The 112,496-nt window shown below is 74.7% G+C and carries 110 protein-coding genes, 4 tRNA genes and 1 other RNA gene (1 of these 115 running past the window's edge); 73 read left to right on the top strand and 42 right to left on the bottom strand.

Annotation, left to right across the window (positions count from 1 at the left end; genetic code table 11):
* A protein-coding gene (locus PH191_RS24855; protein ID WP_274197396.1) for an ATP-dependent DNA ligase crosses the window boundary here: on the top strand, positions 1-594 show its 3' portion. 105 nt of this gene lie to the left of the window's left edge; only the last 594 of its 699 coding nucleotides appear in the window; its start codon lies beyond the left edge, outside the window; its stop codon occupies positions 592-594.
* An 82-nt stretch (positions 595-676) separates the two neighbouring features.
* Positions 677-928, top strand: a complete 252-nt coding sequence (locus PH191_RS24850) for a hypothetical protein (RefSeq protein ID WP_274197303.1) — start codon at positions 677-679, stop codon at positions 926-928.
* A 4-nt stretch (positions 929-932) separates the two neighbouring features.
* Here PH191_RS24850 and PH191_RS24845 read toward each other — a convergent pair whose 3' ends face one another.
* Positions 933-1,949, bottom strand: a complete 1,017-nt coding sequence (locus tag PH191_RS24845; RefSeq protein ID WP_274197302.1) for a prephenate dehydrogenase — start codon at positions 1,947-1,949, stop codon at positions 933-935.
* Positions 1,950-2,015: 66 nt separating this feature from the next.
* On the bottom strand, positions 2,016-3,206 hold the full coding sequence (locus PH191_RS24840; protein WP_274197395.1) for a M20 metallopeptidase family protein: 1,191 nt from the start codon (positions 3,204-3,206) through the stop codon (positions 2,016-2,018).
* Between the two features lie 221 nt (positions 3,207-3,427).
* Here PH191_RS24840 and PH191_RS24835 point away from each other — a divergent pair, with 221 nt between their 5' ends.
* From PH191_RS24835 to PH191_RS24825, 3 genes are all read left to right on the top strand, one after another.
* The gene (locus tag PH191_RS24835; RefSeq protein WP_274197301.1) at positions 3,428-3,967 is read left to right on the top strand and encodes a tRNA adenosine deaminase-associated protein; all 540 of its coding nucleotides are present in this window, start codon (positions 3,428-3,430) and stop codon (positions 3,965-3,967) included.
* A gap of 7 nt (positions 3,968-3,974) precedes the next feature.
* A complete protein-coding gene (locus PH191_RS24830; RefSeq protein ID WP_274197300.1) occupies positions 3,975-4,421 on the top strand; it encodes a nucleoside deaminase in 447 nt (148 codons plus the stop codon).
* A 10-nt stretch (positions 4,422-4,431) separates the two neighbouring features.
* Positions 4,432-4,517 (top strand) — tRNA-Ser (locus PH191_RS24825).
* A 60-nt stretch (positions 4,518-4,577) separates the two neighbouring features.
* Here PH191_RS24825 and mftD read toward each other — a convergent pair.
* Positions 4,578-5,750, bottom strand: coding sequence for a pre-mycofactocin synthase MftD (gene mftD / locus PH191_RS24820; RefSeq protein WP_274197299.1), 1,173 nt, complete (start codon positions 5,748-5,750; stop codon positions 4,578-4,580).
* A 117-nt stretch (positions 5,751-5,867) separates the two neighbouring features.
* Positions 5,868-6,938: a LacI family DNA-binding transcriptional regulator gene (locus PH191_RS24815; protein WP_274197298.1), complete on the bottom strand. Its 1,071-nt coding sequence runs from the start codon at positions 6,936-6,938 to the stop codon at positions 5,868-5,870.
* Positions 6,939-7,087: 149 nt separating this feature from the next.
* Between PH191_RS24815 and PH191_RS24810 the strand changes: the two genes are divergently transcribed.
* From PH191_RS24810 to PH191_RS24795, 4 genes are all read left to right on the top strand, one after another.
* Positions 7,088-7,378, top strand: a complete 291-nt coding sequence (locus PH191_RS24810; protein WP_274197297.1) for a hypothetical protein — start codon at positions 7,088-7,090, stop codon at positions 7,376-7,378.
* Positions 7,379-7,481: 103 nt separating this feature from the next.
* Positions 7,482-8,249: an RNA polymerase sigma factor gene (locus PH191_RS24805; protein WP_274197296.1), complete on the top strand. Its 768-nt coding sequence runs from the start codon at positions 7,482-7,484 to the stop codon at positions 8,247-8,249.
* Positions 8,246-9,097 carry an anti-sigma factor gene (locus PH191_RS24800; RefSeq protein WP_274197295.1) on the top strand — a complete coding sequence of 284 codons (852 nt, stop codon included), beginning with the start codon at positions 8,246-8,248 and terminating at the stop codon, positions 9,095-9,097. The genes PH191_RS24805 and PH191_RS24800 overlap by 4 nt, the downstream gene beginning before the upstream one ends.
* A gap of 180 nt (positions 9,098-9,277) precedes the next feature.
* Positions 9,278-11,038, top strand: coding sequence for an ATP-dependent DNA ligase (locus PH191_RS24795; RefSeq protein WP_274197294.1), 1,761 nt, complete (start codon positions 9,278-9,280; stop codon positions 11,036-11,038).
* 37 nt (positions 11,039-11,075) lie between these two features.
* On the opposite strand, the gene PH191_RS24790 is transcribed toward PH191_RS24795, so the two are convergent.
* Complete coding sequence (locus tag PH191_RS24790; RefSeq protein ID WP_274197293.1) at positions 11,076-11,345, bottom strand: hypothetical protein; 270 nt, start codon at positions 11,343-11,345, stop codon at positions 11,076-11,078.
* A 244-nt stretch (positions 11,346-11,589) separates the two neighbouring features.
* Here PH191_RS24790 and PH191_RS24785 point away from each other — a divergent pair, with 244 nt between their 5' ends.
* Genes PH191_RS24785 through PH191_RS24775 form a run of 3 tightly spaced genes read left to right on the top strand, consistent with a single transcriptional unit; the run spans position 11,590 to position 14,645 of the window.
* A complete protein-coding gene (locus PH191_RS24785; RefSeq protein ID WP_274197292.1) occupies positions 11,590-12,444 on the top strand; it encodes a hypothetical protein in 855 nt (284 codons plus the stop codon).
* Between the two features lie 18 nt (positions 12,445-12,462).
* Complete coding sequence (locus tag PH191_RS24780) at positions 12,463-13,752, top strand: Gfo/Idh/MocA family protein (protein WP_274197291.1); 1,290 nt, start codon at positions 12,463-12,465, stop codon at positions 13,750-13,752.
* Positions 13,749-14,645: a TIGR03619 family F420-dependent LLM class oxidoreductase gene (locus tag PH191_RS24775; protein WP_274197290.1), complete on the top strand. Its 897-nt coding sequence runs from the start codon at positions 13,749-13,751 to the stop codon at positions 14,643-14,645. The genes PH191_RS24780 and PH191_RS24775 overlap by 4 nt, the downstream gene beginning before the upstream one ends.
* Before the next feature lie 7 nt (positions 14,646-14,652).
* Here the strand turns inward: PH191_RS24775 and PH191_RS24770 are convergent, their stop codons facing one another.
* From PH191_RS24770 to PH191_RS24760, 3 genes are read right to left on the bottom strand one after another with little or no spacing between them, the layout of a single operon-like run.
* Positions 14,653-15,765: an ROK family transcriptional regulator gene (locus tag PH191_RS24770; RefSeq protein WP_274197289.1), complete on the bottom strand. Its 1,113-nt coding sequence runs from the start codon at positions 15,763-15,765 to the stop codon at positions 14,653-14,655.
* 38 nt (positions 15,766-15,803) lie between these two features.
* Positions 15,804-16,805 (bottom strand): Gfo/Idh/MocA family protein, encoded by a 1,002-nt coding sequence (locus PH191_RS24765; RefSeq protein WP_274197288.1) that lies wholly within the window; start codon positions 16,803-16,805, stop codon positions 15,804-15,806.
* Positions 16,806-16,818: 13 nt separating this feature from the next.
* Positions 16,819-17,631 (bottom strand): LmeA family phospholipid-binding protein, encoded by an 813-nt coding sequence (locus PH191_RS24760; RefSeq protein WP_274197287.1) that lies wholly within the window; start codon positions 17,629-17,631, stop codon positions 16,819-16,821.
* 237 nt (positions 17,632-17,868) lie between these two features.
* Between PH191_RS24760 and PH191_RS24755 the strand changes: the two genes are divergently transcribed.
* A complete protein-coding gene (locus PH191_RS24755) occupies positions 17,869-18,996 on the top strand; it encodes a hypothetical protein (RefSeq protein WP_274197286.1) in 1,128 nt (375 codons plus the stop codon).
* Between the two features lie 113 nt (positions 18,997-19,109).
* Here PH191_RS24755 and PH191_RS24750 read toward each other — a convergent pair.
* Positions 19,110-19,195 (bottom strand) — tRNA-Ser (locus PH191_RS24750).
* Positions 19,196-19,281: 86 nt separating this feature from the next.
* Between PH191_RS24750 and ffs the strand changes: the two genes are divergently transcribed.
* Both ffs and PH191_RS24740 read left to right on the top strand, forming a co-directional pair.
* Positions 19,282-19,376: signal recognition particle sRNA small type (ffs, locus tag PH191_RS24745), an RNA gene on the top strand.
* A gap of 44 nt (positions 19,377-19,420) precedes the next feature.
* The gene (locus PH191_RS24740; RefSeq protein ID WP_274197285.1) at positions 19,421-21,547 is read left to right on the top strand and encodes a DNA polymerase III subunit gamma and tau; all 2,127 of its coding nucleotides are present in this window, start codon (positions 19,421-19,423) and stop codon (positions 21,545-21,547) included.
* Here the strand turns inward: PH191_RS24740 and PH191_RS24735 are convergent.
* The 3 genes from PH191_RS24735 to PH191_RS24725 form a co-directional block, all read right to left on the bottom strand.
* Positions 21,544-22,395 (bottom strand): DMT family transporter, encoded by an 852-nt coding sequence (locus PH191_RS24735; protein WP_274197284.1) that lies wholly within the window; start codon positions 22,393-22,395, stop codon positions 21,544-21,546. The genes PH191_RS24740 and PH191_RS24735 overlap by 4 nt on opposite strands.
* Positions 22,396-22,402: 7 nt before the next feature.
* Positions 22,403-23,560 carry an MGDG synthase family glycosyltransferase gene (locus PH191_RS24730; protein WP_274197283.1) on the bottom strand — a complete coding sequence of 386 codons (1,158 nt, stop codon included), beginning with the start codon at positions 23,558-23,560 and terminating at the stop codon, positions 22,403-22,405.
* A gap of 79 nt (positions 23,561-23,639) precedes the next feature.
* Positions 23,640-25,445, bottom strand: a complete 1,806-nt coding sequence (locus PH191_RS24725; RefSeq protein WP_274197282.1) for an alpha/beta fold hydrolase — start codon at positions 25,443-25,445, stop codon at positions 23,640-23,642.
* A 97-nt stretch (positions 25,446-25,542) separates the two neighbouring features.
* On the opposite strand from PH191_RS24725, the gene PH191_RS24720 reads away from it, so the two are divergent.
* Both PH191_RS24720 and recR read left to right on the top strand, forming a co-directional pair.
* A complete protein-coding gene (locus PH191_RS24720; protein ID WP_274188719.1) occupies positions 25,543-25,863 on the top strand; it encodes a YbaB/EbfC family nucleoid-associated protein in 321 nt (106 codons plus the stop codon).
* A gap of 9 nt (positions 25,864-25,872) precedes the next feature.
* Positions 25,873-26,481, top strand: coding sequence for a recombination mediator RecR (recR, locus tag PH191_RS24715; RefSeq protein ID WP_274188664.1), 609 nt, complete (start codon positions 25,873-25,875; stop codon positions 26,479-26,481).
* Here recR and PH191_RS24710 read toward each other — a convergent pair.
* Positions 26,478-26,663, bottom strand: a complete 186-nt coding sequence (locus PH191_RS24710) for a hypothetical protein (RefSeq protein ID WP_274197281.1) — start codon at positions 26,661-26,663, stop codon at positions 26,478-26,480. The genes recR and PH191_RS24710 overlap by 4 nt on opposite strands.
* Before the next feature lie 278 nt (positions 26,664-26,941).
* Between PH191_RS24710 and PH191_RS24705 the strand changes: the two genes are divergently transcribed.
* The 3 genes from PH191_RS24705 to PH191_RS24695 all read left to right on the top strand — a co-directional run bounded on the left by PH191_RS24705 (position 26,942) and on the right by PH191_RS24695 (position 28,344).
* Positions 26,942-27,820 (top strand): helix-turn-helix domain-containing protein, encoded by an 879-nt coding sequence (locus PH191_RS24705; protein ID WP_274197280.1) that lies wholly within the window; start codon positions 26,942-26,944, stop codon positions 27,818-27,820.
* A gap of 66 nt (positions 27,821-27,886) precedes the next feature.
* On the top strand, positions 27,887-28,096 hold the full coding sequence (locus tag PH191_RS24700) for a DUF397 domain-containing protein (RefSeq protein WP_274197279.1): 210 nt from the start codon (positions 27,887-27,889) through the stop codon (positions 28,094-28,096).
* A 56-nt stretch (positions 28,097-28,152) separates the two neighbouring features.
* Entirely contained in the window at positions 28,153-28,344 is a 192-nt protein-coding gene (locus tag PH191_RS24695; RefSeq protein WP_274197278.1) for a DUF397 domain-containing protein, read from the top strand.
* A gap of 126 nt (positions 28,345-28,470) precedes the next feature.
* Here the strand turns inward: PH191_RS24695 and leuA are convergent, their stop codons facing one another.
* Entirely contained in the window at positions 28,471-30,258 is a 1,788-nt protein-coding gene (gene leuA / locus PH191_RS24690) for a 2-isopropylmalate synthase (RefSeq protein WP_274197394.1), read from the bottom strand.
* Between the two features lie 343 nt (positions 30,259-30,601).
* Here leuA and PH191_RS24685 point away from each other — a divergent pair, with 343 nt between their 5' ends.
* From PH191_RS24685 to PH191_RS24660, 6 genes are all read left to right on the top strand, one after another.
* Positions 30,602-30,961, top strand: coding sequence for a hypothetical protein (locus tag PH191_RS24685; RefSeq protein WP_274197277.1), 360 nt, complete (start codon positions 30,602-30,604; stop codon positions 30,959-30,961).
* A gap of 92 nt (positions 30,962-31,053) precedes the next feature.
* Positions 31,054-32,319 carry an aspartate kinase gene (locus PH191_RS24680; RefSeq protein WP_274197276.1) on the top strand — a complete coding sequence of 422 codons (1,266 nt, stop codon included), beginning with the start codon at positions 31,054-31,056 and terminating at the stop codon, positions 32,317-32,319.
* Between the two features lie 2 nt (positions 32,320-32,321).
* Positions 32,322-33,374: an aspartate-semialdehyde dehydrogenase gene (locus tag PH191_RS24675; protein ID WP_274197275.1), complete on the top strand. Its 1,053-nt coding sequence runs from the start codon at positions 32,322-32,324 to the stop codon at positions 33,372-33,374.
* A gap of 97 nt (positions 33,375-33,471) precedes the next feature.
* Positions 33,472-33,978: a Fur family transcriptional regulator gene (locus tag PH191_RS24670; protein ID WP_274197393.1), complete on the top strand. Its 507-nt coding sequence runs from the start codon at positions 33,472-33,474 to the stop codon at positions 33,976-33,978.
* 34 nt (positions 33,979-34,012) lie between these two features.
* Positions 34,013-35,497, top strand: coding sequence for a catalase (locus PH191_RS24665; protein WP_274197274.1), 1,485 nt, complete (start codon positions 34,013-34,015; stop codon positions 35,495-35,497).
* An 80-nt stretch (positions 35,498-35,577) separates the two neighbouring features.
* Positions 35,578-36,054 (top strand): Dps family protein, encoded by a 477-nt coding sequence (locus PH191_RS24660; RefSeq protein WP_274188656.1) that lies wholly within the window; start codon positions 35,578-35,580, stop codon positions 36,052-36,054.
* A gap of 19 nt (positions 36,055-36,073) precedes the next feature.
* On the opposite strand, the gene PH191_RS24655 is transcribed toward PH191_RS24660, so the two are convergent.
* The gene (locus PH191_RS24655) at positions 36,074-37,942 is read right to left on the bottom strand and encodes a S9 family peptidase (RefSeq protein WP_274197273.1); all 1,869 of its coding nucleotides are present in this window, start codon (positions 37,940-37,942) and stop codon (positions 36,074-36,076) included.
* Between the two features lie 83 nt (positions 37,943-38,025).
* Between PH191_RS24655 and PH191_RS24650 the strand changes: the two genes are divergently transcribed.
* Positions 38,026-38,829, top strand: coding sequence for an SAM-dependent methyltransferase (locus PH191_RS24650; RefSeq protein ID WP_274197272.1), 804 nt, complete (start codon positions 38,026-38,028; stop codon positions 38,827-38,829).
* Positions 38,830-38,836: 7 nt separating this feature from the next.
* On the top strand, positions 38,837-39,568 hold the full coding sequence (locus PH191_RS24645) for an enoyl-CoA hydratase (protein ID WP_274197271.1): 732 nt from the start codon (positions 38,837-38,839) through the stop codon (positions 39,566-39,568).
* 78 nt (positions 39,569-39,646) lie between these two features.
* On the opposite strand, the gene PH191_RS24640 is transcribed toward PH191_RS24645, so the two are convergent.
* Together PH191_RS24640 and PH191_RS24635 are read right to left on the bottom strand one after the other, a co-directional pair.
* Complete coding sequence (locus PH191_RS24640; protein WP_274197270.1) at positions 39,647-41,110, bottom strand: HAD-IB family hydrolase; 1,464 nt, start codon at positions 41,108-41,110, stop codon at positions 39,647-39,649.
* Complete coding sequence (locus PH191_RS24635; RefSeq protein ID WP_274197269.1) at positions 41,097-43,487, bottom strand: glycerol-3-phosphate 1-O-acyltransferase; 2,391 nt, start codon at positions 43,485-43,487, stop codon at positions 41,097-41,099. The genes PH191_RS24640 and PH191_RS24635 overlap by 14 nt, the downstream gene beginning before the upstream one ends.
* Positions 43,488-43,687: 200 nt before the next feature.
* Here PH191_RS24635 and PH191_RS24630 point away from each other — a divergent pair, with 200 nt between their 5' ends.
* Entirely contained in the window at positions 43,688-44,701 is a 1,014-nt protein-coding gene (locus PH191_RS24630; protein ID WP_274197392.1) for an alcohol dehydrogenase, read from the top strand.
* 17 nt (positions 44,702-44,718) lie between these two features.
* Here PH191_RS24630 and PH191_RS24625 read toward each other — a convergent pair whose 3' ends face one another.
* From PH191_RS24625 to PH191_RS24595, 7 genes are all read right to left on the bottom strand, one after another.
* A complete protein-coding gene (locus PH191_RS24625) occupies positions 44,719-45,756 on the bottom strand; it encodes a glycoside hydrolase family 18 protein (protein WP_274197268.1) in 1,038 nt (345 codons plus the stop codon).
* 59 nt (positions 45,757-45,815) lie between these two features.
* Positions 45,816-46,703, bottom strand: coding sequence for a hypothetical protein (locus PH191_RS24620; RefSeq protein WP_274197267.1), 888 nt, complete (start codon positions 46,701-46,703; stop codon positions 45,816-45,818).
* A gap of 328 nt (positions 46,704-47,031) precedes the next feature.
* Positions 47,032-47,910: an SDR family NAD(P)-dependent oxidoreductase gene (locus PH191_RS24615; RefSeq protein WP_274197266.1), complete on the bottom strand. Its 879-nt coding sequence runs from the start codon at positions 47,908-47,910 to the stop codon at positions 47,032-47,034.
* Positions 47,910-48,587 carry a DsbA family oxidoreductase gene (locus tag PH191_RS24610; protein ID WP_274197265.1) on the bottom strand — a complete coding sequence of 226 codons (678 nt, stop codon included), beginning with the start codon at positions 48,585-48,587 and terminating at the stop codon, positions 47,910-47,912. The genes PH191_RS24615 and PH191_RS24610 overlap by 1 nt, the downstream gene beginning before the upstream one ends.
* A gap of 300 nt (positions 48,588-48,887) precedes the next feature.
* Positions 48,888-48,961, bottom strand: a tRNA-Pro gene (locus tag PH191_RS24605).
* A gap of 23 nt (positions 48,962-48,984) precedes the next feature.
* Positions 48,985-49,977 carry a metallophosphoesterase gene (locus tag PH191_RS24600; protein ID WP_274197264.1) on the bottom strand — a complete coding sequence of 331 codons (993 nt, stop codon included), beginning with the start codon at positions 49,975-49,977 and terminating at the stop codon, positions 48,985-48,987.
* Entirely contained in the window at positions 49,974-52,361 is a 2,388-nt protein-coding gene (locus tag PH191_RS24595) for a penicillin-binding protein (protein ID WP_337994096.1), read from the bottom strand. The genes PH191_RS24600 and PH191_RS24595 overlap by 4 nt, the downstream gene beginning before the upstream one ends.
* Before the next feature lie 268 nt (positions 52,362-52,629).
* On the opposite strand from PH191_RS24595, the gene PH191_RS24590 reads away from it, so the two are divergent.
* Positions 52,630-53,025, top strand: a complete 396-nt coding sequence (locus tag PH191_RS24590) for a WhiB family transcriptional regulator (protein WP_274197390.1) — start codon at positions 52,630-52,632, stop codon at positions 53,023-53,025.
* Here the strand turns inward: PH191_RS24590 and bagB are convergent.
* Together bagB and bagA are read right to left on the bottom strand one after the other, a co-directional pair.
* Positions 53,022-54,197 (bottom strand): ATPase BagB, encoded by a 1,176-nt coding sequence (bagB, locus tag PH191_RS24585; protein WP_274197263.1) that lies wholly within the window; start codon positions 54,195-54,197, stop codon positions 53,022-53,024. The two genes, PH191_RS24590 and bagB, sit on opposite strands and share 4 nt — an antisense overlap.
* Positions 54,197-55,213, bottom strand: coding sequence for an ATPase BagA (gene bagA, locus PH191_RS24580; protein ID WP_274197262.1), 1,017 nt, complete (start codon positions 55,211-55,213; stop codon positions 54,197-54,199). The genes bagB and bagA overlap by 1 nt, the downstream gene beginning before the upstream one ends.
* Positions 55,214-55,308: 95 nt before the next feature.
* Here bagA and PH191_RS24575 point away from each other — a divergent pair, with 95 nt between their 5' ends.
* From PH191_RS24575 to PH191_RS24550, 6 genes are all read left to right on the top strand, one after another.
* Positions 55,309-55,476 carry a Sp36 family protein gene (locus PH191_RS24575; protein WP_274188644.1) on the top strand — a complete coding sequence of 56 codons (168 nt, stop codon included), beginning with the start codon at positions 55,309-55,311 and terminating at the stop codon, positions 55,474-55,476.
* Positions 55,473-55,931, top strand: a complete 459-nt coding sequence (locus tag PH191_RS24570; protein WP_274197261.1) for a RidA family protein — start codon at positions 55,473-55,475, stop codon at positions 55,929-55,931. The genes PH191_RS24575 and PH191_RS24570 overlap by 4 nt, the downstream gene beginning before the upstream one ends.
* A 72-nt stretch (positions 55,932-56,003) precedes the next feature.
* The gene (locus tag PH191_RS24565) at positions 56,004-56,693 is read left to right on the top strand and encodes a hypothetical protein (protein WP_274197260.1); all 690 of its coding nucleotides are present in this window, start codon (positions 56,004-56,006) and stop codon (positions 56,691-56,693) included.
* Positions 56,686-59,394 carry a hypothetical protein gene (locus tag PH191_RS24560; RefSeq protein WP_274197259.1) on the top strand — a complete coding sequence of 903 codons (2,709 nt, stop codon included), beginning with the start codon at positions 56,686-56,688 and terminating at the stop codon, positions 59,392-59,394. The genes PH191_RS24565 and PH191_RS24560 overlap by 8 nt, the downstream gene beginning before the upstream one ends.
* 81 nt (positions 59,395-59,475) lie before the next feature.
* A complete protein-coding gene (locus tag PH191_RS24555; RefSeq protein ID WP_274197258.1) occupies positions 59,476-60,297 on the top strand; it encodes an NUDIX hydrolase in 822 nt (273 codons plus the stop codon).
* Positions 60,294-61,115 (top strand): MBL fold metallo-hydrolase, encoded by an 822-nt coding sequence (locus tag PH191_RS24550; RefSeq protein WP_274197257.1) that lies wholly within the window; start codon positions 60,294-60,296, stop codon positions 61,113-61,115. The genes PH191_RS24555 and PH191_RS24550 overlap by 4 nt, the downstream gene beginning before the upstream one ends.
* 76 nt (positions 61,116-61,191) lie before the next feature.
* Here PH191_RS24550 and PH191_RS24545 read toward each other — a convergent pair whose 3' ends face one another.
* Positions 61,192-61,866, bottom strand: a complete 675-nt coding sequence (locus tag PH191_RS24545; RefSeq protein ID WP_116708603.1) for a Crp/Fnr family transcriptional regulator — start codon at positions 61,864-61,866, stop codon at positions 61,192-61,194.
* A 241-nt stretch (positions 61,867-62,107) separates the two neighbouring features.
* On the bottom strand, positions 62,108-62,356 hold the full coding sequence (locus PH191_RS24540) for a hypothetical protein (RefSeq protein ID WP_274188638.1): 249 nt from the start codon (positions 62,354-62,356) through the stop codon (positions 62,108-62,110).
* A gap of 114 nt (positions 62,357-62,470) precedes the next feature.
* Between PH191_RS24540 and nth the strand changes: the two genes are divergently transcribed.
* From nth to PH191_RS24520, 4 genes are read left to right on the top strand one after another with little or no spacing between them, the layout of a single operon-like run.
* Positions 62,471-63,223, top strand: coding sequence for an endonuclease III (nth, locus tag PH191_RS24535; RefSeq protein WP_420791844.1), 753 nt, complete (start codon positions 62,471-62,473; stop codon positions 63,221-63,223).
* A complete protein-coding gene (locus tag PH191_RS24530) occupies positions 63,220-63,876 on the top strand; it encodes a TlpA family protein disulfide reductase (RefSeq protein WP_274197256.1) in 657 nt (218 codons plus the stop codon). The genes nth and PH191_RS24530 overlap by 4 nt, the downstream gene beginning before the upstream one ends.
* A complete protein-coding gene (locus tag PH191_RS24525; protein WP_274197255.1) occupies positions 63,873-64,640 on the top strand; it encodes an NUDIX hydrolase in 768 nt (255 codons plus the stop codon). Before PH191_RS24530 ends, PH191_RS24525 begins: the two co-directional genes overlap by 4 nt.
* On the top strand, positions 64,637-65,833 hold the full coding sequence (locus PH191_RS24520; RefSeq protein WP_274197254.1) for a MarP family serine protease: 1,197 nt from the start codon (positions 64,637-64,639) through the stop codon (positions 65,831-65,833). The genes PH191_RS24525 and PH191_RS24520 overlap by 4 nt, the downstream gene beginning before the upstream one ends.
* 100 nt (positions 65,834-65,933) lie before the next feature.
* Here PH191_RS24520 and PH191_RS24515 read toward each other — a convergent pair whose 3' ends face one another.
* The 4 genes from PH191_RS24515 to PH191_RS24500 all read right to left on the bottom strand — a co-directional run bounded on the left by PH191_RS24515 (position 65,934) and on the right by PH191_RS24500 (position 68,614).
* Positions 65,934-66,782 carry an alpha/beta fold hydrolase gene (locus PH191_RS24515; protein WP_274197253.1) on the bottom strand — a complete coding sequence of 283 codons (849 nt, stop codon included), beginning with the start codon at positions 66,780-66,782 and terminating at the stop codon, positions 65,934-65,936.
* Positions 66,783-66,862: 80 nt separating this feature from the next.
* Positions 66,863-67,342 carry a phage holin family protein gene (locus tag PH191_RS24510; RefSeq protein ID WP_274197252.1) on the bottom strand — a complete coding sequence of 160 codons (480 nt, stop codon included), beginning with the start codon at positions 67,340-67,342 and terminating at the stop codon, positions 66,863-66,865.
* 179 nt (positions 67,343-67,521) lie between these two features.
* Positions 67,522-67,950: an alternative ribosome rescue aminoacyl-tRNA hydrolase ArfB gene (gene arfB / locus PH191_RS24505; protein WP_274197251.1), complete on the bottom strand. Its 429-nt coding sequence runs from the start codon at positions 67,948-67,950 to the stop codon at positions 67,522-67,524.
* A 19-nt stretch (positions 67,951-67,969) separates the two neighbouring features.
* Positions 67,970-68,614 carry an acetate uptake transporter gene (locus tag PH191_RS24500; protein WP_274197250.1) on the bottom strand — a complete coding sequence of 215 codons (645 nt, stop codon included), beginning with the start codon at positions 68,612-68,614 and terminating at the stop codon, positions 67,970-67,972.
* A gap of 202 nt (positions 68,615-68,816) precedes the next feature.
* Between PH191_RS24500 and PH191_RS24495 the strand changes: the two genes are divergently transcribed.
* The 9 genes from PH191_RS24495 to PH191_RS24455 all read left to right on the top strand — a co-directional run bounded on the left by PH191_RS24495 (position 68,817) and on the right by PH191_RS24455 (position 75,673).
* Positions 68,817-69,557 carry an oxidoreductase gene (locus PH191_RS24495; protein ID WP_274197249.1) on the top strand — a complete coding sequence of 247 codons (741 nt, stop codon included), beginning with the start codon at positions 68,817-68,819 and terminating at the stop codon, positions 69,555-69,557.
* 199 nt (positions 69,558-69,756) lie between these two features.
* Positions 69,757-70,884: a septum site-determining protein Ssd gene (gene ssd, locus PH191_RS24490; RefSeq protein WP_274197248.1), complete on the top strand. Its 1,128-nt coding sequence runs from the start codon at positions 69,757-69,759 to the stop codon at positions 70,882-70,884.
* On the top strand, positions 70,881-72,149 hold the full coding sequence (locus tag PH191_RS24485; RefSeq protein WP_337994095.1) for a TadA family conjugal transfer-associated ATPase: 1,269 nt from the start codon (positions 70,881-70,883) through the stop codon (positions 72,147-72,149). The genes ssd and PH191_RS24485 overlap by 4 nt, the downstream gene beginning before the upstream one ends.
* The gene (locus tag PH191_RS24480; RefSeq protein WP_274197247.1) at positions 72,146-72,964 is read left to right on the top strand and encodes a type II secretion system F family protein; all 819 of its coding nucleotides are present in this window, start codon (positions 72,146-72,148) and stop codon (positions 72,962-72,964) included. Before PH191_RS24485 ends, PH191_RS24480 begins: the two co-directional genes overlap by 4 nt.
* A complete protein-coding gene (locus tag PH191_RS24475; protein ID WP_274197246.1) occupies positions 72,961-73,665 on the top strand; it encodes a type II secretion system F family protein in 705 nt (234 codons plus the stop codon). Before PH191_RS24480 ends, PH191_RS24475 begins: the two co-directional genes overlap by 4 nt.
* A gap of 42 nt (positions 73,666-73,707) precedes the next feature.
* Positions 73,708-73,908 (top strand): DUF4244 domain-containing protein, encoded by a 201-nt coding sequence (locus PH191_RS24470; protein WP_274188626.1) that lies wholly within the window; start codon positions 73,708-73,710, stop codon positions 73,906-73,908.
* Positions 73,905-74,396, top strand: coding sequence for a TadE family type IV pilus minor pilin (locus tag PH191_RS24465; RefSeq protein WP_274197387.1), 492 nt, complete (start codon positions 73,905-73,907; stop codon positions 74,394-74,396). The genes PH191_RS24470 and PH191_RS24465 overlap by 4 nt, the downstream gene beginning before the upstream one ends.
* Entirely contained in the window at positions 74,393-74,803 is a 411-nt protein-coding gene (locus PH191_RS24460; RefSeq protein WP_274197245.1) for an Rv3654c family TadE-like protein, read from the top strand. Before PH191_RS24465 ends, PH191_RS24460 begins: the two co-directional genes overlap by 4 nt.
* Positions 74,804-75,028: 225 nt before the next feature.
* Positions 75,029-75,673: a bifunctional DNA primase/polymerase gene (locus PH191_RS24455; protein WP_274197244.1), complete on the top strand. Its 645-nt coding sequence runs from the start codon at positions 75,029-75,031 to the stop codon at positions 75,671-75,673.
* A 350-nt stretch (positions 75,674-76,023) separates the two neighbouring features.
* On the opposite strand, the gene PH191_RS24450 is transcribed toward PH191_RS24455, so the two are convergent.
* Positions 76,024-78,375 (bottom strand): DEAD/DEAH box helicase, encoded by a 2,352-nt coding sequence (locus PH191_RS24450; protein WP_420791846.1) that lies wholly within the window; start codon positions 78,373-78,375, stop codon positions 76,024-76,026.
* A gap of 244 nt (positions 78,376-78,619) precedes the next feature.
* On the opposite strand from PH191_RS24450, the gene PH191_RS24445 reads away from it, so the two are divergent.
* On the top strand, positions 78,620-80,923 hold the full coding sequence (locus PH191_RS24445; protein ID WP_274197243.1) for a sodium-translocating pyrophosphatase: 2,304 nt from the start codon (positions 78,620-78,622) through the stop codon (positions 80,921-80,923).
* Between the two features lie 84 nt (positions 80,924-81,007).
* On the opposite strand, the gene PH191_RS24440 is transcribed toward PH191_RS24445, so the two are convergent.
* Positions 81,008-81,697, bottom strand: coding sequence for an SDR family NAD(P)-dependent oxidoreductase (locus PH191_RS24440; protein WP_274197242.1), 690 nt, complete (start codon positions 81,695-81,697; stop codon positions 81,008-81,010).
* 101 nt (positions 81,698-81,798) lie between these two features.
* On the opposite strand from PH191_RS24440, the gene PH191_RS24435 reads away from it, so the two are divergent.
* The 4 genes from PH191_RS24435 (at position 81,799) to PH191_RS24420 (ending at position 88,929) form a co-directional block, all read left to right on the top strand.
* Positions 81,799-82,653 (top strand): helix-turn-helix transcriptional regulator, encoded by an 855-nt coding sequence (locus PH191_RS24435; protein ID WP_274197241.1) that lies wholly within the window; start codon positions 81,799-81,801, stop codon positions 82,651-82,653.
* 53 nt (positions 82,654-82,706) lie between these two features.
* Entirely contained in the window at positions 82,707-83,618 is a 912-nt protein-coding gene (locus tag PH191_RS24430) for a hypothetical protein (RefSeq protein ID WP_274197240.1), read from the top strand.
* 181 nt (positions 83,619-83,799) lie between these two features.
* Entirely contained in the window at positions 83,800-86,847 is a 3,048-nt protein-coding gene (gene topA, locus PH191_RS24425) for a type I DNA topoisomerase (protein WP_274197239.1), read from the top strand.
* Between the two features lie 111 nt (positions 86,848-86,958).
* A complete protein-coding gene (locus PH191_RS24420) occupies positions 86,959-88,929 on the top strand; it encodes an MFS transporter (protein WP_274197238.1) in 1,971 nt (656 codons plus the stop codon).
* 1 nt (position 88,930) lies between these two features.
* Here PH191_RS24420 and PH191_RS24415 read toward each other — a convergent pair whose 3' ends face one another.
* Positions 88,931-89,767, bottom strand: a complete 837-nt coding sequence (locus tag PH191_RS24415; protein ID WP_274197237.1) for an alpha/beta fold hydrolase — start codon at positions 89,765-89,767, stop codon at positions 88,931-88,933.
* Positions 89,768-89,828: 61 nt separating this feature from the next.
* Between PH191_RS24415 and PH191_RS24410 the strand changes: the two genes are divergently transcribed.
* On the top strand, positions 89,829-90,440 hold the full coding sequence (locus PH191_RS24410) for a TetR/AcrR family transcriptional regulator (RefSeq protein WP_274197236.1): 612 nt from the start codon (positions 89,829-89,831) through the stop codon (positions 90,438-90,440).
* A 7-nt stretch (positions 90,441-90,447) separates the two neighbouring features.
* Positions 90,448-90,987 (top strand): NADPH-dependent FMN reductase, encoded by a 540-nt coding sequence (locus PH191_RS24405; RefSeq protein WP_274197235.1) that lies wholly within the window; start codon positions 90,448-90,450, stop codon positions 90,985-90,987.
* On the opposite strand, the gene PH191_RS24400 is transcribed toward PH191_RS24405, so the two are convergent.
* Positions 90,969-91,157, bottom strand: a complete 189-nt coding sequence (locus tag PH191_RS24400) for a hypothetical protein (protein WP_274197234.1) — start codon at positions 91,155-91,157, stop codon at positions 90,969-90,971. The genes PH191_RS24405 and PH191_RS24400 overlap by 19 nt on opposite strands.
* A 70-nt stretch (positions 91,158-91,227) precedes the next feature.
* Here PH191_RS24400 and PH191_RS24395 point away from each other — a divergent pair, with 70 nt between their 5' ends.
* The 6 genes from PH191_RS24395 to PH191_RS24370 all read left to right on the top strand — a co-directional run bounded on the left by PH191_RS24395 (position 91,228) and on the right by PH191_RS24370 (position 96,622).
* Complete coding sequence (locus tag PH191_RS24395) at positions 91,228-92,214, top strand: helix-turn-helix domain-containing protein (protein WP_274197233.1); 987 nt, start codon at positions 91,228-91,230, stop codon at positions 92,212-92,214.
* 56 nt (positions 92,215-92,270) lie between these two features.
* Complete coding sequence (locus tag PH191_RS24390) at positions 92,271-93,473, top strand: DNA polymerase III subunit delta' (protein WP_274197232.1); 1,203 nt, start codon at positions 92,271-92,273, stop codon at positions 93,471-93,473.
* A 101-nt stretch (positions 93,474-93,574) separates the two neighbouring features.
* Positions 93,575-94,732 carry a serine hydrolase gene (locus tag PH191_RS24385; RefSeq protein ID WP_274197231.1) on the top strand — a complete coding sequence of 386 codons (1,158 nt, stop codon included), beginning with the start codon at positions 93,575-93,577 and terminating at the stop codon, positions 94,730-94,732.
* A gap of 12 nt (positions 94,733-94,744) precedes the next feature.
* Positions 94,745-95,224, top strand: coding sequence for an ArsR/SmtB family transcription factor (locus tag PH191_RS24380; protein ID WP_274197230.1), 480 nt, complete (start codon positions 94,745-94,747; stop codon positions 95,222-95,224).
* 85 nt (positions 95,225-95,309) lie between these two features.
* Positions 95,310-96,140, top strand: a complete 831-nt coding sequence (locus PH191_RS24375; RefSeq protein WP_274197229.1) for an alpha/beta fold hydrolase — start codon at positions 95,310-95,312, stop codon at positions 96,138-96,140.
* 119 nt (positions 96,141-96,259) lie between these two features.
* On the top strand, positions 96,260-96,622 hold the full coding sequence (locus tag PH191_RS24370) for a hypothetical protein (protein WP_274197228.1): 363 nt from the start codon (positions 96,260-96,262) through the stop codon (positions 96,620-96,622).
* A gap of 24 nt (positions 96,623-96,646) precedes the next feature.
* Here PH191_RS24370 and PH191_RS24365 read toward each other — a convergent pair whose 3' ends face one another.
* A complete protein-coding gene (locus PH191_RS24365) occupies positions 96,647-97,435 on the bottom strand; it encodes a carbon-nitrogen hydrolase family protein (RefSeq protein ID WP_274197227.1) in 789 nt (262 codons plus the stop codon).
* 20 nt (positions 97,436-97,455) lie between these two features.
* Here PH191_RS24365 and PH191_RS24360 point away from each other — a divergent pair, with 20 nt between their 5' ends.
* Positions 97,456-98,208, top strand: coding sequence for an arylamine N-acetyltransferase family protein (locus PH191_RS24360; RefSeq protein ID WP_274197226.1), 753 nt, complete (start codon positions 97,456-97,458; stop codon positions 98,206-98,208).
* Here PH191_RS24360 and PH191_RS24355 read toward each other — a convergent pair.
* Both PH191_RS24355 and PH191_RS24350 read right to left on the bottom strand, forming a co-directional pair.
* A complete protein-coding gene (locus tag PH191_RS24355; RefSeq protein WP_274197225.1) occupies positions 98,205-98,444 on the bottom strand; it encodes a DUF4395 family protein in 240 nt (79 codons plus the stop codon). The genes PH191_RS24360 and PH191_RS24355 overlap by 4 nt on opposite strands.
* Positions 98,441-98,869 (bottom strand): thioredoxin family protein, encoded by a 429-nt coding sequence (locus tag PH191_RS24350; RefSeq protein WP_274197224.1) that lies wholly within the window; start codon positions 98,867-98,869, stop codon positions 98,441-98,443. Before PH191_RS24350 ends, PH191_RS24355 begins: the two co-directional genes overlap by 4 nt.
* 155 nt (positions 98,870-99,024) lie before the next feature.
* Here PH191_RS24350 and PH191_RS24345 point away from each other — a divergent pair, with 155 nt between their 5' ends.
* Entirely contained in the window at positions 99,025-99,402 is a 378-nt protein-coding gene (locus PH191_RS24345) for a hypothetical protein (protein ID WP_274197385.1), read from the top strand.
* Positions 99,403-99,450: 48 nt separating this feature from the next.
* Positions 99,451-99,524 (top strand) — tRNA-Thr (locus PH191_RS24340).
* Between the two features lie 199 nt (positions 99,525-99,723).
* On the opposite strand, the gene PH191_RS24335 is transcribed toward PH191_RS24340, so the two are convergent.
* Positions 99,724-100,329 carry a DUF1707 domain-containing protein gene (locus tag PH191_RS24335; RefSeq protein WP_274197223.1) on the bottom strand — a complete coding sequence of 202 codons (606 nt, stop codon included), beginning with the start codon at positions 100,327-100,329 and terminating at the stop codon, positions 99,724-99,726.
* Between the two features lie 1,410 nt (positions 100,330-101,739).
* Between PH191_RS24335 and PH191_RS24330 the strand changes: the two genes are divergently transcribed.
* The 3 genes from PH191_RS24330 (at position 101,740) to PH191_RS24320 (ending at position 104,737) form a co-directional block, all read left to right on the top strand.
* A complete protein-coding gene (locus PH191_RS24330; RefSeq protein WP_274197222.1) occupies positions 101,740-102,462 on the top strand; it encodes a class I SAM-dependent methyltransferase in 723 nt (240 codons plus the stop codon).
* A 45-nt stretch (positions 102,463-102,507) separates the two neighbouring features.
* On the top strand, positions 102,508-103,197 hold the full coding sequence (locus tag PH191_RS24325) for a hypothetical protein (RefSeq protein WP_274197221.1): 690 nt from the start codon (positions 102,508-102,510) through the stop codon (positions 103,195-103,197).
* 253 nt (positions 103,198-103,450) lie between these two features.
* Positions 103,451-104,737, top strand: coding sequence for an MFS transporter (locus tag PH191_RS24320; RefSeq protein ID WP_274197220.1), 1,287 nt, complete (start codon positions 103,451-103,453; stop codon positions 104,735-104,737).
* Here the strand turns inward: PH191_RS24320 and PH191_RS24315 are convergent.
* The gene (locus PH191_RS24315; RefSeq protein WP_274197219.1) at positions 104,665-105,384 is read right to left on the bottom strand and encodes a GntR family transcriptional regulator; all 720 of its coding nucleotides are present in this window, start codon (positions 105,382-105,384) and stop codon (positions 104,665-104,667) included. The genes PH191_RS24320 and PH191_RS24315 overlap by 73 nt on opposite strands.
* A gap of 71 nt (positions 105,385-105,455) precedes the next feature.
* Here PH191_RS24315 and PH191_RS24310 point away from each other — a divergent pair, with 71 nt between their 5' ends.
* From PH191_RS24310 to PH191_RS24295, 4 genes are all read left to right on the top strand, one after another.
* Entirely contained in the window at positions 105,456-106,700 is a 1,245-nt protein-coding gene (locus PH191_RS24310; RefSeq protein ID WP_274197218.1) for a CaiB/BaiF CoA transferase family protein, read from the top strand.
* Positions 106,701-106,730: 30 nt separating this feature from the next.
* The gene (locus tag PH191_RS24305) at positions 106,731-107,351 is read left to right on the top strand and encodes an isochorismatase family protein (RefSeq protein ID WP_274197217.1); all 621 of its coding nucleotides are present in this window, start codon (positions 106,731-106,733) and stop codon (positions 107,349-107,351) included.
* Positions 107,344-108,198, top strand: a complete 855-nt coding sequence (locus PH191_RS24300; protein WP_274197216.1) for an alpha/beta fold hydrolase — start codon at positions 107,344-107,346, stop codon at positions 108,196-108,198. Before PH191_RS24305 ends, PH191_RS24300 begins: the two co-directional genes overlap by 8 nt.
* An 88-nt stretch (positions 108,199-108,286) precedes the next feature.
* On the top strand, positions 108,287-109,687 hold the full coding sequence (locus PH191_RS24295; RefSeq protein ID WP_274197215.1) for an NAD(P)/FAD-dependent oxidoreductase: 1,401 nt from the start codon (positions 108,287-108,289) through the stop codon (positions 109,685-109,687).
* Positions 109,688-109,696: 9 nt separating this feature from the next.
* Here PH191_RS24295 and PH191_RS24290 read toward each other — a convergent pair whose 3' ends face one another.
* Positions 109,697-111,628 carry an ABC transporter ATP-binding protein gene (locus PH191_RS24290; protein WP_274197214.1) on the bottom strand — a complete coding sequence of 644 codons (1,932 nt, stop codon included), beginning with the start codon at positions 111,626-111,628 and terminating at the stop codon, positions 109,697-109,699.
* Between the two features lie 134 nt (positions 111,629-111,762).
* Between PH191_RS24290 and PH191_RS24285 the strand changes: the two genes are divergently transcribed.
* Positions 111,763-112,356 (top strand): dihydrofolate reductase family protein, encoded by a 594-nt coding sequence (locus tag PH191_RS24285; RefSeq protein WP_274197213.1) that lies wholly within the window; start codon positions 111,763-111,765, stop codon positions 112,354-112,356.
* The last annotated feature ends 140 nt before the right edge of the window (positions 112,357-112,496 follow it).

The following is a 112,496-nucleotide window of genomic DNA, read 5'->3' as shown; positions in this document are numbered from 1 at the left end:
CTGTGCACCGCCGACGGCGAGGACGTCACCGCCCGGTTCCCCGAGTTCGCCGGACTCGTCGACGCCGTCGCCGACGGCCTGCTCGACGGCGAGGCCGTGATGCTCGACGGGGGGAGCCCGTCGGCCGACGCCCTCGGTGAGCGTCTCGGGGTGGAGGACGCCACCCGCGCCCGGGCGCTGGCCCGGGAGCGGCCGGCGGTGTTCATGGTCTACGACGTCATGCGGCTCTACGGCGTGCCGCTCGACCCCCGGCCCCTCGAGGAGCGGCGGGCGGTGCTCTCGCGCCTCGACCTCTCGCGGGCCACCCGCATCCAGATCTCGCCGGCCTACGACGACGGGTCCGCCCTGCTCGCCGGCGTCGTCGCCCAGCGGCTGTCCGGGGTGATCGCCAAGCGCCGGGGCACGCCGTACCGCTCGGGCGACTCGGGGGGCGAGTGGGTCCGCGTCGCCCCGCACGCGCCGCGGGCGGGAGCGCACGCCGGCCCGACGGCCACCGTGGCGTCCGGCGCGTCCCCGGTCCCGTCGACGCCCCCCTCGCGGCGGCCCCGCCACGCCCGTCGCGAGCGCACGCCGCAGCACGACACGCTGTTCTGACGCCACGCATCCCCACCCGCGAGTAGTCGATCGCGCCACCGGCTACCCCCGTCGGTCGCGGACCGACGGACGGAGGACCGCCGTGCCACCCCACCCCGAGAGCGTCCCCCCGGCGGGGAGCGGCCGTGGCCGGCGCCACGACACGTTCGCGGTGCTCGGGCGGGCCCAGGCCGCGGTCGATCGCGCCCACGTGGCGCTGGACCGGGCCTACGAGAGGTCGATCCACTCGTCGTCGGCCCCCGCGAGGCGACAGGCACCCCCGACGCCGGACGCGGCCGCCCTGTGGCTGCTGCACCGGAGGTTCGACGCCGGCCCGGGACCGACCGACCCGTAGCCCGCTAGTCCTCGCTGCCGAGCGCCGCGTCCAGGGCCTCGGGCGTCCAGCCGATGACCCGGCCGCCGGTGCGGCCCACCTCGCGCATGGCCTCGAGGAACTCGGCGGGCGTGCCGTCGAGGTCGATGCGCACCTCGCGGCGGGCCCGCCGGGCCGCGTCGAGCGCCTCCCGGCCGTCGTGGCCTGCGGTGAGCGTGGCCAGCAGCCCGCCGGTGGAGGCCAGCGAGCCGCGGGCGGCGCCGAGGCGCCCCAGGGCGTCGTCGAGGGACGACAGGAGTGCGGCGCGGTTGCCCTCGCACATCGCGGCAGTGAGCTCGGGGCGGGTGGCGGCCACTCGGGTGCCGTCGGTGAACGACCCCGCGGCCAGCGCCAGGGCGAGCTCGCCGCCGTCGGCGCCCACGGACGCGAGGACGGCCGCGAGCAGGTGCGGCAGGTGCGAGACCCGGGCGACGGCGAGGTCGTGCTCGTCGGAGGCGGCGGGCACGACGACCGCCCCGCAGGCCAGCGCGAGGGCGGCGACGTCGACCCACACCTCGAGGTCGGCGTCGTCCTCGGTCGCGACCACCCAGACCTTCTCGTGGAAGAGCTGCAGCGACCCGGCGTCCCACCCGGAGAACTCGGTGCCGGTCATCGGGTGACCGCCGACGAAGCGGGTCGCGGGCGCCCGGCGGGCGACGGCCTCGGCCACCGGTCCCTTGACGCTGGTGACGTCGGTGAGCCGGCACCCGGGGGCCTCGCGGGCCACGGCGGCGAGCACGTCGTCCAGCGCGGTCAGCGGGACGGCCAGCACGACCAGGGCGTCCTCGACGGCGGCGCGCGCGAGCGCCGCGTCGACCGAGGCGGCGACGTCGTAGCCGTCGGCGGCGGCCTTCTCGGCGGTCGTCGTCGAGGCGGACGCGCCCCAGGCGGACCGGCCGGCGTCGGTGGCGGCGCGCAGCAACGAGCCGCCGATGAGGCCGAGGCCGATCACGCACACGGGGCGGTGCTGTGCGGCGGCGAGGGTGGCACCTGCTGATTCCACGGGGGCGACCCTAGGACGACCCGGGAGAGTGAGGGAGGTGCGCCCGAACGGGGGCCGCGCGGAGGCTCAGGCCCGCCGGAGGGCGTCCAGGACGTACCCCGAGTAGAGGGCCACCCCGGCGACCATGGCGTCCTCGTCGAACACGACGCGGTTGGAGTGGTTCGGCGGCGCCTCGGCCGGGTCGACGTCCGCCGGGCACGCCCCGAGGAACGCCAGCGCACCGGGCACGCGCCCGAGCACGTAGGAGAAGTCCTCCGAGCCCATGATCGGGTCCGGCATCGGCTCGACGAAGCGCGAACCGAGCACGGAGCGCCCGGCGTCGGCCACCCGGTCGGCGACGTCCGGGTCGTTGACCGTGACGGGGTAGCCCGCCTCGATCTCGACCTCGCAGGTGCAGCCGTAGGCGTCGGCCACACCGGTGCACACCCGCGTCACCTCGTCGAGCACGCGGGCCCGGGTCTCCTCCGACAGCGTGCGGACGGTGCCCTCGAGCATGGCGGTCTCGGGGATGACGTTGGTGGTGGTGCCGGCGCTGATGTGGGCCACGGTGAGCACGGCCGGGTCGAACGCGCTGACCCGCCGCGTCACCATCGTCTGCAGCGCGCCGACCATCGCCGCCGCGGCCGGTACCGGATCGAGCGCGTCGTGCGGCGCCGAGGCGTGCCCGCCCCGCCCGGTGACCGTCACGTGGAGGTCGTCGGACGACGCCATGATCGAGTCCGGCCGCGTCTGGAGCGTGCCCGCCGCGAGGCGCGACGTGACGTGCAGGGCCATCGCCGACTCGGGCGTCCCGCCCGGCCCTTCGGCCGAGAGCAGCCCCTCGTCGATCATCATGCGCGCGCCGTGCGAGCTCTCCTCGCCGGGCTGGAACATGAGGACGACGGTGCCGGCGAGGCGGTCGCGGCGTCCCGCGAGCAGCCGGGCGGTGGACGCCAGCATCGCGGTGTGGAGGTCGTGCCCGCAGGAGTGCATGGCGCCGTCGACCTCGGAGGAGAACGGCAGCCCGGTGTCCTCGTGCATCGGCAGCGCGTCCATGTCCGCGCGCACGAGCACCGACGGCCCCGGCCGCGCCCCGCGCAGGACGGCGACGACCGAGCTGCACTCCCGGCCGGTGCCGACCTCGAGCGGCAGGTCCTCGAGCGCGGCGAGCACGGCGGCCTGGGTGGCGGGCAGCATCAGGCCGATCTCGGGGTGACGGTGCAGGGCGCGCCGCAGCTCCAGCGTCCGCGGCTGCAGGGCGCGGGCCTCGGCCAGCAGGGCGCGCTCCGGGGCACGGTGCGCCGCGCGGCGCCCGCCCGCTCGCCGCTCCGGAGCGCTCACCCGTCCGATCCTGGCACCCCCACCGTGAAGTCGCCGCATCCCGGTTCACCCACCGGCGTACCCCCGGACGGCCGGAGGCCTTGCGCCGACGACCGTCCGGCGCTTCCGTGACCTCGCCGGACTTCCACTGGACACTGGCCCGGACCTACCGTAGGGCCATGGCAGGTCAGGGGTCCGCAGGCACCGCCGCGACACGCGGGGGCGCCGGCACCGTCGCGCCCCTCGACGGGTGGGCGGTGGCCGTCACGCGCGAGGAGGGTCGCTGGCGCGCGGTCGCCATGGAACGCGACAGCCTCGCCGACCTCGACTCCGCCATCAGCGCGCTCCGCGGCCTGCGCTCCACCGGCGCCGTGCTCGGTCTGCTCGACGTCGACGACGAGTTCTTCGTGCTCGTGCGCCCCACGCCCGGCGGGGTGGCGCTGCTGCTCTCCGACGCGGTCGCCGCGCTCGACTACGACGTCGCGGCCGACGTGCTCGACCTGCTGCGCCTCGAGGTGCCCGACGAGGACGAGGCGGACGACGACCCGTGGCCCGAGGGCGACCTCGGGATGCTGGCCGACCTCGGTGTCCCCGCCGACGAGCTCGCCGTGCTGGTCGAGGAGATCGACCTCTACCCGGACGAGCAGCTCACCGCGATCGCCCGTCGCTGCGGATTCGCCGACGAGCTGGCGAAGGTCGTGGAGACCGCTGACGCCTGAGCAGTGGATGGCCCGTGCGATCGAGGTCGCACGGACGTCCGGCGACGACGTCCCCGTCGGCGCGCTGGTGATCGACGCCGACGGCCGGGAGCTCGCCGCGGCGGCCAACGCCCGTGAGGCCACGGGCGACCCCACCGCCCACGCCGAGATCCTCGCCCTGCGCGAGGCCGCCCGGCACCACGGCGATCACTGGCGCCTCGGCGGCTGCACGCTCGTCGTCACCCTCGAGCCCTGCACCATGTGCGCCGGTGCGGCGGTGCTCGCCCGGGTCGACCGGATCGTGTTCGGGGCCTGGGAGCCGCGCACCGGGGCCGTCGGCTCCCTGTGGGACGTGGTGCGCGACCGGCGGCTCAACCACCGCCCCGAGGTGCTCGGCGGGGTGCTCGAGGCCCGGTGCGCAGCGCTCATGGTCGACTTCTGGCCCGGTCGTCGGCGCGAGGACAGCGTCCCGTAATCTCGACGGCGGTAGCGTGTCCGAGCGGCCAAAGGAGCGCGCCTCGAAAGCGCGTGTGGGTTCTGCCCACCGTGGGTTCGAATCCCACCGCTACCGCCCCTGACGACGAAGGGCCCCTCCCGGATTCCGGGAGGGGCCCTTCGCGTCGTTCCGTGCTCAGCCCACGGCCTGCCGGGTGAAGTTCGGCGGGATGATCAGGTCCTCGGGGGCGAGATCGTGCACCGAGCTCTTGCCGAGGCCCATGAGCCCCGAGCCGATGCCGCTGCGCAGGATCTCGAACACGTTCTCGACGCCGGGCTGACCGTTGGCGGCGAGGCCCCAGAGGTAGGCCCGCCCGATGGCCACGGCCCGGGCACCGAGCGCCAGGGCCTTGACGACGTCGCTGCCGCGCCGGACGCCGCCGTCGAGGATGACCTCGACCTCGCGGCCGACGGCCTCGACGATCCCGGGCAGCACGCGGATCGGCGCCGGGGTGGAGTCGAGGTTGTTGCCGCCGTGGTTCGACACCTGGATCGCGGTGGCGCCGGCGTCCACGGCGCGCTTGGCGTCGTCGACGCGGGTGATGCCCTTGACGCAGAACGGCCCGTCCCACTGCTCACGCAGCCAGGCGACGTCGGCCCAGGAGGGCGGCGGGGTGAACATCCACTGCCCGTACGCGCCGAAGAACGTGGGGGGCTCCTCGCCGCCGACGGGGATGTTCGGCACGGTGAGGTCGGGGATCTTGCCCGCGCGGAGCATCCGCAGACCCCAGCGCGGCCGGGTGATGCCCTCCGGGATGTATTTGATCATCGTCTTGAGGTCCATCTTCTCCGGGATGGCCGGGCTGCCCCAGTCCCGTCCGTGGGAGAACGACCAGTCCAGGGTGACGATGAGGCCCTTGGCGCCCGCCTTCTTGGCGCGCTCGGCGCGGGCCGCGAGGGTCTCGCGGTCGCCCACCCAGTACATCTGGAAGAACGTCTTCTCGTTGGCCTCGATGACGTCCTCGACCGAGCGGCTGGCGAACGAGCTCAACCCCATCGCGGTGCCGGCGTTCTTCGCCGCGCGGGCCACCGCGACCTCGCCCTCGGGGTCCACGGCCTGCACCCCGGTCGGCGAGATGATCACCGGCATCGAGACGTCCTGGCCCATCACCGTGGTGGACAGGTCCTTCTCGAACGGCAGGTCGCACACGTGCGGCAGGAACTCGAGCTCCCGGAACGCCGCCATGTTGTCCTCGAGGGTCGCCCCGGCCTCGCTGCCGGCCACGAGGGCGCCGTAGACCGACTTCGGGAGCTCCTTCTTCGCTCGCCGATGGGCCTCGGCGACCGACTCGAACCACTGACCAGCCATGTGCAACCTTCCGGGTCCCGTGACCTGCTTCACCGCTCCCGGTCACCGTAACCGGACGCGGCGACCTGCACGGTGTCTGCGCGGACGGTCCGTGACCCTCCGAACGGAGGGGTCGGGTCACCGCCCGGGCGGGGGTCCGGTGGAGGCGCGGACGACCAGCTCGACCGGCAGGCGGTGCTCGTCGCCGGCGACGCCCGGGCGCAGCAGCAGCTCCGCGGCGCGGCGGCCCTTCTTCCGGTGCGGCTGGCGCACGGTGGTCAGCGCGGGGTGGGCGTCGGCGGCCGCGGGCACGTCGTCGAACCCGACGATCGCCACGTCCCCGGGCACCGACAGGCCCGCGTCCGCGGCGGCGGCCATCGCGCCGAGGGCGAGCTCGTCGCTCATCGCGAGCAGGGCGGTGGGGCGCGGGCGACGGGCCAGCAGCGCGGCGGCGGCCCGGCGCCCCGCGTCGCGCCCGTAGGGCACGCGCTCCTCCACCGGCACCGCCGACCACGGGTGCCCGGCGCCCTCGACGACCTCCCGGTAGCCCCGCAGGCGCTCGCAGGACGCGCGGTAGTGGGCCCGGTCCTGACGGTCCTGGTCGGCCGTGCCCTCCCACTCGTCCTCGATCAGCGGCATCGCGACGACGCCGAGGCGGGTGTGACCGAGGTCCAGCAGGTGGCGGGCCGCGGAGGCGGCGCCGCCGCGGTCGTCGATGCCGACGTGCCCCGCGCCCGGCAACCGCGGGCCGTCGACGACGACGAAGGGCAGCCCGCGGTCGACGATGGCCGCGAGCCCGCCCTCGGCGGGGACGTCGCAGTAACAGATCATGGCGTCGACGAGCGCGACACGGGCGACGGCACTGTCCGGCCCCCCGGCGATGAGGACCAGGGCGAGGTCCTCGCGCTCGCAGACCTCGCTGACTCCCTGGAGGAACAGGACCGCCGCGGGGTCGCTGAACCCGAACGACATCGGTGCCCCGTGGACCAGGCCCAGCGCGTTCACCCGGCCCCGCGAGAGCGTCGCCGCGAGCGGGTCGGGCCCCGCGTAGCCCAGCTCTCCGGCCGTGCGCAGCACGCGGCTGCGCAGGCGCGGGCTCAGACGCTCGGGGTGGTTGTAGGCGTTGGACACGGTGGCCCGGGAGACGCCGAGGGCGCTCGCCACGGTCGCGAGCGTGACCCGCCCGCCCGCGCGTCCACCCGTCTCCACGCCCCCGATCCTCTCGCGTCGCGGCCGGTACCCGGGAGACCGCTGGTTGGTGAACCGGTTCAAGCTGACCGGATCAGCCGTGATGCACCTCTTGCGGACCTCAGGTTTGAACCGGTTTAGTAGGCGCCACCGACAACGAGGAGGGCCTGATGGAGCTCCGAGCGATGTGGCGGCGGGCGGCGCGGTGGATCGGCGGCGCCCCGGACCGGCGCGCGGCCCGGGAGGTCGCCGACGCGGCCGAGCGGGTCGTCGGGCGGGCGGCGGCGCGGACGCGGCTCGCGGCGGTCGAGGCCGAGATCGTGGCGCTGATGGCGAACGACCGGGTGCCGGCGCGCGGCCGGCGTCTGCGGGCGCTGGAGCAGGCCAGGGACGACCTCCGGGCGGAGCTGGAGGAGGACGGAGCCGCGGCACCGGGCGAGCCCGTCGCACCTCGCACGTAGGCGAGACCGCCGGATTCTCTGCACCACACCGGCCGAACGGCCGAACCGCCGACGACCGGCGGGCGAACGGTGCGCAGTGATCCCCGATGGAGGAGGTGGCCGCGTGTCCCTGCCCCTGATGCCGGCTCGTGCGGACGCCCCACCCGAGGTGGGGGGCACGTCCGCGGCGGCCGGCACGGCACGGGACGGGCGGCGTGGCCGATCCCCGATGTCCGCGGCGCCGCCCGTCGAGGCGGCGGAGCCCGCGGCACCCGCCGTGCCCGCCGTGCCGACGGGGAGCGAGGCGGCGGCCGCCGACGCCGCGCTGCTCGTCCGTCTCTCCGACCGCGAGACCGCGGCGCTCGACGCCCTCTACCAGCGCTACGGGCGCCCGGCCTATTCGCTCGCGCGGCGCATCTGCGCCGACGACGGGCTGGCCGAGGACGTCGTGCAGGAGGTCTTCCTCGCCCTCTGGCGCGACCCCGGGAAGTTCGACCCGGGGCGCGGCACCGTCGCGAGCTGGCTGATGACGCTGGTGCACCACAAGGCGGTCGACGCCGTGCGCCGCGAGGCCACCCGCCGTCGTCACCACCCGACCACGGGCGAGCCGGACGAAGGCGTGCCCGCCGCGGGCCCGTCCGCCGCGCGCCAGGCGCTCGGCGCGGTGCTCGGCGAGCAGGTCCGCGCGGCGATGGGGCGGCTGCCCACCGAGCAGCGCACCGCGCTCGGGCTCGCCTACTACGGCGGCTACTCCCAGCGCGAGGTCGCGAGCCTCACCGGCGTGCCGATCGGCACCGTGAAGTCGCGGATGTTCGCGGGCGTGGCACGGCTGCGCGTCCTGCTCGGCCCGGTCCTCGGCTCCTCGGCGGATGCGCTCGGAGACCTCGCGTGAGCACCTGTCCCCAGCGCGCCGACGCCGTCGGCGCCGCCTTCTCCGCGCTCGAGCCCGACGAGGAACGCGCCGTCCAGGCCCACCTGCCGCACTGTGCCGACTGCCGTCGCGCCTTCGACGAGGCCCTGGACGTGGTCGCCGCCCTCGGCGCCGCGGTCCCGTCCCTCGAGCCGCCCGCCGAGCTGAAGGGCCGGGTCCTCACCGCGGCCCGGGCCGAGCCCGGGACGCCGGTGCGTCCGGTGCGCCGCCCGGCCTCGGCTCACCCGATCACCGACGGACCCCGGACCCCCGACGGACCCCGGCCCGCGAGCCCGATCCCGCGGCCCCGGTCCCGGCGGCTCGTCACCGCCGCCGGCGGCCTGGTCGCCGCGGTGGTGCTCGGTGTGGGCCTCATCGTGGCGCGCGGCGTGCTGCCCACCCAGGAGGCGCCGCCGGACACCCCGGCGGTGGCGCTCGCCCAGCAGGCCGACCGGGTCGTCGGCGACGCCCGGTCGCGCGACCCCGGCCTGCGCTCCGCGGTGCTGCGCGGCCCGGACGGCAACCCCGCGGCCGTGGTCCTCGACCCGGGTGACGCCGCGGCCCCGGTCCGCATGGTGTCGCTGGACCTCCCCGCGACCGGCAACCAGCGCGACTACGTCCTGTGGGCCACCGGTCTGCCCGGCAACGCGCCGGTCGCGGTGGCCGTCATGGACCCCGCCGACGGCGTGACACGCCCCCTCGACGCGACGGCCCAGCCGTCAGGGCCCGGGGACCCGGCGCCGCGCGGCTGGGCGGTCTCGGTCGAACCCACGGGCCCCGTGCCCGCGCGGCCGTCGACGGTCGTCGCGGTCGGGCTGGCGGCGGCCTGAGGCTGCTCGTCCAGCCGCGACACGCCGTTCCACCGTTCGTCGCTGCTCACCGTTCCCCGGTCGCAGTCCGCGCGCGCCGCGTCCGCGACGACGGTGCCACCGTCGGGGTCCGCGGATACCGTGGACCCTGCCGGCGATCACCCCGCCGGCGGTGGCGAGCGGGTCGGGGAGGTGGCGCCGATGGCAGGGGTGTCTGCTCTCACGACCGGGGAGCTCGGCGTCACGTCGGCCACCGACCACGCCGAGGCCTCGCCCGGGCGCCCGATGCTCGCGAGCGCGGGCGACGTCCCGCGCGGCGCGGGCTGGGCGTTCGAGTTCCTCTGGGACGGGCTGCGCTGCCTCGCGCGCACCGGTGACGAGGGGCTGCGGCTGGTCACCGACGCCGGGCGCGACGTGACGTCGCACTTCCCGGAGCTCGGGGTCGCGGCGCCCTGGACGAGCACCGGCGGGCTCGTGCTCGACGGGGTCGTCGTCGCCCTCGACGGCGTGGGCCGCCCCAGCGCCGGCAAGCTGCGCCGCCGGGCCCGCGTCGCCCACCCGTCGGAGATCCTGCAGGCGCGCGTGCCGGTCTCCTACTACGTGTTCGACGTGCTGGAGGTGGCCGGCGTGTCGACGCGCCGCCTGCCCTACCGGCAGCGCCGCGAGCTGCTCACCGAGCTCGACCTCTCCGGCAGCCGCGTCGTCATCCCCCCGTACTTCACCGGCGTGGGCGCCGAGGCGGTGGTCACCACGGCGCGCCGGTACGGCCTCGACGGCGTGGTCGCCAAGCGCCTCGAGTCCACCTACCAGGTCGGCCGGCGCTCGCGGAGCTGGATCGAGACGCCCGTGCGTCGTGTCCAGGACGTGGTGGTCGGCGGCTGGATCCCGGCGCGCGGGCAGCCGGACACCGTCGGGGCGCTGCTGGTCGGGGTGCCGGGCGAGTCGGGGCTGCGCTACTCCGGCCGCGTGCTCACCGGGGTCACGGCGGCCGCCCGGCGCGAGCTCGACGGCGTGCTCGGCGCGCTCGAGCGGCCCGAGAACCCCTTCGTCGACGTCGTGCCCGAGGACGCGCGGGGTGCCGCGCGCTGGCTGGCCCCGCGCCTGGTCGGGCAGGTGGAGCACCGGCGTTGGACGGCCACCGGGCTGCTCGAGCGCCCGGCGTGGCAGGGGCTGCGCGCGGCGCACCCGGCCACGGTCGCGGCCCCGGTGCTCGCGGCGCCGGTGGTCGACACCGATCTCGAGCTCGACGACCTCGAGACCGCCGAGTCCCCGAGCGGCGGGCTGCGCCCCCGCCCGTCGGCCGCCGTCGCCGACATCGTCACGACGCCCTCGCCGGAGGACGTCGAGTCGGCCCTGCGCTCGCGCTTCTCGGCGCACTTCGTGCACAACACGCTCACCGCGATCGCGTCCTACGTGCGCACCGACCCGTCCCGGGCCCGCGAGCTGCTCACCGAGTTCGCCGACTTCACGCGGTACTCGTTCCGGTCCGGGGGCGAGCTCACGACGGTCGGCGACGAGCTGCGCAACGCCGAGCGGTACCTGACCCTCGAGCAGGCCCGGTTCGGCGCGCGGCTGCGGGCGGAGGTCGCCGTCGCGCCCGAGGTGCGCGGCGTCCTGGTGCCGCCCTTCGTCGTGGCGCCGCTGGTGGAGAACGCGGTGCGGCACGGCATCGAGCCGGTCCCCGGGGGCGGCGCGGTCAGCGTCTTCGCCTCGGGCTCCGGGTCCGACTGCGTGATCACCGTGTCGGACGACGGCGCCGGCATGGGGCCCGAGGCCACGCGCACGGCCTCGCAGGTCGATCGCCGTCACGGCGGCATCGCCGAGGTCTCCCGCCGGCTCCACGCGGCCTTCGGGTCGCAGTGCGACGTCCACGTCGACACCCGGCCCGGTGTCGGCACGGCGGTGCGGATGCGCATCCCGGCGATCTCGACGGCCGAACCGAGCCGGACCCTCGTCGGCTGAGGTCCGGCCCGGCTCCGGCGCCCGGAGCGGTTCCGGCCTAGTCGTCCTCGTCGTCGTCCACCACCGCGCAGGTGATGTCCGACGGCGCCGCGTCACTGCCCCCGAGGACGTCGGACAGGATCGGGATGCCGGCGTCCACTCCGCATGCCTGGACGGGCAGCACGGTCAGGTCGTTGAGCAACGCGATCCCGGTGTCGCCGTCGTCGGTGGGGACGGGGTCGGCGGAGGCGAGCGGGGCGGCGGCGAGCAGCCCGGCGGCGGACAGGGCGACCGATGCCGACAGGGTGGCGGCGACGCGTCGGAACATGGCAGGACTCCTCGCAGAGAGCGGAACGGGAGCGACCGTTCGTCGCAACGAGCGTTGCGATGAACGGTCGCTCCGGACTCAACCCCGCGCCCCGGAGGCCGGCAATCGGTGCGACGAAGGCCCACCGGAAAGCGTGGTGGTCGGTTGAGCCGGACCGGCGGTGGGCAACGCGCGACGAACGGTGATCCGTGGACGACGAACGGCAGGTCGGTGGGGCCGCGAACGACGGCGGCACGATGGAGCCGTGGAGGTGCTCGCGGTGGACTGGTCGGGCGACGCCCGCGCGTCCCACCGGCGCATCCGCGTCGCGAGCGCGCGGCCCGGGCGCCTCGTGGACGTCCGCGCCGGCCTCGGCCGCGACGGCGTCACCGCGCACCTGATCGCCCGCGCCGCCGAGACGCCCCTCGTCGTCGGTCTCGACTTCTCCTTCGGCCTGCCCGCCTGGTTCGCCCGCGAGCACGGGTGCGGGGACGTCGCGGCCCTGTGGGACCTCGTGGCCCGCGACGGCGAGGAGTGGCTACGGGCCTGCCGGCCGCCGTTCTGGGGCCGGGGCCCGGTACCCCGTCCGCCGCACGACCCGGCGCGCCCGGGATACCGGTCGACCGAGGAGGCCGCCCGCGCCCACGGCCTCGATCCCCGCTCGACGTTCCAGATCGGGGGCGCGGGCGCCGTCGGCACCGGCTCGCTGCGGGGCATGCCCCACCTGGCGCGGCTGCGGGCCGCGGGGTTCGCGGTGTGGCCGTTCGACGACGCCGGACGGGCCACGGTGCTCGAGATCTATCCGCGGGTCCACACCGGCCCTGTCGTGAAGCGCTCGGCGACGGCCCGCCGCGCGGTCGTCGAGGCCGACCCCCGCATCCCGGCGGAGCTGCGTGACGCCGTCGTCGACACCGAGGACGCGTTCGACGCGGCGCTCTCGGCGCTGGACATGGCCGAGCACCAGGGCGAGCTGGCGGCATTGGGGGCCGCCGCGTCGGGCAGCCCGGAGTCGATCGAGGGCGCGCTGTGGCGTCCGGCCCGTCGCGATGCTCCGGATGCGGGCCGCGCCCCGGCGACGGAATGGGCCCCTCGGGGGCAGGATGTCCCCCGGCGGGGGTAACAGCAGGGAGGAACGCGCGTGAGCTTCGGATCACGTCCGGTCCGGGTCGGGATCGTCGGTGCCGGCGGTCGGGGTCGTCTGCACGCTCGGAACGTCCTCCTGGCGGGCGGGACCGTGACGGCGATCGCCGAGCCGCGACGCGAGCGCCGCGCACGCCTGGCCGACGCCTGCGACGTCCCGGAGCAGGCCCGGTTCGCGCGGTGGACCGACCTCGCCGAGCGCGCGGACCTCCTCGACGTCGTCGTGATCGCGACCCAGGACAACGACCACGTCGACCCCGCCATCGCGTTCGCCGAGCGCGGCGTGCACCTGCTCGTCGAGAAGCCGATCGCCCCGGACGAGGCGGCCGCGCTGCGCGTCGCCGAGGTCGTGCGCCGGACCGGCGTCCTCTTCTCGATCTGCCACCCTCTGCGCTACGCGCCCTACACCGCGGCGCTCGTCGCGGCCCTGCGGGCGGGCCGGATCGGCGACCTCGTGTCGGTGCAGCACCTGGAACCGGTCGGGGCCTGGCACTTCGCCCACTCCTACGTGCGCGGGGAGTGGCGCCGGGAGGACCTCGCGTCGTCCCTGCTGCTCGCCAAGTGCTCGCACGACGTCGACCTGCTGACCCACCTCGTCGGCGCCCGCCCCACCCGCCTGTCCTCGTTCGGCCGGCTGAGCCACTTCCGGTCCGACAAGCAGCCCGAGGGTGCGTCGTCCCGCTGCCTGGACTGCGCGGTCGAGCCGACCTGCCCGTACTCGGCGCCGCGGCTCTACCGCTCGTGCCTGGGTGATCCGGAGTGGGAGCACCAGCTGCTCGGGGCCGTCACCGAGGTGCCGACGGCGGAGGCCCTCGACGAGGCGCTGCGCACCGGTCCCTACGGCCGGTGCGTCTACTGCTGCGACAACGACGTCGTCGACCACCAGGTCGTCGCGTTCGAGTTCGACAGCGGGATCACGGCCACGCACACCGTCACCGCGTTCTCGGATCTCGCGCCACGCCAGACCCGGGTGTTCGGCACCCACGGCGCGGTGGAGGGCGACGGCCACGCGCTGCGCTTCCACGACTTCCGGGCCCACCCCGGCCAGGCCGTCGAGACGATCACGCCCGGCGACGGCCGCCCGCCCCACCAGGAGGGCGACGAGGAGCTCGTGCGCGCCTTCCTGCGCGCCGTCGCCGACGACGACCCGTCCGCGGTGCTCACGGGTCTCGACGAGACGCTGACGAGCCATCGCATCGTCTGGGCGGCCGAGCGGTCGCGGCGATCCGGGGAGACGGTGACGCTGGACTGGGACCCCCTCGGCGACTCCGTCGGGGTCGGCCGATGAGGATCGGCGTCACCGTTCCCAACTTCGGCCCCGCCGCGACGGTCGACTCGCTGCGCGCGTGGGCCGCCCTGGTGGAGGACGCCGGGTTCGACTTCCTCATGGTCGGCGACCACGTCGCCGCGACCCCGGACGTCACCGCCGCCTACCCGGGCCCGTTCTGGGAGCCCCTGACGCTGCTGGGCTACCTCGCGGGCGTCACCCGGCGCGTCGAGCTGGGCACCACCGTCCTGGTGGTGCCGTACCGGGACCCGTTGCAGACGGCCCGCAGCCTCGCGGGACTCGACCAGCTCAGCGACGGGCGGCTGATCGTCGGCGTCGGCGTCGGGTGGGCACGCTCGGAGTTCGCGGCGCTCGGCATCGACCCGGGGCGTCGCGGGGAGATCACCGACGAGTACCTCGACGCGCTGCTCGCCCTGTGGAGCGACGACCTCGTGAGCTTCGCCGGGCGCCACGTCGCCTTCACCGACGTCGACACCCGCCCACGCCCGCACCGCCGGCCGCACCCGCCGCTGTGGATCGGCGGCAACGGCGACGCCGCCCGCCGGCGCGCCGTCCGGTGGGGCCAGGCCTGGCACCCCCTGCGCGTGCCCGCGGGCTGGCTGCGGACCGAGGGACTGCCGGCGCTGCGCCGCGCCGCGGACGAGGCCGGCCGGCCGGTGCCCGCGCTCGCCCCGCGGATCGTGCTGCACCCCTCCGACGAGCGCAGGCCGGACGCCGACCGCCTCGCCGGCGAGGGCCGTCCGGACCAGATCCGCGCCGACCTCGACGAGCTGCGGGACCTCGGGGCGACACACGTCCTGCTCGACACCCACCGCGACGCGACGACGGTCGGGCACGACCACGCGGCGGAGCGCGCGGTGCTCGAGGAGGCGGCGGGCTGGCTGCTGGGATGACCCGGCGTCAACCCCGCGCGGAGACCAGGTTCTCCCACGCGAGACGGCGGGCCTCGGCCAGCGCGCCCCACAGCGGCGCGGTCTCGCCGAGCGCGCCTGCGGTCACCGGCACCTCGCGCGGAGCGAGCTCCGCGACCGTGGCCTCGACGTGCGCGAGCAGGCCCGGCAGGAGGCCGACCGGCCCGCCGAGCACGACCAGCGCGGGGTCGACGGTTGCGCACACGGCGACGGCGGCCTCCCCGAGCGTGCGCCCGGCCTGCGCGAGCACCTCGGCGTCGAGGGTGTCCGCGGTCGCCCGCAGTCCCTGCGCCGCGATCTGCTCCCCGAAGCGGAAGCGGCCCGTGCCCTCGCCGAGCGGCAGGTAGCCGATCTCCCCCGCGAGCCCCCGCGCGCCGCGGACGAGCACGCCGTCGAGGACGAGCCCCATGCCGACGCTGTGCCGCTCGCCGACGTAGAGGTAGGCGAACGTGGACGTCCCGGACGCGGCCCCGTGGTCGCGCTCGGCGAGCGCCGCGAAGTTGACGTCGTTGTCGAGCACGATCATCGAGGGGTCGACGCCGCGGACGTCCTCGGTGCTCACCACGCCCGCGGGGAAGGCGGACTCCCGCAGCTCGACGACCCGCCCGGTGGCCGGGTCGACGGGGTTGGCGATCGACACCGCGACGGCCCGCACCGGGCGTCCGTGCCCGAGCCAGCGCTGGGCGAGCGTGTCGAGGACCTCGTGCAGGCGCGCCGCGACGACGTGCCCGTCCTCGGGCGGGTCGTGGTCGGACCGTTCCAGCGTGCGGCCGGTGAGGTCACCGACCGCGCTGCGCACGACCGTGCGGTTGATCTCGACGGCGACGACGACGCCCGTGCCCGGGGCCAGGTCGTAGAGCGTGGCGACAGCGCCGGGGACCCCGGAGCGCGGACCGACGGCGACGAGCACCGCGTCGGACTCCATGCGCCGCACGGCCTCGCTGATGGCCGGTGGGGAGATCGCGGTGCGGCGGGCCAGCTCGGCACGGGTGAGCGGGCCGTCCTCGGCGGCGAGGCAGTCGAGGATCGCGCGCTCGGTGGTGGCCCGGCGCAGTCCGCTGTGCGGCGACGTCGCCCGCGCCGCCGGATCCGGCTCGTCCATGCCACCTCCTGGGCGTAGGCGTGCAGGGTAGGCGCTGGTCACACCGCCGTGTCGTCCTCGCGGAAGACGAGGCCGAGCTGGTCTCCCGCCTCGGCGAGGACGCCCTGCACGGCGAGCGTGTCGTCCAGCGGCATCACCGTGCTCTCGGTGGCGCCGGAGCGCAGGCACTCGGTGACCTCGACGAGCTCGTGGTAGAGCCCGGAGCCGGTGGCGGGCAGCTCGATCCGCTCGCCCGGGTCGTTCGTGTCGTGGTGCAGGACGATCGTCGTCGGGTGGTGGAAGCGGGGGAGGACGTCGATCCAGCCCGTGGTGCCGAAGACCCGCGCCTGCCCGGGGGACGGGCTGTGGAACGACGTCTGCAGCGTCGCGTAGCGCCCGTCCTCCCAGGACAGCAGCATCGCGCCGTCGGCGTCGACGCCGGTGGTCTCCCGGGACGCGACGGCGTGGACGCGGTCCGGCGTGCCCAGCACCATCTGGGCGAACGACACGGGGTAGACGCCCAGGTCGAGCAGCGCGCCCCCGCCCAGCTCGAGGGAGAAGAGGCGGTCGGTCGGGTCGACGTCGCGCACCGTGCCGAGGTCGGCCTGCACCGACCGGGGCTCGCCGATCTCGCCCTGCGCGATCAGTTCACGCATCCGCACCACGGCGGGCTGGAAGCGGGTCCACATCGCCTCCATCGCGAACACGCCCTGGGTGCGTGCGGTGTCGACCACCCGCCAGGCCCCGGCCAGCGTGGCCGTGAACGTCTTCTCGACCAGGACGGCCTTGCCGGCCTCGAGGCACGCCACCGCGAGCGCGGCGTGCTGGGGGTGCGGCGTCGCGAGGTAGACGACGTCGACCTCCGGGTCGTCGACGAGGGCGCGGTAGCTGCCGTGCGCGCGCACGTCGGCACCGCCGTGGTCGTCGGCGAAGACCCGGGCGCGTTCCTCCGAGCGGGAGCCGACCGCGACGAGGGGCGCACCCTCGACCAGGGCCAGGTCCTGGGCGACCTTCGCGGCGATGCGGCCGGGTCCCGCGATGCCCCAGCGGATGTCCTGCATGGGGCTCACTGTGTCAGGACCCCGGACGGGCCAGGAGGTCGACGTCCCGCGCGGTCCCCGAGACCACCAGGACGCCGTCCTCGGCGCGCAGCTCCGTCGCGGAGATGGAGAACGGGAGCTCGCCGGGGTCGACGCTGGTGGAGAAGCCCGACAGCCGCGCTCGCAGGGCGCTCGCCGCGACCTGTCCGGCCGCGCCCTCGCCGCCCTCGGCGCGGATGTCGCGGGCCGAGAGGGTGATGCGCCCGCCGGAGAGCCGGAACGACGCGATGACCGCGACCTGCACCTGCTGGCCCTGCACGGTCGTCGACGACGTGAGGCGCACCGACGACGCCGGGTCCACGTCGGCCAGCGCCTCGCTGCTGCCCGAGGCGCCGGAGTCGTCGGCCTCGGCCTCGGAGCGCAGGCGCTCGAGGTCGGCCTCGGTCAGCGGCTCGATGGTCAGGTCGCCGACGTCGAGCAGCCGGGCGAGGTCGGTGGGGTTGACCCGCGCCGCCGCGGTGACCTGCCGGGCGGGGATCTCGCGGACCTGCCCGTTCACCAGGTTCTCCAGCGGCAGGGACACCCCGGAGAGGTCCGCGGTCAGTGTGAGGTCGCGCAGCTCGCCGTAGCGGATGCCCGGCGCCGAGAGCCCGACGTCGTCGTAGGTCCCGTCGAGGGCCTGGGTGAGGAACGGGAAGCCGCGGATCTCGACGTCCGGCGACTGCGGCAGGGCCAGCGAGCTCTGCAGGGCCACCCCCACGCGGTCCTCGGCGACCCACCGGGCCGCGAAGTCGATACCGACCAGCACGGCGACGATCACGACCAGGGCGATCAGCAGTCCGCGCACGCCCGACACCGTGTCATCAGCCGTCGACGACGCGGTCGGGCGGGGCCGGGGCCGGACGGATGCCGGGCGGTCGGCGTCGGGCGCCCGCGCGGCCGGTGGGCGTCGCTGCGCCGATCGGCCTGACTCCGGCCCGATCCCCGCGTGATCCGCGTGTCGATCGAGGCCGTCGGGCACCAGGGAGCGTTCCTGACGTCTCGAGCACCCGGGACGGCATCCGGCACGACGATGGGGAGGCGCATGACCTCCGAGAAGCACGGCCAGGCATCACCGACGGTGTCCGACGCCGTCGCGACATGGTTCGACGACGTGTTCCGCATCTACGGCGAGGTGGTGGACTCGCAGCGGCGCCTCGCCGTCGCGCTCGTCCACGCGTCCTCGCCGGTGCTCGACGTGGGGGAGCGGGCGAGCGAGAAGGCCGCGGCGGGCGCCGAGCGCCTGTCCGCGACGGTGCAGGCGCGGCGGCAGGCCCCGGATCGCACCGTGGCGCCGGCACCGGTCGCACCGCCGCCGGCGGGTGGCTCCGGCGACCAGGGGGACGACGAAGCGCTCCCGGCGTCCCGGGAGGACGTCGCCGGGCGGGAGGGCGACGCGACCCCGCGCGGGGACGAGGGTTCCGGAGACGAGGAGCCGAGGGACGAGAGCTCCGCAGACGAGAGTTCTGCCGACGAGGGCTCCAGGGAGGCGAGTTCCGGGGATGTGATCTCCGGCGACGAGGGCTCCGGCGACGAGGGCTCCGGCGACGAGGGCTCCGGCGACGAGGAGATCGCCGACGTCACCGCGTCCGAGGCGGAGGCCGCCGGCGCGCAGGAGGCCGACACCGACGTCGCGGTCCCGACGGGGGGCGGCGAGGACGACGTGGACGCCGAGGCCACCGCCGTGTTCGACGTCGACGTGCCGGAGGACGTCGACGTCCCGGAGGAGACCGGCACCGGGACCGCGGAGGTCGCCGCGCCGGTGGACGTCGACATCCCGGAGGAGACCGGCACCGGGACCGCGGAGGTCGCCGCGCCGGAGGACGTCGACGTTCCGGTCGACACCGACACCGACACCGACACCGACACCGACACCGACACCGGGGCCGACGCCGGGACCGACGCCGGGACCGACGCCGGGGCCGACGCCGGGACCGACGCCGGGACCGACGCCGGGACCGACGCCGGGACCGACACCGGGACCGACGGCGACGGCGCGGGCGGGGACGCCCGGGAGCGCGACAGGACGCCGCGGCGATCGAACGGCGACGACGCGGACAGCTCCGGGCGGCGCCGGGCCACCGGCACCCGGAAGACCTCCGGGGGCTCCCGGCCGGCGCGGCGGACGACGTCGACCTCGGGCGCGTCGAGCGGGCGCGGGACCTCCCGCTGATCCGGCGGTGCCGTCCCGGCCGACCGCCGGGGCGGCACCGCAGCGCGGACCGGACGCACGAACGCCGGCCGGGCCACGAGGGTCCGGCCGGCGTCGCCGCTGGTCAGCGGGTGCGGAGGATACGGGATTTGAACCCGTGAGGGTGTTGAGCCCTACACGATTTCCAATCGTGCGCCTTAGGCCGCTCGGCCAATCCTCCGCCCGGGACGATACAGCCCGGCGGGAGGCGCCGAGGGGGTCGGGGCGGGCCTCGCGTGCGGATCGACCGGCTTCGTTACACTGGGCCACGGACCCCGCGCGGCGTCCATCCTGTGAACTCCCCCAGGGCCGGAAGGCAGCAAGGGTCAGCGGGCTCTGGCGGGTGCGCGGGGTCCCCTTCATCTCCCCTCCGGCGACGTCGGGGGGCCCGCGTAGCCTCGGGCTCGTGGCTCTGGCGCTCTACCGCAGGTACCGGCCGGCGACGTTCGCCGAGGTGGTCGGTCAGGAGCACGTCACCGATCCGCTGCGCACGGCGCTGGCCGCCGGCCGGATCAACCACGCCTACCTCTTCTCCGGGCCGCGGGGCTGCGGCAAGACGTCCAGCGCGCGCATCCTCGCCCGCTCGCTGAACTGCGAGCAGGGTCCGACGCCCGACCCGTGTGGCGTCTGCGAGTCCTGCATCGCGCTCGCCCCGAACGGCCCCGGCTCGCTCGACGTCACCGAGATGGACGCCGCGAGCCACAACGGCGTCGACGACGCCCGCGAGCTGCGCGACCGCGCCCACTTCGCGCCGGTGAGCTCCCGCTACCGCGTCTTCATCATCGACGAGGCGCACATGGTCACCACGGCGGCGTTCAACGCGCTGCTCAAGGTGGTCGAGGAGCCGCCCGAGCACCTGATCTTCATCTTCGCGACCACCGAGCCGGACAAGGTGCTCACCACCATCCGCTCGCGCACCCACCACTACCCGTTCCGCCTGCTGCCGCCCAGCACGCTGCGCGGGCTCCTCGAGCGCATCTGCACCGAGGAGGGCGTGACGGTCGAGCCGGCCGTCTATCCGCTCGTGGTGCGCGCCGGCGGCGGGTCCGCCCGCGACTCCCTCTCGGTGCTCGACCAGCTGCTGGCCGGCGCCGGCGAGGAGGGTGTCACCTACGCCCACGCGGTGGGGCTGCTCGGGGTCACCGACGTCGCGATCCTCGACGACGTCGTCGACGCGCTCGGGGCCGGCGACGGGCCCGCCGTGTTCGGGGCGGTCGACCGGCTCGTCGAGGCGGGGCACGACCCGCGGCGCTTCGCCGCCGACCTGCTGCAGCGCCTGCGCGACCTCATCCTCGTCCAGGCCGTCCCCGACGCGGGGGAGCGCGGTCTCGTCGACGTCCCCGCCGACGAGATGGAGCGGATGGTCGACCAGGCGCAGCGCCTCGGCCCCGCAGCACTGGCCCGCCACGCCGAGCTCGTGCACACCGCGCTCACCGAGATGCGCGGGGCGACGGCCGCCCGGCTGCTGCTCGAGCTGGTCTGCGCCCGCATGCTGCTGCCCGCCGCCTCGTCGGCCGACGCGGCGATGATCCAGCGCCTCGAGGGCGTCGAGCGGCGCCTCGCCGTGGGCGCGCCCGGCCCGTCCGACGACACGTCCTCCCGCTTCAGCCGGCCGTCGCAGCGGTCCGATGAGGAAGCTCCTCCGCGCGCCGGCGAGCTCGACGCCACCGTCGTCCCGCCCACCGACCGGCCGACGGCCACCGTCGCGGCCCGCGACGAGCCGCCGCGCGACGCTCCGCGGGAGCGCCCGCAGTCGGCGCCCCAGCGCCCGGCCGCCCAGGAGCGTCCCGCGGCCTCCGAGCGCCCCGCGGCCCCGGAGCCCCGGCAGGCGCCCGAGCCCGAGCCGACCCCGGAGCCCCAGCGCGCCCCGGCGGCCGCCGGGGCGCTCGACGCCGCGGCACTGCGCCGGGTCTGGCCCGAGGTGATGACCCAGGTCCGCGAGCGCAACAAGCCCACCCACGCGCTGCTCCAGAACGCGACGGTGACGGCGGTCGAGGGCACGACGATCACGCTCGGCATGCCGACGCCCCCGCTCGCGCGCCAGCTCTCCCAGCCCAACCGCGCCGACCACGTCGCCGCGGCGCTCGGGGCCGTGCTCTCGGGGCAGTGGACCGTGCAGGCGGTGCACGGCACAGGCGGGGGAGACGGCGGCGGTGGCGGCGGCGCACGGGGCGGCGGACGCCCGGAGCAGACCCGTCAGCGCCCCGACCCGCCGCGGCGTCCCGAGCGGCCCCAGCGCCCGGAGCAGCCGCCACGGGCGGACGCTCCTCCCGCCGAGGCTCCCGCCCGCGGTGGCTCGGGCGACGCCCCGCCGGCCCGGCGCCCCGCGCCGCCGTCGGACATCCCGCCCCCTCCGGAGCCGCCCGAGGATGGTTCGGACGAGCACGCCGATAGGGTCTCCGAGGAGGACATGTACGCCGAGGCCGCCGCCGACCCGGGCGGCACCGCGGGCGGCGCGCGCGTCGACCCCGAGGAGGCGGCCATGGAGCTGCTGACCTCGCAGCTCGGCGCGCGGCGCGTCGACGGCCGCTAGCGAGCCGCCACGGGGTGCGGGGCCGGGTCCAGCAGGCGGACCCCGATCACCGCGAGGCCGACCGCGAGCACGAGGCCGCCCGCGGAGGCGACGTCGAGGGCGATCCGCTCGCCGAACCACGCGACACCGACGACCGTGGCGGTCAGCGGGTCGGCGAGCAGGATCGTGGTGACGACGGGCCCGGCGCGCCGGGCGCGGGCGAGTGCCCGCTGGCTGAGCACGAAGGACGCCGGTCCGACGAGCACCAGCAGGATCGCCGCGAGCACCAGCGGCGGATCGGCGAGGACCGCTCCCCGGTCGGTGGCCACGGCACGGGCGAGCACCGCCAGCAGCGACGCCGCCACCCCGTAGCCCACCCCGCAGGCGAGGGCGAAGCCCACGGCGCCGGGCGGGCCGGGAGTTCGGCGCGCCCACCCGAGACCCGCGGCGACGAGCACGGCGGCACCGGCGAGCGTCGCGAGGACGGTGGGGGAGGCCAGGTCGACGGTCGTCGCGCCCGACCCGGTGGTGCCGAGGAGGACGACGACCAGCAGCGGGCCGGTCACGGCGAGCACGACGCCCAGCACCACGCCCCGCGACGGCCGGCGGCGCTCGAGGACGGCCTCGCCGACCGCGGTCCACGCGACCGCGGTCGCGACCAGCGCCTGGACGACGACCACGGCACCGTCGGTCAGGGCGGCGGCCTGCAGCAGGCTCGCGAGGACCGAGGCGCCGGTGCCGGCGAGCCACCACGGGCGGCCGAGCAGCCGGTGGTCGGCCCCGCCGAGCTCGTGGGCCGCGCGCTGCTGGGCCACCACCGCCGTCCCGGCCGCGAGGGCCGAGCCGAGGGCGAAGACCTCGGCGGGCACGCCGTCCTCACCCCACCGCTGCGAGTTCCGTGTCCGGCGCGAGCGCACCCGCGTACCGGGCGACGACGGCCGACGCGTCGCGCTCCTCGGTCCACCACGGGCGCGGCGGGCGGCGGCGCGCGGGCCGCGCGCCGTGACGGTCCACGGCGTCGACGAGCTCGTCGGGCTCGCGCAGCCAGGGCGCGAGCCCCGCCGCGTCGAGCACCGCGGCGTTGGCGCGCCCGTGTCCGGGGATCGGCCGGTAGGTGACGGCGGGCAGGCCCGCGACCAGGGCCTCGGTGCACGAGAGCCCGCCCGCGTTGTGCACGAGCAGGTCGGCGGCGGTCATGAGCTCGGGGACGTCGTCGCGCCAGCCGAGCGTCACGACGCGCTCCCGCCCGGCCAGACGCGCCCGCAGCCGGGCATTGCGCCCGCAGGCGACGACCGCCCAGGCCCGCGGATGGCGCCCCAGCGCGTCGACGGTGTCCTCCACGTCGCCCATGCCCAGCGAGCCGGTCACGAGGAGCGCGGTGGGGGCGTCGCCGGGCACGCCGAGCTCGTCCCGCACCCGCGCTCGGGTGGTGACGGGCATCGGACGCGAGAAGCGCGGCGCGCACAGCGGCCCGACGCTGCGCAGGGCGACGCCGTAGCGCGCGCCGTCGGCGGCGGTCGCCTCGGTGACCGTGAGGTGCTCGTCGAGCCCCGGGTGGCACCAGAGGCGGTGCGCGGCGGGGTCGGTGAGGTAGGTCAGCGTCGGGACCGCGAGCCGGCCGTCGGCGCGCAGCCCGCCCAGGGTCCGGCCGGCGAGCGGGTAGGTCGTGACGACGGCGTCGGCGCCGCGCGCCGCGTCGAGCACCGGCCGCTCGGCCACCGTGATCAGACGCTGTGTGACGAGGCTGGCCGGGCGTCGCGGGTGCTCGAGGTCGGTGAAGAGGCGGTCGAACAGGGCCGGCGTGCGATGCACGGTCGGCGCGTACAGGTCCCGCAGCGCGCGACGGCCCCACACCGGGAGCAGGTCGGTCCAGTCGAGCACGTCGGCGGCGACGCCGCGACGGTCGAGCCGCCGCACGAGCTCGCGGGCGGCGCCGTCGTGACCCTGGCCGATCGAGGCGCTGAGCACGAGCACGCGGGGTCGCGGGGAGACGGAGCGCAGCGGCGTCCGACCCGTGTCGCTGGGGGTGACCACGCCGCCACCCCAACCGAGGAGTCGGGGCAGGGGATGAACGCGCGGTGAGCAGTGCCCGGAGATCGGATGGCGGTCGCGGTCAGCCCAGGGCGCGGCCCAGGAACGCGACGGCCCGGGGGTAGGCGTCGAGCCGGTTGGCGCGCTTGGCCAGCCCGTGGCCCTCGTCGTCGTAGACCACCATCTCCACCTCGACGCCGTTCGCCCGTACCGCCGCGGCCACCTGCTCGGCCTCGGAGAGCGGCACCCGCGGGTCGTTCGCGCCGTGGATGACGAACAACGGCGCACGCACGTCGCCGATGCGCGTCAGCGGCGACGCGCGCTCGAGGAACGCGCGGTCGCGCTCCAGCGAGCCGTACTCCCGCTCGCGGTGGGCGCGCCGGTAGGGCGAGGTGTTCTCCAGGAACGTCACGAGCGACGAGATGCCGACGATGTCGACGCCCGCCGCCCACAGCTCGGGCTGGAAGGCCAGCCCGGCGAGCACCATGTAGCCGCCGTACGAGCCGCCCCACAGCGCCGCCCGCGCGGGGTCGAGCCCGAGGCGGGGGAGGTAGGCGTGCAGGGCGGCGAGGTCGGCGACGGAGTCGAGGCGCAGCTCGACGTCGTCGAGCGAGTACCAGCGTTTCCCGTAGCCCACCGAGCCGCGCACGTTCGGCACGAGCACGGTGTGCCCGGCGCCGACCAGGGCCTGGACGATCGGCGAGAACGCGCGCACCGACTGCCCCTCGGGCCCGCCGTGCACGATCGTCACGCTCGACCCCGACGGCTGCGCGGGCGCGTAGACGAAGCACGGCACGGTCTCGCCGTCCGGCGTCGGCACGCCGTGGCTGGTGGGGGCGGCGAGGTCGAGGTCCGCCAGCGGCTCGCGGGACGAGGCCACCACGCCGGAGCGGCCGCGCGCGGCGTCGACGAGCAGGACGTCGGCCGGGGTCGCGGGGTCGGTCCACGTGATCGCGAGCCCGGTGCCGTCGGGCGACCAGCGCGGCACGGCGAGGAAGTCGGCGACCCCGCCGCGCAGCTCGGCGGGCAGGCCGACCGCGTGCCGGAAGGTGCCGTCGACGTCGTGGACGGCGAGCCGGCTCGTGCCGTCGTCGTCGGTCACCACCAGCAGCGTCTCGCCGTCCGGGGACAGCCGGGCGGTGACGTCGTGCTCGTCGTCGGTCACCAGCCAGGTCAGCTGGCCGCTGCGGACGTCGAGCCGGGCGACGCCGAGGTGGTCGCGCCCGGAGTCCGTGGTGATCACCGCCGCCTCGCCCCGGGGCAGCCACTGCGGCCCGAGGTAGCGGGCGTGCTCCCCGGCGTCGGTGAGCTCGGTGGTCGTGTCGCCGGCGAGCAGCAGCACCTGCGAGCTCAGCGCCGGACGTCCGGGCCGCGTCATCAGCGCGCGCGTGCCGTCGTGGCTCACCGCGGCGCCGCCGACCATCCCGCCGCCGTCGTAGAGGACGGTCTCGGTGCCGTCGCCGACGCGGCGGACGACGAGGTCGAAGTCGACGCCGTTGCGCCGGTTCGTCGTGTAGACGACCTCGCCGGTCGGGAGGACCTCGACGAGACCGTGGATGTACGCGGGGTCGTGCACGAGCGGGACGAGCCCGTCCTCGCCGACCGGCTCGGTCACGGCGTCCGGGTCGAGCAGCGAGAGCTGGGCACGCTCGTCGCCGCCGGCGTCGTGGGAGACGACGACGCGCCGCGTGCCCGGCAGGTACCGCCCGTGGCAGGCGCCCGACAGGGCCGTGAGGGGAACCCGGCTTCCGTCGGGACGCAGCTCGATGAGCTGCACCGTCCCGGACCCGTCGTACCCCGCGAGGATGCGGCCCTGGGCGTCCACGTCGAAGGCGCGCCAGGTGGTGACCTCGAGGAGGCGGTGCAGCAGATCGGTCGTCTCGTCCATCGGGAGGCAGCCTGCCTGCCCACGCGCTCCGCGGCGACCACGGGCACGCGGTTAGGGTGGTGATGTGCAACCCGGTCAGAACCCTGAAGGCATGGACATGGGCGCGCTGCTGCAGCAGGCGCAGGCGATGCAGGAGCAGCTGATGTCCGCCCAGGCGGAGCTGGCCGAGGCCGAGGTCACGGGCCAGGCGGGCAACGGCCTGGTCACCGTCACCCAGACCGCCACCGGCGAGGTCCGCTCCGTGAGGATCGACCCGAAGGTCGTCGACCCGGACGACGTCGAGACGCTGCAGGACCTCATCGTCGGCGCGATCGCCGACGCCGCGCAGGCCGCGGCCGAGCTGCAGGCCGAGAAGATGGGCCCGCTCGCCGGTGGGCTCGGGGACATGGGCGGCGGGCTGGGCCTGCCGGGTCAGTAGGTTCGTCGGGTGTTCGAGGGACCGGTCCAAGACCTGATCGACGAGCTGGGCCGCCTGCCCGGCATCGGTCCCAAGAGCGCCCAGCGCATCGCCTTCCACCTCCTCGCCACCGAGGAGGCTGACGTGACGCGCCTGCAGGAGGCCCTGCAGAAGGTCAAGGTCGGTGTCGTCTTCTGCGACGTCTGCGGCAACGTCTCCGAGCAGCCCCGCTGCCGCATCTGCAGCGATGCCCGGCGCGACGCGACGGTGGTCTGCGTCGTCGAGGAGCCCAAGGACGTCATGGCGGTGGAGCGCACCCGCGAGTTCCGCGGTCGCTACCACGTCCTGGGCGGGGCGCTCGATCCGCTCTCGGGCATCGGCCCCGATCAGCTGCGCGTCCGTGAGCTGCTCACCCGCATCGGCGGCGCCGGCGACGAGCCGGAGATCGCCGAGGTCATCCTGGCCATGGACCCGAACACCGAGGGCGAGGCCACGGCCACCTACCTCGTGCGCCTGCTGCGCGACTTCCCGGGGCTCAGCGTCACCAAGCTGGCCTCCGGCCTCCCCATGGGCGGCGACCTCGAGTTCGCCGACGAGCTCACGCTCGGTCGGGCCCTCGCAGGTCGCCGCGCCTTCTAGTCCTCGTCCGGCTCCTGGCCACCGCGTCTCGCTGCCTCGAGTCGCCGGCGCCCCCGCCTGTACTCCTCGAGGTCCAGCCGGTGCACACGACGACGCGTGGCTTCGCGATGCACGGACATGCCGATGAGCACCCCGATGACGAACAGGGTCCAGAAGACGATCATCAGAACGATGATCGTCATCGCGGTCATGTCGGCCCGCGGACGGCTCCGCGACGGCGCCCTGAGCGCTCGTTCCTCGATCCGGTCATAAGGGTGTGCCTCCTCCGGGTCGCTTCAGTGGGAGACCGAGGGCTGCCCGTCCCCCCACGTCTGAGAGTGCGGCATGCCATCCCGTCGCACAAGTGCCATGTGCAATTGCACTATGAGGATGCGTGACGTAATCGCTCCAGAGGTCTACCGTGGCTCCAGGAGGGCTGACGGGGGGCGGCATGGCAACCGCAAGCGTCGGAGGGCTATCGATGACCCGCTCGCCCGGCCCAGTCGTGACGCGCCGCCGCCTCGGCGGCGAGCTGAAGCGTCTCCGCGAAGGGCAGGGCCTCAAGCTCGAGGACGTAGCCCGTCGCCTCGAGTGTTCGCCTTCGAAGATCAGCCGCTTGGAGAACGGCAAGGGTGTGCCCCGGTGGCGCGACGTGCGAGACATGCTCGACGTCTATGCCGTGCCCAACGGGGATCAGCGCGAACGGCTCCTCGAGTGGTCCCGGACCGGGCAGCAGCCCATGTGGTGGCAGGCCTACGCCGACGTCCTGCCATCGGCGATGGGTACGTACGTTGAGTTGGAGTGGGATGCCTCGCGCATCCGTGCCTACGAGCCGTACGTCCTGCACGGGCTTCTCCAGACCCGCGACTACGCCCGGGCCGTCCTCCGCAGCGCGTATTCGGCAGCCATGCCCAGCGAGGACGTCGAGAAGCTCGTCGAGGTCAGGATGCGTAGACAGGAGGCCCTGACCTCGGATCACGGCCTTTCGTTCCACTGTGTGCTCGACGAGTCGACGTTGCACCGGGTCGTGGGTTCGCCCGCGATCCTCCAGGCGCAACTCGAGCACCTTCTTGCCGTGGCCGAGGCTGAGCACGTGGACGTTCGTGTGCTGCCGTTCTCGGCCGGGCTGGTCCGGGGGAGCCGGGGTGCCTTCGCCAAGCTCGACTTCTCTGAAGGGATTGAACACGGGCTCGTGTACGTCGAACGCCCCGAGACTGGCGGAGAGTTTCTGGCGGATCCTGCTGAGATCGCCGACCACGGCCGCTGGCTCGAGGGGCTCTATGCCACCGCCTTGAGCGAGGCCGAGTCCATTCCTCTCCTGAAGCGAGCCGTTCGTCGCATCGACCGCTCAGACGGGTGATCGTGCCTGGCGCACCGTTGCGCAGACTAGGATGATGCCGCAGTGCAGCCGCATCGTGATGCTCGTGTGCTGGTGAAGACGAGCAGTTTCTGTAGCGGCGGCACGTGTGTGGGAGTTGCGATCGACGTCGACGAGGTCCAGGTCGTTGACACCAAGTCAACTGCCGCGTCGGCGTTGCGCTTCACGCGGACGGAATGGGCGGCGTTCGTAGCCGGAGTGAAGGCTGGCGAGTTCGACCTCGGCATCCCGCAGTCGTTTTCCTCTCACGACGCTTGAAATCCGCGCCTTCGTCCGTTGCGGTGGGAAGCGACCCGCCGAACGGAGTCGCATCGATGCGCAACGAAGACGAGTACCGGATCAGCAGCTTCTGCTCCGATGGAGAGTGCGTGGGTGTCGCGGTGTCCGCCGAGGTCGTCGAGGTCGTGGACGTCGCCAACGAGCAGGCTGGCCGACTCCGCGTCAGCCCGGAGGCATGGGCGGCGTTCGTCGCCGGCGTCAAGGCCGGGGAGTTCGACCTCCCCTAACCAAGATCCGGGACAGTGGAGCGAACGCTCCGCTCAGCGAGACGTCCGCTCCACGTTCCGAGATCTTGCCGACTTCGGTGACGGAACCCGCGCTCAGCGCGGGTTCCGCCACCGGAGTCGGGAACGTCAGCGCATCGCGCGGTTGATCGCCGACACGACGGCCTTGAGCGAGGCCGTGAGGATGGAGCCGTCGATGCCGATACCCCAGACCTCGACGTCGCCGACGGCCGCCTCGACGTAGGCCGCGGCACGGGCGTCGTCGCCGGCGGACATCGCGTGCTCGGCGTAGTCCAGGACGCGGACGTCGTAGCCGACGGTGGCGAGGGCGTCGACGAAGGCGGCGATCGGGCCGTTGCCGACGCCGGTGACCTCGTGCAGGTCGCCCTCGACCTTCAGCGTCGCGCTTAGCTCGGCCTTGCCGTCGTCGTGGGTCGACACCCGCGAGCTGACGAGCTCCAGGGGCACCCGGCGCAGCAGGTACTCCTCGGTGAAGATGTCGTACATCTCCTTGGCCGAGACCTCGCCGCCCTCGGAGTCGGTGACCTCCTGGACGCGGCGCGAGAACTCGATCTGCAGGCGTCGCGGCAGGTCCATCTGGTGCTCGGTCTTCATCAGGTAGGCGACGCCGCCCTTGCCCGACTGCGAGTTGACCCGGATGACCGCCTCGTAGGTACGGCCGACGTCCTTCGGGTCGATCGGCAGGTACGGGACCTCCCACGGGTGCTCGGACACGTCGTGCCCGGCCTCCGAGGCCTCGGCCGCCATCGCCTGCAGGCCCTTGTTGATCGCGTCCTGGTGCGAGCCCGAGAACGCGGTGAAGACGAGGTCGCCGCCCCAGGGGTGGCGCTCGCCGACGGGCAGCTGGTTGCAGAACTCGACGGTGCGGCGGACCTCGTCGATGTCCGAGAAGTCGATCTGCGGGTCGATACCCTGGCTGAACAGGTTCATGCCCAGGGTCACCAGGCAGACGTTGCCGGTGCGCTCGCCGTTGCCGAACAGGCAGCCCTCGACGCGGTCGGCGCCGGCCTGGACGCCGAGCTCGGCGGCGGCGACGCCGGTGCCGCGGTCGTTGTGGGGGTGCAGCGACAGGATGATCGAGTCGCGGCGCGCGAGGTTCCGGTGCATCCACTCGATGGAGTCCGCGTAGACGTTCGGCGTCGCCATCTCCACCGTGGCCGGCAGGTTGACGATCATCGGCTTCTCGGGCGTCGGCTCCCAGACGTCACCGACGGCGTCGACGATCTCCTTGGCGTAGGAGAGCTCGGTGCCGGTGTACGACTCGGGCGAGTACTGGAAGCGCCAGTCGGTGCCCGGCCGCTTCTCGGCCTCCTCGCGGACCTTCGTCGCCCCGTCGACCGCGATCTTCGTGATGCCGGCGCGGTCGGAACGGAAGACCACGCGCCGCTGCAGGATCGAGGTCGAGTTGTAGAGGTGGACGACCGCCGAGTGCACGCCCTCGAGGGACTCGAACGTGCGCGTGATCAGCTCGGGCCGGGCCTGGGTCAGCACCTGGATGCGGACGTCGGCCGGGATCGCGCCGTGGGAGATGATCTCGCGGACGAAGTCGAAGTCGGTCTGCGACGCGGCGGGGAAGCCGACCTCGATCTCCTTGTAGCCCATGCGCACGAGCAGGTCGAACATGCGGCGCTTGCGCGCGGGCGACATCGGGTCGATGAGGGCCTGGTTGCCGTCGCGCAGGTCGACCGCGCCCCAGAGCGGGGTCTTGTCGATCACGCGGTCCGGCCAGGTGCGGTCGGGCAGCGAGATCTTCTCGACGACGTCGGCGAAGCGCCGGTAGCGCTGCACCGGCATGCGGCTGGGGCGCTGGGTGTTCCAGGCCGGCTGGCCGTCGGGGATGTCGCCGTCGGGATGGACGACGGTCGAACGGATGTCGGCGATCGGCTCGTCGTTCATCGACGTGCCGGGAGTGATGCTCATGGGGTGTCGCGCTCCTGGATCCTGCAGCACTGCGAGGGATGGCGACCGGCAGCGCGCATCACCCGCGGCAGGGGGCCGGTCCTTTCAGACCCCGCCGCGGCGGCGAAGAAGCAGGCCCGGGGTGATGGCCGGGGCTGCGGGCGCGGAGAACATCGTCCGCCACGGTAGCCCCGGCACGTCGTGGTCCGGTACCCCGGGACCCCGGACGGAGGGGCCCGCGGACCCCTGATCAGGCCCCCGACCTGCGAAGGAGCGCCTCGGTGACACAGGTCGCACCCTCGGCTACCGGCCAGTCAACCAACGTGCCATGATGTCGCGCATGGCGCAGGATGCGAGCACGGACACGTCCGAACAGCGGCGTTCGCACACCTCCGAGGACATGCGCGCACTAGTCCGCAAGGTCCTCACCGTGGCGGCATCCGTCATCCGGATCCTCACCGTCATCTTCGCGGCGATCCTCGTCGTGCACGTGATCCTCGCGGTGGCCGGGGCCAACCCCGCCAACGGCATCACGATCTTCTTCCGCGATCTCGCGAACAACCTGACGCTGGGCATCGGGGACCTGTTCCTGCCCGCCAGCGAGTCGCTGCGGATCATCCTGAACTTCGGGCTCGCCGCGGTCGTGTGGCTCGTGATCGGCATCGTCGTCTCCAAGCTGCTCAACGCCCTCGCGCCGTAGCCGCTCCACGGTGGTGACAGCCACCTCGTGAGCCCGCGGGCCTCGGATAGGGTCGGAGCCGTTCGCCGACCAGCAGGTGGAGGTCCGTCGCGGTGGTACTCGTCGTCCAGAAGTACGGCGGCTCGTCGGTGCAGTCGGCCGACCGCATCCGGCGAGTGGCCGAGCGGATCGTGCGTACCGGCAAGGACGGGCACGACGTGGTCGTCGTCGCGTCCGCCATGGGTGACACCACCGACGAGCTGACCGACCTCGCGATGCAGGTGCATCCCAGCCCGCCACCGCGCGAGATGGACATGCTGCTGACGTCGGGCGAGCGCATCTCCAACGCGCTCCTGGCCATGGCGATCAACGCCCAGGGCGGGCGCGCGCGGTCGTTCAGCGGCTCGCAGGCCGGCATGATCACCACCGGGAAGCACGGCGACGCCCGCATCGTCGACGTCACCCCCGGGCGCATCCACGCCGCCCTCGCCGAGGACCACATCGCGCTCGTCGCGGGGTTCCAGGGCGTCAGCGCGGACTCGAAGGAGATCACGACGCTCGGCCGCGGTGGGTCGGACACGACCGCGGTCGCGATGGCCGCGGCCATGAAGGCCGACGTGTGTGAGATCTACACGGACGTCGACGGCGTGTATTCCGCCGACCCGCGCATCGTCCCGAACGCGAAGCTGCTCGAGACCATCACCTACGAGGAGATGCTCGAGATGGCCGCGTGCGGGGCCAAGGTGCTGCACCTGCGCGCCGTGGAGTACGCCCGCCGCGAGGGCGTGCCGCTGCGGGTGCGCTCGTCGTACAACGACAAGCCCGGCACGACGATCGTCGGGTCGATCGAGGAGCTCAGCGTGGAACAGGCCGTCCTCACCGGCGTCGCGCACGACCGGTCCGAGGCCAAGATCACGGTGGTCGGCGTGCCCGACCAGCCCGGCTTCGCGGCGCGCATCTTCCGCGCGGTCGCCGACGCCGAGATCAACATCGACATGGTGCTGCAGAACGTGTCGCACCTGAAGACGGGCAAGACCGACGTGACCTTCACCCTCCCGGTCAAGGACGGCCCGAAGGGCGTCGCCGCCCTGTCCGCCGTGCAGGGCGAGGTCGGGCACGAGGACGTCATCTACGACGAGCACATCGGCAAGGTGACCCTCGTGGGCGCCGGCATGCGCAGCCACCCGGGCGTCACCGCGACGTTCTGCGAGTCGCTGGCGCTCGCCGGCGTGAACATCGAGATGATGAACACCTCGGAGATCCGGATCTCCGCGCTCATGCGCGACACCCAGCTGGACGACGCCGTCCGCGCCCTCCACGCCGCCTTCGACCTCGGGGGCGACGAGGAGGCCGTGGTGCACGCGGGAACAGGACGCTGACCATGACCACCCTCGCCATCGTCGGCGCGACCGGGGCCGTGGGCTCCGTCATGATCGACATCATCAACGCGCGGGAGACCGTGCCCTGGTCGGAGATCCGCCTGATCGCCTCGCCGCGCTCGGCGGGCAAGCGCCTCACGGTGCGCGGCCAGGAGATCGAGGTCGTCGCGCTCGCGCCCGAGGCCTTCGACGGCATCGACATCGCGATGTTCGACGTGCCCGACGAGATCAGCGCCGAGTGGGCGCCGGTCGCGGTGTCCCGCGGCGCGATCGCGGTCGACAACTCCGGCGCGTTCCGCATGGACCCCGAGGTCCCGCTCGTCGTGCCCGAGGTCAACGCGGAGGCGGCGCACACGCGGCCGAAGGGCATCGTCGCCAACCCGAACTGCACGACGCTGTCGATGATGGCCGCTCTCGGTGCCCTGCACCGCGCCTTCGGGCTCCGCGAGCTCGTCGTCGCCAGCTATCAGGCCGCGTCCGGGGCGGGCCAGGAGGGCATCGACCGCCTGCGCGCCGAGCTCGCCGCCGTCGCCGGCAAGGACGTGGGCAACCGCAAGGGCGACATCGCCGAGGCCCTCGCGGCCGCCGGGCTCTCCGAGGACTCCCCGTTCAACGCCCCGCTGGCGCTCAACGTCGTGCCGTTCGCGGGCTCGCTGCGGGACGGCGGCTGGACCTCCGAGGAGCTCAAGGTCCGCAACGAGTCCCGCAAGATCCTCGGTCTGCCCGAGCTCAAGGTGTCGGCCACCTGCACACGTGTCCCGGTGATCACCACGCACTCGATCGCCGTGCACGCCACGTTCGCCGGCCCCGTCGACGTCGCGACGGCGCACCAGGTCTTCGCCGCCCAGCCCTCGATCGTGCTGGTCGACGAGCCGGAGGCGAAGCGCTTCCCGACCCCCGCGGACGTCGTCGGGGAGGACCCGACGTACGTCGGGCGCGTGCGGCAGGCGCTGGACTTCCCGGACACCCTCGACTTCTTCGTGTGCGGTGACAACCTGCGCAAGGGTGCGGCGCTGAACACCTACGAGATCGCCGAGGAGCTCGTCCGGAGCTGAGGCGCTGTCGCCCGCTTTTCTTGACTCGTTCCAGTCTCGGTGGCACCTTGGGGTCATCATGACCTCACGGACCGAGCCCGAGGGCGTCCCCGCAGCGATGCCTGCGGTCGCGTCTCCTGCGGATCCGCGCCACCACGTGGCCGACCCGCGGGCACGGCTCCGCCAGGCCGGGCTGCGGGTCACCGCGCCTCGCCAGGCGGTGCTCGGTGTCCTCGGCGAGCACCCCCACTCCACGGCCGACGCCGTGGCGTCGGCGGTGCGGGGCCGGTTGGGGTCGGTGTCCACCCAGGCCGTGTACGACGTCCTCGCCGCGTGCGTGGACGCCGGCCTGGTGCGCCGGATCGAGCCCGCGGGCTCGGCGGCGCGGTACGAGACACGCACGGGCGACAACCACCACCACGTCGTCTGCCGCGCGTGCGGCGCGACCGCCGACGTCGACTGCGTCGTGGGCGAGCGTCCGTGCCTCGCCCCGTCCGACGCGGGGGGCTTCGTCGTCGACGAGGCCGAGATCGTCTTCTGGGGCACCTGCCCGGCCTGCCGGGCTGCGCGAGCGGGTACCCCGCTGACCAGCACCGACGGGACGAGTTCGATCCCGTCACGGTGAGACACGAGAGCCACCACCACGAGGAGAGGCGAACGTGACCAACCCGAATCGCTCTGACGCCACCGACGATGCCGGCATCCCGGCGCCCAGCCACGAGTTCTCCGCGACGGTCGGGACGGACGGACCCCTGGTCCTCCAGGACCACTACCTGATCGAGCAGATGGCGAACTTCAACCGCGAGCGCATCCCGGAGCGGCAGCCGCACGCGAAGGGCAGCGGGGCGTTCCTGACGTTCGAGGTCACGCAGGACGTGTCGGCCTACACGAAGGCCGCGGTCTTCCAGCCCGGTGAGACCACCGAGGGGATCATCCGCTTCTCCACCGTCGCCGGTGAGCGGGGCAGCCCCGACACCTGGCGCGACCCGCGCGGCTTCGCGCTCAAGCTGTGGACCCGCGAGGGCAACTGGGACATGGTCGGCAACAACACGCCGGTCTTCTTCATCCGCGACCCCATGAAGTTCCAGAACTTCATCCGGTCGCAGAAGCGCCTCGCCCGCAACGGCCTGCGCGACCACGACATGCAGTGGGACTTCTGGACGCTCTCGCCCGAGTCGAAGCACCAGGTCACGTGGCTCATGGGCGACCGGGGCATCCCGAAGGACTGGCGCCACATGAACGGCTATTCGAGCCACACCTACATGTGGATCAACTCGGCCGGCGAGGAGTTCTGGGTCAAGTACCACTTCAAGTCGGACCAGGGCGTCGAGTGCCTGACCGAGGAGGAGGCCGGCCGCCTCGCGGGTGAGGACGCCGACTACCACCAGCGCGACCTCTACGAGGCGATCGAGCGCGGGGAGTTCCCGAGCTGGACCCTCCACGTGCAGATCATGCCGTTCGAGGACGCGAAGACCTACCGGTTCAACCCGTTCGACCTGACGAAGGTGTGGCCGCACAGCGACTACCCCCTCCAGGAGGTCGGGAAGATGACGCTGAACCGGAACCCGGTCGATTACCACACCGAGATCGAGCAGGTCGCGTTCGAGCCGAACAACCAGCCGCCCGGGCTGGGTCTGTCGCCGGACAAGATGCTGCTGGCCCGCGGTTTCTCCTATGCCGACGCGCACCGCGCCCGGCTCGGGGTCAACTACAAGCAGATCCCGGTGAACTCGCCGCAGGGCACCGACGCGCACCCGTACACCGTGGCGGGCGCGATGCGCGTCGTGAACGCGCCGGACCCGGTCTACGCGCCGAACACCAAGGGCGGCCCGCAGACGACCGAGACGATCCAGCCGCCGACGTGGTACTCGGACGGCCAGATCCAGCGCGCGGCCTACGTGCCGCACGCCGAGGACACCGACGAGGTCCAGGCCCGCACGATGATGCTCGAGGTCTGGGACGACGACATGCGAGACCGCTTCGTCGAGAACGTCTCCGGCCACCTCGCCAAGGGCGTCGGCGACGACGTCCTCGCCCGCGCGTTCGACTACTGGAAGTCGATCGACGAGGGCATGGGTCAGCGCGTCGAGGACCGCGTCCGTGAGCTGACCGGCAAGGAGCAGAAGGTGCTCAGCCAGAGCTGAGCCCCGCGCTCACACGTCGCCACGGCCCGCCCCACACACCTGGTGGGGTGGGCCGTGGTGCTCGAAGGGAGAACACCACCATGGCCACCGCCCCCATCACGAGCCCGCTGCCCGACGACGCGCAGCAGACCGTCGGCGCCGTCCTGCAGGACAGCCTGGCCGACTTCGTCGACCTGTCGCTGACCGCCAAGCAGTGGCACTGGAACGTCGTCGGCCGCAACTTCCGCGAGGCGCACCTGCACCTCGACGAGCTCGTCGAGCTCGCGCGGACCTACTCGGACGAGGTCGCCGAGCGCGCCGCCACCATCGGTGTCTCGCCCGACGGCCGTACCGAGACCGTCGCCAAGAGCAGCGGTCTGCAGAAGACCGAGGAGGGCTGGCGCGACGTCGAGGACGTCAACGAGGCCGTCGTCGAGACCCTCGCCCGCCTCATCGAGCGCATGCGCGAGCGCATCGAGGCCACCGACGAGCCCGACCCGGTCACCCAGGACCTGCTCATCGCCCAGACGGCGAAGCTCGAGGAGGCCCACTGGATGTGGCAGGCCAAGACGGCCTGAGCCCGTCGAGTCCTGTCCGTCAGGCGGGGACGGGGAGCCCGAGCGCGCGGCGGGCGAACGCGATCTCGGCGACCGTGTGCCGCAGGGTCTCGGCCACCACCAGGGACCCGTGCCCGGCGTCGTAGCGCACCATCGCGTACTCCCGCCCCCGCTCGGCCAGGGCGTCGAGATAGTTGTCGATCTGGCGGATCGGGCAGCGGGGGTCGTTCTCGCCGGCGAGCAGGAGCACCGGGGCCCGCACCGCGTCCACCCACGTGAGCGGTGAGGCCTCGGTGTAGCGCTCGGGAACCTGCTCGGGCGACCCGCCGAACAGCGACCGGTCGAAGGCGCGCAGCGGCTCCATCTCGTCCTCGTACGCCGCGAGGTAGTCCGCCACCGGGACGCCCGCGCAGCCCACGGCCCAGCGCTCCGGCTGGCGGCCGAGGCCCAGCAGCGTGAGGTATCCGCCCCAGGACCAGCCCTCGAGCACGCAGGCAGCCGGGTCGGCGAGCCCCGACGTGACGGCCCAGTCGTGCACGGCGGCGATGTCCTCGAGCTCGGTCGTGCCCGGGCGTCCCTCGATGGCGTCCCGCCACGCCGACCCGTAGCCCGACGAGCCGCGGTAGTTCACGTGCACGACGGCGAAGCCCGCGTCGACCCACACCGCGCGCACCGGCGACCAGCGGTCCTCGTCGGCTGCCTGCGGGCCTCCGTGGATCATGAAGACGGTCGGGACGGGGCCGGTCGTGCCCGCCGGCCGGGTCCACAGCGCGTGGACGGGACCGGCGACCCCGTCGACCCACGCGTCCTCGAGGGCGACCGAGGGCTCGGGTCGGTCCCCGGGCGGAGCGAGCAGCTCGGTGTCGGTGCCGTCCGGGCGCAGGGCGCGCACCGACGACGGGTACGCCGCCGACGACCAGCCGTACTCGACGGTCCCGTCGGGGCGCACGTCCGCGCCGCCGACCGACCCGGCGGCCGTCGGCAGCTCGGACAGCGCACCCGTGGCGAGGTCGTAGCGGTGCAGTGTCGTGCGGCCCGCGCGGGTGTGGGCGACGAGCAGCGCCGAGGCGTCGGGGTAGAAGCCGGCGGTGAGGTCGCCGGGCAGGTCGATGTCGAGCACCGTCTCGGTGTCGGTCGCCAGGTCCCAGATCAGCAGCTCGTCGCGGCCCCGGCGCTCGTGGCCGACCAGCAGACGCTGGTCGCCCTCGACCGGCGCGAACTCGATCGGGTCCAGGCCCTTGCCTTCGCCGTCGTGCCGCTCGCCCACCGCGACGCCGTCGGGCACACGCAGCACGCGGATCGCCGGGTGGCGCGAGTCGCCGTGCTCGGCGTGCGAGATGGCCAGCAGCGTCTCGTCGCGCGACAGCGCGCCGATCCCGGCGTCCTCGGTGTGCGTGTAGACCACCCGGGCCTCGCCCCACCCGTCGTCACTGCCCTCGCTGACCGCGAGCGTCGACCCGTCGTCGGTCGACCAGCCGACGGCCACCGTCCGCCGACCCAGGTCGAGCCCCGCCGGGTAGCCCGGCTGAGCGCCCGAGACGGCCGGCTCGGCCGAGCCGCCGTCGAAGGGCTCGCGGACCCACACCCCGAACTCGTCGCCGTCGGTGTCGTCGAACCACCAGATCGCGGTGCCGTCGGTGCTCGCCGCGCCGCCCCGTGTGCCGTTCGGCCGATCGGTGACCCGCCGATGGGTGTCCGTGGACCGGTCCCAGGCGTAGATCTCCCAGGTCCCGGTGGCGTTCGACGAGTAGACGCTGTGGTCCGGGGCATCCCGCGCCCAATCGGGCACCGAGACGCGCGCGGCCGTGAACCGGCCCCGCCAGCGGTTCTCGACGGCGTCGTCGGCGAACAGGGCGTCCGGGATCTCCGGAGCGGGGTCCTGGCGGCGGTGCGGCGACGGCGCGGTCATGACCCGAATCCTGCCCGTCGGTGTGCCGTTGCCGCCGGGTGGACCGGCCGGTGGGAGAGGATGCGCACCGGGGGGAGTGACCAATGACCGATCTCGGGCCGGACGACGAGGAGACGCCGCCGAATCTGGCGCGCGTGTTCGACCACTATCTCGGTGGCGACGACAACACCGTCGTCGACCGGGAGTTCGCCGCGGAGGTGGATCAGGTCCTGCCCGCCATGGGCGACCTGTGCCGGGGCCACCGACGCTTCTCCGCCGCGGTGGTGGACCACTGGTGCGCCGAGGGCATCGACCAGTTCCTCGAGCTGGGCTCGGGCCTGCCGACCGTCGACCACGTCCACGTCCGCGCGCGCCGCGTGCACCCCGGGGCCCGGGTGGCCTACGTCGACTACGACCCGGTCGCGGTCGTGCACGCCCGGCGTGTCGTCGCGCGCCACGAAGGCGTCTCGGTGCTGATGGCCGACGCGGGCGACGCGGAGACGGTGCTGGCCGCGCCCGAGGTCCGGGACCTCCTGGACCTCACGCGGCCGGTCGGGGTGCTCGCCGTCGGCGTCCTGCACTACGTGCCCGACGCGGTGGCCGCGGTCGCGATGCGCCGCTACCGCGAGGCGCTCGCGCCGGGGAGCGGCGTCGCGATCTCGCACCTCACGAGCGTCGGGCGGCCCGACGTCCACACGTGGTCGACGATCAACCACGGTGGCTGGAGCTACGCGCCGACGTTGCGGGACCCCGAGGACATGGACCCGTGGCTCGAGGGCCTGGAGCTGGTCGGCCCCGGATGGGTCTCCGCGCCGCACTGGAGCCCGGAGGGCGCGGTGCCGCGTGCCGAGGAGACGGCGAGCGGGCTGTGGGGTGTGGTCGCGCGGCGACCCGACCGCCGGGGATGATCGGCGCGTGATCGGTACCCGGCGCCATGACGGCGCGGTCCACGAGATCCGCCTCGACCGCACCGAGCGGCGCAACGCCCTCGACACCGCGCACTGCCGCGACCTGCACGCGGCCGTCGACGCCGCCCTCGCCGACGGCGCCCGCGTGCTCGTGCTCACCGGCGAGGGCACGGCGTTCTGCTCCGGCGCGGACCTCGACACGGTCGGCGACCGGGACTTCCTCGCCGCGCTCTACGGCATGCTCCACCGGCTCGCGGAGGTGCCGGTGCCCGTCGTGGCCGCGGTGCACGGGCCCGCGATCGGCGCCGGCACGCAGCTCGCGCTCGCCGCGGACCTGCGCGTCGTCGACCAGGCGGGCGTGTTCGGGCTGCCCACCGCAGGCCTGGGCCTCGCCGTCGACCCGTGGACGGTGCGCCGTCTCGCGCTCGTCGCGGGCGGCGGCGCGGCGCGCCGGATCCTGCTGGCCTGCGAGCGCCTCGACCACGACGCCGCCCGGGCCGCCGGCCTGGTCGACCGCGTCGGCGACCGCGACACCGCGCTCGCGTGGGCCGCCGAGATGGCCGCCCTCGCGCCCCTCACGCTGGCCTACAACAAGCTCGCCGTCGCCCGGCTGCTCGAGGACGCGCCGGTGCCCGACGACGTCGCCGCGGCCTTCGACGCCTGCTGGGCGAGCGAGGACCTGGTCGAGGGTCGCCGGGCCCGGGCGGAGAAGCGGCCGCCGGTGTTCAGGGGTCGCTAACCGCCGAAGCGACGGCCCCTCGTGCTCCTCCGCACGAGGGGCAGATCGCCGGCGGAGGGGTCGCTGACCGCCGCCCGGTCAGCCCTCGCCCGGCCAGTGGGCCAGCGTGTCGATGTAGGACTGCCGGACGCCCTCGATGCGCTCGTCGAGGTCCGCGCGGGTCCAGGACGAGACGTCGATCGGCGGCAGCACGGCGACCTGGACGACGCCGGGATGGATGATCAGCGCGTTGCGGCTCATCAGCTCGCCGGTGTTGCGGAAGACGAGCGGGACGATCGGCACGCCGGCCTGCATGGCCAGGTGGAACGCGCCCTTCTTGAACTTGCCCGGCGTCGGGGTGGGCGAGCGGGTGCCCTCGGGGGCGATGACGATCGAGGTGCCCTCGCGCAGCCGTTCGACGGCGGGCTCGAGGGCCTTGCGGGCCTGGGCGTTGTCGGCGCGGTCGATGAACGCCGTCTCGAGCAGGCGCATGAGCCCGCCGAACAGCACGTCGTTGGCCAGCTCCTTCTTCGCCACCGGCGCGAAGTTGCCGCGCAGGAGCCCGCCCAGGACGAGGACGTCGAGCTGGCTCTGGTGGTTGAACAGGAAGACCGCCGGCTGGGCCTCCCAGATGTGCCGGGCCCCGTGGACGTCGAGCGAGACGCCCGAGGCCATCAGCGAAAGGTCACCGCCGAGCCCGATGCCGAGGTTGAGCCCGGCGCGCCGCGAGCCGCCGAGCAGGCCGAGGCCGAGGCCGGTGGCGAAGCCGCCCATCATCCCGGCGAACGTCGCCACGGTGCGGCCGATCTCGATCGGCGTGGTCCACGGGCGGCCGTCGAAGTCGAGTGCGGGCCAGGCGCGTTCCGCAGCGTCCCGGCGCAGTCCCGCGCTGGGGTTCACCGCGGCCGGGTGGCCCACGGTCGCCAGGAAGGGGACGTCCTCGCCGCCGTTCGAGTACGCGAAGCTCGCGTCCAGGTCGACGTCGTGGCTCGCCGCGAACTCCTTGACCGCCGCGGCCTTGCCCTCGCCGTAGGGCGAGCGGCCGTCGGGGTGCCCGGTGAGCGTGCCGTCCTCGCCGACCTCGACGGCCGTGTAGATCGTGTGGTCGACGCCCAGGGCCTTCGCGGCCGGCTCCACCTGGAACCGGGTGGCCGAGCTCGCCAGGACGACCGTGTGGCCCTTCTCCAGGTGCAGGCGGATCAGGCGCCACGCCTCCGGGTAGACGCTCGGGCCGATCTCGTCGCGGAAGAGCTGGTTGCCGATCTTCTCGAGCTCCGCGGGCGTCCGGCCCGCCCAGGTGCGCAGCGTGATGCCGAGGAACTTGCGGAAGTCCTCCTCGCCGTGCAGGCCCTGCCAGCCGCTGACCAGCGTCTCGATCGTCGTGCGCGGGTGCAGGTCGAGGTTCTTGACGTGGTGACGCATGAAGGCGGTGACCGAGTAGCCCGCGATCACCGTGCCGTCGAAGTCGAAGAACGCGCCCACCTGGGGGCCCTCGGGTGCCGCGGCGACCGCGTCCATGAGGTCGGCGGCGGTGACCGCCGTGCTGGTCTCAGGGTCGGACACCCGCGGACTCCTGTCGGTTCGTCGCGTCGGTCTCGTCGATGGTCACAACTCGTTCCACTACCCCGCGAATCTCCGCGGCGAACGCCCGGCGACGGGTCGCCAGGTCCGGTTCCCCCTCACGAGGGGGGGTCGGGACCAGGAGACCCCGGTTGGAGGCGAGCCGCACCGCGGAGGCGAAGAGTTCCCGCGACAGCGATTCGGGCCCGTGCAGCTTGCCCTGCAGCAGCAGCTGACGCCCGACGGCGGCGGACCGGTCGAGCAGCGCGTCCTCGTCGACGGGCGTGTCGGGGTCGTGCTCGGCGAGGCGCTCGGCCACCACCCACTGCGCGTCGACGAAGGACCGGAGCACCCGGTGCGCACACAGGAACCGGCTCTGGCGCAGGAGCTTCTGGGTGCGGGCGACGTCGTCGACCCCGGACTGCCAGTCGGGGTCGATGAGCGTGAGCTCGCGGATCAGCTCCTCGCGGAACGTCTCCTTGTCGGGGAAGAAGAACTCGTACTTCAGGAGGTCGCGCAGATCCAGGGCCGCCTGGAAGCCGCGCGCGAGCGCGTCCCGGCCGGTGAGGTCGCCGACCTCGAGGATCGAGAGCTCGACGATCGCGCGGTTGACGAAGTGGTGGATCGCCGAGTTCCGGTAGAACGCGGCGACGATGTGGTGGCCCCGCTCGACCGAGAACACCGGCTCGGAGCCCTCGGTGTAGGCGCTGACCACCTTCTCCCGGCGCAGCGAGAGGAGCGCCTCCGCGACGCCGCCGTTGGTGCGCAGGGAGCCGATGCCGGTGTGCGGCAGGCCGCGGGCGTCGACGTAGTCGAGCACCGGCTCGACGACCCGGCGGACCTGCGAGAGCGTCAGCGCGCGGTCGCGCACCCCGAGCAGGGCGAGGGCCGCCAGCGCGATGGGCGTCACCGGCGTGACGCGGTTGATGCGGACGAAGACCTCGAACGCCGTCTTCTGCAGGGCCAGGCGGCGGGCCGCGGAGTCCTCCGCCGCGACGCCGTCGGTGTCCTCTCCCGCCTGGCTCGGACGCACGTCGAGCGCCGGGTCGTTGGCCGCGGAGAGCGCGGCGCGCAGCGACAGCGGCTCGCCGAAGCTGACGTGCACCCCGCCGACCGGACGGCGCTGCGCCCGGGCGTAGCCCGCGAGCCAGCGCAGGCCCTCCGGGGTCTTGGTGGCGCCGGTCTGCTCGGCCGCCATCTGGTGCACTTCCTGGAGCTGGTCGTGGATGATCGACACCGGCACGAGGTAGACGTCCTCGGCGCGCCGGGTCTCGACGGCGCTGGCGACGTCGGAGAGCAGCCCGTACTTCGGCGGCCGGAGCTTCCCGGTGCGGGTGCGCCCGCCCTCCATGTACCACTCGAGGTTGAAGCGCTTCGCCGACAGCCACGAGAAGTACTCGCGCACCACGGCCTTGTAGACCGGGTCCCCGCCGAAGCTGCGCCGGATGAAGATGATGCCGCTGCGTCGCGCGAGCTGCTCGAGCCCGAGGATGCGCAGGTTGTCGCCGCCGAGGACGTGGTTGCGCGGGAAGTCGTTGCTGCGCAGCACGTCGGCCAGCACGAACGGGTCGGTGTACGAGCGGTGCGAGGGCAGGAAGACCAGGGCGTGCTCGGCGTTGAGCTCCCGCAGCGGCTCGAGCCCCGCGATGTCGGCGTGCACGGTCCACGCCTTCTCGTGCATGGGGCGCAGCACGCCCGAGAACAGGTCGACGGCGCTGGGGTCGAGCGAGGCGACGATGCTCTCGAGGTCGGCGGCCGCCTCGGCGGAGACGTCGTCCTCGGGGCGGCCGGTCTCGGCGGCCAGCCGACGGATCTCGCGGCTGAAGTGCGCCGACCCGATGATCTGCGACGCCACCTCGCGGGGCACCTTGAAGCGGTTGCCGGTGAGCGCGCGCTCGGCGCGGTCGAGCGCGAGCGTCGCCTGCCGGGCCACGAACCGCACGAAGTCGGCGGTGTCGGTGGAGTCTCGCTCGCGACGGTGGCGGCGCAGGAGCTCGCGGACCGTGGCCGGGCGTCCGACCACCACCTCGTGCTGCGGCGGGCTGCGACGCGCGGCCCGGGCGCGGTTGCGCAGCGCCCAACCGCGGGTGAGGACGTCGGCGAGGCGCAGCAGCGTGCCGTCGGGCTCCGGATCGGTCGCCCACACCACCCGCACGGGGACGAGCAACGGGTTGTCGCCGCGCGTCAGGCGCGCGGCGAGCTGCTCGCTGTCCGCGGGCAGCACCTCGAGGCCGCGCCCGCCCGCCCGCCCGTCCCCGCGGACCCGGCCGAGCCAGCGGTCGACGAGGCGCCGCTCCATGCCGGAGGGTGCGTCGACGAGGACGACGAGGGGCCGGTCCCCGGAGTCCGGGAGGACCGCCGTGTCGACCTGGGTGCTCACGTCTCGCACCTCCCGAATCTCGCGACACCGCGCATCCGGCGTCACCGTCGTGCCTGCTCCGGACCCTACCGGGTGGGGTGGTCCGGCGACCGACCGTGAAGGTCCGACCGGGCCGGACGGTCCGCGTGCAGGCCCGGGTGCCCGGGTACGCCATCGACGACCGGTGGAGAGTCGAACAAGGAGGCACAGGCGTGGCCACCATGCGCGCAGTCCAGGTCCCGCAGGCGGGCGGTGCTCTCGAGCTCGTCGAGCGCGACGTGCCCACCCCCGGCCGCGGCGAGGTCCGTGTCCGCGTGCAGGCCTGCGGGGTCTGTCACAGCGACATGTTCGCCAAGGAGGGCGTCATGCCGGCGACGCCCTTCCCGATCGTCCCGGGCCACGAGGTGGTCGGGCTGGTCGACGAGGTCGGCGCCGACGTCCTCGGTGACTGGAACCCCGGCGACCGCGTCGGCGTGGGCTGGTTCGGGGGCGCCTGCCACCACTGCGACCCGTGCCGCCGCGGCGACTTCATCACCTGCGAGAACGGACGCATCCCCGGCGTGACCTTCGACGGCGGCTACGCCGAGGCCGTCGTCGTCCCGGCGGACGCACTGGCCCACGTGCCCGACGAGCTCTCCCCCGAGGAGGCCGCCCCGCTCATGTGCGCGGGCGTGACGACGTACCACGCGCTGCGCTCCAGCCCGGCCCGTCCGGGCGACCGCGTCGCGGTCCAGGGCGTCGGCGGGCTGGGCCACCTCGGCATCCAGTTCGCCGCCCGCATGGGCTTCGAGGTCGTCGCGGTGTCGCGGGGGCGCGAGAAGGAGGACCTCGCCCGCGAGCTCGGAGCGCACCACTACGTCGACAGCGAGGCCGGCGACCCCGCCCGGGCGCTCGCCCAGATGGGCGGCGTCACCGTGGTGCTGGCCACCGCGACCAGCGGCGAGGCGATCTCCTCGCTCGTCGGCGGGCTGGACCGGCGCGGGCAGCTGCTCGTCGTCGGGGCCGCGGAGACCCCGCTGCAGGTCGACGCGATGAGCCTCATCGGGCCGGTCGCGAGCATCAACGGGCACGCCTCGGGCACCTCGATCGACTCCGAGGACACCCTGCGCTTCGCGCGACTCACCGACGTCCGCCCGATGATCGAGACGATGCCGCTCGAGAAGGCCGCGGAGGCCTACGACCGGATGATGGCGAACGACGCGCGGTTCCGGATGGTGCTGACCACGGGGCAGTGATCAGCGTAGGGCCGTGATCAGCGAGGGGCGGTGAAGCCCTGCGCGATCCGCGTGAACGCCCAGGGCTCCTGCTCGATGCCGCTGCAGTCGTCCGTCTCGTCCTCGGTGCCGGGGCAGGAGCCGTTGTCCCGGGCGAGCGCCCAGAAGCCGACGCCGCCGTAGCCGTTGCCGCGGGCGTCCTCGACGACGGCCTGCGCGTCCTCGGGCGTCGTCGTCATGTCCATGTCGTTGCGCCCGAGCATGAACGTGATCCCGGTGCGCCGTCGGACGTCGACGGGGTCGCTGCCCGGCCAGAGGGCCTCGAGCTGGCCGACGGCGGTGCGCGCGGCACCGGTCATGGCGTCCGCCCAGGCGCCCTCGTACGAGAAGTTCATGACCATGAGGTTCACGCGCGCGGCGACGCCGGCGGTCGTGGCCTCGCGGACGAGGTCGACGGCGTCGGCGCTCATGCCCTCGCTCACGCCGTCGATCTGCACGGTCAGCGTCACCCGCGTGCCGCGCTCGCGCTGGAGCAGGGCGAGGGCCTCGGCGATGCGGCGCGACGACACCTCGCGGCCGCTGTCGGTCTCGACGTCGACGTCGAGGTGGTCGGTGCCGACCGCGTCCAGCGCCGCGCCGTAGGCGCGCGCGAGCGACGGCGCGTCCGGGCAGGCCTTCTCGAGGTAGTCACCGAGCGCGCCGCCCGACGACACCGTCACCGTGCCGCCGCGCGACTTCAGGCCGGCCACCCGCGCCATCACGGCGGGGTCGGCCAGCGGGGTCGTGCCGCCCCAGGTCGGAGCGCACGAGCCGTCGGCCCCGGCGAGGACGAAGGCGAGCACCACGTCGGCGTGGCCGGTCGCGTCGGCCATGTCGGTCATGGTCGGCAGGGGCGGGGTGGTCAGGTCGACGTAGGGCGCCATCCCGACCGTCGGCAGCGGGCCCTCGGGAGCCGCCACACCGGGACGTCGCGGGGCGTCCGCCGACGCGCCCCCGGCCTCGACGACGTCGGCCAGCGCCGGCTCGGGCGTCGGCGTCTCGCCGGTGACCACCGGTGCGGTGATCAGGACCGCCACGAGGGTGGCGAGCAGGAAGGCCCGCAGCGACGGCCGGGTCGCGCTGCGGCGGGGCCGGCTCAGGTGTCCGCGCCGGCGTCGTTCGCGGCGTCGGCGGCGTCGGCGGCGTCGCCGTTCTGGGCGTTCTGGCCGTTCGGGGTGTCCGCGTCCGGCGCCGGATCGGCGCGGGCGGGAGCCTGCGGCACCACGGGGACCGGCGCGACGACGACCGGGCGCGGTGCGACGCGCGCCTTCGGGGTGGTCGAACGGGGCGTGCTGCGCGTGGTGGCGCGCGCGGAGCGGGTGGTGGTCGACGTCGCCGTCGGCTCGACCTCGGCGACGTTCTGCGCCGCGGGCCCCGGGATCGCGGTCGGCGCCGGCGGAGCCGTCGTCGGCGCCGGCAGCAGCGTCGGCGAGGAGGTCGGCCCGACCGGCCCGGCCACCGCGCCGACGGCCACGACGCCGACGTAGGACGCGCAGACGGCGGTCGCCAGGATCGCGGCGGTGCGCCAGCGGCGGGCCCGGCGCCCGGTGCGGTCGGCGAACACGGGTGCGGCCCCGGCGACCGGGACGGGGGCGGCGAGCGCGGTGGGGGCTGCGGGGGCGGCGGCCGCGGCCCGGCGGGCCGCGCGGTCCGGGTCGGGCGAGGCGCTGATCAGCGTCGTCGTCGCCCGCGCGGCGATCTCCTCCGGGTCGGAGCGACGGGCGGCGGGGCGCTTGACGCGCACGGGTGCGGGGCCGGCGGTGGTGTCGACCGGGGCGGCCGCCGTGGCCTGCGTCGCGCCGGTGGGCGGGAGCGGGCGGGGGACCGGGCCCTGCAGCGGGACGGCGTGTCCCGGCGCCTCCGCGTGGCGCGGGCGGGCGACGGCCCGTGTCGACGGGGTGTGGGGTTCGGGAGCCGGCCGGGGCGTGGGCAGCGCGGCGGCCTGCCGGGTCGCGGCCGCCGGGTCCGCCAGCAGGTCGGCCACGCGCGTCGGGTGTCGGGACTCGGTGTCGCGTCGCGAGGCTCCGGACTCCGGTCCGGCCGAGTGCCGTCCGCCCGTCACGGGCGCGGCGGTGGCAGGCCGCGCAGGCGCGGCGTGCCGCCCGGTGGGCGGCTGCGGTGCCCCTCCGTGTCGCATGGTGTCCCCGATCCGTGTGAGAGCCCCCCGACAGGGTGATCCGGGAGGATCATCGTCCGTCGACATCGTGTCGTTACCGGACGGAGACCGCCACGTGTGTGGTTCCGACGGGGGAAGCAGCCTCACTCGTCCGAAACGACGAAGGCCCCCATCCACACGGTGGAGGGGGCCTGCCTCACGAGGGGCGGGAGGCGGCGGGGTCGTCGGCGCCGGTGAAGGCGTGCCCGTCCGAGGGCGCCACGGGCGGGCCGAACAGCCCGGCCGCCTCGAGAGCCCGCCCGATGACGCGGTCGAACACCCGGGGCACGAGCCGGTAGAGCGCGACCATCGCACTGTTGCCGGGCCCGACGCTGTCGTCGCTGTGCCGGTCGCGCTCAGTGGCGGCGACGATCCTGCGGGCGACGGTGGCCGGGTCGAGGGCGGGCAGCGGCACGCGCGGCTGCCGACCGGTGCTGTTCGGCGACCGCGGGTAGAGCGGGGTGTCGACCGGGCCCGGATAGATCCCGTGCACCCGCAGCCCGGGCGCCGGCTCCTCCTGACGCAGGACGCGGATGAGGGCGCTCAGCGCGAACTTGCTCATGATGTAGGGCGCCTGCCACGGCACGGCGGCGTGCCCCAGCACCGAGCTGAGGATCACCAGGTGGCCGCCACGCTGCTCGCCGAAGACGGGCAGCAGCGCGCGGACGGTGTTCGCGGTACCGGTGACGTTGGTGGCGATGACGGCGTCGAACACGTCCGGGTCGATGTCGTCGAACCGGCCGAACGCCGTCTGGGCCGCGTCGAGGACGGCGACGTCGACGCGGCCGAACTGGTCGGTGGTGCGGCGGACCAGCGACTCGACCTGCTCCCGGTCGGCGATGTCGACGGGGATCGGCTCGACCGGCCCGGACCCGGCGGCCTCGCAGTGGCGCGCGGTGTCCTCGAGGGCCTCCGGTGAGCGGGCCGCGAGCACGAGGGAGGCGCCGCGCCGCGCGTAGGCCAGGGCGGTCTCGCGGCCGATGCCGCTCGAGGCGCCGGTGATCAGGACGACCTCGGGGGTGCTGCCCGCCGGCATCAGGCGGCCCTGCGCACGAGCTCGTCGTAGGCCTTCGGGTCGTCGCCGTCGAGCACCGGGAACCCGGCACCGGTGGTGCCCTGCTGGTGGAAGCTGATCCCGGGGTTGTGCTGGTCGGAGCCGTCGGACAGGAAGAAGTGCGGGCTGCCCGCGACGACGTCCCGGTCACGGAGGTACTGCGCCATCATCGGCCCACGGGCCCGGCCGTCGTCCAGTGCGGCGCGCAGCTCGTCGGTGTCGACGGCCTCGCAGCCGTCGGCGATGGCGAGGATCTCGTGCCGCATGCTGACGCAGCGGCTGTCCCGCCAGAACGCGAGGCGCAGGGCCATGTCGAGCTGCTCGGCCGCGGCCGGGGACTGCGCGCGGGCCGCGTGCACGGCCTCGTTGGCCGGCAGCGAGGTCACCGGCCAGGCCGAGAGGTCACCCTGCCAGGGCGTGATGTCCAGATCGGGCTCGAGCGGACCCACCACGGGCTTCTCGGGCTCGATGATGCTGCTGGTCAGCGGCGTCCGGTTGACGTCCTCGAGGAGGAACAGGCGCAGGTCGACCTCGAGCTGGTCGTCCAGTCCCGCCTCGTGGCGGGCGCGGTAGAAGCGGTGGAGGGCGACGGTGGACCAACCGCACATGACGTCGGTGTAGACCACGATCGTCCCGTCCGGGACCTCGATGCGGGACACGGGACCTCCGGGGCGGTTCCGGGGAGGGGGGTCGGACACCGCGCTGGGAGTGGACGGTCGACCGGAGCACGGCGAGGCTCGGATCGCCTCGCGCCGTCGTCGCCTACCCGGCCCGCGACGGCGGACAAACGGACGCCCGCTGTGACGGGAACTGCCACGACCGCCACATCCGCGTCGTCGACGCCACCACCGGCGACCTCGTCCGCGAACCGCTCCTCGCCCCGGCCGGACCCCGGGACGCAGAAAACCCCGAACCCGTGAGGGTCCGGGGCTGTGCGGATGTCGCGAGACATCACAGCGTCGGGGTGGCGGGATTCGAACCCACGGCCTCCTCGTCCCGAACGAGGCGCGCTACCAAGCTGCGCCACACCCCGGAGGCGATCGCGCAGTGGGAACTCTACCCGTTGGCCCCCGACCGGGCGGACGGGGGCCGTCCCCCGCGCTCGTCAGCGGTGGCCGGCGTCGACGAGGGCGGGGTGGGGCGGGGCACGAGGTCGAGCAGGGTGGCCTCGGGACGGCACGAGAACCGCGCCGGGGCGTACGGCGAGGTGCCGAGACCCGCCGAGACGTGCAGGCGCATGTGGGAGCCCCAGCGCGAGGCGCCGCGGGCGCGGGAGCGGTCGACGCCGCAGTTGGTGATGATCGCGCCGTACCCGGGCAGCCGCAGCTGGCCGCCGTGGGTGTGGCCCGCGAGCACGAGGTCGTAGCCGTCGGCGGCGAACGCGTCGAGCACCCGGGGCTCGGGGGAGTGGCTGAGCCCGAGGCGCAGGTCGTAGGGCTCGTCGGCCGGGCCCGCGATGCGGTCGTAGTCGTCGCGGCCGATGTGCGGGTCGTCGACGCCGCCGATCGCGAGGCGGAGTCCGTTCACGGTGAGCGTGTGCCGGGCGTGGGTGGCGTCGAGCCAGCCGTGCTCGAGGAACGCGGCGCGCAGGTCGCGCCACGGCAGCTCGGGTCCGAGGACCCGGTGCTGGGGGTTGACGAGGTAGTGCGCGGGGTTCTTCGGCTTCGGCCCGTGGTAGTCGTTGCTGCCCCACACCACGACGCCGGGCTTGTCGAGCAGGCTCCCCAGCGCGCGCAGCACCTCGGGCACGGCGCGCCGGTGGGAGAGGTTGTCACCGGTGTTCACCACGAGGTCCGGCTCGAGCTCCGCGAGCCCCTCGACGAACCGTTGCTCGAGGCGCTGGCCGGGCCGCAGGTGCAGGTCGCTGACGTGCAGCACGCGCAGCGTCCGCCCGGCGGCGGTGACCGGGTCGAGGACCTCGAGGCGAGCCCGGCGCAGCGCGAACCAGTGCCGCTCGACCCCGACCGCGTAGCCCAGTCCGAGGGCCCCGGCGGCGGTCACGCCCGCGGCCGCGCGCAGGGCCGTCCCCGCGATCGTCGTCCCGCTCATCCGCCGCCTCCCGTCGCTCCGGTGTTCGCTCCCCCCGCCAAGGGTGGCGGGCCGCTCGGCGGCGTCGGGGGCGAGGGCACGGTCCCGTTGGAGACCTGCAGCGTCACGACCTGGTCGGGGAGGACCGAGCCGCGCGGGTTCTGCCCGACGACCGTGCCGGCCGGGGCACGGTTGCCCACCTGCGTCTGCGCGACCTGGAAGCCGGCGTCGCGCAGCTCCTCGGTGGCCTCGTCGACCTGCTCGCCGACGACCTCGGGCACCTGCTCGTTGGTGCCGCCCTGCAGGTAGCGCGGGCTCGTCGGGGGCAGAGGCGCGACCGGCAGCGGGGCGAACAACGGGTTCATGGCCTTGAACCAGGTGCGGGCCGGGGTGGTGCCGCCGAAGAGGTTGCCGTCACCGCACGGGAACGGCGGGTTCTCGCCACCGCCGTCGCAGAGCGTCCGGGGCGACGACGAATCGTCGAAGGTGATCACCAAGCCGGCGTACTGCGTGTTGAAGCCGAGGAAGGCGGCCGACCGGTTGTTCTGGGTCGTCCCGGTCTTGCCGGACAGGGGGCGGTTCCAGCCGTTCGCGGCGGCCGCGGCGGCGGCGGTGCCGCCGGGCTGGTCGTCCTTGCTCAGCCCGGTCATCAGGGTGTCGGCCAGCGCCGGGTCGACGACCTGCTCGCAGGGCTGCTCGACGACCGGTACGGGCGCCCCGCTCGAGTCCGTGATCGATTCGATCGGCGTGGGTGGGCACCACATCCCGCTCGAGGCGAGGGTGGCCCCGACGTTGGCGAGCTCGAGGGGACTGGTCGGCGTGACACCGAGGGTGAACGAGCCCTGGTTCTGCTCGCGGGCGGTGTCGGCGATCGACGACCCGTCCGGCCCGGGCTCCGCGAGGGAGCGCAGGCCGAGGCGGACCGCCATGTCCACCACCGGCGGGACGCCGGTGGTCTCCATGAGCTTCACGAACCCCGTGTTCGGCGACTGGGCCAGCGCGTCGGTCATGCTCAGGAACGGGGCGAGCCCCTCCTCGGCGTTGCGCACCGGGAACGGGTTCCCGGCGCCGTCGCGGTAGATCGGCGACGCGTAACCGTCGGGCGGGATCGGCATCTGGTAGTTGATGCCCAGCCCCTCCTCGAGGGCGGCGGCCGCAGTGAAAATCTTGTACGTCGAGCCGGCGCCGAGGTTCACCGGTTCCCACGGGAGGCCGTAGCTGGTCTGCAGGGCGTCGCCGTCCACGCCGAAGATACGGTTCGCGCCCATGGCCACGACGCGGTGGCGGTCACGTCCGGGCTGGACCGTGGACATGACGTCGGCGACGTTGCGCTGCTGCGCGGGCACCTCGTCGTTCAGCGCCTGCTGCATGGCGTTCATGGCGTTGCGGTCGAGCGTGGTGCGGATCGTGTAGCCGCCGCGGTTGATCTGCTCGGACGAGATGCCGGACTCGCCGAGGTAGTCGACGACGTACTTGCAGAAGAACGCGGCGTTGCCGGCGCCGATGCACCCGTTGGGCGGCGTGGCCAGCGGCTCGACGATGCCGAGCGGGGAGGCGACGGCCTCCTGCGCCTGCTGCTGGGTGATCATGCCCTGGCCCAGCATCTGGTTGATGACCTCGTTGCGCCGGCCGGTGGCGGCCTGCGGGTGCCGGGTCGGGTCGAACTGGGTGGTCGACTGCACCATGCCGGCCAGCAGCGCGGCCTGCGGCACCGTGAGCCGCTCGGGCGTGGTGTTGAAGTACGTGCGCGCCGCCGCGGCCACGCCGTAGGAGTTGTTGCCCAGGAAGACGATGTTGAGGTACCGCTCGAGGACCTCGTCCTTGGCCTCCTGCTTGGTGCGCCCGGACGCGAGCTGGCGCTCGAGCTGCAGGGCGACGCGCACCTCGCGCAGCTTGCGGGCGTAGGTCGGCTCCGTGGCCTCGAGGCGCTCCGACTCGGTCTGCGCCGTGACGTAGAGCTGGTAGTTCTTGATGTACTGCTGCGTGAGCGTCGAGGCGCCCTGCTGCGTGGAGCCCGCGGTCTGGTTGGTCACCAGCGCGCGCAGCGTGCCGGTCCAGTCGACCCCGTCGTGCTCGTAGAACCGGCGGTCCTCGATCGCGACGATCGCGCCGCGCATGGCGGGCGACATCTGCTGCAGCGAGACCGGCGTGCGGTTCTGCTCGTAGAGGTAGGCGATCGGCGCGCCCTGGTTGTCGGTGACCGTCGAGACCCCGGGCAGCTGGCCGGCCGCGAGGTCCGACGACGTGGCGTTGACCGTGTCGCTGGCGTCGTTGGAGATCAGCCCCATCGCGCCCGCGAACGGGAAGGTCATGCCCGCGACGATCACGCCCGCCACCAGGCAGATCGCCAGGAGCTTCGTGATCGGTCGCACCTTCGCACCGATGTTCCGTTCGCCCCTCGCCACGACGGTGAGGGTACGCGGTGGGGCGTGAACGACCTGTCGGCGCGGCCCGCGCGTCGGTGCCGCGCGACGGTGCGCAGTGGATCCCGTTGTGACGGGAACCGTGCGCCCATACAGTGCGTCAGACCCCAGTGACGGGCAGGGCGCGCCCGGGGACGGATCCGGCGCGCGCACGTGTGGCGCACCTGCGGGGAGGTGTGTCCGCGGACGAGGCGCCCGCACGGGGACACGAGGGTGGGGACACGACGTGACAGGTGAGTCGGTGCCGTTCGTGACGGCGAGCTCGGCGACCTCGTTCGACTGGCGGCACTCCGCGCGCTGCCGCGACGACGACCCGGAGACCTTGTTCGTCCAGGGCGCGCAGCAGCGCGACGCCCGCGAGGTGTGCAAGGCCTGCCCGGTGCGCACGGAGTGCCTCGCGCACGCGCTGGACAACCGCATCCGGTTCGGCGTGTGGGGCGGGATGACCGAGCGCGAGCGCCGGGCCCTGCTCAAGCGCCGGCCCGACGTGATCTCGTGGGCGGCCCTGCTCGAGTCGGCCCGCCGGGCGGCGCTCGCGAGCCCGCCGGCCGACCCGGACGCTCCCGCCCGCACGCGCCGTGCGCCGGCCCGCCCTGCCGCGCCGGCCCGTCCCGCCGCGGGCGGGACGCAGCGCCACGTCGGCTAGGACGCCAGGCGGCGGCCGATCTCGCGCAGACCGTCGAGGTCGTGCACGTCGGTGCTCATCGCGGGCACGTCGATGATCGGCACCGTGGGGTGCGCGCGGGTGAAGCGCCCGAGGACGCGGCGCTCCCGCTCGGCGGTCTCGACGCGGTCGGCGTGCAGGCGCAGCACGGCCGCGGCCAGCTCGTCGCCGCGCGCCGACTCCAGGGTCTCGGCGCCCTCCCGGGCCCGCGCGCCCGAGAGCGTCGCGTGCACCGGGTGGGTGCGGTTGAGCACGAGGCCGGCGAGCGGCATGCGCTCCGACGACAGGCGCTCGACGAAGTAGCTCGCCTCGCGCAGGGCGTCGGGCTCCGGGGCGGCGACCACGACGAACGAGGTGCCCGGGGCCCGCAGCAGCTGGTAGGTCGCGTTCGCGCGCTCCTGGAAGCCGCCGAAGAGCGTGTCGAAGGCCTGCACGAACGCCGAGGCGTCGGCCAGCATCTGCCCACCGAGGATCGTCGAGACGGCCTTGGCGAACAGGCTGAACGTCGAGCCGACGATCTTGCGCAGGGCGCTCCCGCCGGCCCGGGCCGGTGCGGAGAGCAGCCGGATCATGCGCCCGTCGAGGAACGACGAGAGCCGCTGCGGGGCGTCGAGGAAGTCCAGGGCCGACCGTGACGGCGGGGTGTCGACGACGATGAGGTCCCAGGCGCCGGTGCTGGAGAGCTGGCCCAGCTTCTCCATGGCCATGTACTCCTGCGTCCCGGAGAACGAGGTGGAGATGGTCTGGTAGAAGGGGTTGTCGAAGATCGCCTGCGCGCGGTCGGGCGTGGTGTGACCGGAGACCATCTCGTCGAAGGTCCGACGCATGTCCAGCATCATCGCCTGCAGCTCGCCGTCACCCCGGTCGGCGGTGTTGCGTAGCGCGCCGGGCACGTTCCGCGGCTCGTTGTCGAGCTCCTCGAGGCCCAGCGACTGGGCGAGCCTGCGGGCCGGGTCGATGGTCAGCACGACCACCCGGCGGCCCTGCTCGGCGGCGCGCAGGGCCAGCGCGGCGGCGGTGGTGGTCTTGCCGACCCCGCCCGAGCCGCAGCAGACGAGCACCTTGGTGTCGCGGTCGGCGAGCAGCCCGTCGAGGTCGAGGTGGCGGGGACGTCCCCCGCGGGTCCCGGCGGCGTCGGTCCGGTCGGCGGCCATCAGCGCACCCCCTGCTCGCGCAGCAGCTCGGCCAGCTCGTAGATGCCGCCCAGGTCGACGCCCTCGGTGAGCTCGGGGAGCTCCAGCTGGGGCAGGCCGGCCGCGGTGAGGCGCGAGCGCACCGCGGACTCGATCTGCACCCGCTCGGCGTGCTCGACGGTCTCGCTGACCAGCCCGTCCACCTCCTCGTCCTTCAGGAACAGCCCGGCGGCCTCCAGCCCCGAGCGCAGCCCGGAGCCCAGCCCCGCGCCGGTCGCCGCCCCGGTCAGCGCCGTGGCGGGCAGGCGCGAGGGGCGGATGCGGTTGACCAGCACCGCCCCGGTGGGCAGGCCGGCCTCGGCGAGCTCGTCGACGGTGTCGAGCGTCTCCTGCACCGGCAGGTCCTCGAGCTGGGTGACGAGGTGGATCGCGGTGCGCGAGGAGTGCAGCAGCTCCACCACGCCCTCGCTCTGGGTGTGGATCGGGCCGGTGCGCGCGAGCGAGCCCATCGCCTTGGTGACGTCGAGGAACTTCACGATGCGTCCCGTCGGCGGCGCGTCGAGCACGACGGCGTCGTAGAGCGGCACACGGCGTCCCCCGCGGCGGTCCTCGCCGACGGTGCGCCCGACGCACTCCTTGACCTTCCCGGACAGCAGCACGTCCCGGAGGCCCGGCGCCAGCGTCGTCGCGAACTCGATCGCACCCATCCGCCGCAGCGTCCGGCCGGCGAGGCCGAGGTTGTAGAACATCTCGAGGTACTCGAGCAGGGCCGCCTCGGCGTCCACCGACAGCCCGCGGACCTCGCCGCCGTCGGGGGCGACGGCGATGCGCTGCTCGGCGTACGGCAGCGGCGGGGTGTCGAAGACCTGGGCGATGCCCTGCCGGCCCTCCACCTCGACGAGCAGGGTGCGGCGCCCGCCCGCGGCGAGCGCGAGGGCCAGTGCGGCGGCGAGCGTCGTCTTGCCCGTGCCGCCCTTGCCGCTCACCACGTGGAGCCGGGCCTCGGCGAGGGCGGCGGGCCAGCGCTGATCGGTCACGCCGTCCACCCTAGGCCCGGTCCCGCGCACTCGCGGGCGGCGCGGACGGGGTCCGGGTCACAGCGGTGTCGGGGGCCTTCTCTACCCTCGCCCACATGAGTGCGGATGCCGTGAAGTGGGAGTACGCGACGGTTCCGTTGCTGACCCACGCCACCAAGCAGATCCTCGACCAGTGGGGTGAGGACGGCTGGGAGCTGGTCACCGTGCTGCCCGGGCCCACCGGTGAGCAGCTCGTGGCCTACCTGAAGAAGCCGCGGGCGTGACCGGGCCCCGGGAGCGGCTGCAGGAGCTCGGGCTCGAGCTCCCGGCGGTGGCCGCCCCGAAGGGCGTCTACGTGCCCGCCCGCCGGACGGGCGACCAGGTCTGGACCTCGGGGCAGCTGCCGCTCGTCGGCGGGGAGCTACCGGCCACCGGACTGGTCGGCGCCGAGGTCGATCCGGACGACGCCGCGGCGTACGCCCGGATCGCCGCGCTCAACGCGCTGGCGGCCATCGACGCCCTCGTGGGGCTCGAGGCCATCCACTCCGTGGTCAAGGTCGTCGGCTACGTGGCGTCCGCGCCCGGGTTCGGCGGTCAGCCGCAGGTGGTCAACGGGGCGTCCGAACTCCTGGGTGCCGTGTTCGGCCGAGCGGGCGAACACGCCCGCTCGGCGATCGGAGTGGCGGCGCTGCCGCTGGGGGCCCCGGTCGAGGTTGAGGTCGTCGTCGACCTCACGTGAGCTGGGTTCCGGGCCCTCCGACACCACGGGCGGCCCGGTCGGATCGCCGCAGGGTGGATCGGAGCACAGAGCGTGGACCAGAACGGGACCGTCTCCTCGTCGGCGGACGAGGCCGAGCAGGCGTGTCACGACGTCCTGCTGGCGATGGCCGGTCGGCTGCCGGACCGCCTGCTGTGGCGTCTGCGCGACTGGCTGTCCAGCGGCGCCCACGTCGCCCTGCGCACCGCGCTCCCGCGTGCCCTCCTGCGTCACCGCATCGGCGTCTCCGAGGACGAGCGCGCGCGCCTGCGCACGGCGGTGCTGGCCTGGGGCGGGCCGGCGCGGCTGGTCGACGCCGTCCTGCACGTCGACGCGGCGCCCGAGCCGACGGCCGGCTTCGTCGAGCCGGGCCGCGGTCCCGGGTGGGACGACACCGACCTGGTGCTGCGCGCCCTCGCGCCCGTGGCCGGCGGCGTCACCGCGGTCCGCCGTGCGTGGCGCCACGGGTCGGGCGCGCCGGTGCGCGTGGTGCTCGTTGACGCCCCGGTGGACGCCGCCACCGGCGGCCGGGCGGCCCTGACCGGGGCGTTGCAGCGCGCGCTGCGCGCCCGGGGCGAGTCCGACCCGTGTGTCGAGGTGCTCGGCCCGACGATCGTCCCCACGCCTTACCACCGGGCCGCGCTCGCCGCGGCCGAGGTGCTGTGGCGCCGCGGCACCGACCGCGTCCCGCCCGCCCGCGCCGGGCTCGGCGCGGAGGCCGGCGAGCTGGTGGGCCATGGCTGAGCGCGACATGACCGGGGAGGAGCGCGCGGAGCGTCTTGGTCTCCCGGCCGACCTGGCCGGGCCCGACCTGGCCGGACCTGACCTGGACGGTTCGACCCCGACCGATCCCGACGCGTCGGCGGGTCTCGCCCGTCGTCGGGCCGACGACCCCTCGCGGATCGGGCGGCTCGGCTTGGGCTTCGCCGGCGACCTCGCCGGTCTCGCCGGCGGAGCCGGGGACCTCGCGAACCTGCCGCCCTGGTCGGTCCGCGACGACAGCGCGGGCGAGCGCCCCGACCGCGACCCGGTGGCGCTGGCCGCCTGGCGCCGCGTCGCCGAGCGGCGTCGTCTGCGTGCCGGCGCCGAGCCGGTCGGCGCGGGGATGGAGGTCGTGGACGACATCCCGGCCGCCGACGTGCCGGACGTCGTGCGGGCCGAGGTCGTCGGCGACCTCGCCGACGACGACCGTGTCGAGCAGTCGGCCTGGACCGAGGGAGCGGGGCACCACATGGCGGGCGACCGGGCGGAGGTCCCGGTCGACGAGGACGCCGTGGATGCCGTGGACCCCGTGGCGGACCCCGTGGCGGACCCCGTGGCGGACCCCGTGGCCGGGGCTCCGGTCGATCACGACGACGCCGAGACCTCCGACGGGTTCGTGAACGAGATCCGTCCGGACGAGGTCCCTCCCGCCGACGTCCCCACCGAGGCCCCGACCGACGAGCCCGCCGCGCCGGCCGCCTCGACGTCCGAGGGCCGGCCGGAGGGCGGGCCTCCGCCCGCTCGCGGTCCCGGAGCCCCGGCGGCACGCGGTGGCCGCGATCCCCGCCCCGGCACGCCCCCGACCGCCCGTCCCGACCAGGGCGGGCGGCACGACGTGCTGCTCTCGCTCGCGGGGCGGATCGACGACGACGCACTGTCGTCGGTGCGCGAGCTGGTCGCCGTGGAGGACGACGCCGCGGCGGCCGAGCTGCTCGGTGGCTGCCTACTGGCCGCCGGCGCCGGGGTCACCGCGCGCGAGCACGCGGTGCTCGGGCGCTGGTTCGCCGCGTCGCGCGTCGACCCGGAGCTCGTCGACGTCCTGCCACGCGACCCCGAGGCCGATCGGCGCGAGGAGCACCGGTTCACGCCCGACCCCCCGGCGTCCGCGCGGGCGTCCGGCTCGTCCCGCGACGCCGGCGAGGCCGTCGCCCGCGCCGCCGCGCGGCTGCCCGGGGTGCAGCGCGTGCGCCAGTGCTGGCGCACCACCCCGGCCGGTTCCGCGCCGGGGCCGGTGCCGCACCGGGTCGTGCTGGTGGAGACCCACTCCGCCGACGATTGCGAGCACGTCGCGCACCACGTCGCGCACGCCGCCCGCGAGCTGGGTGCGGTGTCGGTCGAGGTCTTCGCCGCGGGCGCCGAGCTGCCCGCCTACCACCGGGCGGCCGTCCGCGTGGCGCGCCCGCTCGGTGCCGCGCCGTCCGCGTCCTCCCCGGTGTCCGAGACCGCACCGCTGGGCCCGCCCGTCGGGGCGCCCCGCCCGACGCAGGGCCCCTCGCCCCGCCGTGCCGACGACGAGGTGCCGCCGTTCGGCGTGCCGGTGTCCGCGCCGCCGGCAGGGCCGCCGTCGTTCCTCACGGTGACCGGTCCCGACGACGCCGACGAACGCCGGCTCACCGAGCCCGCCCCCGAGGAGCGGTCCGGCGACGAGCAGTACCGCATCGTCGCCGCCGCGGGTCCCGATCCGCTCGAGCGCGAGCGCGCCCGGGAGCGCGACGTCGAGGCCGACGCCCCGGAGCCCGAGGTCCCGGCCGAGCCCGAGACGGTCGCCCCCGAGGAGCCCGCTCCCGTCGACCTCGACCCGGAGACGACCGCCGAGCGCATCGCGGCGCTGTGGCGCACCCCGCCGCCCGACGAGATCCTCTCCGACGAGCACCCCCTCTCCTCGTGGGCGGAGACGTCCCTCGGGGTCAGCTTCGGCCCGGATTCCGCGGACCCGCTCGCCGGCTCGTCGGCGATCGCCGGTCCGACGCCGTCCGGGCCGTCGGTCGACCCGGACGCCGCCACCGGCGAGTTCCCCGCCGTCGCCGGCCCGGCGACCCCGGCCGGCGGCGTCGACGCGCCCGCCACGAACGGCGTCGACCTGCCGGGGGCGAACGGGGAGGCGCGTGTCCGGCGTGCCCGGCACAGCCGCAGCGAGACCGGCGAGTTCGAGGCGCCCATCGTCGACACCCCAGCCCCGCCCTCGCCGACCCCGCCGGCGCGCACCAACGGCCACCACCACGGCTCCGAGCGCCCCGACACGTCCGGGGACGCGGTCACCGGGCCGGTCCAGCGACCCGCCGACGCCCCGGGCGCGCCGTCGGCCCCCACCCCGCCGTCGACCCCCACCCCGCCGTCGGCTGCCCCGGTGGGGTCCTCCGGGCCCGACTCCGTCGACTCCCAGCTCTCCGACCGTGAACGGGAGCTGCTCGCCCGCCTGCACGAGGAGCTGGCGTCCCGCGAGCGACTCGAGGCCGACGCGCCCGACCCGCTGACGGGCCGCCCCGTGGCACCGCCGCCGGGTTCCGAGGACGCGACGGCACCCCGGCCGCGGCCCACGGGCCCGCACCCGGGACCGGGCCGCCCGCCGGGGCCACCGCAGCCCGGACCCGGGAGTGGCAACGGGCACCGTCCCGTCAACGGTCACGGTCTGCCCCCTCGCCGGGATCACGACGGCGAGGACGGGGCGTCGCCGGGCGCGTAGACCGTCCCGGCGACGAGGAGACGGCCCGACATCGCTCCTTCGTCGCGCTGTCCTCCCGTTCGCGCGCCTAGGGTGCCCCGGGTGACCACCGACCTCGTCGACCTGCCCCCGCGGTTCGGGATGGACCGGCCCGCCTTCGACGAGATCGGCAGCCGGCCGGCGGGCGAGCTGCGGCTCGCGGCGTCGGTGGTGCTCGCGCGCGACGCGGTCGCCGGCCCGGGTGTCGAGGTGTTCCTGCTCGAGCGCGCCGCCGAGATGGCGTTCGCCGCGGGCATGTCGGTCTTCCCGGGCGGCGGGCTCGACGCGGCCGACCGGGAGGCGCTGGCCGAGGGTCTGGTCGACGCCGACGCCGCCGAGGACGCCGCGCGCAGCTGGGACACGACGCCGGACGCCGCCGCGGCGCTGGTCGCGTGCGCCGTGCGCGAGACCTACGAGGAGACCGGCGTGCTGCTCGGAGGAGCCGCGCCGCCGGCCACCGGGACACGGGAGCGCCTGGTGGCGCGGGAGGTCGGCCTGCGAGCGGTCGTGGGCCATGTCGACGCCGCGGCAGTGCGCCCGTGGGCCCGCTGGATCACGCCCGAGGGGATGCCGCGTCGCTACGACACCGCCTTCTTCGTGGCCGGGGTGCCCGACGGCCAGGAGCCCGACGGCGCGACGACCGAGGCCGTCGGCGCCGGCTGGTGCGCGCCCGCGCAGGCTCTCCACGAGTGGGAGGACGGCGTGCGCGCGCTGATGCCGCCGACCTGGGCGGTGCTCAGCGAGCTCGCCGCCGCCGAGAGCGCCGCGGGGCTGCTCGACGCCGCCGCCGCCCGACGTCCGGAGCCCGTGACCCCGAGCTTCCGGCCCGAGGGCGAGCGCGTCGGGCTCGCCGTCCCGTCGCACGCGTTCGGGGTGGACCGGTGAGCGGCCGCCTCGTCCCCGGCCCCGCCGACGCGGCGCCGGCGCACCCCGCCTACGGGCTCCTGAGGACCGTCACGCAGGCCGCGGCGGTGGTCCTGGCGGAGAACCCGTCACCGATGACCCTGGACGGCACCAACACCTGGATCCTGCGCGCCCCCGGGCAGGCCGGCTGCGTCGTCGTCGACCCCGGCCCGGAGGACCCGGCGCACCTCGACCGGCTCGAGGCCTGCGGGCCCGTCGAGCTCGTGGTGCTGACCCACCGCCACCTCGACCACACCGAGGCCGCGCGGACGTTCGCCGAGCGGGTCTCCGCCCCGGTCCGTGCGCTCGACCCGACGCTGACCCTCGGCGCCGAGGGCCTCGCCGCGGGCGAACGCCTGGCCGTCGCGGGGCTCGACCTGCGCGTGCTGGTGACGCCGGGGCACACCGACGACTCGCTGTGCCTGGTGGCCGACGACGACGGCAGCGTCCTGACCGGCGACACCGTCCTGGGTCGCGGCACCACCGTGCTCGGGGACTACGAGGGCGCGCTCACCGACTACCTCGACTCCCTGCGCCGGCTCGCCGAGCTCCCCGAGGGCACGACGCTCCTGCCCGGGCACGGACCGGACCTCGCCGACGCCGGCGAGACCGCGCGCCAGTACCTGCAGCACCGCGAGCAGCGGCTCGACCAGGTGCGCGCCGCCCTGGACGAACTCGGGCCGGAGCCCACGCCCCGTCAGGTCGTGGAGATCGTCTACGCGGACGTCGACGAGAAGCTCTGGCCGGCGGCCGACCAGTCGGTGGCCGCGCAGCTCGAGCACCTGCGCCGAGTGGATTAGCGGGTCAGCGGGCCCCCCCGCCGGCGATCTGCCCGTACCGCGACGCAGGAGCGGGACGGGATGTCGCTTCGGCGGGTCAGCGGGCCCGTCGCGCCAGGCGGTCCGGCTCGAGGATCAGCACGCTCTTGCCCTCGAGGCGCAGCCAGCCGCGGGCGGCGAAGTCGGCGAGCGCCTTGTTGACCGTCTCTCGGGAGGCGCCGACGAGCTGGGCGATCTCCTCCTGCGTCAGGTCGTGGGTGACGCGCAGGAGACCGGCCTCCTGCGACCCGAAGCGCTGCGCGAGCTGCAGCAGCGCCTTGGCCACACGGCCCGGGACGTCGGTGAAGATGAGGTCGGCGAGCAGGTTGTTGGTGCGGCGCAGGCGCCGGGCCACCACGCGCAGCAGCTGCTCGGCGATCTCGGGTCGCTGGGCGATCCACTCGCGGAGCGCGTTGCGGTCCATCGTGTAGGCGCGCACGTCGGTGACCGTCGTGGCGGTGGAGGTCCGCGGGCCCGGGTCGAAGATCGAGAGCTCGCCGAACATGTCGGACGGGCCGAAGATCGACAGCAGGTTCTCGCGGCCGTCCGGTGACCGCCGGCCGATCTTCACCTTGCCGGTCGAGACGATGTAGAGCCGATCCCCGGGCTCGCCCTCGTTGAAGATCACCGTGCCGCGTGGGAACTCCACGCGCTCGAGGGACTCCGTGAGCACCTCGATGGCGGCGGGGTCCACCCCCTGGAAGATCCCGGCCCGCGCCAGTACCTCGTCCACCGTCCGCTCCTCAACGACTCTCGCTCTACCGCGCGCGTCCATCGGGTCACCGACCCCCGTCCGCACCTCTGTGTCACCAGTCACGTCCGCCGCAGCATAGTCACGTCCCTCGCCGTGATCACGCCACGCGACACCTTGGAACTCACCGCATCGGGGCTGATCGCCGATTTCACGGTCTCTGTTCCCCCGATCGGACCATCATAGTCCAGAGATCCGGCGGCGTCGCTGCCGTGCGTGAGCGTCAGGCCCGTTCCTTGGTTCGCCGGGGCCCGCCCCGTTTGCCGAGGTTGCGGAGCCGGAACATCTGGAGGGCCCCGCCGATCCCCTGGCGGAACAGCGCCTTGACCTCGTCGGGCCGGGCGCGCTCGAGGAAGTCCTCGACCTCGTCCTCGCGCACGGTGCCGGAGCGCAGGCGGGTCTCGAGACGCTCCATACCGAGCGCGAAGACCATCACCAGCAGCGGGATGAGGATGGCGAGCCAGGCGGTCATGGTGTGGGCATCGTCGCGCACCGGTGAAGGCCGTCGGGCATCGGGGTCGACCCGGCGTGTCGCGGGCGCCGTGCCCCCGACCTCCGGCGCCGGGGCGCGTCCTACCCTGGGTGGGTGAGCAGGGCTGCGCGCGCCACGGGCGAGGAGAGTCGTCTCGCCCTGGTGCGGCGGGCGCGACGGATGGACCGCGATCTCGCGATCGCCCACCCCGACGCGCACGCCGAGCTGGACTTCACCTCGCCGCTCGAGCTGCTCGTCGCCACCGTGCTCTCGGCGCAGACCACCGACGTGACGGTCAACCGCGTCACCCCGGGGCTCTTCGCCCGCTATCCGGACGCGGCGGCGTTCGCGGCCGCGGACCGCACGGAGCTCGAGGAGATCCTGCGTCCGACCGGCTTCTTCCGGGCGAAGGCCGAGTCGGTGACGAAGCTCGGCGCGGCGCTCGTCGAGCGCTACGACGGCGTCGTGCCCGGGCGCCTGGAGGACCTCGTCACGCTGCCCGGCGTCGGGCGCAAGACGGCCAACGTCGTGCTCGGCAACGCCTTCGGCGTCCCCGGCATCACCGTCGACACCCACTTCGGGCGCCTGGCCCGCCGCTTCGCCTGGACCACGTCCGAGGATCCGGTGCAGGTGGAGAAGGAGGTGGGCGAGCTCATCCCGCGCAAGGACTGGACGATGCTCTCCCACCGGCTGATCTTCCACGGCCGCCGCGTCTGCCACGCCAAGAAGCCGGCCTGCGGGGCCTGCACGCTGCGCCGCGACTGCCCGTCGTCGCAGACCGGTGAGACCGACCCCGTGAAGGCCGCCAAGCTGATCAAGGGGCCGGACGCCGACCACCTGCTGTCCCTCGTCGGCCTCGAGCGGTGACCCGCGCCGAGATCCGGGCCACCCTCGTGGTCGTGGTGCTGGCCGTGGTCGGCGTGATCGCGTTGTGGCCCCGGGACACGGGGTCCTCGCTGCCGGGGGCCACCGACCCGAGCTCCGTGCTCCAGCCCGCCCCGGCCGCCGGGAGCGACGATCCCGGTGCCGTCGCCTCCGCCCGCGCGTCGGCGGCGCTGGCACCCTGCCCGGAGCCGGTGCCGGGCGCGGCGCCCGTCGCCGCGCTCGCGGGCGTGACGCTGGAGTGCCTCGGGGCGCCGGGTCCGGTCGACCTCGCCACGGCCCTGGCCGGGCGGGACACGCTGGTGAACCTCTGGGCGTCGTGGTGCGCGCCGTGCCGCGACGAGATCCCCGCGCTGGAGGCCTACACGGCGCAGCCGGGCGCGGTGGCGGTGCTGGGCGTCGACGCCGCGGACCGCACGACGACCGCCCTCGCGCTGATGGAGAGCCTCGGCGCCCGCTACCCGTCGGTGAGCGACCCCGCGCAGGTCGTCGGGCCGAAGCTCGGCGCGCCGCCGATCCTGCCCGCGAGCGTGCTCGTACGCGCCGACGGCTCCGTGGTCGACATCCCGCCGCAGGTGCTGCGCACCCCCGAGCAGGTGCGCGCCGCGGTCGACGCCGCCCGGGGCGGTGCCGGGTGACCGACACCGACTCCGGCACCCACCCCGACGCCGCCCCCGACTGGCTCGCCCCGCTCGTGGCGGCGTGCCGGCGCCTCGGGCCCGACGACGTGCCGTTCCGGCGACGCATCGCCGGGACGGCGCCGAACGGGCGCAGCGCCGCGGTGCTCATGCTGTTCGCCGGCCCCGGGGACGCGCCCGAGCTGCTGCTCACCGAGCGCGCCGCCGAGATGCGCGCGCACGCGGGCCAGGCCGCGTTCCCCGGCGGGACGATCGACCCCACCGACGCCGGCCCCGTCGCCGCCGCGCTGCGCGAGGCGAACGAGGAGACCGGCCTCGATCCCGACGGCGTCGTCCCCCTGGTGACGCTGCCGCCGCTGACGATCCCGGTCACCGGGTTCGCCGTGACGCCCGTGCTCGCGCACTGGGCGCGGCCCGTGCCGGTGCGGGTCGTCGACCAGGGCGAGACCGCCGCGGTGGTCCGCGTGCCGGTCGCCGCGCTCACCGATCCGGCGGCGCGGTTCCTCGTCACCGGTCCGTCCGGGTACGTGGGTCCCGCGTTCGCCGCAGGAGGACTGCTCGTCTGGGGCTTCACGGCGGGCCTGGTGGACTGGATGCTCACCCTGGCCGGGTGGGCGAGACCCTGGGACCGTTCCGATGTGCGCGACCTCGACGAGGTGTGGGCGCAGCGGCACGACCTGAGCGCAGGGACGACTGCGTGGAAGTCCGGGCACGCCGCGCCGAGCAGGCCGGACGCGGCCGCCGAAGGAGGTCCGATCCGGTGAGCTGGGTCGATGTCGTCGTCGTGTTGCTCGCGATCGCCGCGGGCATCTCGGGCTGGCGCCATGGTCTCGCCGTCGCGGCGCTGAGCTTCCTCGGCGTGCTCGGCGGCGCGCTGCTGGGGCTGAAGATCGCTCCTGCGCTGGTCGACAACTTCGAGGGGACGACGTCGAAGATCGTCGTCAGCGTGCTGCTGGTCGTCGCGCTCGTCGCGCTGGGCGAGACGCTCGGGGTCTACCTCGGGCGCGCGCTGCGCGACCGGATGCGCCTGCCGGCCGTGCGCACCGTCGACTCGGCCTTCGGCTCGGTGCTGCAGGCGATCACCGCGCTCATCGTCGCCTGGCTCATCGCGCTGCCGCTGGCGAGCTCGTCGGAGACGGCGCTCGCGTCCTCCCTGCGCGACTCGCGGGTGCTGGCCGGCGTCGACTCGGTGATGCCCGCCCCGCTGCGCGCGCTGCCCTCCGAGCTGCGGGCCCTGTTCGACGCCTCGGGCTTCCCGGACGTCCTGAGCCCCTTCTCGTCCACCCCGATCGCCGAGGTGCCGCCGCCGGAGCAGGCGCTCGTCGAGGACCCCGTGGTGCAGCAGGCCCGCGCCAGCGTGCTCAAGGTGCGCGGGCGGGCCCCGTCGTGCCAACGGGCGCTCGAGGGCACCGGGTTCGTCGTCGGCGAGGACCGGGTCATGACCAACGCGCACGTGGTGGCGGGCACCGACGAGGTCTCGGTCGAGGTCCCGACCTCCGACGGCGACTCCCGCACCCGCCCCGCCCGCGTCGTCTACTACGACGACGAGGTCGACGTCGCCGTCCTCGCGGTGCCCGGGCTCGACGCGGACCCGCTGGACTTCGACTTCGCGGGCGCCGAGACCGGCGACAACGCCGTGGCGCTCGGCTACCCGCTGGACGGCCCGTTCTCGTCCTCGCCGGCGAAGGTGCGCCAGCGCATCCAGCTGCGCGGCCCGAACATCTACGAGAGCGAAACCGTCACCCGCGACGTCTACACGATCCGCGGGCAGGTGCGCTCGGGGAACTCCGGAGGCCCGCTGGTCGATCCCCAGGGCCGCGTCATCGGCGTCGTCTTCGGTGCGGCGGTCGACCAGGGCGACACCGGCTTCGTGCTCACCGCCGACCAGGTGCGCCCGGCCCTCGACGCCTCGCTGGGCGCCACCGGCCGCGTCAGCACGGGGTCCTGCGCGGCATAGGTCGGTGTCAGCGGCCGATGTCAGCCGCCGGTGTCAGCCTGGGGGCCATCTGCTGACGATCTAATGCAGCACGCCGATAGGGTCAGGAAAGGCCCCACAATCACTCGTCCAGGAAGTCCAGCAGTGCGTCGGTGACGTGCTGGGGCGCCTCCTGGTGGGGGAAGTGCCCCACGCCGGCGAGCGTCCGGTGCACGTGCCCGGCGTCGCACCAGCGCGCCGAGGCGCGGGCGACGCGGTCGGGCACCCAGGGATCGGCCTCGCCGTGGATCTGGAGCACCGGCACCGTCACGCGGCGGGCCATCGCGGCCGCGTAGCGCGCCCCGTCGGGCCGGAACTGCGAGCGCACGCACCAGCGGAAGCCCTCCAGCGCCGTGTGCGAGACGCGGGGGGTCAGCATCGCGGCCCGGTGGCGGTCGGCGACCTCGGCGAACTCCGGCGCCGACGCCCACCCGTCGCCCGAACCCGCGCGCAGGAGCTCGGCGACCCAGGCGGCGTCGTCACGGCGGAGCCGTCGCTCGGGCAGACGCGGGGGCTGCAGCGACGCGACCACGCGCACCGCCGGCCCCCACGGACGGCGACGCGCGGCGTCGCGCACGACCCGGGGGTGCGGCGCCGCGACGACCGCGATCCGGGAGACGACGCCGGGACGCAGCGTCGCGAGCGTCCAGGCGACCGCCCCGCCCCACCCGGCGCCGACGATCGTCGCCTCGCGCGCCCCCAGCGAACGGACGAGGCCGGCGGCGTCACCGGCGAGGGTCCACAGGTCGTAGCCGCGGGGCGGGCGGTCGGACTCGCCGTAGCCGCGCAGGTCGGCGGCGGCGACCCGGTACCCGGCGGTGGCGAGGGCCGGGAGCTGGTGGCGCCAGGCCCACCAGAACCCGGGGAAGCCGTGCAGCAGGAGCACCAGCGGCCCGGACTCCGGGCCCGCCTCGGCGACGTGCAGCTGCACGCCGTTCGCCGAGACGGTGCGGTGGATCCAGGGCCCGGGAATCTCGACGGCGGGCCCTGCGGCAGTGCTCAGGCGGGTGCTCAGGCGGCGTCGGAGCGGCCGCGGTTGAAGACCGCGACCGACTCCTTGGCCGACTCGATCGTCCGCTCCGGCGCCTTGATCTTGCGGACCTTGAGATAGCCGAGCAGACCCATGAGGCCGGCGAACAGGATCATGAGACCGAACGTCACGGCGTAGCCGGCCCACTGCTGGGTCGGCCAGATGAGGTTGAAGGCCTCGGACACCGCGATGAAGAGGAAGAACAGGCTGAACAGGGCGACGACGCCGGCGACGACGAAGAAGACGCTGCCCTGCACGCCCTTCTTGACCTCGGCCGTGATCTCGGTCTTGGCCAGCTCGACCTCGGCGCGCACGAGGGTCGAGACGTGGGTCGTGACCTCCTTGACCAGCGAGCCGACGGAGGCGTCGCCGTCCTGCCGGACGGGCTCGGCGTTCAGGGGGATCGAGGGCACGACCGGCGGGGCGGACGAGCCGCTGGCCGGCTGCTCGGGGCGGGTCACGGGCGCTCCTGCGTGGGTCGGTCGCTCGGGGTGGGGTCGGCGAGCGGGTGCTGAGGTCGGTCATCGTGCCACGTCACCGGGTGTGCGCCGCGCTCCACGGCGCGCCGCCGGCTGATCACTTCTCGGCCCGGTCTTCCCCCTGACCGCCCGCGGTACTCAACGCGTTCCCCCGTTGGGGGTCACTCCCCGTTCGGTCGGCGGCGCAGTTCCTTCACCGCGCCCTGCCGGCGCTTGGCCTCCAGACGCCTGCGACGGGCGGAACGGGACGGTGACGTGGGACGACGCGCCGGTGGGGGCGGCGCCAGCGCGTCGCGGAGGATCGCGGCCAGGCGCTGGCGGGCGGCACGGCGGTTGCGTCGCTGGGAGCGGTCGTCGGAGGCGACGACGGTGAGGACACCGTCGTGCAGGCGCCCGGCGAGCCGATCGAGGAGCCGGGTGCGGTCCTCGTCACGCAGTGGCGCGCCCACCGGATCCACCGAGCGCAGGTCCACCGAGAGCTCGACCCGTGAGTCGGTGGTGTTCACGCCCTGTCCGCCGGGCCCACCCGCACGGGAGAAGCGCCAGTGCAGATCGGCGGCCGACAGCACGACGTCGCCGGTCGGCTGCATCCCGACCAGGATGCCCGGATCAGCTGCGCGGGCCCACCGGGAGCACGGTGCGGCCCCACGTGGCGTTGGTGACGACCGCGGCCGAGGCGTACCAGGCGATCAGCGCGCTGAGCAGCCCGACGAAACCACCGGCGGTCGCGATCGCGTCGACGCCGGTGAGGTCACCGACGGCCAGCAGCGTGAACGTGAGGAACAGCGTCGCGAACACACCCACCAGCGCGCCGGTGGTCCGCAGCGAGGCGAACAGCATGTAGAGCGTGAAGATCGCCCAGCCGACGAGGAAGATCCCCGTCGCCGTCTTCACCTGGGCCTCGGTGACGCCGGAGGCCAGCATCTCGGGCTCGATGAACTGGACGTAGGCCGCGAAGGCCAGCCAGAACGCGCCGTAGGACGCGAAGGCCGTCGCGCCGAACGTGTTGGCCTTGCGGAACTCCCACATCCCGGCGAGGAACTGGGCGAGACCGCCGTAGAAGAGGGCGAGGGGCAGCACCAGCGGCTCGAGCGCCTCGGGGGCGAGCCCGGCGTTGAACAGGCTCAGCGTGAAGGTCGTCAGGGCGAAGGCCGCGAGACCGAGTGGTCCCGGGTCCGCGAAGCTCGGAGTGGACTCCGCGGGCCCGGGGCTCGGCGCCGGCCGCGCGGTGCGCTCCTCGGTGGTGCTCGACATAAGTCGCTCCTCTCGGGTGGCCCCACGGTCGCTGTGGTGCCGATCACGTGGTCCACCTACTGCCCGGTTTCGGGAACCGGATATGCGGACTGCCCCGACCGGACCGATACAGGTCCGTTCGGCGGTTGCCACCCGGGCCGTTCGGCCGCGAGGGGTGGGCTGCGACGCGGCCGGGCGACGGGGTGCTGCGACGATCGGCGCCGTGGCCGACCCGCTGGAGCCCCTGACCCGCCTGCCCGGCGTCGCCGCGGACGCCGACGCCGTCCGCGAGGCGCTGACGAGGGTGCACAACCACCGCGCGAACCGGCGCGGGTGGCCCGCGACGGCCGCCGAGGCGTCCGTGCGCGCGGCCCGTGCGTCGTCGAGCCTGGACGGCGGGTCGGCCGAGCTGCCCGACGACGGCCGGGTCACCGACCCCGTCCTCGCCGGCGCCCTGCGGGTCGCCGAGGACCTCGACGGGCTGCTGGCGGCCTGGCGCTCGGCGCCCCGCCAGGCGCTCGCGCGGCTGCACATGCTCGCCGCCGCCGACCTGCCCGGGATCACCGACGACGACCTCGGCAGGCCCCGCCTCGACCGGGGTGTCGGCGAGCGCCTCGACGGGCTCGCGGGGCTGGTCACCGGAGGTACCTCGGTGCCGGCGCCGGTGCTCGTCGCGGTCGTGCACGGCGAGCTCCTGACCCTCGCGCCCTTCCCGACGGCGGGAGGTGTCGTGGCGCGCGCCGCCGCCCGGCTGACCGCGGTCGCCACCGGCCTCGATCCCAAGGGCCTCGCGGTCCCGGAGGTCGGCCACTACCGGGCGGAGACCGAGTACCGCGAGGCCGCCGCGGCCTTCGCCACCGGCTCGCCGGAGGGGTTGGCCCGCTGGTTCACCCACTGCGCCGAGGCCTGGCAGGTCGGCGCGCGCGAGGGGCTCGGTATCGCGGAGGCGGCGCAGCCCGCCTGATCTCGCTCCTGACCCCCGGCGGCGCCGGACCGCCGGCCGGACGCTGCGGCTAGGGCGTCCGGACGCCTTCGGCTCCGAGCGCGGCACGCCTCCGTCCCCAGGCCCGCCGGCCGTCCCCAGGGCCGCGCCCGACACTCCCGCCCGGTGCCCCTCCCGCGGCAGCGTCCTCGTCGACGGCGGGACGCGAGAGGGGTCACCGATGGCGGGGACGGGCGGGGCGGGCGGAGCGGGCGCACAGGGCCGACGGCGCGCGGTGGTGATGACCGACGACGAGGAGCTCCTCGACGAGGTGGTGCGGCTGGCCGCCGCCGCGGGTGCCGAGCTGGAGCGGGTGCCGGACGCCGCGGGGGTGCGCCGCCGCTGGCACACGGCCGGGCTGGTGCTGGTCGACGAGGACGCCGCCCGGGCGCTCGGGCCGCTGCGCCTCGGTCGTCGCGACGCGGTCGTGCTGCTCTGCCGGGGCGAACCGCCGGGCTCGGTCTGGGAGCGCGCCGTGGCGGTGGGCGCGGAGCACGTGGTGTCCCTGCCGGACGGCGAGCACTGGTTGATCTCGTCGCTGGCCGACACCGGGGCGCGGTCCTCGCCCGACGTCGGGCCGGGGCGGGTCGTCGCCGTCGTCGGGGGACGTGGCGGCGCCGGGGCCTCGGTGCTCGCCGTGGCGATCGCGGGCCGGGCGAGCACGGGCGGGACACGGGCGCTGCTCGTCGACTGCGACCCGCTCGGGGGCGGGATCGACCTCCTCGCCGGGGCCGAGGAGCTCGAGGGCTTCCGGTGGGGCGGGCTCGCACTCGGCGGCGGAGGCGGGGGACGGGTGTCCGCGGCGTCGCTGCACGAGGCGCTGCCCTCGCCCGACGGGATGCTGACGGTCCTCGCGTGCGACCGCGGGGGCGGCGGCCCGGAGCCCGACGCGGCCGTGGCGGTCATCGAGGCCGGGCGTCGGGCCGGGGACGTCGTGGTGTGCGACCTGCCCCGCCACCTGTCGGACACGGCCCTCGCCGTGGCCGACGCCGCCGATCTCGTCGTCCTCGTGGTGCCCACCGAGGTCCGCGCCGTCGCGGCCGCCGCCCGGGTCGCCGAGCCGCTGGTCGAGCGCGGGGTGCCGCTGCGTCTGGTGGTGCGCGGCCCCGCACCCGGTGGCCTCGACGCCGACGACGTCGTCCGCGCCCTGGGGCTGGACGTGCTCGCCGCCGTGGCGCCCGAGCCGGGCCTCGCCCCGGCCCTCGACCGCGGCAAGGTCCCCGGCCTCCGGCGCGGTCCCCTGCAGGACGCCGCCACGGCGGTGCTCGACGCGCTCGACGCCGTGGCCGACCGGGGACGGGCGGCGTGAGCACCGCGCCGGCGGATCTCGTCGATCGCGTCCGCACGCGGCTGGTGAGCTCCGGTGGACAGGCCGGGGTCGACGACCTGGCGGCCGCCGTGCGGGCGGAGGCCCGCGGGGTGGTCGGCGACGCCGACGTGCTCTCCGCCGTGCGGGGCCTGCAGCGCGAGCTCGTGGGCGCCGGCCCGCTCGAGCCGCTGCTGCGCGAGCCCGGCACCTCCGACGTGCTCGTCACCGCCCCGGACGCGGTCTGGGTCGACCGCGGGGCGGGGCTCGAGCGCACGACCATCCGGTTCCCCGACGAGGACGCGGTGCGCCGCCTCGCCCAGCGGCTCGCGAGCGCGGCCGGACGGCGCCTCGACGACGCCAGCCCGTACGTCGACGCGCGCCTGCCGGGATCGGGTGTGCGCCTGCACGCGGTGCTCGCGCCGGTCGCCGCCGACGGGACGTGCGTGTCCCTGCGGGTGCTCCGGCCCGCCCGCCACGACCTCGCGACGCTGGCGGCCAGCGGCACGGTCGACGCGGACGGGGTGGCCCTGCTCCGGGCGGTCGTCGCGGCGCGGCTCGCGTTCCTCGTGGTCGGCGGCACGGGCTCGGGCAAGACGACGCTGCTCGCGGCGCTCCTGGGCGAGGTGGCGCCGAGCGAGCGCATCGTGTGCGTCGAGGACGCCGAGGAGCTGCGCCCGGCGCACCCGCACGTCGTGCGCATGGTCGCCCGGCCGGCGAACGTCGAGGGCGCCGGGCAGGTCCTGCTGCGCGACCTCGTCCGCCAGGCGCTGCGGATGCGCCCCGACCGGCTCGTCGTCGGCGAGGTGCGCGGCGCCGAGGTGGTCGAGCTGCTGGCCGCGCTCAACACCGGCCACGACGGCGGGGCGGGCACGGTGCACGCCAACGCGCCGCGCGAGGTCCCGGCCCGGCTGGAGGCGCTCGCCGCCCTCGGCGGGCTCGGTCCCGCGGCGCTGCACAGCCAGCTCGCCGCCGCGGTGCAGGTGGTCCTCCAGGTCCGACGCGACCGCGACGGCGCGCGCACGCTCGACGCCGTCGGGGTCCTGCGGCGCCGCGACGGAGCGGGCGAGGTCGTCGTGGTACCGGCCTGGACCCGGAGCGACGGCTGGGCAACCGGGCGCGCCGACCTCGGCGCGATGTTCCAGGAGCGGGGTGTCGCGGCCCCGTGGCTCGACCCACCCGATCCGCCGGCCCGGCCGTCCGCCTCGGCACCGCGCGCGGTGAGCGTCGCCGCGGGCGTGTCCCTGCTGCACCGGGAGTCGGCGTGAGCGCGGCGGCGCTCCTCCTCGCGGCCGGTGCGCTGATCGCCTGGCCCGCGCCGGTGCCGGGGCTGCGGGTCGGCGGGGCGCTCCCCGGTCGACGGCGGGCGCCGGGCCTCGACCGCCTCCGGCCCGCCCTGGGACGACGCGGCGTGCTCCTCCCCGGCGCCGCCGTGCTCGGCGTGGTGCTCGCCGGCCCCGGGGGTGGCGTGGCCGCGCTCGCGCTCGCCGCGACGGTGCACCGCCAGCGGGCGGCGACGGGCGCGGAACGGGACCGGGCGGCCGCGTCCGCCGGGCTCGCGGAGGCGCTGGCGTCGTTCGCCGCGGAGGTCCGCGTCGGCGCGCCCCCGGCCGCCGCGGCCGGCTCCGCGGGGTCCGACGCGCACCCGGTGGCCGCCCGGGTCATGGCGCTCGTGGGCGCGACGGCGCAGCTCGGGGGCGACGTCCCCGCGGCCCTGCGGGCGGCACGGGCCCGCGAGCCGGTCGTGGCCGAGCACCTCGACCGCCTCGCCGGGGCGTGGGCGCTCGCCGAACGCCACGGGATCGCCCTGGCCGGCCCGGCAGCGGCCGTCGCCCGCGACCTCCGGGTCCGAGCACGGGTCGCCGGTGGACTACGCGCCCGCCTCGCGGGGCCGCGCGCCACGGCCGCCGTCCTGGCGGGGCTGCCGGTGCTCGGGCTGCTGCTCGGCGAGGGGATCGGCGCGCGGCCGTGGTCGGTGCTCACCGGTGGCCTGATCGGTCAGGTGCTCCTCGTGGTCGGCGTCGGTCTGGTGTGCGCCGGGCTCGCCTGGACCGAGGGGATCGTCGCGGGGGTGGCCCGGTGATCCCCGCGGCCCTGGTGCTCCTGGCCGCCGCGGTGCTCGTCGCGCCGGGCCCCGTCACGGCGCACCACCGCACGGTCCCGCGCCGGCCGCCCCGTGCCCCGGCGCGGGAGGGCCTGGTGCCCGGCCTGGCGCTGCTCGCGGTCGGCGCGGCGGCCGCGGTCGCGGGGGCCGGTGCCGCCGCGGCGGTCGCGGGCGCCGCGGGCCTCGCGGTCCTCGCCGTGCTGCCGCGCTGGCGGGCACACCGGGCGAGGCCGCGCCCGGACCCGCTCGGTCTCGCCGGGGCGTGGGACCAGCTCGCGGCCTGCCTGCGCGCCGGACTCCCGCTCGACCGGGCGGCGCGCGCCGTGGTGCCGGTCCTGCCCGCGGCGGCCGGCGAGGCGTTGGGTCGCGTGGCCGACCTCGTGGCCCTCGGCGCCGACCCCGCCGACGCCTGGGCGCCGGCGCTCGACGAGCCGGGCACGGCGCGCCTCGCCCGCGCGGCCCGTCGGTCGGCGCGCAGCGGGGCCGCGGTCGCCGACGTCGTCGAGGCCGTCGCCACCGACCTGCGGGCCGAGGCCGCCGACGCCGTCGAGGCCCGCGCCGAGCGCGCGGGCGTGATGGTCACCGGGCCGCTCGGCCTGTGCTTCCTGCCGGCGTTCCTCGCCCTGGGCATCGTCCCGGTGGTCGTCGGGCTCGCCGGGCCGCTGCTGGAGCAGCGATGAGCCCGCACGCCCCACCGGGGCGTGGGACGAGAGGAGATCCCCATGACCGCACGGACGACGACCTGGCGCCACCGGCTGGCCCGGCTGCGCGAGGACGACGACGGCATGTCCACGGCGGAGTACGCGATCGGGACCATCGCCGCGGCGGCCTTCGGTGCCCTGCTCTACACGGTGATCACGGGCGACTCGATCATCGGGGCGCTCACCGCGATCGTGCAGCGGGCGCTGACGAGCACCTTCTGATCGGCGCCCCCGGGTCCGGCTCCGACGCCGGCTCGGTCACCGTCGAGGCCGCGTTCGCCGTCGGCAGCCTCGTGGTGGTCCTCGCCGTGGTCCTCGCGGCGATGGGGGCGGTGGTGCTGCAGCTGCGTTGCGTCGACGCCGCCACCGAGGCCGCCCGCCTCGGTGCCCGCGGGGACCCGGACGCGGCGCGCCGGGCGGCGGCACGGCTGCTGCCCGACGGGGCGGAGGTCGTCCTCGAGACCCGCGGCGACGACGTGGTCGCCCGGGTTCGCGCGGCCCCGCTCGGCTCGGCGCTGCCCGCGCTGCGGGTGGGCGCGGAGGCGGTGGCGGCGCGCGAGCCGTCGCCGGTCGCCCCGGTCGAGGGCCCCGATCCGCTTCCCGGCGAGCCGCCGGAGGCCGACGCCGCCGCCTCCCCGGCGCTCCCAGAGAGCCCGGTCAGCCCGGCGTCGGCCTCCGCGGTGCCCACACCGCCGGGCGGTGCGCGGTGAGCGGCACGGTGGGCGGTCGGGAGCCGTTCGACGACGGCTACGCCACGGTGTTGGCGGCCGCCGCGGTCGGTGTCCTGGTCTGTGTGTTGGGCCTCGGGCTGCAGGTCGGGGCCGCGGTGCTCGCCCGGCACGTCGCCGAGACGGCGGCGGACCTCGCCGCGCTGGCCGGGGCCCGCGAGGCCGTACGCGGGGCCGATGTGGCCTGCGCACGGGCCACCGAGGTCGCCGCGGGCAACGGCGCACGGCTCGTGGCGTGCTCCGTCGAGGGCTGGACCGTGATCGTCGCCACGGAGAGATCGTGCGGGTGTATCCCGAGCGTGGCCGGCGACGCCTCGGGACGCGCCCGCGCGGGACCGGTGGCGTCCGACGGCACCCCGTCTGGAGTCCTGGCGGTGTCCGCTGCGTAGCCGGGACGGGACGAGCGGAGGGCGGTCCCGGCTGAGCGGCGACCCTGCCGGGCGTTCGAGCAGGGTCACCCAGCTCAGCGCGCGCTCGCCCGCTGAACGGGGCCGAGGGTGACGCTCGGCGTGTGATCACGGCCGATGGGCGATGACGGGTGGCGCCGTCACGTGTGCGAGCCGTTACTGGGCACAGCACACCGGGAAGCAGGCACCGGGGCACAGGAGGAACCGATGCAGTGGTGGGACAGCTACCGCGCCGTCTACGGCACGGAGCTCCGCGCTGAGGCCATGGTGCTCGCCGACCACGGCTGGGCCGTCGTGCCCGGCACCTTCCCGCAGGGCGAGGTGTGGAGCGGCTGCGCCGACGCGCCGCAGGCCGGTCCGTGCCCGGTCCTCGACGAGTGGGCGCTGCGGGCGTCCACCGACTGCAGCCAGATCGCCGAGTGGTGGTCGGGCCTGCCGTACTCGATCCTCCTGCCCACCGGGCTGACCTTCGACGTCCTCGAGGTCCCCGCCACCGTGGGTCGCCGCGCCGCCGCCGTCCTCCGGGCGCTCGGGGTGCCGGTGCCGATCGCCGCGACGCCCACCGGCGAGTGGCTGTTCCCGGTCGGCGCGGGCGAGCCGCTGCGTCCCGACCTCGCCGAGCGCGGCGGCATCTCGCTGCACGGCCGTGGGAGCTGGTTCGCCGCGCCGCCGTCGACGTACCCGCAGGGCTCCGTGCACTGGCGGGTCCGCCCGTCGGCGTGCGGCTGGAACCTCCCCGACCCGTTCCGCGTCCAGGACGCGCTGGCCGAGGCCGTCGCGCAGCGTCCGGCCGTCGCCGGCGGCGGGTCGACCTACCGCCTCGCCACCGTCGCGACCGGGGTCCGCTCCTAAGACCCCGACGCGACACCTACCACAACTCCACACTCGGGTCCCCTCGGGGCGACGCCGGATCAGCGAGGCCCACCTGATGAGGGCCGCGCCCGCCGCCCCACCCGGATCCCGTGGCCGACGCGCCGGTACACCCGCCGCGACCGGCCCGCGGTCCGGGCCAGGGGAGGACCCCGCGGCGGTGGACCGCCCGCGACGAGACCGTCGCGCGGTCCACCGCCGCCACATACCGCGCCGCAGGCCGGGTCGATGAGCTCCCCGGCCTGCGGCGTGACATACCTCGCCGCGGGTCGGGACGGCCCCGAAACCCCCGACCCGCGGCGGAGCCCAATCCCGCAGGCGCGGGGCCCCGCTCAGCCCTCCGCGAGCCGGGTCAGCACCACGTCGAGCACGGTGATCGCGCCGGGCTTGTCGAGCGGGTCGTTGCCGTTCCCGCATTTGGGCGACTGCACGCAGGACGGGCAGCCCGACGGGCACTCGCAGTCCGCGATCGCGGCCCGGGTCGCGGTGAGCCACTCCCGCAGGGCCTCGTGGCCCCGGTCGGCGAAGCCCGCGCCGCCGGGGTGGCCGTCGTGCACGAACACCGTGGGTCGGCCGGTGTCGGGGTGCAGGGCGGTCGAGACGCCGCCGATGTCCCACCGGTCGCAGGTCGCGACCAGCGGCAGCAGACCGATCGCCGCGTGCTCGGCCGCGTGCAGGGCGCCCGGCCAGCGCGACGGGTCCAGGCCCGCGCGCAGGAGCGCGGTCTCGGAGAGCGTGTACCAGACCGCCCGGGTCCGCAGGCTTCGCTCCGGCATGTCCAGCGGCGTCGAGTCGAGGACGCGCCCGGACGGGAGTTTCCGCAGGTAGCCGACCACCTGCTCGCTGACCTCGACCGAGCCCAGGCACACCTGCAGGTCCCCGTGCGAGGCGCACTGCTCGGTCTCGATCACGGTGATGTCGATGACCGTGCGGGCCTGGGTCGTCCACTCCGGGTCCTCGGCGTGCAGGTGGGCGAGGCCGTCGTCGAGGTCGAGGGAGTCGACGACGTAGCCCTCGCCCTGGTGCAGGTGCACCGCGCCGGGGTGGACGGTGGCGGGAGCCGTCCCGGGGTCGACGGTGCCGAGCATGCGCCCGGTGTCGGACTCGACGAGGACGACCTGCTCGCCGCCGCTGCCCCGGATGTCGACGCCGGCGTGCGGGCGGTCGGTGGGGTGCGACCAGAACCAGCCGCCGCGCCGGCGCCGCAGCAGGCCCTCGGCGACGAGGTCGTCGACCACCGCCAGGGCGGCGTCGCCACCCAGCGACGCCACGTCGTCCCGCGTCAAGGGGATCTCCGACGCCGCGCACGCCAGGTGGGGCGCGAGCACATAGGGGTTGGTGGGGTCGAGCACGCAGCGCTCCAGGGGCGCGCCGAGCATCGCCTGCGGGTGGTGCACGAGGTAGGTGTCGAGGGGGTCGTCGCGGGCGACGAGCACCACGAGCGCGTCGTCGCCCGACCGCCCCGCGCGTCCGGCCTGCTGCCAGAACGACGCCCGCGTCCCCGGGAACCCGGCGACCACCACGGCGTCGAGCCCGGCGATGTCCACCCCGAGCTCGAGGGCGTTCGTCGTCGCCACCCCCCGCAACGACCCGCTCAGCAGCGCCTGCTCCAGCGCCCGGCGCTCCTCGGGCAGGTAGCCCGCCCGGTACGCCGCGACCTGTGAGGCCAGCTCCTCGTCGATCTCCGCGAGCACCCGGCGGGCGCCGAGCGCCGTCAGCTCCGCCCCGCGCCGCGAGCGCACGAAGGCGAGCGACCGCGCCCCCTCCACGACGAGGTCGGCCAGCATCCGCGCCGTCTCCGCCCCCGCCGATCGCCGGACCGGGGCGCCGTTCTCGCCGGTGACCTCCTCCAGCAGCGGCGGCTCCCACAACGCGACCGCCCGGGCACCGCGCGGGGACCCGTCGTCCGTGACTTCCGCCACGTCCAGCCCGGTGAGCACCGAGGCCGAGACGGCCGGCTCGGACACCGTCGCCGACGCGAGCACGAACGTCGGGTGCGCCCCGTAGCGCGCGCACACCCGCCGCAGCCGCCGCATCAGCAGCGCGACGTGCGAGCCGAACAGGCCGCGGTAGGTGTGGCACTCGTCGATGACGACGTAGCGCAGGCGGCGCAGGAAGGTCGTCCAGCGCCCGTGCCGCGGAAGGATCCCGCGGTGGAGCATGTCCGGATTCGTGAACACCCAGTTCGCGTGCTGGCGCACCCAGTCGCGTTCGGGGAGCGGGGTGTCGCCGTCGTAGGACGCCGCGCGGACGCCCTCGACGCGCAGGTCCGCGACGGTGCGCAGCTGGTCCGCGCCCAGCGCCTTGGTCGGCGAGAGATAGAGCGCGGTGGCCCGCGGATCGGCGTTCAGCCTGGTCAGGACGGGTAGCTGGTAGGCCAACGACTTCCCCGACGCGGTGCCGGTGGCGACCACGACGTGCTCGCCGGCGTGCGCCCGGTCGGCGGCCGCGGCCTGGTGGCTCCACGGACGCGCGATGCCGCGGGCGAGGAACGGTGCGCGGACGTCCTCGGGCACCCAGTCCGGCCAGCCCTGCGTGACGCCCTCGCGGGCGGGCACGAGCTCGGCGTGGGTCAGTGGGCTCTCGCCCGCGGGCGTCCCGGCGAGCACCCGACGCAACAGCACGGAGCCCCGGCTCCGGCCGTCGAGTACGGCTCCGGCCGTGACTCCGGGAGCCCCGAGCACCCGTCCGCCGTCCACGTCCGTCGAGCCTGACACAGGTCCTCCCGTCGCTGCTCTCGTTCGTGAAAGACGTACACCTCACAGCTCGTCGGGGAACTGCTGTGCGTGCGGGTGAAGGCCACCTCCTACACTGCGGCACCTGTCCACCACCCGCCGTGCCGGGTCGTGACTGTGATCATCACGCGCCGCAGCCGCCGCGAGGCCTGGCCCGGCGCGTCGTGTTTGTAGGTGCCAACCGGGAGGCTGGATGCAAGCGTCCGTCCTCGCCGCGGGGATCACGTTCTCCGCCGGCGACAACATCGTGGTCATCGTGGTGGCGGTCGTCGCCGTCATCGCGCTGGTCATCGGCTTCGTCCTGCGCAGGCAGGTGCTGGCCGCCGACGAGGGCACGCAGGGAATGCGTGACATCGGCAAGGCGGTCCAGGAGGGCGCGAGCGCCTTCCTCACCCGCCAGTTCAAGACGCTCGCTCCGTTCATCATCGTCGTCTTCCTGGTGCTCTTCGCGCTGCCGGCCAACAGCACCGGTGAGCTGATCGGGCGCTCGGTGGCCTTCGTGGTCGGCGCGCTGTTCTCCATGTCGATCGGCGCGCTGGGCATGAACCTGGCGACGCAGGCGAACATCCGCGTCGCCGCGGCGGCCAACGAGCCGGGTGGGCGCGACAAGGGCGCGAAGATCGCGTTCCGCACCGGCGGCGTGGTCGGCATGGCCACCGTCGGCCTCGGGCTCTTCGGTGCCTCGGTCGTCGTGCTCCTCTACGTCGAGGAGGCCCCGCGCGTGCTCGAGGGCTTCGGCCTCGGCGCGGCCCTGCTCGCCATGTTCATGCGTGTCGGCGGCGGCATCTTCACCAAGGCCGCCGACGTCGGCGCCGACCTCGTCGGCAAGGTCGAGCAGAACATCCCCGAGGACGACCCCCGCAACGCGGCGACGATCGCCGACAACGTGGGCGACAACGTCGGTGACTGCGCGGGCATGGCCGCGGACCTCTTCGAGTCCTACGCCGTGATGCTGGTGGCCGCGCTGATCCTGGGCTCGGTCGCGTTCGGCACGCTGGGCCTGACCTACCCGCTGATCATCCCGGCGATCGGTGTCATCACCGCGATCATCGGCGTGTTCATCACCCGCACCCGTGAGGGCGAGAACGCGCTCCGGGCGATCAACCGCAGCTTCTACGTGTCCGCGGTCATCTCCATCGTGCTCTGCACGATCGCCGCGTTCACCTACCTGCCGTCGAGCTTCACCGAGCTGCCCGGCGTCGACGCCGCCCGCATCGGCGACCTCGCCGCGGCCGGCAACCCGCAGATCATCGCGTTCGCCGCCGTCGCCATCGGCATCGTGCTCGCGATCATCATCCTGTCGCTGACGGGCTACTACACCGGCACCGAGACCCAGCCGGTCAAGGACGTCGGCACGAGCTCGCTCACCGGCGCGGCGACGGTCATCCTCGCCGGCATCTCCGTGGGCTTCGAGTCCGCCGTGTACACCGCGCTGGTCATCGGCGCGGCCGTCTACGGCGCGTTCCTGCTCTCGGGCTCGGTGTTCGTCGCGCTGTTCGCCGTCGCCCTCGCGGGCACCGGCCTGCTGACCACGGTCGGCGTCATCGTCGCCATGGACACCTTCGGTCCGGTCTCGGACAACGCGCAGGGCATCGCCGAGATGTCCGGCGACGTGACGGGCCCCGGTGCCGACATCCTGACCGAGCTCGACGCGGTCGGGAACACCACCAAGGCGATCACCAAGGGCATCGCGATCGCCACGGCGGTGCTCGCCGCGACGGCGCTGTTCGGGTCGTACAACGACGCGATCACCCAGGCCTACTCCGAGGCCGGGCAGGCGCTGAGCGACATCTACAACGTGACCGCCCCGAACGTCCTCGTCGGCGTGATCATCGGTGCGGCCGTCGTGTTCATGTTCTCGGGCCTCGCCGTCAACGCCGTGTCCCGCGCCGCGGGGGCGGTGGTGTACGAGGTGCGCCGCCAGTTCCGCGAGAACCCCGGGATCATGGACTACTCCGTGCGTCCCGAGTACGGCCGCGTGGTCGACATGTGCACGCGGGACGCGCTGCGCGAGCTCGCCACCCCGGGTCTGCTCGCGATCCTCGCCCCGATCGCCGTCGGCTTCGGCCTCGGCGTCGGCCCGCTCGCGGGCTACCTCGGCGGCGCGATCGCGGCCGGCACGCTGATGGCGGTGTTCCTGGCCAACTCCGGTGGTGCCTGGGACAACGCCAAGAAGCTGGTCGAGGACGGCAACCACGGCGGCAAGGGGTCCGACGCCCACGAGGCGACGATCATCGGCGACACCGTCGGTGACCCGTTCAAGGACACCGCCGGTCCGTCGATCAACCCGCTGATCAAGGTCATGAACCTGGTCTCGGTGCTGATCGCCCCGGCCGTCGTCGCCCTGTCGGTCGGCGTGGACGCCAACCCGGCGATCCGCATCACGATCGCGGTCGTCGCCCTGCTGGGCATCGTGGTCGCGATCTACGTGTCGAAGCGCCGCTCGACCGCGATCGCCGACTCCAACACGGACGCCCCGGCGACCGCCCAGGCCTGACGGCCACAGCTGTACTGCGCGAAGGGCACCTTCGGCCGATCTCGTCGGCTGAAGGTGCCCTTCGCGCGTTCCGGGACGGGTCGGTCACCAGGGCACGAGGCCGTCCCTCTCGACGAAGCGGCCCGAGGGGGACGTGGTGTCGAGGGCGGCGGCGACGATCGCGTCGGTGCCCTCCTCGACGGTCTGGGTGCCCTGGTGGTCGTTGAGGTCGGTCGCGGTGAAGCCCGGGTTGACGACGGTGACGAGCACGTCGGTCATCGTCCTGGCGTACATCACCGAGATCATGTTCAGCGCCGCCTTGGACGACGGGTAGGCGAGGTACGGGTGGTTCTCCCACCGCCAGTCGCTCATGTCGGCCAGCGACCCGAGGCTCGACGAGACCATGACGAGCCGTGGCCGCTCGGCGCGCCGCAGCAGCGGCAGGAACGCCCGGGTGACGCGGACGGGGCCGAAGACGTTCGTCTCGTAGGCCTCGCGCAGGACGTCGGCGCCGGCCTCGGCGGGCTCGACCATCTCGCCGACGATCGCGGCGTTGTTGACCAGGACGTCGAGGCTGCCGACCTGGTCCTCGACCTCCTTGACGGCGGCGGCCACCGACGCGTCGTCGGCGACGTCGAGGGTGACGGGGCGGATGTCGAGGGCGGGGTCCAGCGTGTCCGCCAGGCGTCCGGGCTCGCGGCACCCGGCGAGGACGGTCCAGCCCTGGGCGGCGAGGCGGCGGGCGGTCACGACGCCCAGCCCGCGCGACGCTCCGGTGATCAGTGCGGTGCTCATGGCGCCCACGCTGCGCCCGCGCCGGCCTGCCCTCCAGGGACGGCGGACCCGGGGACCCGCGGTACCAGGCTCCACGGCCCGCGACGGAGCAGAGTGGGGGCATGAGCCGCGGTGACCACGCCGAACTGGCCGCGGCGCTGCGCCAGTGGCGCGAGCGCCTGACGCCCGCGGACGCCGGGCTGCCCGCCGGCCCGCGACGGCGCACACCCGGGCTGCGTCGCGAGGAGGTGGCGCGGCTCGCGGGCGTCTCCGTCGACTACGTGGTGCGCCTGGAGCAGGCGCGCGGCCCGCACCCGTCGGAGTCGGTGCTCGGGGCCCTGGCCCGCGCGCTGCGGCTGTCGGCCCCGGAGACGGCCCACCTCTTCGACCTCGCCGGGGTGGAGCGTCCCGGCGCGGGCCACGTCGTCGACGCCGTGCGGCCCAGCGTGCTGCGCCTGCTCGACCGCATGGCCGACCTGCCCGCCATGCTCGTCGACGCCCGCAGCACGCTGCTGGCCTGGAACCCGCTGGTCGAGGCCCTCTACGGCGATCTGTCGGCGATCCCCCGCGACCGGCGCAACATGCTCTGGATGCGCTTCGGGCCGGCGGGCGGCGAGGGGCGGTCGCTCGTGGTGGACGAGGACGGGACGCGCGACCGTCTCGACCGGCTCTCCGTGGCACAGGCCCGGGCGGCGCTCGGGCGCTACCCCGGCGACACGATCCTGCGCGGGATCGTCGACGAGCTCCTCCGGACGAGCCCCTTGTTCGCCGAGCTGTGGGCGCTGCGCCCGGTCGAGGACCGCCGCGTCGACCGCAAGAGCTTCGACGTCCCCGGCGTCGGCCGGATCACCCTCGACTGCGACTCCCTCGACGTCCCGGGCGACGACCAGCGCCTCGTCGTCTACTCCGCCGCGCCGGGCACCCGGGACGCCGAACTGCTCGACCTCCTGCGCGTGGTGGGGTTGCAGACCGTCTGATCCGGGTGTCGGTCCCCCCGTCCGTTCGAACGCATGTTCTAGGCTCCGCGGACGTGGGGCAGCTGTCGTTCTGGTCGGCGGACGCCCGTCCGCGCGCCCTGGGCGATCTCGAGGGCCTGCTCTGCGGGCCGGGGCGGGCGGAGCTCTTCGGCCGCGGGTCCCTGGCGCGCCTCATCGTGGTCCTGGGCCCGCCGCCGGAGCCGGAGCCCGAGGACGCCGAGGAGGTCGAGGACGAGGAGCCCGATGCAAGCCCTGCGTCCACGCTTGCACTCAACGCCAGAAACGCCACATCGTCGCCGGCGCGACACGCCGAGCCCGGCGACGGGGCCGACGAGGACGACGATCAAGCGCCCGACATGAACCTCGACGACCTGGCCTTCCTCGACCTCGATCCTGACGAGCTCGCCGCCCGTCTGGGGCACACGCCCGCTTCCAGGCTCCCCGAACCCGATCCCGAGCCTCGAGAAAGCGGATTTCCTGGCGTTGAGTGCAAGCGAGGACGCAGGGCTTGCACCGACCCACCCGACCCCGCCCTGACCTGGCGCGCGCACGCCGTGCGCTGCGCCCTCCGGGCCCGGGGGGTGCCCGCGGAGATCGGGCGCACCGAGGACGGGCGCCCCGAGGTCCGGACCGCCTTCCGTGCCGACCTCGTCGACCTCGCGCGGGCGTGGACGGCCGGGGACGGAATGAAGAAGGTGCCGGCGGAGTTCGAGCTGGACGGGCCGCGGTTGCGCCTCTGGGTGCTCGCGGCCGGGGTGCACGACGGCCGGGCGTACACGCTCGGACTCGATCCCGAGGACCGCGGCACCGACGGCGACCTGCTCACGGCGAGTCGCCACCTGGGTCTGGGTGCGTCACTCCACCCGCCGGCCCTCCGGATCATCGGCGCCCGTCGGCAGCGGCGTCTGGGCGAGCTCGTGGGGCGCCCACCCGGCGAGCTGATCGACGGCATCTGGCCGGTGTGAGGCCCGCGACACCCCGCCCGGGCGGTCCGATCAGGCCCCTGTGCAGGGGTGATCGGTGTCCGGACCACGTCGTCGCCACCCGGGTGCGGACGTGATGCGACCGGTCGCACCCGGAAGCACATTGACGGTGAGGCACACTGGCGACGGGTGGCGTCCCGCCACACGAACGACGAGACGAGGCATGTCCGTGGCAGCGAAGGGCTCGACGACGGCACGCAGCGCGACCACCGAGACCGTCGACACCACCGAGGTGGAGTCGACGGAACGGTCCGGCGCGCGCGCGACGTCGAGCACGAAGTCCGGCGGCAAGGGCTCCGGCGGCGGCCGGAAGACGGGCCGCGGGGGTGCGACCCCGGCCGGGGACGGCGGACGCCGTCTGGTGATCGTCGAGTCGCCCGCGAAGGCCCGCAAGATCGCCGACTACCTCGGCTCCCGCTACATCGTCGAGTCCAGCCGCGGCCACATCCGCGACCTGCCGCGCGGCGCCGCCGACGTCCCCGCCAAGTACAAGGGCGAGTCGTGGGCCCGCCTGGGCGTGGATGTCGACCACGACTTCGAGCCCCTCTACGTGGTCTCCCCGGACAAGAAGTCCACGGTCTCCGAGCTCAAGGAGGCCCTCAAGGAGGTCGACGAGCTCTACCTCGCGACGGACGGCGACCGCGAGGGCGAGGCCATCGCCTGGCACCTCCTCGAGACGCTCAAGCCGAAGGTCCCGGTCCGCCGGATGGTGTTCCACGAGATCACCGAGTCGGCCATCCAGGCCGCCGCCGCGAACCCGCGCGACCTCGATCAGGACCTCGTCGACGCGCAGGAGACCCGCCGCATCCTCGACCGTCTCTACGGCTACGAGGTCAGCCCCGTGCTGTGGAAGAAGGTCATGCCGAAGCTCTCGGCGGGCCGCGTGCAGTCGGTGGCCACCCGCGTCATCGTCGAGCGCGAGCGCGAGCGGATGGCGTTCGTGTCCGCCGGCTACTGGGGCATCGACGCCCAGGTGCGGGCGACCGAGAAGAAGGACGAGCAGGCCCCGCGCAGCTTCAAGGCCGCGCTGACGTCGATCGACGGCGCCCGGGTGGCCACCGGCCGCGACTTCGACTCGCTCGGGCAGCTCAAGAACAGCGACGTCAAGCGGCTCGACGAGGGCGACGCCCGCCGGCTCGCGGAGGCGCTCGCCGACCGGGACTACACGGTCTCGTCGGTCGAGGAGAAGCCCTACACGCGCAAGCCCTACGCGCCGTTCATGACCTCCACGCTCCAGCAGGAGGGTGGCCGCAAGCTGCGGTTCTCGGCCGAGCGGACGATGCGCACCGCGCAGCGTCTGTACGAGAACGGCTACATCACCTACATGCGTACGGACTCCACGACGCTGTCGGAGACCGCGATCAACGCCGCGCGCACCCAGGCCCGCGACCTCTACGGCGACGAGAACGTCGCGGAGAAGCCGCGCCAGTACACGCGCAAGGTGAAGAACGCGCAGGAGGCGCACGAGGCGATCCGTCCCGCCGGGGATTCCTTCCGGACCCCCGGGCAGGTCGCGAACGAGCTCTCCGGCGACGAGTTCCGGCTCTACGAGCTGGTCTGGCAGCGCACGATCGCGAGCCAGATGCGCGACGCGCGCGGCACGACGATGAGCGTGCGGATCACCGGCACCGCCGCCACGGGCGAGGAGTGCACCTTCTCCGCGTCCGGGCGCACCATCACGTTCCCCGGCTTCCTGCGCGCGTACGTCGAGACCGTCGACGAGGAGGCCGGCGGTGAGGCGGACGACGCCGAGAGCCGCCTGCCGCGCCTGGCCGAGGGCGACGGCTGCGCCGCGGAGTCGCTGGACCCCGAGGGCCACAGCACCAACCCGCCCGCGCGCTACACCGAGGCGAGCCTGGTCAAGACGCTCGAGGAGCGCGGCATCGGCCGCCCCTCGACGTACGCGTCGATCATCAACACGATCCAGGAGCGCGGGTACGTCTGGAAGAAGGGCGGCGCCCTCGTCCCGAGCTGGATCGCCTTCGCGGTCATCGGGCTGATGGAGGTCCACTTCGGCCGCCTGGTCGACTACGACTTCACCGCCGCGCTCGAGGACGAGCTGGACGGGATCGCCGCGGGCACCACCCAGCGCGAGACGTGGCTGTCGCACTTCTACTTCGGGGCCAACGGCAACGGGACCGTCAACGGGAACGGCGCCAACGGCAACGGGACCAACGGCAGCACGAACGGGCACGGCAGCGGCGTCGAGGCCGCGATGTCGCAGGCCGGCGGTCTGAAGAAGCTCGTGGGCGACAAGCTCGAGGGCATCGACGCGCGCCAGGTCAACTCGCTGCGCATGTTCGCCGACGACCAGGGCCGCGACGTCGTCGTGCGCGTCGGTCGCTACGGGCCCTACCTCGAGCGGACGATCACCGAGGACGGCGAGGAGAAGTCGCAGCGGGCCAACCTGCCTGACGACCTCCCGCCCGACGAGCTCGACCTCGAGCTCGCCGAGCAGCTGTTCTCGACCCCGCAGGAGGGTCGCTCGCTGGGCACCGACCCGGAGTCGGGCCACGAGATCCTGGCGAAGGAGGGCCGCTTCGGCCCGTACGTCACGGAGACCCTGCCCGAGGGCGCCAAGGAGAAGCCGCGCACCGGCTCGCTCTTCAAGTCGATGACGCTCTCGGAGATCACGCTCGACGACGCGCTGAAGCTGCTGAGCCTGCCGCGCGTGGTGGGCACCGACCCGGAGTCCGGCGTGGAGATCACCGCGCAGAACGGGCGCTACGGGCCGTACATCAAGAAGGACAAGGACTCCCGCTCGCTCGACAGCGAGGAGAAGCTCTTCACGGTCACCCTCGAGGAGGCCCAGAAGATCTTCGCGCAGCCGAAGCAGCGTGGACGGGCCGCCGCCAAGCCGCCGCTCAAGGAGCTCGGCACGGACCCGGCCTCGGGCGAGCCGATGGTGGTCAAGGACGGCCGCTTCGGGCCCTACGTCACCGACGGCCTCGGGGTGAACGCCTCGCTGCGCAAGGGCGACGCGGTCGAGTCGCTGACCGACGAGCGGGCCGCGGAGCTGCTCGCCGAGAAGCGGGCCAAGGACGGGATCAAGCCGGGTGCCAAGAAGGCCCCGGCGAAGAAGGCCCCGGCCAAGTCAGCCACGGCCAAGTCGACAGCGAAGACGACGACCAAGACCACGACCAAGACCACGACCAAGAAGGCGCCCGCCAAGAAGGCGCCGACGAAGAAGAGCGGCACGCCGAGCCGCTGAGGGCCTGACCGGTTCCCGGTGACCGCCGGATAATCTGGCGGTCGCCGAGACCGGGAGGTGCCCATCGCCGAGCCGACGGTCGGCGGGTCCCCCGCCGATGTGACTGCCGATGTGACCGATGCCGAGGCGTCCGCGTCCGCGACGCACCGGATCCGCAGCGTGCTCGCGATCCGGCCGTTCCGGCGGCTGTGGGCGGTCACGGCGGTCGCGAGCTTCGGCGACTGGCTCTCGCTGCTCGCGCTCACGGCCCTCGCGACGCAGCTGACCAGCGGCTACCAGGCGCAGAGCTTCGCGCTCGGCGGCGTGGTGGCCACCAAGCTGCTGCCGGCGCTGTTCATGGCCCCGCTGGGCGGGGTGCTCGCGGACAAGTTCGACCGCCGCACGGTGATGGTCACGTGCGACGTCCTCAAGGCCGCGCTCTTCCTGTCGATCCCGCTCGTGGGCTCGCTGTGGTGGCTGTTCGCCGCCACCTTCCTCATCGAGCTCTGCGCGCTGTGCTGGATCCCGGCCAAGGACTCCTCGGTCCCGAACCTGCTCAAGCGCTCCGACCAGATCGAGACGGCCAACCAGCTCTCGCTGGTGATGACCTACGGCGTCGCGGTGATCAGTGCCGCCGGGGCGTTCGCGCTGATCTCCAAGTCGGGCAACATCGCGGGCTGGCACCCGAGCCCGACGACGACGGTGTACCTCGCGCTCGTGGTCAACGGCCTCGCCGCGCTGCTCACCGCGTTCACCGTCGCCTTCCGCATCCCCGAGATCTCGGGTCGTAGTGCGGAGCGCCGCGAGGCCGCGCCGGGCCTGCTGGCGATGCTGCGCGACGGCGCCCAGTTCGTCTCGACGACGCCGCTGGTGCGCGGGCTCGTCGTCGGCATCATCGGGGCGTTCGCGGCCGGCGGCGCGGTGATCGCCAGCGCCCGGCTCTACGCGGCGAGCCTCGGGGGCGGCGACGCGGCCTACTCGGTGCTGTTCATCGCGCTGTTCAGCGGCCTCGCGCTGGGGATGGCGACGGTGCCGCGGATGGCGCGCCGGATGCCGCACAACCGCCTCTTCGGCGTCGCCATCGTCGGCGCCGGCACCTCGCTGCTCGCCGTCGCGATCGCCTGGCACCTCTACCTGGCGCTGGCCACCGTCGTCCTCGTCGGTTTCTTCGCGGGCACCGCGCTGCTCACCGGCCTGACGATCATCGGCGCGCAGGTCGAGGACGCCGTGCGCGGGCGGGTCGTCGCGTTCGTGCAGTCGATCGTGCGGGTCGACCTGCTGGCGTCGATGTCGGTGGTGCCGCTGCTCGTCGGGCTGGTGCAGTCGCGGACGCTGACGCTGTTCGGCCAGCCCGCGCAGGTCGACGGCACCCGCTTCGTGCTCTTCGGCGCGGGCATTGTCGCCGCGGCGGTCGGTGTGCTCGCCTACCGGCAGATGGACGACCGGCGTGACCGCACGATCCTCGCCGACGTCAAGCGCGCCCTGCGCCGCAGCCGGCACGGCGAGCCGGGGCTGCTCGTGGCCGTCGAGGGTGCCTCGCGCACCGACACCGACGTGCAGAGCGACCTGCTCGTGGCGTGGCTGCGCGAGCAAGGTGCCGACGTCGTGCTCGCCGGCCGCAGCGCCACCGACGCCGCCCGGGTGTCCGCCGCCGTCGGGGCCAGCGGGGTCGAGGGCCAGCGCGCCCGGGCCCTCGTCGCGGCCGCGGTGCGCGCCGACGTGCTCGCCGGCGAGGTCCTGCCGGCCCTGCGCGCGGGCCGGGTCGTCGTCATCGAGGGCTGCCTGGACTCCCCGCTGGCCCGGGTGGGCGACGAGCTCGACGCCGCCGACCTGCAGCGCCTCGGCGCCTGGGCCACCGGCTCGCTGCGTCCCGACGTCACGGTGCTGCTCGACCGCGACCCGTCGGTCCACGACGCCGCCCCGGTGACCGGCGGGATCGTCGACACCTGGCAGGTGCAGCGCACGCTCACCGAGATGGCCGCCGCCGACCCCGGGCGCTACGTGCGCGTCGACGGCGACGGCGACCCCGAGGTCGTCAGCGCCCGGGTCCGCGAGGTGCTCGCGCCCCTGGTGTCCCGCGCGCTGCCCACGAGCAGCGTCTGAGTCACGACGCCGCGGGCACCGCGATCCCCGCGACGGCCTCGGCCAGCGCGTCGGGTCGGTCGATCATGGAGTACGTCCGGGCGCCCTCGAGGACGGTCAGCTGTGCCTGGGGCATCGCCGCGACCAGCCGGTGGGCGTCGCCGATCGGGAAGAAGCGGTCGTCGGCCGACCACGCGACGAGCACCGGCCGCGTGAACTCGCCGAGGCGCGCTCCGACGTCCAGCGAGGTCTGCTGGTGCAACGAGGACGTCAGCACCCGCAGGTCCTCGGCCACGCGCGGGTCGTCCAGCACCGGCCGGACCCACGCGGCCGCGAGCGGCTCCACGTCGGCGTGGGCGAGGTCGCCGTAGGCCCGCCGCCGGACGGCCTTCAGGGCCAGTGGGCGGACGGCCGCGCGCCACGTCGCGGAGCTCCGCGCGGCGAGGACGAACGGGCGCAGGATCGGCGGCGGGAAGTGCTCGAAGGCGTCGCAGCTGGTCAGGACGAGAGCGCCGAGACGCTCGCCGTGGTGGACGGCGACGAGCTGGGCGACGAGGCCGCCGGTGTCGTTGCCGACCAGGACGACGTCGTCGAGGTCGAGCGCGTCGAGGAACGCCCCGACCGTCGCGGCGACCCCGGGCAGGGTGCGGTCGGCGCCGGGGCCGCACGGGGTGGGGTGGGCGCCGAGGGGCCAGGTGGGGGCGAGACAGCGCAGGCCCCGCTCCGCGAGACGCGTGGCGAGCGGGCCCCACAGCGACCCGCCCATCGCGTAGCCGTGGACGAAGACGACGGGGCGGCCGGTGTCCGGGCCGGTCTCGGAGTAGTGGAGGGTCGTGTGGTCGAGATCGACGGTGGGCATCGGGTCCTCCCCGGATCCGTATCCTTACGTGCAGGCTGTCCGTAACTTACCGGCAGGGTGTATGGAACAGAAGAGGCGCACGCAGGGAGAGCGCTCGGCGGCGACCCGTGAGGCCCTGACGACGGCCGCCCGGCGGCTGTGGGGCGAGCGCGGGTTCGCCGAGGTCGGCACCCCGGAGATCGCGCGGGAGGCCGGCGTGACCCGGGGCGCGATGTACCACCAGTTCGCGGACAAGATCGCCCTGTTCGTCGCGGTGATCGAGGACGTCGAGCAGCGCGTGATGGACGAGCTCGCCACGGGCGTCGCCGCCGCCCGCCCGGCCACGCCCGCGGCGGCGCTGCGGGCGGCCCTCGACCAGTGGCTGACGATCTGTGTCGACCCCGAGGTGCGCCAGCTCGTGCTGCTCGACGCCCCGAGCGTGCTGGGCTGGGCGCGCTTCCGCGCGCTGACCCAGGACTACAGCCTGGGCATGACCGAGCAGCTCCTGCGCGCCGCCATGGACGCCGGCCAGCTCGCGCCCCAGCCGGTGCGGCCGCTGGCCCACGTCCTGATCGGGGCGCTCGACGAGGGCGCGATGGTGATCGCCGGCGCCGACGACCGGGAGCGGGCCCGCCGCGAGGTCCGCGAGGTCCTGCTGCGGCTGGTCGACGCCCTGCTCACCGACCCCGGATGATGATGCCGTGCTCCTGATCGGCGGCAGCACGCGCGCCGCCTCGACGACCACCGCGGTCCTGCGGACCGCCCGCGAGCTGGCGCGGCCCGGGGCGGTGCTCTACGACGGGCTCGCCGCGCTCCCGGCCTTCGACCCCGACGACGACCGCGATCCCCTCCCGCCCGCCGTCGAGCGGCTGCGCGGGGCGGTCCGCGACGCCGACGCGGTGCTGTTCTGCACGCCCGAGTACGCGGGCGGGCTGCCGGGGTCGTTCAAGAACCTGCTCGACTGGACCGTCGGCGACGCCTCGCCCCGCTCGATGTACGGCAAGCCGGTCGCCTGGATCAACGCGGCCTCCCCGGCGTCGCCGACGGGCGCGCGCGGCGCCCACGAGGGGCTCGCCACGGTCCTGGGCTACGTCGGTGCCGACGTCGTCGAGGCCGCGTGCGCGCGCATCCCCGTGACCCGCGACGCCGTCGGCCCCGACGGTCTCGTCACCGACGCCGAGCGGCGCGCCCGTATCGAGGCCGCGGTCGAGGCGCTCACGCGTCACGCCACCTCGTCCTGAGATTCGGGGACCGTCTCCCCGTGCAGCTCCCAGCCGGCTCCGAGGCTCCGGCGCCAGCGCAGCGGGCCCTCGCGCTCCCACTCGCCGCGCAGGGCCCGCTGGTGGACCTCCCAGGCCCACACCTGCCGTTCCCACGCCCGTGCCAGACGCCGTCCCAGGTTGCCTCGCATGCCTCGACCCTGACCGAGGGGCGCGTCCCGGACGAGTGGCAGGAACGACGTCGTCCGATACATTCCTGCCATGCACGTCGTCGCGGTCCCCGTCACCGACGGGACGCCGATGTTCGAGCTCTCGACGGTGCACGAGATCCTGGCGTCCGACCGATCCGCCAGCACCGGGGTGCCGCGCGAGGACTGGTACGACGTGCGTCTCGTGGCCGGCGAGCCGGGTCCGCTGCGCCTGCACGCGTGGGGCGTGGCGGACACGGGATGGGGTCTCGAGGGCCTCGACGACGCCGACACCGTCGTCGTCCCGCCACCCCGCGACGGCCGAGAGGAGTTCCCGGCCGAGCTCCTCGACGCGCTGCGGGCGGCCCACGCGCGCGGGGCGCGCCTCGCGTCGGTGTGTACGGGGGCGTTCGTCCTGGCCGCCGCGGGCCTGCTCGACGGCCGGCCGGCGATCACCCACTGGAGCTCGGTGGACGAGCTCGCCCGCCGCCACCCGCGCGTCGACGTCCGACGCACCGTGCTCTACGTCGACGACGGCGACGTGCTGACCTCGGCGGGCTCCGCGGCGGGCCTGGACCTGTGCCTGCACCTCGTGCGCCGCGACCACGGCAGCCGCGTGGCCGGCATCGTCGCGCGCCACAGCGTCGTGCCCCCGCACCGCGAGGGCGGGCAGGCGCAGTTCGTCCCGGCCGCCGCGCCGGAGCTCCCGCCGTCGGGGTTCTCGGCGAGCCTCGACTGGGCGCGGCGCCGGCTGGACCGGCCGATCGGGGTGGACGAGTGGGCGCGTGCGGCGGGCACCAGCCCCCGGACGTTCGCCCGCTGGTTCCACACCTCGCTCGGGTCGACGCCCGGGCGGTGGCTGGCGGCCGAGCGGGTGCGGCGGGCCCAGGAGCTGCTCGAATCCACGGAGCTGCCCGTCGAGACGGTGGCCCAGCACTGCGGCTTCGCCACGGCCGCCGGTCTGCGGCGGCCGTTCCTGCGCGAGGTCGGCGCCACCCCGCAGGAGTACCGCAGGACCTTCGGGATGGCTCCGCCACGTGAGCGATCCGGGTCGCCATGACGACCCGGATCGCGCACGTGGCGAAGCCGTCGGGAGGGTGGGGCATCATCGACGGCGTGAGCGTGTGGTCGCAGGTCGTCGGTCAGCCCGTCGCGGTGGCCGAGCTGCAGGCCGCCGCCGCGCAGGCCGCGCGGGTCCGGTTCTCCGACGAGCTGGGCGACGGCGTGTCCCCGGGCAGCGGGGGCATGACGCACTCCTGGCTGTTCACCGGCCCGCCCGGGTCGGGCCGGTCGGTGGCGGCCCGCGCGTTCGCGGCCGCGCTCGAGTGCCCGGACCAGGGCTGCGGCGAGTGCCCCGCCTGCCACACGGTCATGGCCGGCACCCACGCCGACGTGCGCGAGATCGTCCCCGAGGGCCTCTCGATCGGCGTCAAGGAGGTGCGCACGACTATCGACGTCGCCGCGCGCCGCCCGACCACGGCGCGCTGGCAGATCGTCATCGTCGAGGACGCCGACCGCCTCACCGAGCAGGCGTCGAACGCCCTGCTCAAGTCGGTCGAGGAGCCGGCCGAGCGCACCGTCTTCCTGCTCTGCTGCCCGTCGGAGCACCCCGACGACATCTCGGTGACCATCCGCTCGCGCTGCCGCGCGCTGCGCCTGCGCACCCCGGCGCCGGAGGCGATCGCCGCCGTGCTCGTCGAGCGCGACGGCATCCCCGAGGCGGACGCGACGTGGGCGGCCTCGGTGTGCGGTGGGCACATCGGCCGAGCCCGCCGGCTCGCCCGCGTCCCCGAGGCGCGCGAGGAGCGCGACGCCGTGCTGGCGCTGCCGCGCGCGCTCCGGTCCGCAGCCGACGCCTTCGCCGCCTCGGACGCCATGGTGGGCGCGGCGGCGTCCGAGGCCGCGGCCCTCGCCGAGTCCCGCGACGAGGCCGAGCGGGAGGAGCTCGCGGTGTCGATGGGCGCCGGCGGCACCGGCAAGGGCACCGCGCAGGCCCAGCGCTCGGCCCGGGCCGCGGAGAAGGACCTCGAGAAGCGGCAGAAGAGCCGCACCACCCGCAACCGGCGCGACGCCCTCGATCGCGCGCTCGTCGACCTCGCGGGCTACTACCGCGACGTGCTCGCCCGGGGGCTCGGCGCGTCGGTCACCTCGACGCACCCCGACCGCGCCACCGAGATCGGCGCCGCGGCACGCGACAGCACCCCCGAGGCCTCGCTGCGCCGCCTCGAGGCCGTCCTGGCCTGCCGCGAGGCCCTCGCGACGAACGTGAAGCCCGAGATCGCGATCGACGCGCTCGTCACGTCGCTGCGCGCCGGCTGAACCCCGCACCCGACGACGCCCCCGTGCCGCGGGGTGGCGTGACGTCGCGCGCCCGCTGCTAATCTGTCGCTGTGCCGGAATCACGGAAAACCGTTATCGCCGTGGGGGCGCTCGCCGTCGCGCTGCTCCTGCCGACGGCGTGCTCGTCGTCCCCGGAGTCCGGCGGGGCGTCGCCGGCGGCGCCGGCCGCGTCGGTCCCGGCCAATCCGCCGCGTCCCGCGGACTGCGGCCCGGCACCCGCCGCGAGCCCGACCAGTCCCGACGGCTGGCTCGGCCTGCTCGCGACGACGCCCGACGACGTGGCCACCGTGGTCGACGACGGGCGCGGCTCGGTCGTCTCGCACGCCGCCGAGCGGCCGATGCCGCTGGCGTCGGCGGTGAAGATCGTGCACGTTGCGGCGTACGGCCGGGCCGTCGCTGAGGGGGGCCTGAACCCCGACGAGCCGATCCGGCTCGCCGACTGGGAGGCCTGGTACCTCCCGTCCGACGGTGGGGCCCACGTGCAGGCGCTCGACACCCTCGGGATTCCGCGCGACCCGGCCACCGGCCTCGCCGCCGATCCGCAGCGGACGGTGCCGCTGTCGACCATGGTCGCGGCGATGGTGCAGTCCAGCGACAACGCCGCCACCGACTACCTGCGCGAGCGTCTCGGCGATGACGCCCTCGTCGAGGCCGCCGCGGCGGGCGGGTGGCAGGACCTCGACGTGCCCTCGGAGCTCGGCTCGCAGCTGGCGCTCGTCCGGCCGCAGGAGGCGCCGCCGGTGACCGCGCCGCGCGCCGAACGGGCGCCGGTGGAGATCGCCCTGGCCCGGCGCTACGCGTCCGACCCCGCGTTCCGGGAGGACTCGCAGCGCCGCCTGGTCGCCCAGGCCGCGGACATCGAGGCGTACCTGCTCGAGAGCGAGCGGTGGGCGGAGTCGACGGCGGTCGGGTCGGCCGCGCAGCTCGCGGGGCTGTGGCGTGCGGTGATCACCGGGTCGTTCGGCCCCGGCGCCGACGTCGCCCGGTCGCAGCTCGAGATCGGGCGCCCGCGTCCCGACGGCCAGGTCCGGGCGGCCAAGGGCGGCTCCTTCCCCGGGATCGGGACGATGGTGCTCAGCGTCCGGCGCCCCGACGGCTCGCTCGGGATCGGTGTCGTGCTCGGGCGCGGCCTCGGGGCCACGGCGGACCTGGCCGAGGTCGGCACCGCCCAGCTGCGCTTCCTCTCCCGCGCGGTGGAGGAGCCCGCGGAGCGCTCCCGCGTGCTCTGCGTGGCCTGAGACGATCCGGGGATGGCTGATCCCGACCCCGACGCGCGCCTCGAGGCCCTCGAGGCGCGTGTCGCGGCGCTCGAGGGCGGTCGTGTCCTCGAGGGTCAGCCCGAGCGGACCGGTGAGGCCGGCGAGATCGGCTACCAGGGACACGTGCGGTTGCAGGAGGGCGCGGGCCCGGTGTCGTGGACGATCGCCTACGACGCGGCGGCGACCCTGGACCTCCCCGCCGGCCCGGTCGCCGAGGTGCTCGCCGCCCTCGGTCACCCCGTGCGCCTCGCCCTCGTGCGGCGCCTGCTGACGGCTCCGGCCGGCACGACCGAGCTCGTGGAGGCCGCCGAGCTGTCGTCGACCGGCCAGCTCTACCACCACCTGCGCACGCTGACCGCCGCCCGCGTCGTCGAGCAGGACGGCCGGCGGTACCGGGTCCCCTCGACGGGCGTCGTCCCCGTCCTCGTCGCCCTCCTCGCCGCGGCCGATCTCGGCGGCGCGCTCCACTGAAGTAACGCCTTCAAGGTCTTGCACACCTTACGCACGCTCTCCTACGGTAAGGCGTATACCGCCGTTGCAACCATGAGGAGGAGCCGTGCCGACCGAGACCGCCACCTGGGCCCTGCGCGACCGCATCGCGCTGCCGACCGGGACGATCGCCGTCGACGTGCTGGGGGAGGACCGGCCGGGCACCCCGGTCGTCCTCACCCACGGGACGCCCTCGTGGTCGTACCTCTGGCGCCACGTCGCGCCGGCCCTCGCCCACGAGCGGCCGGTGTACCTGTGGGACCTGCCGACCTACGGGGACTCCCCCGGCCACACCCCGTCCGTCGCCGGGCACGCGCAGACCCTCGCTGCCCTCGTCGGCCACTGGGGACTGGACGCGCCGGTGCTCGTGGGCCACGACATCGGTGCCGCGACGGTCCTGCGCGCGCACCTCGTCCACGGCACCCCGGCGAGCGCGCTCGTCCTCGCCGACGCCGCCGTGCTCGCGCCGTGGGTCACCGCGACCGCCGCCCACATGCAGAAGCACCTCGACGTCTACGGGTCGATGCCGAACGCCGCGTTCACCGCGCTGATCGCGGCCCACCTGCGGACGACGTCGGCCACGGGTCTGGACGCGGAGGCCGAGCGCGCCTACCTCGAGCGCTACGCCGGTCCGGAGGGCCAGCGGCGCTACCTCGACCAGGTCGCCGGCTTCACCGAGGACGACACCCGCGACGTCGTCGCCCGCCTCAGCGAGATCGCCGTCCCGACCGACGTCGTGTGGGGCGCGGAGGACCGCTGGCTCCCGTCCACGGCCGCCACCACGCTGCGGGGCCACATCCCGGGTGCCCGCCTCCACTCCGTGGACGGCGCCGGCCACTTCCTCACCGAGGACGCCCCGGAGGCGTTCCTCGACGTGCTCGCGGCGGTGCTGCCGTGAGCCGCGGGGAGGTAAGGATCACCCTCGCCGGCAGGAAACCGATGAACATCACAGGCGTCTATACAGATGTCACACCAAAGCGTCGTCGCACCGCGGCGACCGACCTGGAGCACTGCCCGATGAGCTCTCCCACGCGCCCCGCCCCCACCGACGTCACCATCCCCGCGCCCCGAGAGAACGGCGACGAGGCCCGCGTCCTCGTCATCGCCGCCCGCCCCGACTCGAGCGGCCTCGCGGCCGCCGAGGTCCTGGCCCGGCGTGTCGGAGGCGCTGCCGCGCACTCCGGCGACGCCGAGCTCGGCACCAAGGCCCGCCAGGCCGCCCAGGTCATCGTGCTCGACCCCAGCTCGCTGCGCGCGAAGATGACGCGCGACCGCGCGTTCTCCGCGCCCGCCGACGCGGCCGCCCGCCGCGACCTGCTGAACCGCCTCGCGCCGTACCAGGACCGGGTCCGCTGGATGACCCGCCCGGCCGCGGCCTAGGGAGGGTTTCCCTCCTCGCGCAGGCTAGAGGCGGCGGTTCGCCAGCACCGGGAGAGCGGCGCGGACGTCGGGGATCTGCTCGGGGTCGACATCGACCACGAGCAGCCCCGGCTCCGCGCCGAGCTCGTCGATGGTCACGCCGAACGGCGACGCCGCGAGGCTGTGCCCGACGCCGCGCGGCGCCTTGCCAGCGTCGATGCCCTGGGTGGCCGGGTCGGCCTGGTCGGTGGCGAGCACGAACGTGGTCGCGTCCAGGGCCCGGGCGCGCACCAGCAGCTGCCACTGCTCGACCTTGCCCGGCCCCGCGCCCCAGCTCGCGGGCAGCAGGGTGACGGTCGCGCCCTGGTCGGCGAGGGCGCGGAACAGCTCCGGGAAGCGGATGTCGTAGCAGGTCGCGAGCCCGAGGGTCGTGCCGTCGACCGTGATCGTCAGCGGCTTGCTGCCCGGCGCGACGGTGTCGGACTCGGCGAACCCGAAGGCGTCGTAGAGGTGGATCTTGTCGTAGGCCGTGTCGACGCCACGGCCGGTGACCAGCAGCGTGTTGGTGACGCGGCCGTCGTCGGTCGGCGTGAACATGCCGGCGACGACGAGCACGCCGTTCCTCTCGGCGATGCGGCGGACCTCGCTCGCCCACGGGCCGTCGAGCGGCTCGGCCACCGGCTTGAGCGAGACGCCGAACCGGCACATCGTCGCCTCGGGGAACACGACGACCGTCGCGCCCTGCTGCGCGGCGAGCGCGGTGTGGTCGGCGACGAGCTCGAGGTTCGCCGCCGGGTCGTCGGTGGCGAGGATCTGGGCCAGGGCGACGCGCATGTCCCGTGTATACCGGTGATGTGGACGCGACGGACTACCTGGCGCGGATCGGTGCCGCGGCCGACGATCCGCTGGACACCCTGACCGAGCGCCACATGATCGCGGTCCCGTTCGAGAACCTCTCGGTGCACCTGCGCGAGCCGATCGAGCTCGACGACGACGCGCTGCTCGAGAAGATCGTCGAGCGGCACCGGGGCGGCTTCTGCTTCGAGCTCAACGGCGCCTTCGCCTGGCTGCTGCGCGAGCTGGGGTACGACGTGACCCTGTGCTCGGCCCGCGTGGCGCGCAACGGCGGCGACGACGGGTACGGCCCGCCCGGCGACCACATGGCACTGGTGGTGAACGTGCGGGGCACGCGCCTGCTCGTCGACGTCGGCTTCGGGCGCTTCGCGGCCCGGGCCGTCGACCTCGACCGTCGCGACGGGCAGCCCGACCGCACCGGGACCTACGCCGTCCGCGACGCCCCGGACGGCGAGCTCGACGTCGTCTGCGACGACAAGGTGGTCTACCGCCTCGATCCGCGCGCCCGGCTGCTCACCGACTTCGCGCCGCTGTCCTGGTGGCACTCGACCTCGCCGGAGTCGCCGTTCGCGCTCGGGTTGACCTGCTCCCGCCTCACGCCGGCCGGTCGCGTCACCCTCGCCGGCGACCGCCACATCGTCACCGGCGACGACGGCTCCCGCGAGGAGCACACGGTGTCCGAGGACGAGCAGCTCGCGATCTACCGCGACGTCTTCGGCATCGTCCTCGACGCCGTCCCGACGGTGGGTTAGCGGGCCGCGCGGACCCGTCCGAGCAGGCCGTACATCTCGCACCCGAGGCAGAAGCCGAACGCCGCGTTGAGGAACGCCGCGGCCAGCGCGAAGGCGGTCGCCACGATGCCCAGCGCCGTCGCGTCGCTGAGGTAGCCGATCGCTGCGAGGACGGCGAAGACCAGCACGACGGCCAGGACCACGGTCGTCACGGTGGCCGCGAAACGGCCGCCGCGCGGGTCGAGCCGCTCGGTCATCGGGTCTCCTCGAGGGACAGGGCCTGCTGCAGGTCCGCGCGGCGGGGGACGCCGCCGACGCGCAGGAGCTCGGTGCCGGCACGGTCGAACGCGACGGTGGTCGGGGTGCGCAGGACGTGGAGGGCCTGGGCGATCCCGGGGCTCTCGGCGACGTCGACCTCGACGTGGCGGAGATCGGGGTGCTCGGCCGTCAGCGCGGTGAGCTGCTCGCGGGTCCGGGCGCACGGGGTGCACACCGGCGACGAGAGCTGGAGCAGGAGGACCCGGTCCCCGGAGCCGGGGTCGATCCCGGCGAGGTCCCAGCCGTTCCTGGCGTCCTTGCCCTGCGTGACCCGCCCGTCCCCGCGCCGGAGGACCAGCCCGACGACCGTCGCGACGACGAGGACGCCGACCAGCACCGCGGCCCCGGCCGCACTCAGCCCCACGAGCCCGCCAACCCCGTCCGCGCCCGCGGTTGTTCCCGGCGTCGCCCTCCTCGGTGACGAAATCCGCGCTCACCGCGGGATCCGCCACCGAGGACCGACGGTGTAGACCGGTCCCCGTGGCGGTGGCGACGGCGGCGACCTTCGTGTGGCTCGGGATGGTGCTCGCGATCTCGTTCCTCGAGGCGCCGCTGAAGTTCCGCGCGCCCGGCGTGACGACGGTGATCGGGCTCGGGATCGGACGGCTGGTGTTCCGCGCGCTGAACGTCGCCGAGGGCGTGCTGGCCCTGGTCGTCGTGGCCGCCGTGCTCGTGGCCGGTGTCCCGGTGGGACCGACGGTCGTCGTCGGCGTCCTGGTCGTGCTCCTGCTGGTGCAGCTCGGCGTCGTGCGCCCGCGCCTCAACCGCCGCTCGGACCGCGTGCTGGCCGGCGAGGACGCGCCACGCTCCCGGCTCCACCTCGTCTACATCGGGCTCGAGGTGGTGAAGGTCCTGGCGCTGGTGGTGCTGGGCGTGCTCCTGCTGGGGACGGCGTAGACCCGCCTCGCCGTCGGGCCGGGGCCCTGGCCTAGACTCTTCGGCACTGCCGCCTTAGCTCAGCTGGCCAGAGCAACGCACTCGTAATGCGTAGGTCTCGGGTTCGAATCCCGAAGGCGGCTCCGCAGGTCAGGGCCGGTGTGGGCGCTCCAGATCGGCCTTTCCGTCTCTTCGTGGAATGAGTCGCGGAACGACGCCGAGTTCTTCGGCGAGCCCGGTGTGCCCGAGCTGGCGCGCGATCGCTTCGGCGGTCCCCCGCCGTCCGCGGTGCGCCGTTCGACCGAAGGAGCACAGCGAGGCCGTTGCGTCGGGCCGGCGAGCTCATACCGGCGGGATGGCCTCCCGGTCACGCCGGCGGATTTCCACGCCACCCCAGATCGCAGCCCCCGTGACGTGCAGCGGTGGGGCTCCGAACGGCGGTGGGGTCAGCGGCGGACCCGACAGGTCGGCGAACCCTCCCATCGCGCCCCGACCGTCGCACCGCACCTCGACGTCCGGGCCGACGATGATCACGACCCCACCCATGATCGCGACGACACGGATGGTCGTGCCGCGCGGGTCGAGACGAGCGTGGCGGAGGTCCAGCTCGGCGCCGCCCATGAACGCCACCACCGAGTGCTCCGGCCCCGGCGCCCACTGTCCGCGCCGGACCGTGGCCCGCAGGAGGCTGAACGATGATGTCGGGGGCTCCGCCCCGGTCGCGGCCCACGTCCGGTGTTCGTCCGGCGGCGGAGACGCTTCGACGTCCTGCGTCAGGGACCGGACCTCGTGGCCGTACGACGCCGCTTCGATGAGAGCCAGCCGCCTGTCGCCCTCGACCAGGGTCAGCCGACCATCGGCCACCGCCGCCCGGACGAGACGAGCGGCCCGTTCACGTTCCACTGCGGAGGCGCCGGCGTGCGGGTCGCCCCGGTCCGGCCCGGTCATCGTCCCGATGATAGGCCGGGTCGATCCTGGTCGGGAGGCCGTCGACAGCAACCGGGACGACCCGCGCCAGGGCGGCATCGGGGACGAGGTGGACAGGGCGCCCACGCCGAGGCTCGCGAGTCGGGCGCGGCGAGGTGTCGGCCGAAGGAGCGGTGCATCCGCGTGAACAGCCGCCGGAACAGCCGGATGCGTTCGTGTAGCCCGGTGGAGTGCGACATCGGGTCCTTGTGGCGGGCGGCGCGTCGTCGGGCAGGAGGTCGGTGAAGGCGTGGCGCAACAGCCACTTCTCCACTCCGTCGCGGATCGTCAGCTCGGTCGCGAGGCGCAGCGCCGGGGAGGCGCCGGGACGGAGGTCGACGTCGGCATCGACCACGGCGATGCTGGCGGGAAGCCGCATACCTTCGGCCGCATGGCCGTTCTTCCCTGCGGGGGTCCCTGCAGGCGTAACACTTGAGCTCTGAGTGGGCGCTGGAGTGGCATGTCCATCAACTGCCCGTGTGTCACCGGCGGCTGCCTCGGCCGAGTCCACACCCTCCTTCGCGATGACGAACACCGCGAGGAGCTCCTCGTGGAGTGCCCGCGCTGCGGAACATCGTTCTGGGCGCCCCTCGCGACCACAGCCGCGCCCCAAGGCGGCGCGGGATTCGACCGTGGTCTGGGGTGACTCCGGGCCGAGGCCCATCACTTGCTGACAGCGCGGCGGGCGGTTCAACCACCGTCGCCTGCACAGCACCGCCGGCGAATCCCACCCCGTCGACCTCGAGTTCTCATCATTCGCTCGCTCCGCGAACTCCTCGCCCACGTCACGCGGAGGGATCCTCCGAGTCATCCAACTTGAATGTGCTTGACGACTCTGGCGAGCTCCGCCGAGGGAGAGAAGTCGATGTACTCGCAGTCCTCGAGTGCCTCCGGGGCATGGCCCGGTGGCCAGTAGAACGCTTGCCCGGCGCCATAGTCGTGTTGGCCGTCCGATGTGTGCATCCGGAGCAGCCCGGAGATCATGTAGCCCCAGTGCGGACATGGGCACCGGTCGTCGGGCAGGCCGACGAGCGCGGGGCGTAGATCCGTACCCTTCGCGAGCCGAGACCACCCAGCGGTGGAGTTCGCCCACCTCAGCGGCACGCACGTCGATCCCCGCCGCCTTGTGAATGGTGGAGATCAGGAGTGCAAGGCGGGACGGTGGTGCGCCTCGGGCAGTGGCGTGGTGAGCCGCGGTGCGCACGATGTGACTGCTGACGTGCACCGGTGGCTGCAGCGAGCATGCCGCTCACGTGAGGCACCTACGACAACACGTAGGTCCCGGGTTCGGAGCCCGACGCCGGCTCCACCCTGACCAGGAGGTTCCTCCTCGTCGGCGCCGCGGGACCAGCCAGGTGCGGTGATCGAACCGGACAGGGCCATGATCCCTCCGTGAGCAGCAACGCGGCACCCGAGCGCGACTCCCCGTCCGTCGGGTCCGAGGAGGCTCCGGCGGACCTGTCCGTGGTCACGACCGGCCAGGAGGGCACCCGGGCCGGTCGGTGGCGGTGGCGGACGCCGGCGGCGCTGTACCGGTTGATCAGCACCCCCGCGCTGCGGGCGGTCCTGGGCTGGGACCTGCCTCGGTGGGACGTCCGGTGGGTTCCGGCGGAACCCGGCACCTGCCTCGAGGTCGGCAGCGGCGGCGGCTTCTACACCGGGCCGCTCACGCGGCACCTTCCCTCGTCGGCCACGCTGCTCTCGTTGGAGCGCCACCACGGCAGCCTGACGGACCTCCGGAGCCGGCTGGCCGACCGGCCGGGGCCCACCCTGCGCCAGGTGTGCGGCGACGGCACCCGCCTGCCGCTCGCGACCGGCAGCGTGGACGTCGTGTTCCTCGGCTACTGCCTGGAGGAGATGCCCGATCCGTACCGGGCCGTCGCCGAGGCCCACCGCGTACTGAGGCCCGGGGGCCGGCTCGTCGTGTTCCTGTGGCGCCCGGCGATCACCCGGCGACGGCGCGACCCCGTCCTCGCCCGCATGCACGAGCTCTTCGACGTCGAGCGGGAGCGGTCCGGACCGCAGAACATCCGGTTGTGCCTCCGCCGGCCCGACCTCGACACCGTCCACGCCTCGCCGGTGGCCTCCGCGGCCGGCACAGCAGGACGGGGCTGATCCGGTCGCCGGCGCACCTCGGAGCTCGGTGAGCGGGCCGCAGCGGTGATCCCCGGGCTGGTGGGGTCGCTCGGCGTCGGGGCCGGCCTGGGTCTGCTGGGCGTGGACCCGGCGGGCGCGCTGGTCGCGGCCGTCGCCCTCGCGGCGGGGGCGCGGGACCGACAGATCGTGATCTTCGGGCTGGTCGTCCTCATCGGCACCACCCTGTTCGGCGTCGTCCTCACGGTGGCCGTGGGGGAACGGCTGGCACGGCTCGACTGGGCCTCGGTGCTGCCGAGCGGGGCCCTGCGCGCCGGGCTCGAAGCGGGCGCGGCGCTCCTGCTGGCGGTGTGGGCCGTGACGCGCGTCGTGCGCGGCAGCACCTCCTCCGAGCCCCGGGTCATGGGAGCGGGGGCGACCGGAGCCGTCGTGGCCGGCATGCTGTTCATCGGCACCGCCGCCACCGACCCGTCGTTCGCGGCCCTGATCGTGCTGGCGGGGCGGGAGGCGTCACCGGCCGGTGTCGTCGTCGCGAACACCGTGTGGACCGTGGTCAGCCAGGCACCGCTGTTCGTGGTCGTCCTGGCGGTCCTCCTGGGACGGCATCGCGCGGCGGTCGACACGCTGCAACGCCTCCGGGAGCGATGGGCGCCGCGCGTGCGGGTCCTCGTGACCGTCGCGCTCGGTCTCGGCGCGGTGGTGCTGCTGGTCGACGTTCTGAGCTGGGCCGCGGGCTCGTTCCTGATCGGTCGTTGACACGGTCCGACTCGACGAGCCGTGTATGCAAGGAGAGTCCCTGAAGCGCTGCAGAGGCACCGGGAAGCCGATCGGCGCGATCTGGGTATACAAGAACCTTGCGTTCATGGCGTGGGTCACTGCACGCTGTCCTTCACGGAGCCCGTACGCCACGGGACGGGAGAGGCAGGTCATGCGGCCCACCGAAGAGCTCGCTCCCTCGACCGATCGCCCGAGGACCGGCCTCTCCCCGGGCCGCACCGCCCTGGCGTGCATGATCGGGACACTCGTCGAGATCTACGACTTCATCCTCTACACGTTCGTCGCCGCCCTCGTCTTCGGGCCGCTGTTCTTCCCGGGTGCGCAGCCGTGGCTCGGCACGCTCGCGGCGCTCTCGAGCCACGCGGTGGCGTTCCTCGTCCGGCCCCTGGGCGCCTGGGTCTTCGGTCGCCTCGGCGACCGCTGGGGGCGCCGCGGCGCCCTCGTGATGTCGCTGTCGCTGATGGGCGTGGCCTCGGCCGGAGTCGGGCTGCTGCCCACCTACGCGGCCATCGGCGTGGCCGCGCCGGTGCTGCTGGTGGTCCTGCGCCTGGTGCAGGGCCTCGCGGTGGGCGGCGAGTGGGGCGGCGCGGTGGCAGTGGCCGTCGAGCACGCCCCGCCGTCGCGGCGGGTGCTCTACGGGTCGCTCCCGCAGGTCGGCTCGGTGCTCGGTCTCGCGCTGGCGGCGGCGTCGCTGCTGATCGTCTCGTCCTCGGTGAGCGAGGAGACGTTCCTCAGCTGGGGCTGGCGGGTGCCGTTCCTCGCCGGATTCGTGCTCGTGGGGCTCGGGATGATCGTCCGGCTGCGCCTCGAGGAGACCCCGGACTTCAAGCGCACCCGCGACGAGGTCCCGCCGACGTTCGCCGCGACCATGCGCGAGGCCGGCCGGCCGATCCTCGCCATGACGCTCTCCTGGCTCGCGATCATCGTCGTGGTCTACGCCCTGATGACCGGGCTGCTCGCCTACGCGAAGACCTACGTCGACGGCATCGACGCCGTCGACGTCCAGGTGGGCCTCGTCGTGTGCGGCCTGCTGCTCGTGCCCTACACGATCGGCGCCGCGCTGCTGTGCCGCCGGGTGCCGCGTGAGCGCCTCGTGGCCATCGCCGGCGTGTTCGCGGTCGTCTGGGCGTTCCCGGCATTCGCGCTGGTCAACACCGGTGAGCCGGCGCTGCTCTGGCTCGCGATGGCGATCGGGGTGGTGCCCTACGGGCTGGGCAACGGTGCGCTGCCGTCGCTGATGAGCGACGTCTTCCCGGTGCGGCTGCGCTACACCGGCATCGCGGTGTCCTTTGCCCTGGCCAACGTGATCGGCGGGGCCCTGCTCCCGCTGCCGGCGCTCGCGCTGGTGCAGACCTTCGGCGGCTCGTCGGTGCCGCTCGCCCTTGCGCTGGTGCTCGGCGGACTCGCCACGGTGGTCGGCGTCGTCATGGTCCGGCGGCTGCCGCGCTATCCCGCGGGCTCGCCCGGCCCGGAGCTCGACACGTCGTCCGAGGGCTCCACCTCGGCGGCCTCGCGGTGACCGTCGTCGGCGCCGGCGGAGGGCAGACGCATCGCCTCGCGGGCGGCGAGGATGTGCGCCCGCATGAGGTGGCCCGCCCACACGGCGTTGCCCGCCCGCAGGGCATCCACCAGCTCGTGGTGGTGGGCCGCGCTGCGCACGAAGTCCTCCGGACGGAAGGCGCTGTACCGGGCCGCGACCGCGGGGACGTCGAGGAGCCCGTGCACCATCGCCTCGAGGCGGGGCCGGTGGGTGGCGGCGGTCAGCGCGAGGTGGAAGAACCGGGCGTTCTCGGAGAAGGCGACGAGGTCGACCGAGGGCGCCGCGACCACGGCGTCGCCCTCCGCGCACAGGCGGTCGAGCGTCTCGAGGTCATCCGGTCCCGCCGTCGCCGCGGCGAGCTCGGCGGCGTGCGACTCGAGGACGACCCGCAGGTCGAGGATCTCCTGCTGCATCTCGGGTCGCCAGCGCGCGACACGGGCGGCGCGCCGCGGCGAGACCTCGACCAGCGATTCCCCCGCCAGGCGCCCCAGGGCCTCCCGGACCGGGGTCCGGCTCACGCCGAGGCGCTCGGCCGACTCCACCTCGGGCAGCGGCGTCCCCGGGGCCAGGACCCCTTCGAGGATCTCCCGGCGCAGCTGGCGGTAGGCCGTGTCTGCGCGGTTCACCGCTGCTCCACGGCCCGACAGCCTATCGACAGCCCGGCACGGTGTGCCGACGGCGAGACAGGAGACCCGCGATGACCGCGTACGCCGCCGAGCCCGTCGGCGCCGCCGGCCCCCTCGGCCCTCTCGGCGCCGGCGCCCTCCAGGGTGTCCGGGTCCTCGAGCTGGGTCAGCTGCTCGCCGGCCCGTACTGCGCGCAGCTGCTCGCCGATCACGGGGCCGACGTGGTCAAGCTGGAGGACCCGCAGCACGGGGACGTCATGCGGCAGTGGGGCCAGACGTTCGAGGGGCGCTCGTTGTGGTGGCCGATCGTCGCCCGCAACAAGCGGTGCGTCACCGCCGATCTGCGGACCCCCGAGGGCCGGTCGATCGCCCGGTCGCTGGCCGCGGACGTCGACATCGTGATCGAGAACTTCCGTCCCGGGACGATGGAACGCTGGGGCCTCGACCACGAGACGCTCGCCGCCGAGCACCCCGAGCTGATCATGGTGCGGATCAGCGGGTACGGGCAGACCGGGCCCTACGCCCATCGCGCGGGATACGCCTCGGTCGGCGAGGCGATGGGCGGGCTGCGGCACCTCGTCGGCGAGCCCGACCGGCCGCCCGGCCGCTGCGGCATCTCCCTGGGCGACTCGCTGACGGCGATGTTCGGCGCCCTCGGCGCGCTCTCGGCGCTCGAGCACCGCCGCCAGACCGGCCGGGGCCAGGTGGTGGACGCGTCGATCTACGAGTCGGTCCTGGCCGTGACGGAGTCGCTGATCCCGGAGTGGGTCCTCGCCGGGCACGAGCGCACCCGCACCGGCGCGACCCTGCCCGGCGTCGCGCCGAGCAACGTCTACCCGACCGTCGACGGCGGGAGCGTCCTGGTGGCCGCCAACATGGACACCGTCTTCCGTCGGCTGACGGTCGCGATGGGACGCCCGGAGCTCGCCGACGACGAGCGCTTCGTGACCCACGGCGCCCGCGGCGCGCACGCAGCGGAGCTCGACGCGATCGTCGCCGGGTGGACCTCGGCCCGCCCCGCCGACGTCCTGCTCGCCCACCTCGAGGAGCACGGCGTCCCCGCGGGCCCGATCTACCGGGCCCGGGAGATGCTGGAGGACCCGCACTTCCGGGCGCGGGAGTCGATCGTCTCGATGGCCGACCCCCGCTTCGGCGAGCTCCCCATGCAGGGCGTGTTCCCGCGGCTGTCCACCTCGCCCGGGGAGGTGCGCTGGCTCGGTCCCGAGCTCGGCGAGCACACCGACGAGGTGCTCACCGAGCGTCTCGGCTACACGCCGGAGGCCGTGGCGCAGCTGCGCTCGGCCGCCGTGATCTGACCGGCCCACCTCCGACGGGAGAGGACACCCATGACCGACGAGTTCACCACCGCCGGCTACTCCAGCCACGACATCGGGTTCGGCCGCCGCGCCGCGATGCTGGTCGTCGACTTCCAGCGCGCCCTGACCGAGGGCGAGTACGCCCTCGGGCGCAGCCCGCACGTCCGTGAGGCCGTCGACCGCAGCGGCCCGCTGCTCGACCGCGCCCGGGCGCTCGGCGTCCCCGTGCTGCACACCGCCGTGGCGTTCGACGGCCCCGCCGACCTGGGCCGGTGGAAGATGCCCGAGCTCGGGAAGATCACGCCGGGCTCGCCCGCCGCCGAGATCGACCCCAAGGTCTGGCACTCGTCGGACGAGCTGGTGATCAAGAAGGCGCCGTCGGCGTTCTTCGGCACGCCGGTGGTCTCCATGCTGCGGTTCTGGGACGTCGACACCGTCGTCGTCCTGGGGTGCATGACCTCGGGCTGCATCCGCGCGTCGATCGTCGACGCCTTCTCCCACGGCCTGCGCACGATCGTCGTCGGCGAGTGCTGCGGAGACCAGCAGGAGCAGGCCCACCGGGCCAACCTCGCCGACGTGGGACGTCGCTACGCCGACGTCGTCGACGTCGACGCGGCCGTCCGCGGGCTGGAGGGGATCGCGGGTGCCTGAGGTCCTCATCGACGGCCGGCGTCTGTACTTCGAGGTCCACGGCGCCGGCGAGGGCCGCCCTCGGATGATCGCGATGGGCGGCTGGGGGACGTTCTGCCACGGCCGGCTCGGCGATCTCCCGCGCGCGGCCGTCGCCGACTTCGAGGTCGTCGTCTTCGACTACCGCGGCCTCGGTGAGAGCGACGACCGGCCCGAGGTCGAGGCCTCGACGCGCTCCTACGCCGACGACGTCGCCGCGCTGCTCGACCACCTCGGTGGCGGCCCCGTCCACGTGCTCGGGATGGTCGGGATGGGGGCGTGCATCGGGCAGGAACTGGCGATCCGGCGACCCGATCTCGTGCGCTCGTTGTTCCAGACCGGGTCGTGGGCCTACGCCGACCCCGCCCTCACCGACCAGCTGACGATGATGCGCCGGGTGCACCAGGAGCTGGGCTTCGAGGCCTTCCAGATGCTTTGCGCCTCGCTGAGCTTCACCCCGGCGTTCTACGACCGGCACCGCGACCGTCTGCTCGGCCCCGACGGCGCGTGGGGCGACCTGGTCGGGCGTGCCGACGCCCACGCCCGGCTCGTCGCGGCCTGCCTGGACCACGACACCCGCGACCGCCTGGACCAGGTGCGCGTCCCGTGCTTCGTCCTGCACGCGGGCCGCGACCCGATCACGACGGTCGACCACACCGGCCTCCTCGCCGACCTGCTGCCGGACTGTCGCACCGAGACGTGGGCCGATGCGTCGCACGTCATCGCCGGCAAGGAGCAGAAGCTCCGCCTGGACGCCCTGCTGCGGTCGTTCTACGACGATCTCGTCGCCGTCCCGGCTCCGGAGGTCGCCGCCGCGTCGGAGGTCTGAGGTCGCGGGCCCGTGACCGGGCCCGGCGGCCCGATTCTCGGGGCCCGACCCCGACGCGCGGCGGGCCGGAGAGGTCCAGCCTCTGGTGATGGACGACGGTCACGTGGTGGTGTGCGGGGCGGGAGTGGTCGGGCTCGCGCTGGCGACGATGCTGGCGGGAGAAGGCCGGTCGGTCACGGTGCTGGAGACCGACCCGGCGCCCGCTCCGAGCGGTGCCGACGCGGCGTGGTCGGGCTGGTCCCGGCACGGGGTGGCGCAGTTCCGGCAGCCGCACAGCGTCTTCCCCCGATTCCGCCACGTCTGCGACGAGGGCATCCCGGGACTGACCGACGCGCTCCTCGCCGCGGGGTGCCGAGCGTTCGATCCTCTCGACACCGCCCCGCCGTCCCTCGGCGACCACGATTCCCGGCCCGGCGACGACCGGTTCCGGTGGGTCACCGGGCGCCGGCCCGTCCTCGAGGCCGTGATGGCGGCGCGCGCCGAGCAGCAGCCGGGGGTGACGATCCGGCGCGGCGTGCGGGTCGTCGGCCTCATCCAGGGCGCTCGCGCGGAGGACGGCGTGCCCCGCGTCGCGGGCGTCGTCACCGATGACGGCGAGCAGGTCCGGGCCGACCTGGTGGTCGACGCGATGGGCCGCCGCACGCCCTCGGACGCCTGGCTCGCGGACCTCGGCGCCGCCCCACCCCAGCGGACGGCCGAGGACAGCGGCTTCGCGTACTACACCCGCTACTTCTCCGGGCCGCTTCCCGCCTGGCGTGCCGCTCCCCTCGTGCCGTACGGGACGGTCACGCTGCTGACGATCCCGTCCGACAACGACACCTGGTCGGTCACCGTGTCCGGCGGCTCGCGCGACGTCCCGCTGAAGAACCTGCGCGACCCCGTCTGCTTCGACCGCGTGGTGCACGCCTTCCCGATGCAGGGGCACTGGGTCGACGCCGAGGCCCAGCCCGGGGTGGCGGTCATGGCCGGCGTGCTCGACCGCGTCCGTTCCCTCGTCGTGGACGGCGCGCCGGTCGTCACGGGCTTCACCGCCGTCGGGGACGCCTGGGCCTGCACGAACCCCTCCGCCGGGCGGGGCATCAGCATCGGGCTGATGCACGCCCGGGTGCTCCGCGACACCCTCCGCGAGCACCCCGACGACCCGGCGGCCTTCGCGACGGCGGTCCAGCGGCACACCGACGAGAGCGTCGCGCCCTACGTGCACACCCAGCTGCACGCCGACCGGGTCCGGGTCGCCGAGATGGACGCCCTGCGCCACGGCGAACCGGCGCCGACCGCCGATCCCGACGTGACCGCTTTCGGCGTGGCGGCGATGGAGGATCCCGAGGTCTTCCGGGCGCTCCTCGAGGTCATCATGTGCCTCGCACTCCCGGGCGAGGTCCTCGCCCGGCCCGGCATCGCCGACGCCGTCGCTCGACGGCGCGGAGAGCCGACCGAGCCGCCCCCCGGCCCCGATCGACGGGGTCTGCTGGCGCTGATCGCCGCGTGACGAGCGGGCTCAGGCGGCGGAGAAGTCGTCCGTGCTGCGGGTGGTCAGGATCTTGCCGTCGGTGAAGAGCACGCCGTCGGCGCACCGGGCCTCGACCGCGCCGGCGCCGAACTGCTCGGCGTAGAGCTGCGCGTACAGCCCGCCGCGCGCCAGCAGCTCGTCGTGCGTGCCCTGCTCGACCAGGCGGCCGCGGTCGATCGCGAAGATGACGTCGGCGGCCAGGATCGTCGAGAGCCGGTGCGCGATCGCGATCGTCGTCCGCCCGGACATCACCGTCTCCAATGCCTGCTGCACCAGGCGCTCGCTGGTGGTGTCGAGCGCGGAGGTGGCCTCGTCGAGCACCAGGATGCGCGGGTCGGCGAGGATCACCCGGGCGATCGCGATGCGCTGCTTCTCCCCGCCCGAGAGGCGGTAGCCGCGTTCCCCGACGACGGTGTCGTAGCCCTCGGCGAGGCCCTCCAGGTGCTCGGCGATGTTCGCGGCCCGGGCGGCGGCGCGGATCTGCTCGTCGGTGGCGTCCGGAGCGGCGTAGCGCAGGTTCTCGGCGACGGTCGCGTGGAACAGGTAGCTCTCCTGGGTCACCATCCCGACGAGGCCCGGCAGCGAGGCGAGGGTCAGGTCGCGGACGTCGACGCCGTCGAGGCGCACCGAGCCGGCGTCGACGTCGTAGAGCCGCGGGACCAGCGAGGACAGCGTGGTCTTGCCCGCCCCGCTCGGGCCGACGACCGCCGCGAGCTGACCGGGCTCGATGTGCAGCGAGAGGTCCTCGAGCGCCCACGGGCCCGGCTCGGACGGGCGGCCGGGCTCGGCGTCGACGGGGTAGCGGAACCAGACGTCGCGGAACTCGACCTCGCCGCGCGCGTCCGCCTTCGCCAGCGGGCGCGCGTCGGGGCGGTCGCGCAGCTCGGGGACGAGGTCGAGGTACTCGAAGATGCGCCCGAAGAGCGCCAGCGACGTCTGCACGTCGAGCGACACCCGCAGCAGGTTGACGATCGGGAACAGCAGCCGCGTCTGCAGGGTGGTGAACGCGACGAGCGTGCCGGCCGAGATGCCGGCGTCGCCGCGGGCGGCGAGCAGCCCCGCCACCAGGTAGACCACGGCCGGGATCAGCGCGAAGAAGCCGGTGACGACGGCGAAGAAGGACTGGCCGCTCATCGTCTGGCGGATCTGCAGCGTGGTCTGGCGGTCGTTCTCCGCGCTGTACCGCGCGACCTCGTGCTCCTGGCGGCCGTACACCTTGGCCAGCAGGACACCGGAGACCGACAGGGTCTCCTGGGTGATCGCGCTCATGTCCGACAGCGACGACTGGGTGCGCGCCGCAATCTTCCGCCGCACCCGCCCGACCCGGATCTGCAGCAGGAGGAACACCGGCAGGAGCACGAACGCCACCAGCGACAGCTGCCACGACAGGGCGACCATCGCGATGACCGAGGCGACGACGGTGACGACGTTGCCGAGGATCGACGACGCGGTGTCGGTGACGACGGACTGGACGCCGCCCACGTCGTTGTCCAGCCGCGACTGGATGGACCCCGTGCGGGTGGAGGTGAAGAACCCGAGGTGCATCCGCTGCAGGTGGTCGAAGAGCCGGTCGCGCAGCGACTGCATGACGCGGTTGCCGAGCACGGTCGTCAGGTAGGTCTGGCCGATCCCGATCACCGCGGAGACGGCGGCGATCGCGATCATCGCGCCGACCAGGGCGGTCAGCAGCCCGATCCGCGGCCCTCCGGGGACGAAGAGGGCGTCGTCGAAGACGCGCTGGGTGAGGAAGGGCGTGACCACACCCAGCGCGGAGGTGACGAGGATGGCGAGCGCGATGAGCACCAGGCGCCCGCGGTAGGGGGCGAAGAGCGCGACCGCCCGCCGTCCGGTGGTGTCCTTGACCGAGGTCCCGGTCGGTGTCGAGGGCTCGGCGGTGGCCTCGTCCCGGCGCTGCGCCATCTGCCCTCATCTCCGGTCGGCGGACTTCACTCTGCACCTCGCACGGGGGCGGTGTCGAAACGAGGGTGGGTGCGTTCGTCGCCAGGGTGAGGGACCGGCACCGGGCCGGTCGCCCCGCCCGAGGGAGGCACCCCATGACCGCGACCTACACCTTCGACGTCTTCTCCAGCCTCGACGGCTACGGCTCCTACGGAGGCGACGGCGACTGGGGCGGCTACTGGGGCAAGCAGGGCCCCGAGCTGCTCGAGCACCGCCTGGCCTCGTTCGAGGGCGAGACCCGCATGGTGTTCGGTGCGACGACGTTCCGGCAGTTCGTGGCGATGCTGTCCGAGAGCACCGAGGAGTCCGAGGTGCGCGACCCGTGGGTCGACCGGATGCGCATCATGCCGATGACGGTGGTGTCGTCGACGCTGTCCGGCCCGCTCGACTGGCCGAGCGCGACCGTCGTGGGCGGCGACGCCGTCGACGTCGTCCGGCGGCTCAAGGAGGAGTCCGACGTGCCGTTGCGCTCGCACGGCAGCCTCTCGCTGAACTGGTCGCTCATGGCCGCCGGCCTGGTCGACCGCCTCCAGATCACGGTCTTCCCCGTGATCACCGGGAGGACCGGCACCGACCCCGTCCTCGGCGGTGCGGACGACTTCGACCTCGAGCTGCTCGAGCGCCGGACGCTCGACGGCGACATCCAGGAGCTCGTCTACCGGCCCACGCTGCACCGACCCGGGCGCTGACGCGGAGCGGGCACTCAGACATCCCATGGGCTGGGGGGTCAAGCGGCGGCGGCGTGCCGGTGGGCCCAGGCGGTGGTTTCGTCGTAGGGGGTTCGGGTCTTGAGGCAGCCGTGCAGGATGCCCACGAGGCGATTGCCGAG

Source organism: Actinomycetospora callitridis (assembly GCF_028737265.1).
Lineage (GTDB): Bacteria > Actinomycetota > Actinomycetes > Mycobacteriales > Pseudonocardiaceae > Actinomycetospora > Actinomycetospora callitridis.
Note: the sequence above shows the minus strand (reverse complement) of the source record. Positions and strands in the feature narration are given on the sequence as shown.

Bases quoted from the DNA above. Each gene is read 5' to 3' on its own strand.
- PH191_RS24440 (WP_274197242.1), bottom strand. From the start codon at position 81,697: ATGAGCACCGCACTGATCACCGGAGCGTCGCGCGGGCTGGGCGTCGTG.
- PH191_RS24670 (WP_274197393.1), top strand. From the start codon at position 33,472: ATGCCTGCGGTCGCGTCTCCTGCGGATCCGCGCCACCACGTGGCCGAC.
- PH191_RS24705 (WP_274197280.1), top strand. From the start codon at position 26,942: ATGACCCGCTCGCCCGGCCCAGTCGTGACGCGCCGCCGCCTCGGCGGC.
- PH191_RS24795 (WP_274197294.1), top strand. From the start codon at position 9,278: ATGGCAGGGGTGTCTGCTCTCACGACCGGGGAGCTCGGCGTCACGTCG.
- PH191_RS24675 (WP_274197275.1), top strand. From the start codon at position 32,322: ATGACCACCCTCGCCATCGTCGGCGCGACCGGGGCCGTGGGCTCCGTC.
- PH191_RS24650 (WP_274197272.1), top strand. From the start codon at position 38,026: ATGACCGATCTCGGGCCGGACGACGAGGAGACGCCGCCGAATCTGGCG.
- PH191_RS24500 (WP_274197250.1), bottom strand. From the start codon at position 68,614: ATGTCGAGCACCACCGAGGAGCGCACCGCGCGGCCGGCGCCGAGCCCC.
- PH191_RS24335 (WP_274197223.1), bottom strand. From the start codon at position 100,329: ATGACCGGGCCGGACCGGGGCGACCCGCACGCCGGCGCCTCCGCAGTG.
- PH191_RS24305 (WP_274197217.1), top strand. From the start codon at position 106,731: ATGACCGACGAGTTCACCACCGCCGGCTACTCCAGCCACGACATCGGG.
- PH191_RS24615 (WP_274197266.1), bottom strand. From the start codon at position 47,910: ATGCCGGCGGGCAGCACCCCCGAGGTCGTCCTGATCACCGGCGCCTCG.
- PH191_RS24470 (WP_274188626.1), top strand. From the start codon at position 73,708: ATGACCGCACGGACGACGACCTGGCGCCACCGGCTGGCCCGGCTGCGC.
- PH191_RS24455 (WP_274197244.1), top strand. From the start codon at position 75,029: ATGCAGTGGTGGGACAGCTACCGCGCCGTCTACGGCACGGAGCTCCGC.
- PH191_RS24365 (WP_274197227.1), bottom strand. From the start codon at position 97,435: ATGCGCGTCGCCCTGGCCCAGATCCTCGCCACCGACGACCCGGCGGCG.
- PH191_RS24560 (WP_274197259.1), top strand. From the start codon at position 56,686: ATGGCTGAGCGCGACATGACCGGGGAGGAGCGCGCGGAGCGTCTTGGT.
- PH191_RS24810 (WP_274197297.1), top strand. From the start codon at position 7,088: ATGGAGCTCCGAGCGATGTGGCGGCGGGCGGCGCGGTGGATCGGCGGC.
- PH191_RS24790 (WP_274197293.1), bottom strand. From the start codon at position 11,345: ATGTTCCGACGCGTCGCCGCCACCCTGTCGGCATCGGTCGCCCTGTCC.
- PH191_RS24655 (WP_274197273.1), bottom strand. From the start codon at position 37,942: ATGACCGCGCCGTCGCCGCACCGCCGCCAGGACCCCGCTCCGGAGATC.
- PH191_RS24320 (WP_274197220.1), top strand. From the start codon at position 103,451: ATGATCGGGACACTCGTCGAGATCTACGACTTCATCCTCTACACGTTC.
- PH191_RS24290 (WP_274197214.1), bottom strand. From the start codon at position 111,628: ATGGCGCAGCGCCGGGACGAGGCCACCGCCGAGCCCTCGACACCGACC.
- PH191_RS24630 (WP_274197392.1), top strand. From the start codon at position 43,688: ATGCGCGCAGTCCAGGTCCCGCAGGCGGGCGGTGCTCTCGAGCTCGTC.
- PH191_RS24370 (WP_274197228.1), top strand. From the start codon at position 96,260: ATGAGCTCTCCCACGCGCCCCGCCCCCACCGACGTCACCATCCCCGCG.
- PH191_RS24685 (WP_274197277.1), top strand. From the start codon at position 30,602: ATGGCGCAGGATGCGAGCACGGACACGTCCGAACAGCGGCGTTCGCAC.
- topA (WP_274197239.1), top strand. From the start codon at position 83,800: ATGTCCGTGGCAGCGAAGGGCTCGACGACGGCACGCAGCGCGACCACC.
- PH191_RS24600 (WP_274197264.1), bottom strand. From the start codon at position 49,977: ATGAGCGGGACGACGATCGCGGGGACGGCCCTGCGCGCGGCCGCGGGC.
- PH191_RS24540 (WP_274188638.1), bottom strand. From the start codon at position 62,356: ATGACCGCCTGGCTCGCCATCCTCATCCCGCTGCTGGTGATGGTCTTC.
- PH191_RS24770 (WP_274197289.1), bottom strand. From the start codon at position 15,765: ATGGACGAGCCGGATCCGGCGGCGCGGGCGACGTCGCCGCACAGCGGA.
- PH191_RS24310 (WP_274197218.1), top strand. From the start codon at position 105,456: ATGACCGCGTACGCCGCCGAGCCCGTCGGCGCCGCCGGCCCCCTCGGC.
- bagB (WP_274197263.1), bottom strand. From the start codon at position 54,197: ATGGCCGCCGACCGGACCGACGCCGCCGGGACCCGCGGGGGACGTCCC.
- PH191_RS24720 (WP_274188719.1), top strand. From the start codon at position 25,543: ATGGGCGCGCTGCTGCAGCAGGCGCAGGCGATGCAGGAGCAGCTGATG.
- PH191_RS24710 (WP_274197281.1), bottom strand. From the start codon at position 26,663: ATGACGATCATCGTTCTGATGATCGTCTTCTGGACCCTGTTCGTCATC.
- PH191_RS24285 (WP_274197213.1), top strand. From the start codon at position 111,763: ATGACCGCGACCTACACCTTCGACGTCTTCTCCAGCCTCGACGGCTAC.
- ssd (WP_274197248.1), top strand. From the start codon at position 69,757: ATGGCGGGGACGGGCGGGGCGGGCGGAGCGGGCGCACAGGGCCGACGG.
- PH191_RS24725 (WP_274197282.1), bottom strand. From the start codon at position 25,445: ATGGACGAGACGACCGATCTGCTGCACCGCCTCCTCGAGGTCACCACC.
- PH191_RS24775 (WP_274197290.1), top strand. From the start codon at position 13,749: ATGAGGATCGGCGTCACCGTTCCCAACTTCGGCCCCGCCGCGACGGTC.
- PH191_RS24295 (WP_274197215.1), top strand. From the start codon at position 108,287: ATGGACGACGGTCACGTGGTGGTGTGCGGGGCGGGAGTGGTCGGGCTC.
- PH191_RS24415 (WP_274197237.1), bottom strand. From the start codon at position 89,767: ATGCCCACCGTCGATCTCGACCACACGACCCTCCACTACTCCGAGACC.
- PH191_RS24835 (WP_274197301.1), top strand. From the start codon at position 3,428: ATGGCAGGTCAGGGGTCCGCAGGCACCGCCGCGACACGCGGGGGCGCC.
- PH191_RS24575 (WP_274188644.1), top strand. From the start codon at position 55,309: ATGAGTGCGGATGCCGTGAAGTGGGAGTACGCGACGGTTCCGTTGCTG.
- arfB (WP_274197251.1), bottom strand. From the start codon at position 67,950: ATGCAGCCGACCGGCGACGTCGTGCTGTCGGCCGCCGATCTGCACTGG.
- PH191_RS24445 (WP_274197243.1), top strand. From the start codon at position 78,620: ATGCAAGCGTCCGTCCTCGCCGCGGGGATCACGTTCTCCGCCGGCGAC.
- PH191_RS24400 (WP_274197234.1), bottom strand. From the start codon at position 91,157: ATGCGAGGCAACCTGGGACGGCGTCTGGCACGGGCGTGGGAACGGCAG.
- mftD (WP_274197299.1), bottom strand. From the start codon at position 5,750: ATGGCTGGTCAGTGGTTCGAGTCGGTCGCCGAGGCCCATCGGCGAGCG.
- PH191_RS24435 (WP_274197241.1), top strand. From the start codon at position 81,799: ATGAGCCGCGGTGACCACGCCGAACTGGCCGCGGCGCTGCGCCAGTGG.
- PH191_RS24380 (WP_274197230.1), top strand. From the start codon at position 94,745: ATGGCTGATCCCGACCCCGACGCGCGCCTCGAGGCCCTCGAGGCGCGT.
- PH191_RS24695 (WP_274197278.1), top strand. From the start codon at position 28,153: ATGCGCAACGAAGACGAGTACCGGATCAGCAGCTTCTGCTCCGATGGA.
- PH191_RS24830 (WP_274197300.1), top strand. From the start codon at position 3,975: ATGGCCCGTGCGATCGAGGTCGCACGGACGTCCGGCGACGACGTCCCC.
- PH191_RS24345 (WP_274197385.1), top strand. From the start codon at position 99,025: ATGGTGCTCGCGATCTCGTTCCTCGAGGCGCCGCTGAAGTTCCGCGCG.
- PH191_RS24395 (WP_274197233.1), top strand. From the start codon at position 91,228: ATGCACGTCGTCGCGGTCCCCGTCACCGACGGGACGCCGATGTTCGAG.
- leuA (WP_274197394.1), bottom strand. From the start codon at position 30,258: ATGAACGACGAGCCGATCGCCGACATCCGTTCGACCGTCGTCCATCCC.
- PH191_RS24355 (WP_274197225.1), bottom strand. From the start codon at position 98,444: ATGACCGAGCGGCTCGACCCGCGCGGCGGCCGTTTCGCGGCCACCGTG.
- PH191_RS24410 (WP_274197236.1), top strand. From the start codon at position 89,829: ATGGAACAGAAGAGGCGCACGCAGGGAGAGCGCTCGGCGGCGACCCGT.
- PH191_RS24755 (WP_274197286.1), top strand. From the start codon at position 17,869: ATGACCTCCGAGAAGCACGGCCAGGCATCACCGACGGTGTCCGACGCC.
- PH191_RS24660 (WP_274188656.1), top strand. From the start codon at position 35,578: ATGGCCACCGCCCCCATCACGAGCCCGCTGCCCGACGACGCGCAGCAG.
- PH191_RS24765 (WP_274197288.1), bottom strand. From the start codon at position 16,805: ATGCAGGACATCCGCTGGGGCATCGCGGGACCCGGCCGCATCGCCGCG.